Origin of the sequence: Paraburkholderia sp. J94, assembly GCF_905220285.1 — a bacterium.
Taxonomy (GTDB): Bacteria; Pseudomonadota; Gammaproteobacteria; order Burkholderiales; family Burkholderiaceae; genus Paraburkholderia; species Paraburkholderia tropica_A.
This window is the reverse complement of sequence record NZ_CAJMZH010000001.1, coordinates 575,989-691,331: the sequence shown is the minus strand read 5'-3', so window position 1 is coordinate 691,331 and position 115,343 is coordinate 575,989. Positions and strand designations below refer to the sequence as shown.

The window sequence follows — 115,343 nt, the reverse complement described above, 5'->3', positions numbered from 1 at the left end:
AGGTCGCGAGCGACATCATCAGCGAGGTGAGGGCGTCGTGCGCCGGAAAGAACAACTGGCCGATGAGCGCCGAAAAGAAGCTGTAGACGGTGAAGTCGAAGAACTCCAGGCCGTTGCCGAGCGCGGCGGCGAGCACCATCGTGCGGCTCGTGCGCGCGGCGGGCGTGACTGAGGTGGCGGGCGTGGCGCTGGCCGCGCCGGACGCGCGTTCGTGTGCGACGTTCATGATGAAACCTTGATCGGATGACCGGATGACAAGACCGGCGAGGCCGCCGGGTTGAAGCCGGCGCGGTGCGTACGCCGCGCCGTTGAGGCGATTACGTCACTGACTGCCCTTGATACTTTCGCCGTCGCGGATGGTGATCTTCGTCGTCACCGAGCGCACGCCGCTCACGCCTTGCGCGATCGACACCGCGAAGTCGATCTGCTTCGCGTCGGCGACCACGCCCGTGAGGGTCACGTCGCCGTCGTGCGCGCGCACGCGGATAAAGCTCGCCTTGAGGCCCTGCTTGCGCGCCGCGCGCAGCGCGTGACGCACGTCGCCGGCGAGCGCGCGGTCGGCGGCTTTGGTCGATGCCGCGTTCGTCTGGGTTTGCGGGTGCGTTTGCGGCTGAGTTTGCGGATTCGTCGAAGCCGCATCGGCCTGCGCCGCGCTGCCGCCCTGGGCGTGGGCGCTCAGGCTCGCCGTTATCGTCGCGATGCAGAATGCGGCGGCGGCCACGCGCGCAAGGGTTCGCTGTTTCATCTCATCTCTCCACGGTTGTTATCGATCGGCGCTCAGAACTTGTGATACATGCCCACGAGCACGAGGTGCGGCGACTGATACGAGGTCGTGCCCTCGGAGCTCGTATAGCTCGTCGCGATGTTGTCGACGGTCGGCTGCATCGTCGGATACTTGCCGTAGGTCGGCGTGGTGCCGGTGTTGTGGATCAGCGAGCCGCGCACGTAGAGCGCGGTGCGTTTCGAGAGGTTGTAGTCGTAGCCGAGCGTCACGCCGTACGAATGGCTGCCCGCGCCGGCCACGCCGCGATACGCGAGTTCCATGCGGAAGTCGTTGCGTTGCAGATAGCGGTAAAGCGCGCCGAGCGTGTAGAGCGAGGCCACGCGGTCGCCTTCGAGACGCGGCGCGAGGAAGCTGTAGCCCGCCGACAGCACGTAGTTGCCGCGGTCGTAGAGCAGGCCCGCCGCGAAGTTGTCGGTGCGCACGTACTGCGAGGTCGTGAGCGCGTTCAGTGCGTAATTGCCGACGTAACTCAGCGTGCCGAACAGATGGCCGTCGAAGTAATTGAGCGCGAGCGCCTTGGTCTGGATGGTCGGCGCGGTCGAGCCCGAGTCGTGCAGCGAGAGCGCCACCTGCGCGTTGAGCGGCCCGAACCACGGCGACGAATAGCTGACCGCGTTGGTGAGGCGGCTCGCCTCGTAGCTCGCGCCGGGGCCTAGATCGTAGGTCCACGCCGTGAGATACGCGACCGTGGAGACGGTGCCCACCTGGCCGAACACGTCGACGAACAGCGGCACGCCCACATCGTCCTGCAAGCCGAATTTCAGCTCGCCCGTTTTCGACGAACCGATGCCCACCCACGCCTCGCGGTTGAAGATCGTGTTCGCCGTGCCCAGTTTGCCGGTGGCCGCGTCGAAGCCGTTTTCGAGCGCGAAGCGCACGCGATAGCCGCCGCCCAGATCTTCCACGCCATAGAGGCCGATCTTCGAAGTCCACTCGCCGCCGCTTTGCTGCACGTAGGCCGTCTGCGCGCCCTTGGTGAAGCCGATCGCCTGGTCGACGGTGCCGTAGAGGCGCACGCCGGGCGTGTAGGCGCCGGTCGTCGCGTACGGAACGCCCTGGAAATAGTCGAGGAGAAACAGATCCGAGGTCTGCGCGTGCGCCGCGTGCGAGGCGCCGCCGAGCGCCGTGGCGCAGGCCAGAATCCGCGCGGCGCGCGTGGTCCGCGCGCGCCGTGGTTCGCGGGAAGGCGACGTGTTGCTGCTTGCTGACATTGTTATTAACTCTTCAGGTTGGTCAGAAACTGCGGGGGAACTTCGGGGAAACGGCGGGAAAGCGGCGCGCGCAAGCGAGAAGAAGGGCGCGGCGCCGCCTTCGGTCCATCGATCAGGAATCCATAGCGATATCGGCTGAGCCGCGCGAACGCGGCCTCATACGCGGCCTCGCGGTTAAGGTCAGCCCGCGCGCAAATAGCGCTGCGTGAGCGCGACGAACCACGCCGCGCCGTAGGCGAGCGCGTCGTCGTTGAAGTCGTAGCCGGGGTTGTGCACCGAGCAGCCGCCCACGCTGCCCACGCCGTTGCCGATCAGCACGTAGCAGCCCGGACGCACCTCGGTCATCCAGGAGAAGTCCTCGCTGCCCATCACGGCGTCGGTCATCATCGTCAGGCCGCGCGGGCCGACCAGCGACTCGATCGCGTCGATGGCGAGCAGCGTGGCGTTGCGCTCGTTCACGAGCGGGCGCGAGATCGCCTGATAGTCGACGGTGGCCGTCGCGCCATACGACTGCGCCTGCAACTCGGCGATCGCGCGGATGCGCGCTTCGAGCAGATCGCGCGTCTCGCTGTCGAGCGCGCGCACGGACAATTGCAGCGTGGCCGTTTCGGGAATCACGTTGCCCGCCTTGCCCGCGTGGATCGCGCCGACCGTCACCACGGCGGCGCGCGTGGGCTCGACGTTGCGCGCGACGATGCTCTGCAAGGCCATCACGATGCTCGCCGCCGCCACCACGGGATCGAAGCCCAGATGCGGCATCGCGCCGTGCGCGCCGCGCCCGCTGACGGTAATCGTCACCGAGTCCGACGAGGCGAGCATGCAGCCGTGGCGCAGCGCGAAGTGACCGACGGGCACGCCCGGCGCGTTGTGCAGCGCGAACACCTGATCGCAGGGGAAGCGCTCGAACAGGCCGTCGGCGATCATTTTCGAGGCGCCGCCCAGGCCTTCCTCGGCGGGCTGGAAGATCACGTTGAGCGTGCCGTCGAAGTCGGCCGTGGCGAGGTGATGCGCGGCCGCCAGCAGTGTGGCCGTGTGACCGTCGTGGCCGCAGGCGTGCATGGTGTGCTCGACGGTGCTCGCGTAGGGCAGGCCGGTGCTTTCCTGGATCGGCAGCGCGTCCATGTCGGCGCGCAGCCCGATCGTGCGCGCCGAGCCGCCGCGCCGCAGACGCCCGACTACGCCCGTGCCGCCCACGCCCGTCGTCACTTCGTAGCCCCATTCGGCGAGCTTTTCAGCGACGATGCGCGCCGTGCGCGTCTCCGCGAAGCCCAGCTCCGGATGCGCATGAATATCGTGGCGAATCGCAACGAATGGCTGCTGTTGTGCGCGGATGGCGTCGATCAGCGCGGCGCGCTCGGGAGCGGTCGTGGTCGGGAGGTTCTGTTGAGTCGGCTGCGTCATGGTCTCGTCCTGATGTTTTCTGGTGTTTCCAGATGTTCCGGTGCGGGCGGCCGCGCGATGCGCCGGCCTCTGGAACCACAGACTAAGGACGATCGATCGAAATAAAAAAGCAAAAATCGGCATGTCGATAACCGATGGTAATATCCACCGCATCATGAAAATCCACCAACTGAGAGCGCTGGTCGAAATCGCGGCCACGGGCACCATCAACGGCGCCGCGCGGCGGCTGCACGTGACGCAGCCCGCGATCACCAAGGCCGTGCGCGATCTGGAGGATGAATGCGGCGTGCGCCTGTTCGAGCGCAATCCGTGGGGCGTCGTGCCGACGGCCGAGGGCGAGGCGCTGTTGCGGCGCTCGCGCACGGTGCTGCGCGAACTGGAGCGCGCCGAGGAAGATCTCGCGCAGCTGAAAGGCCAGCGCGAAGGGCGGCTGGTGATCGGCGTGACGCCCATCGCGGGCACGGCCGGTCTCGCCGATGCCTTCGTCGACTTCCGGCGGCATTGGCCGCTCGTGACCGTGGAGTTTCGCGAACTCGGCTTCAACCAGTTGCATGAGCAACTGAGCAACCGCACGCTCGATCTCGCGTTCGCGGCGTTTCCGGCCAATCCCGCCGAGTCGGACCCGGAAGCGGTCAAGACACTGTTCGCCTTCGATTCCGTGTTCGTGACGCGTGCGCAGGGCGCGTTCGCGCACGCGACTTCGCTCGCGCAATTGCAGGACGCCGAGTGGATCCACGCCGACGCCACCGATCATTACCCCGAGCGCATCCGCGCGATGTTCGAGCACGAAGGGCTTGCGCCGCCGCGCCGCGTCACGCGCTGCACGTCGTATGGTCTGCTGTATGGTCTCGCGCTGAGCAACGACGCCGTATTCGCCTGGACGCGCCACACGCTCGAAACGGTGGAACTGGGCCGCGCGTTCGTCGAGCTCGCGCTGCCGCAACGTCCGCCGCCGTTGCAGCTTTATCTGTACTCGCCGCCCGAGGCGCAGCTCACGAAACCGGCGGAATATTTCGTCGACTGCATTCTCACCGTGGCCGCCGAGCGCGCCCGCACGGGCAAGGGCGGCACGCGCCTGAGCGGGGCCTGAAATCCCGGTTGAAATCCCGGCCGATATTCCGGTGCAATTCCGCTGCAATCGCACTGCTATTTAATTCGCTAGCTAAATCGATACTTGGCTAGACGCCGCGTTTTTTGCGCCGCGCAATCAGTTTTATCTGCTTCATTCGCGCCATTCGCATGACGTATCGCGAGCCGCCACGGCTTCGCGACACGCGCTTTCTCATCGCTATTGAAATCAAAAAGTAAGGTTCGCGACGCGCTATACATGCGCGTCCGTATGTCCGTGCACGCCCGCTGCGTGCGGGTTTTGCCCAATTGCGCAATTTTCAATGCACATTTTGCCGCAGGCTGTTATAGTCGCGCCCCGCTGCAACCCGCCAGAAAGCACCTTTCCGGATGACGCGCTATATTTTTTAGACGCCATGTGCCTGGCCGGTTCGCATTGCACCCCCTGCGTTGCCGCCGGGCGCCGCGTAAAGCAACCCTGCGGTGCGGATGAATCGGCCTGTTTGCGTCTCTCGCCCCTGTCTGGTCAGGCACGGCGGGAAGCGCCCGGACGGCACGGACAAACGACAAACGAAAGAAGAATCCACCTGGGAGCTGACGTGAAATATCAACTGGGCGCACTCGTGCTGCTCGCAGCGAGCTCGGCTGCATCGGCGCAATCGAGCGTGACGCTGTACGGCCGCGTGGACGGCGGCATCGAATATCTGAATCACATCGCGAACGGCAGCGGCGGCTCGTCGAACCGATGGAGCGCGGAAGGCGGCGACTGGGGCACCAGCATGCTCGGCATGAAGGGCACCGAGGATCTGGGCGGCGGCACCACCGCGCTGTTCGACCTCGAAACCGCGCTGCAGATCATGAACGGCACCTCGGGCGGCGGCAAGCTGTTCTCGCGCCGCGCGTATGTCGGTTTGAAGAACGACACCTGGGGGCAAATCCAGGCCGGTCGCAACCTCTTCATCGACAGCGACGGCGTCTGGGAATTCGATCCGTTCGTGCAGCAGGCCGTGTCGTCGGCCTCGCTCGTGCGCGGCCGCAACTGGCAGCAGACCAGCAATAACGTCGAGTACCACAGCCCGGTGTGGAACGGCTTCGACGTGCAAGGCCAGTACGCGTTCGGCAACCAGACGAGCGGCTTCAACAATGGCGCGGACGGCGACTTCGGCCGCTCGGACGGCGTGATGCTCTCGTACCACTCGACGCTGTTCGACGTGCGCGGCATCTACGACGAGCTGCGCGACTCCAACGGCCGCTTCTCCAACATCTTCACCTCGTCGCGCGAATACTTCGTGGGCGGCAACCTGCATCTGGAGAAGTGGAAGATCCAGGCGGCCTACACGCACTACAGCGCGCCGGATTCGCCGGTGGGCGTGGCCGATACGGCCGATCACTACTGGCTCGGCGCCACCTATCAGGCCACGCCGAAGTGGGCCGTCACGGCGGCGGGCTTCTACATTCATGTGGGCGAGGGCAGCGGCGACATTTCGCACGACCCGGGCAGCCACGCGATGCTGTACGCGCTCGGCACGACCTACAACCTGAGCAAGCGCACTTTCCTGTACGGCACCGTCGCGTACGTGGACAACAGCAAGAACGGCAATTTCTCGGTGTTCGCGACGTCGCGCGATTCGAGTTCGCCGACCAGCCCGAACGTGGGCGAGTCGCAGACCGGCGCGTACATCGGGATGATGCACGTCTTCTAAAGGCTTATTTCGCGGAGGTTTTTTCCGCATTGCCAGCCACTGCGCGCGTAGCGCAGCGGCTGGACGACTCGCCGGTGTTCGCGCCGGCGCGCCTCGCCGCCGGCATCGTGTGACAGACGCTGTGGGCGGCGTCCTCAAAAGAAGGTTGAGATCATCATGTCCAGATCCAGAGAATCATCATCGCCGGGGTTCATCGGCGTCATCACCCTGCTATTTATTGCGCTCACCTCGCTCTATCTGCTGATAGGCGGCGCGTACCTGCTCTCGCTCGGCGGCTCGGCGTACTACGTCGTGACCGGCGTCGTGCTGCTGGCCGTCACGTGGCTGCTGTATCGCCGCCGCGCCACCGCGCTCGTGCTCTACGCGCTCGTGCTCGTCGGCACCGCGATCTGGTCGCTGTGGGAGTCGGGTCCCGACTTCTGGGCGCTCGCGCCGCGTTCGGGCGTGCTCGTCGTGTTCGGCGTGTGGCTGCTGCTGCTCGTGAGCTGGCGTCTCGAAGCGCCGCGCAAGCTCGGCGTGCAGACGCTCGTCGGCTCGCTCGTGATCTGGGCGGGCGTGCTCGTGTACGCCTGCTTCAACGATCCGCAGACGATCAACGGCACGCTGAATGCGTCGACCGGCACGCCGGCCGCGCACGTCGACGGCATCCCCGCGTCCGACTGGCCCGCCTATGGCCGCGACCAGCGCGGTACGCGCTACTCGCCGCTGCAGACCATCACGCCCGATAACGTGAAGAACCTGCAGGTGGCCTGGACCTTCCGCACGGGCGACATGAAAGGCCCGAACGATCCGGGCGAGATCACGAACGAGGTCACGCCGATCAAGATCGGCGATCTGCTCTACCTGTGCTCGCCGCACCAGATCCTGTTCGCGCTCGACGCGCAAAGCGGCAAGCTCAAGTGGAAGTTCGATCCGAAGCTCCAGCCGGACCCGTCCTTCCAGCACGTGACCTGCCGTGGCGTGTCGTATGTCGACCTGTCGGCGAGCAACGCGACGGCGGACGCGGCGGCACCGGCTGAAGCCGCGGCCGCTTCGGATGCTGCTGCATCGGCCACGACGGCGGCCGCTTCGGGCGCTTCGGCGACCGACGCTGCGCAAGCCACGCAAGCCGCCGCTCCGGCCAGCGACGCACCGGCCACGGTTGCCGCTGCGCCGGCCGCGAACGCCGCCTGCACGCGCCGCATCTATCTGCCGGTCAACGACGGCCACCTGTACGCGCTCGACGCGGAAACGGGCGAGCGCTGCTCGGAGTTCGGAAATAACGGCGACCTCGATCTGCAACACGCGATGCCGGTCACCACGCCGGGCATGTACGAACCGACGTCGCCGCCGGTCGTCACCAGCAAGGTGATCGTCGTGGCGGGCGCGGTCGAGGACAACTTCTCGAACCGTGAACCGTCGGGCGTGATCCGCGGCTTCGACGTGCGCACGGGCAAGCTCCTGTGGGCCTTCGATCCGGGCGCAGCCGATCCGAACAAGATCCCGGGTCCGGGCGAGCACTACACGTGGAACTCGCCGAACTCGTGGGCCCCGGCCGCCTACGACGCCAAGCTCGACATCGTCTATCTGCCGATGGGCGTGCGCACCCCGGACATCTGGGGCGGCGACCGCACGCCGGAGATGGAGCGCTTCGCGAGCGGCCTGCTCGCGCTGCACGCCTCGACCGGCAAGCTCGCCTGGTTCTACCAGACCGCGCACCATGACCTCTGGGACATGGACATGCCCTCGCAGCCGACGCTCGCGAACATCACCGACAAGGACGGCAAGACCGTGCCGGTCGTGTACGCACCGGCCAAGACCGGCAACCTGTTCGTGCTCGACCGCCGCACCGGTGAGACCGTCGTGCCCGCGCCCGAACTGCCGGTGCCGCAAGGCGCCGCGCCGGGCGATCACACGTCGCCGACGCAGCCGTTCTCCGAACTCACGTTCCGTCCGAAGAATCTCCTCACGGACAAGGACATGTGGGGCGCGACGATGTACGACCAGCTGGTCTGCCGCGTGATGTTCCACAAGCTGCGCTATGAAGGCACGTTCACGCCGCCTTCGCTGCAAGGCACGCTCGTGTTCCCGGGCAACCTGGGCATGTTCGAGTGGGGCGGCATTGCGCTCGACACGGATCGTCAGATCGCCATCGCCAACCCGATCGCGCTGCCGTTCGTCTCGCGCCTGATCCCGCGTGGTCCGGGCAATCCGCAGGAACCGGAACCGGGCGCGAAGGGCAGCGGCACGGAATCGGGCATCCAGCCGCAATACGGTATTCCGTTCGGCGTGACGCTCAACCCGTTCCTCTCGCCGTTCGGCCTGCCGTGCAAGCAGCCGGCATGGGGCTACATCTCGGCCGTCGATCTGAAGACCAACGAGATCGTCTGGAAGAAGCGTATCGGCACCGTGCGTGACAGCTCGCCGATCCCGCTGCCGTTCAAGATGGGCATGCCGATGCTGGGCGGCCCGATGGTGACGGCTGGCGGCGTGGCGTTCATCGGCGCGACGGCGGACAACTATATCCGCGGGTTCGACGTGAACAACGGCAAGCAGCTCTGGGAAGCCCGCCTGCCGGCAGGCGGCCAGGCGACGCCGATGACCTACTCGGTCAACGGCCGCCAGTTCGTGGTGATCGCCGCGGGCGGCCACGGTTCGTTCGGCACCAAGCTGGGCGACTACGTGATCGCTTACGCGCTGCCGCAGTAAGGGCAGGGCAGTGATGTGAGGCGCGGCGCGAGCCGGCCGGAACGCTCATCGAGCGTGACCGGCCGGGCGCGCCGCGCCTTTTTTTATGGGCTATTCCGCGATTGTGGTATTTGTACCAAACGGTTAATTCGCGAGTCTCGATGCGAAATTGCTGCGGTAAAATGCGGCGCTTTCCCGAAGGACTTCCGGGAGCCGATGCCACTATTCAGTAGTCGAAACGAGTCGTTTGATACGATGAGTCCGCTGGACCAGGCAGCATCTCCGGCCGCGTGAATCGCGCGGCCCGACATGCGGCTTCACCCGCCGCGCCCACCATGCTCACGGCGCGCCGCGCAGCCACACGCACGCGCCGTTTTTCTGTTTTCCCCGTATTTTTCCCGTTTTTTCCCGTATGCATTCAAGCTTCCGTGCGCCTTTCGGCCCGCACCGGTCTGCCTCACGCGCGCGCTTTTTCGGGCGCCGCCTGATGCCGCTCGCACCTTTCGCCCGCCTGGCACGGAACGCGCCGTGCGCCGGCATCGTCATGGCCGCGCTGGCGGTCCACGCGGGCGCCGCGCACGCGCAAAGCTCGGTCACGCTGTACGGCTCGATCGACACCAGCATCGAAGTCACCAATCCCGGCGCGGGCTATGTCGCGCGCATGGATTCGGGCGCGTATCGCGGCTCGCGCTTCGGTTTGCGCGGCGCGGAAGACATCGGTAACGGCGTGAAGATCCTGTTCGATCTGGAGAATGGTTTCGGCTCCACCGACGGCAGCTATGCCGTGGCCAATACGATCTTCAACCGCCAGGCGTGGATCGGCGTGGGCACGCCGTACGGCACGGTGCGCATGGGCCGCCAGTATTCGCCGATCTATATCCCGTTCAAGGGCGGGCTCGACGCGTTCGGCGCAGGCACCATCGCCTCGGGTTTGAACAATCTCTCGAAGATCACGCCGTACGAGAGCAACGCGATCACGTATCTGTCGCCGGAATATCACGGCTTCTCCACGACGATCATGGCCGCGCTGCGCAACGCGAGCGACGGCGACGGCAACGGCCTCGCCGGCCACATCGAAACCTTCGCGTACCACGACGGCCCGTTCCGCATCTCGTACGCGCATCAGCAGACGCACGGCTCGGGCGCGCTGCGCGCGAATCTCGGCGGCGTGTCCTACGTGTATGGTCCGGTCACGGGCTTCCTGTCGTTCTTCAACGGCGACGGCGGCACGCCGCGCTATCACAACGACGGCGTTTCGGTCTCCGCGCGCTATGCCGTGAGCGCGCGTTTTCGCGCCTCGCTCGGCTACACTTACATGCGTGACCGCTCGGGCGGCGACAACAACGCGGATCAGTTCAGCGCGGCCTGCGAGTACGATCTCTCGAAGCGCGTGCTGCTCTATGCGAGCGCGGGCTGGCTGCGCAATCACGGCGAGGGCGAGATGACGCTGCGCGGCGTGAACGTGACGGGTCTCACGCCATCGTGGCCGGGCGCGTCGGTGCGCGGCGTGCAGTTCGGCATGATCGACCACTTCTAGACACTTCGAGCCACTTCTTTTCAGCGCGGCGCCGCGAGAGGCGCCCAGGGGAAAGCGTGACGCACACCATCGTCGGCGGGGCTGCGGTTGCTTCACGCGGCGCGCGCGTTCATGACGGAGCGCGCCGATGAGATTGCGCGCGCTGCCCGACTTCTCGCCGCTGCGCGTGTTCTTCTTCACGGTCGCGCTGGGCGGCGCGGCGGGCGTGGACTTCGTCGCCTCGTCGATGATGGGCATCGCCGGCACGCACATTCGCGGCGGCGTGCATGCCTCGCCCGAAGATTTCCTCTGGAGCATGACGTCCTACGCAGCGATGGCGAGCGTGGCGAATCTCATGCTCGCGCGCATCGCGCGGCACACCAGCTATCGTTCGTACACCGTGGCCGGTCTGCTTGTGGCGGCGCTCGGTTCGCTGCTGTGTGCGCTCTGCGAAACGCCGCTCGAATTGACGATCGCGCGCGGCGTGCAGGGCTTCGGCGCGGGCGGCCTGTTCGCCGCCTCGCGCATCCTCATTCAACTGGTGGCCGCGCGCGACGAACGCGGGCCGCTCTTTATCGGCTTCAATATCGGCTCGCTGGGGCTTTCGGCGATCACGCCCTGGCTCGCCGCCGAACTCGTGGAAAGCGCCGCCTGGCAGATGGTCTTCGCGATCCAGGTCGTGCTCGCGCTCGTGGTGCTGGTGCTCGTGCTGCTCACGTATCCGCATCGCGTGACGCCGGCTGGCGGCCTCTGGGAACTCGATATCGATCCGATGGACTGGCCCGTGGTGGTTCTGTTCGGCCTCGGCGCGATGGTGCTCATGCACGGACTCGGCGACCTGCGCTTTTACGAATTCGCGAGTTCGCCCTCGGTCGCGCTCACGCCGCTCGTGGGTTTCGCGCTGATCGGCGCGGCCTTCCTGCGGCTGCATCGCGAACCGCAACTCTGGCTCGATCCGCACGCGCTGCTCGGCCGCCGCTATCTCGTCGGCATTCTGTTCTACGCGATCTACTATTTCCTCAACGGCCTCTGGAATTACCTGATTCCGACGCTGCTGCAAAGCGGCTTCGGTTTCGGTTTTCAGGTCACGGGCGAAGTGCTGACGTGGGCGTCCACCTTGAGTCTCGGCGCGATGCTGTGCTTCTCGCTGATCGCGCCCAAGCTGTTCGGCCAGCGCCGCTATATCGCGCTCGGTTACGTGCTGTTTTCCGTCGCGCTCTTGATGCTTTCGCTGCGCACGATGACCGGTGCGTCGATGGATGTGATCCTGCCCGCGCTGTTCCTGCAGGGCTTGACCGTGCCGTTCGTGATGGCGCAAGTGGCGGGCATGACCTTCGTCGATTTCGCCGAGGACGATTTCCAGCACGCCTACGCGTTCAAGAACATCGTGCGGCAGATCGCGACCGCGAGCGGCACGGGCGCGGCCAGCCTGTGGCTGCAATACGGCGAGGCGATCGCGCGCACGCGGCTCGTCGAGCGCATCACGCCGTTCGATCTCGGCGGCATGCCGCCGATGCCCGAGATGATGCGCATGGCCGCCGCGCTCGAAACCCAGGCGACGCTCGTGGCGAGCGCGAATCTGCTGTCCTGGCTGGCGGTTTTTTGCGGCGGCGTGGCGGTCATTGCGCTGGTGATTCGCTGGCGCACGGATCCCGCTGGCTAGCCTTCAAACCACATCATTCGGTATCCGTACTATTTCGCCGCCGCACGACGCGTACGCTTTCGCACCGGCCCGGTGGAATCGCGCACGACGAGTTGGGGCGGCGGTCCGATCGCCATCGACGGCTCCTGCACCGGCTCGCCGATCAAGCGGATCAGGCTGCTGATCGACAGCTCCGCCACGGCTTCGGTCTGGATCGCGACGGTCGTGAGGGCGGGGCGCACCTGATGCGCCAGCTGGATATCGGTGATGCCGATCACCGAGACATCGCCGGGCACGGCGAGCCCCATGCCCACCAGCGCCTGGATCGCGCCAATCGCGAGCAGGTCGTTCGACGCGAAGATCGCCGTGAGTTCAGGATGCTCGGCCATCAGCGTCATGCAGGCCGTGTGGCCCGCGTCGATCGAGTCGCGCACCTGCATTTCAGCCACCGCGCGCGGCACGCCGCCTTCGGCGAGCGCCGCGCGAAAGCCGTCCGAGCGCGCGTCCTGCAAGCCGCCGCAGCCGTCGCCGATCAGCATGCCGATCTTGCGATGACCGAGTTCGAGCAGATGTTGCGCCGCGAGCGTGCCGGCGCGCGCGAAGTCGACGGCCACGCAGGGCAGCGCGGGCGGCTTTTCCGGGTGCTCCCACATCGCCAGCAGGATCGGGCCGTTGTGCTTCGCCGAGATGCACAGCTCGTTCATGGCGATGTCGGTGTTCATCACGAGCACGCCGTCGGCGAAGGTGCCCGCGATCTGGTTGAGGTAGGCGCGGCCGATCTGCGCGTCGTCGTCGGTATTGCAGACCATCAGGAAATGGCCGGCCTTGCGCGCCGCGCGCTCGGCCGCCAGCACGAACTCGGGATAGAACGGGTTGGCGATGTTCGAGAGCATCAGCGCCAGCGTGGACGAGCGGCCCTGCGCGAGCGCGCGCGCGTTGAGGTTGGGGCGGTAACCCAGCTCGGCGATGGCCTTGAGCACGCGCTCCGCCGTCTCCGGGCGGACCTTCTCGCGGTTGCGCAGCACGTTCGAAACGGTGGCCGCGGTGACGCGGGCGCGTCGCGCGACTTCTGACAAGGTGACCATGTGCAGCCTTTAGTGTCTCGTTTCCCACATTCAGGGACTGCGACTCAAATGTTGCAAGCCGCCGGGGGAATTTGATAATTTTCACCCACACCGCGCCGGGAAGGCGATGCGTGCAGGATAATACCGTTCAGCAATTTAAGCGGTTAAATCCCCAGCGCACAAGCCCCCGGCCATATTTATAGCGTAGAATTTAAGCGCTTAAATCTGGAGGAGACAACATGGCGACGATCCAGCTATCAAACGTCGGCAAGCAATACGGCGACCACGCGCCCGTGATCCGGCGCGTCGATCTCGACATTGGCCACCACGAATTCTGTGTGTTCCTCGGCCCCTCGGGCTGCGGAAAATCCACCTTGCTGCGCATGATCGCGGGCCTCGAAGAAGTCACCGAGGGCGAGTTGCGCATCGGCGGGCGCGTCGTCAACGACGTGCCGGCGGCGCAACGCGGCGCGGCGATGGTGTTCCAGAGCTACGCACTGTTTCCGCACATGACGGTGTTCGAAAACATGGCCTTCGGCCTGAAGATCGCCAAGGTGCCGAAGCCCGAAATCGAGCGCCGCGTGCTCGACGCCGCGCGCAGCCTGCAACTCGACACGCTGCTCGACCGCCATCCCAAGGCGCTCTCGGGCGGCCAGCGCCAGCGCGTCGCCATCGGCCGCGCGATCGTGCGCGAACCCGGCGTGTTCCTGTTCGACGAACCGCTTTCCAACCTCGACGCCGCGCTGCGCAGCCACACACGTGTGGAAATCGCGCGTCTGCATCAACGCTTCGAAAACGCCAGCGTGGTCTACGTCACGCACGATCAGGTCGAAGCGATGACGCTCGCCGACCGCATCGTGCTGCTGCATGCGGGCGCGGACATGGAGAAGTACGGCAGCGTCGCGCAAAGCGGCGCGCCGCTGGAGCTTTATCACCATCCGAAGTCGCGCTTCGTGGCGGGCTTCATCGGTTCGCCGCGCATGAATTTCATCGACGGCACGGTGGACGCCGTGAGCGAGGAGGGCGTGCACGTCGCGCTCGCGGGCGGCAGCGACACGCTGCTCGCCTGCGTCGACGGACGCAGCCTGCAACGCGGCGAACGCGTGACGCTGGGCGTGCGGCCCGAGCATCTGCGTCTGGACGGCGAGGGTCAGTCGATCGCGGGCGCGACCGTGCTCGCGGAGCGTCTGGGCGAGCACAGCTATCTGCACGCCGATCATGCGGCCGGCACGCTGGTCGCGAAAGCGCCCGGCGACACGCCTATCGGCGTGGGCGAGCGGCTGCGCGTGCGCGTGCCCGCCGAGGCCTGCCATCTGTTCGACTCGGCGGGACTCGCGCTCAAACGGCTGGCCGTCGCGCGCACGAACACCGATGCCGGTTCGACTGCGGCTGCGGCGCTGATCTGATACAACGCCATCGCGAGAATTCAGCTTGACCCCGCCATCAGAGCGGGCGGTTTGCACGACAGGCAGCACAGGCAGGTCAGCAGTAAAACCACGCAGGACAGGCAAACAACGCACATCTGGAGACAACAACATGTTCGCACAACGCTTCCGCAGCTTCGGCACGCTCGCGCGCGCCACGGCGGCCGTGACGCTGGTGGCCGCCACGCTCGCGAGCGCCGGCGCCGACGCGGCCACGCTCACCGTCAACGTGTCGGCGCGCGGCAATCAGCGCTCGACCTGGCAAGACGCCTTCGACAAGTTCAAGAAGGCCAATCCCGACGTCGACCTCAAGGTCGCGTATGTCACCGAAGAAGCCTACAAGGTGCAGATGAGCGGCTGGCTCGCGACCGATCCGCCCGACGTGGTGTCGTGGCACGACGGCGAGCGCATGGCCTACTACGCGCAACGCGGCCTGCTCGAAGACCTGTCGTCCGACTGGGCGAAGAACGGCTGGAACGAGCAATACGCCTCGGTCAGGGAAGCTTCGACGTTCAAGGGCAAGCAGTACGCCGCGCCGCTCGGCTATGACGCGTATGGCTTCTTCTATCGCAAGGACCTGTTCCAGAAGGCCGGCATCAAGGAAGAACCGAAGACCTGGGACGAGTTCCTCGACGCCTGCAAGAAACTCAAGGCGAGCGGCGTGCAGCCGATTGCCGTGGCCGCGCGCGACAGCTGGACGCTCGCCGCGTGGTTCGACTATCTGGACCTGCGCATCAACGGCAACGCGTTCCATCAGCAATTGATGGCCGGTGAAATTCCCTATACCGACCCGCGCGTGAAGAAGGTTTTCACCGCCTGGAAGACGCTGATCGACAACCACTACTTCATGGACAACGCGCTGTCCTATGACGTCGACTCGATCGCGCCGGTGCTCGTGAACGGCAAGGCCGCGATGATGCTGATGGGCACGTTCTTCTCGGCGAGCTTCCCGGCCAACATGAAGCAGGACGTGGGCTTCTTCCGCTTCCCGATCATCGACGCCAACGTGCCGACCGCCGAAGACGGCCCGGTGAACGTGCTGCTGATTCCCGCGAAGGCCAAGAATAAGGCCGACGCGCGCCGTCTGCTCGCCTTCATGGAGTCGCCGCAGATCAACGCCGATCTCGCGCGCGGCTGGGGCCAGCTGCCGTCGAACAACAAGGCGGCCGAGCCGGAAGACGCGATCTCGAAGGTCGGCTTCCAGACGCTCGCGAACACGAAGGGCGGCATCGCGCAGTTCTACGACCGCGACATGCAGAAGGAAATGGCCGACGAAGGCATGAAGGCGATGCAGCAGTTCTATTCCGATCCGACGCAGATCGACGCGCTGCTCGCGCGCCTCGAAACCACGCGTCAGCGCATTTACCACAAGTAAATCGCGCGTCATGGTGTAACGGCCGGCGGCGCTCAGCCGCCGGTCCACTGCGGAGATTGTTTTCCGCTTGATTCGCAATCCGTAATAAAAGTCGAGGCCTGAACATGTCCGATACCGTAGCGCGCCCCATGGGGGCGGCGCGGCCGCGTCGCGCGTCCACGGCGCGGCGCCAGCAGAATCGCGCCGCGCTGTATTTCCTGTTGCCCGGCGGCGTGCTGTTCACGCTGTGCGTGATCTACCCGATTTTCAGCAGCATCGCGCTTAGTTTCTACAACTGGGATGGCATGACCGAAAAGACGTTCGTGGGCCTCGCGAACTACATCGAGTTATTCCAGACCGACACGTTTTATACGGCGCTCAAGAACAATCTGCTCTGGCTCGTGCTGTTCCAGCTCGCGCCGCCCTTCGGGCTGATGTTCGCGCTGTATCTGAATCAGACCGTGCGCGGCATCCGCATCGTGAAGTCGCTGTTCTTCGCGCCGTTCGTGCTTTCGGGCGTGGTGGTGGGCCTCGTGTTCTCGTGGTTCTACGACCCCACGTTCGGCCTGCTGCGCCTGATTCTGGGCCACGGCGTGCCGGTGATCGGCGATCCGAAGCTCGTCACCTACGGCATCATCTTCGCCGCGCTCTGGCCGCAGACGCCGTTCTGCATGGTGCTCTATCTCACCGGCCTCACGTCGATCAACCCGGAAATCGTGGAAGCCGCGCGCATGGAAGGCGCGAAGGGTTTCAAGCTTTTCTGGCACGTGATCCTGCCGCAATTGCGCCCGGTGACCTTCATGGCGATCGTGCTGACCGTGATCGGCGCGCTGCGCAGTTTCGACCTGATCGCGGTGATGAGCGGCGGCGGCCCGTTCGACAGCTCCACCGTGCTCGCCTATTACATGTACGACCAGGCCATCAAGTATTACCGCGAAGGCTATTCGGCTTCGATCGCCGTCGTGCTGTTCGCCATCATGCTGGTCTACATCGTGTTCCATCTGCGCCGCATGCTGCGCGAAGAACACTGAATTCAAGGGAGTTGTCTTTATGTATCCGCTTCCCGTCGAACGCTGGAAACCCGCGAATCGCGCGCTCTACAAACTCTCGCTGCCCATTGCGCTGGTGATCTGGCTGCTGCCGATGCTCGCCGTGCTGATTACCTCGATCCGTTCCACCGAGGAACTGCAGCAAGGCGATTACTGGGGCTGGCCGAAGCATTTCGCCTTATTCGATAACTACGGCGCGGCGCTCACGCAAACGCCGATGCTGCATTACTTCGCCAATAGCGTGTTGATTGCCGTGCCTTCGGTAATTGGCGCAATCGTATTGGCGTCGATGGCGGGCTTCGCGCTCTCGACCTACAAATTTCGCGGCAATACGGCGGTGTTGTTTGCTTTCGTCGCGGGCAATTTCGTGCCGATCCAGATTCTCATGATTCCGGTGCGCGACATGGCGCTGCGCGTGGGGCTCTACAACACCGTGTGGGCGCTGATTATTTTTCACGTCTCGTTTCAAACGGGTTTCTGCACGCTGTTTCTGCGCAATTTCATCAAGCAGCTGCCGTTTGAATTGATCGAGGCGGCGCGTGTGGAAGGCGCGAGCGAGTGGACCATTTACTGGCGCATCGTCATGCCGCTCGTGCGGCCCGCGCTCGCGGCGCTCGGCATTCTGGTGTTCACCTTCGTCTGGAACGACTACTTCTGGGCGCTCTGTCTCACGCAAGGCGACGACGCCGCGCCGATCACCGTGGGCGTGGCCGCGCTGAAAGGCCAGTGGACCACGGCATGGAATCTCGTGGCGGCGGGCTCGGTGCTCGCGGCGCTGCCTTCCGTGCTGATGTTCTTCGCCATGCAAAAGCATTTTGTCGCGGGTCTCACCTTCGGCGCCAGCAAGGGCTAAACGAATCCTCGCGGGTGTCGAAGGTGCTTTTTCCGCTGTTCAACGTTTAACCGTACCGGGTTTTTAATCATGCAAATCGGAGTCTGCTACTACCCCGAACAATGGCCGCGCACGATGTGGGCCGACGACGCGCGGCGCATGGCCGAACTCGGCATCTCGCACGTGCGCATCGCCGAATTCGCGTGGAGCCGCATGGAGCCGCGCAAGGGCGTATTCGACTGGGCGTGGCTCGACGAAGCGGTCGAAACGCTCGCGGCGCGCGGCCTGAAGGTCGTGCTTGGCACGCCGACGGCTTCGCCGCCGAAATGGCTCGTCGATTCGATTCCCGACATGCTGCCCGTGCGCGCGGACGGCACGCGCTGGAATTACGGCTCGCGCCGCCATTACGACATCGCGAGCGCGGCGTATCGCAAGGAGTGCGTGCGCATTACCGAAGCGATGGCGCAACGCTACGGCAAGCATCCCGCCGTGGTCGCGTGGCAGACCGATAACGAACTCGGTTGCCACGACACGGTGCCGAGCTATTCGCCCGCCGCGCAACAGCGTTTCCAGGCGTGGCTCGCGCAGCGCTACGGCAGCATCGAGGCGCTCAACGAAGCCTGGGGCAACGTGTTCTGGAGCATGGAGTATCCGTCGTTCGAGACGGTCGGCCTGCCGGTGCTCACGCCCACCGACGCCAATCCCTCGCATCTGCTGGATTTCCGCCGTTACATGTCCGACGAAGTGGCGAGCTTCCATCGCGAGCAGGCCGACGTGCTGCGCCGTCACGCGCCGAACGCGGACGTGCTGCACAACTTCATGGGCTTTTTCACGACCTTCGATCACTACGAATTCGCGGCGAACAAGGCCATCGACGTGGCGACGTGGGACAGCTATCCGATCGCGCGCACCGAGGTGATCGGCGTGCCGGAAGCGGACAAGGCGCGTTATGCGCGCACCGCGCATCCCGATGTATCGGCTTTCGATCACGACCGTTATCGCGCGATCGGCGCGGGCCGTTTCTGGGTGATGGAGCAGCAGGCCGGTCCCGTGAACTGGGCGCCGTGGAATCCGGTCCCCGCGAAGGGCATGGTGCGCCTGTGGGCCTACGAGGCCTTCGCGCATGGCGCGGAACTCGTGTCGTATTTCCGCTGGCGTCAGTGCCCGTATGCGCAGGAGCAGATGCATTCGGGCCTGAATCTGCCGAATAACGAACTGTCGCCGGGCGGTCAGGAAGTGGAGCAGGCTGCGCGTGAAATCGCGCAAAGCGACACGTTGCGCACGCTCGCCGCGCCAGAGCGCGCCGCCGTGGCGCTTGTGTTCGACTACGAGACGCAATGGATGTTCGAGATTCAGCGCCACGGCGTGGGTTTCGATTATCAGACGCTCGCGTTCGACTATTACAGCGCGCTGCGCGAGCAGGGCCTCGACGTCGATATCGTCTCGCGTCACGCGGATCTTTCGGCGTACCGCCTCGTCGTGGTGCCGTCGCTGGCCGTGCTCGACGACGCGTTCATCGACAAGGTCGAGCAGAGCGGCGCGCGCTGGGTGTTCGGTCCGCGCACCGGTTCGAAGACCACGCACTTCGCGATTCCCGGCAATCTGCCGCCGGGGCCGCTGCAACGCGTGCTGCCGCTGCAGGTGCTCGAAGCCGAATCGCTGCGGCCCACGCTCGCTCCCGCGCTTGCGCTTGGCGATGTGCGCGGCGCGGCGCTGCACTGGCGCGAGCACGTGCGCGCGAATGCGGGCGCGCAGGTCGACGCCAAGTTCGAGGACGGCTGGCCCGCGCTGCTGTCGAATGGCCGCGTGCAATACGCCACGGCATGGCTCACGCACGATCTGCATCGCGCGCTGCTGGGCGACGCGGCACGTGCCGCCGGGCTCGCCACGCAGACGCTGCCCGAAGGCGTGCGTCTCGCGCGACGCGGCGGTCTGAGCTTCGCGTTCAACTTCGGCGAAGCGCGCGTGCGCGTTCCCGCGCCCGAAGGCGCGGAGTTCGTGCTGGGCGCGGCGGAACTCGCGCGCGGCGACGTCTGCGCGTGGCGTGATCCGCGATGAGCTGATTCATCACGCAGGGCACGCCGGAATGCTGGCCGGCGTGCCCTGACTATCAGGCGGACCGTCGCAGCGTTCGCAGGGCCCGCCGCATACCAAGGAGGAGCACAGATGAATCGAAGAGACATGCTGTCCTGGCTGGCCTGCACCGCGCTTGCGTCGGGCGCCTCGCTTCCTGCCATTGCGCGGGCGGCCGAAGCGGCCAGCGAGGCGCGCGGCGAACACGGCGAACGCCTCGCGATGGGTGCCGACGTATCGACGCTACTCGAACTCGAAGCAAACGGCGCGCGCTTCTACGACCACGGCAAGGCCGACGACTGCCTGCGCATCTTCAAGCATCACGGTCTTGACGCCATCCGCATCAAGGTCTGGAATGATCCTGGCAATCCTGATTATTTTCCGGCGAACCAGAGTCCGGCCGCCGGTTACAACAACGCGAAGCATGTGCGCATGCTCGCGCGCCGCGCCGCCGAACTCGGCCTGCGCGTGCTGATCGACTTCCATTACAGCGACTGGTGGGCCGATCCGGGCAAGCAATATCCGCCGCATGCGTGGGCGGGCAAGGATCTCGCGCAGACCTGCGACCTGCTCGGCGAATACACCACGAGCGTGCTGCGCATGCTGCGCGAAGAGGGCGTGCGGCCCGAATGGGTGCAGACGGGCAACGAGATCACGGGCGGCATGCTCTGGCCGCTCGGCAAGTACGATCAGTGGGACAATCTCGCGACACTGCTCAAGACGGCGCACGACGCCGTGAAATCCGTCGATCCCGACATCAAGCACATGCTGCATATCGATAGTGGCGGCGACAACGCCAAGAGCCGCTGGTGGTTCGACAGCGCCGTGCAGCGCGGCGTGAATTTCGATCTGATCGGGCTGTCGTATTACCCGCAATGGCAAGGCTCGCTCGACGATCTGCAGAACAACGCCAACGATCTTTCGGCGCGCTACGGCAAGGACATCATCGTGGTGGAAACGGCTTTTCCGTGGACCACGAGCGACGGCGACTCGGAGCCCAACGCGATGACGAATACGGGCACCGTCACGTTCCCGCCTTCGCCGCAAGGTCAGGCGCAATTCTTCGCGGCGCTGACGAATGTGGTCAAGAGCATTCCGAACGGGCGCGGCAAGGGCATCTTCTGGTGGGAGCCCGAGTGGATTCCCACGCCCAATGTGGGCTGGAAGGTGGGCGCGGGCGATCAGTGGGACAACAACACGCTGTTCGACTTCCACGGCCACGCGCTCTCGTCGATCGACGTGTTCAAGACGCGCTAGCGTAGCGGGGCGCCTGCCCGCATTTCTCCCTTTTTTCTCCAAAGGCTGGCGCGCGTCCTTGACGGACACGCGCGTTGGCCGTCAATTCCGTCAATTCGTCCCTTCCATTGCGGCGTTTTGTCGCCTGCTGCTGTCCCGCACCCGCGTCACGACGGCACGACGCCGATTCCGGCGCTGTTCCGCAGCCATCGAGCCTGCGCTTCGATGGCATACTGCGCCCGCGCGACGCCCGCCGATCTCCCCACGCGTCAACCTAAAGGATTCTTCATTCTTGCCCATTGCGCCTTTGCGATACTGATCGCAAAGCGGGCGGTGATCGGCGCCCATTTCAATCAGGTCGAATCATGAGCAAAATTCTCACCATTGAAGACGATCCCATCGTCGGCCGGGATATCACGGAAGAACTCACCAACGCCGGGTTCGAAGTCGAATGGGCGCGTACGGGCGCGGAAGGAATTGCACGCGCGCTCAGCCCGGAATTCGACGCCATCACACTCGATCGCGTCTTGCCCGGCATCGACGGCCTCACGATTGTCAAAACGATACGCAGTGTGGGAATCGAAACGCCGGTGCTGATGATCAGCGCGCTCACCGACGTCGACGAGCGCGTGACCGGCCTGCTCGCAGGCGGCGACGATTACATCGCCAAGCCGTTTTCCGCAACGGAAATGCGCGCCCGCATTCAGGTGCTGCTGCGCAGAAGAGGGCGGCTTCAGCAACAGGTCGTCACGACATTGAAAGTCGAAGACCTCGAAATCGACCTGATCGCGCGATCGGTGAGCCGCGCGGAAATCGAAGTCAATCTGCCGCCCGTCGAATTTCGTCTGCTCGAATATCTCGCGCGCAATTCCGGGCAAGTCGTCACGCGCACCATGATTTTCCAGTCGGTGTGGGACATGCATTTCGATCCGGGCACAAATCTGATCGAAGTCTATATCGGCAACTTGCGCAAAAAGATCGACAAGCCAGGCCTCAAGCCGCTGATCAAGACGATCCGCGGATCGGGATATATGCTTGGATGAGCCGTATGAAGATGAGCCTTTGGCGCAGCGCGATTTTCCGGCTGCTGTTGATTTACGGATTCGTGTTTGCAGGCTCGATGTCCGGCGTCGTGTATATGAATTACTGGAATTCGGCTTCCTATACGGCGACGCAGGCGGACTACAACATCGCCTGGCAATTCGCCTATTTCTCCGCGCTGCCCGCCGAGAAAGTGCCCATGCAGATTGCCGCGCATATTCGCAGCGAAATGCGCCGCCCGGTCAATTTCTACGGGCTGTTCAACGGCAATCACCGGCACATTGCGGGCGACATTCTCGCGTTTCCCGCCAACGTGCAGCCCGACGGCGACGGCGTCTGGAGCAAACCGATTCTCGCCGAGCAGGCCGCCGCGCGTCCCGAGTATATGCGCACCAAGGCGATGAAACTCGAAAACGGCGACATTCTCGTCGTCTCGCGCGACGTCGACGAAATGTCCCGATTGCGGGCCTATATGCTGGGCGGACTGGCATGGAGCGCGGCCATCGTCGTGCTGGGCGGCCTGGCGATCGGCATCCTCGTATCGACAACGCAATTGCGCCGTGTCAGCGACGTACGCCGCGTCGTGCAGCAGATTACGCGCGGCGACTTCGAAGCGCGTTTGCCCGAAGCGGGCCGCGACGAAATTGCGTGGCTGTCCACCATGGTCAATCACATGCTCGACGAAGTCTCGCGGCTCATGCACGAAGTGAAGGGCGCGAGTGACGGCATCGCGCATGATTTGCGCACGCCCGTGATTCACATTCGCTCGCTGCTGGCGCGTATTCAGGGCGACGAGTTGTCCGCATCGCACGCGCAACTGCTGGAGCAGGCGCGCGAAGAAACCGAGGACGTGCTGCAGCGTTTCGCCGCCATCATGCGCATTTCCGAAATCGAATCGATGAAACGAAAAAAGGGTTTCAGCGATGTCGAAATCGATGCGTTGTGCCGCAAGGCCGCCGATCTTTATCAACCTGTTGCCGCCGCCAATGGCCTCGTTTTCAGCGTCGATCTGCGCACGCGCGCGACCATTCGCGCCGATTACCCGCTGATGTTCGAGGTGCTCGTGAATCTGCTCGACAATGCGATCAAATTCACGCCCGAAGGCGGAACGGTCGAACTGAGTCTCGTGGATGGCAGCGATGGCCCGACCATCGTGGTATCGGATTCCGGCCCCGGCATTCCCGACACCGAACGCACGGCGGTCTTTCAACGCTTTTATCGCAGCGATCTGACGAGCGTGGTTCCCGGTTCGGGGCTAGGACTTTCGGTGGTGCAGGCGGTCGTGCGGCTGCATGATTTCGGCCTGACGCTTTCGGATGCGCGTCCGGGCCTGTGCGTCAGGCTCGATTGCTGGGCGCAATTCAAGCGCGATTGAGCCCAACCCGAGCCAACCCCGATCTAAACCGAGGAGACGTTGCATGCGCATCCTTTGCATCGGCGCCGAGCGGCGGCGGCGCTATCTCGCCAGAGCGCTGGAGGAATCGAACCATAGCGTCGTCGAACTCGACGGCGCCGATGACGCCGCCTGGCTCGCCAGCACGGAACATATCGACGCGATCATCGCCCTGACCAACGGCGAGGCCGAACACGTCACGCGAGCGCTCGCGGCCCGACCGGCACACACCGTGCTGGTGATCGTCGACCTGCGCGGCACGACGGAAGCGCGCGTCAAACTGCTCGAATCGGGCGCGGATATCTGTCTCGACGAGCCTTACGACTACACCGAGCTGCATGCGCGCCTGCATGCCATCACGCGGCCAGGCAAGAGCGAGGCGAATTCGGCGGCGCAAGGCAGCACGTCACGTCAGGCGCTGCTGTCGCTGTCCACGCGCAGCCTGATATGCCGTGACGGCAGCGCGCTGCTGCTGCGGCGCCGGGAATATCTGCTGATGGATCGCTTGCTGCGCAATCCGGGCGAGGCGGTCCGTCACGCGGAATTGGTCGATTATGTGTTCGGCGAACTCGAAGTGGATCCAACTTCGCTTCACAGGCTGGTGTCGCGATTGCGCGGACGTTTTCTAAAGGCTCGCGCGCCGGTGAGTTTGATCGGTATTCCGCGTGTCGGCTATCGGGCCGATGTGGAAATTCCATAAGAAAATCAAAGCTGAAAAGGCCGGTCTTTGGGGCGTTCCAATCGAGTGCCTAAATTATCTTTAACTTTTTGGGCGACGATTGGAGAGGGGTGGTCGGCTAGGCTAGAGGTTCGAATTAAGCGCACTGCGCAACCGATAAAAAAGCCGCCCATGAATTCCAAATCAAGCTTGCCTCATCTCGCGATGGCCATCGTTGTTCTCACGGCGAGTGTCGCCGCCAGCGCCGCGCCGCGTCTTTCACATCAGCAATGTGTCTCCTATCCCTTCATGAAAACATCGGGAGAAGTGACGCACGCCGATCTGATGAAAGAGCTCGGCGAACTGGAAGCGCGCGGCTATCAACCCGGTTCGGACAATGGCGTGTTTCCCGCCGATCTGAATTCGGCGGAGCAAAAACTCGCGGTCGACTATAAGCAGGATTGCCAGATCTCGCATCGTTAATCGCGCGCTCGCGCGGAGTTGATCGCCCGTTTAAACGCCGGTCGCCATGACCGGCGTGGCATCGCCCATCGTTTCCTAAAGAAACCTTCATTTTTCGCGGCGGCGTTTCGCCAGCGTCCTTGTTACGATACCGCTCGTTTTCTCGCGGGTCGTTCTGATCATTGATCTTTTCTCGCATGGCGTACTGCCCGTTGCTCGAATCGAGTGACGGGCCGCGACTATTGCCGTTCGCACCGCCGCGCGGCGCGACACAGCGAGTCCGCGAACTACCCGAATACATGAACCAGGAGTTTCAAACGATGAAGATGCGCAAGACGGTGATTTCGCTTTCGATGTTGCTGGGTATGCAGGGTCTCGCGATGGCCGCGACCGCGTCGGCGGCGACCAGCGCCCCGGCTGCGGCCGTCACCCAGCGTCATGCCGAGCCGATCACCATCCGCAACGTCGTGATTGGGCAAGGCGCGCCGAAGATCATCGTTCCGACCACGGGCGCGACCGCCGATGAAGTGCTGGCCCAGGCGCGCGCGATCGGCAATAACCCCAATGTCGATATCATCGAATATCGCATCGACTACCTGAACTTCGATACCGACGCCACGCAGATCGCCGGACTGGGCAAGCAGGTCGCGTCGGTGGCCAACGGCAAGCCGCTCATTCTCACGTTCCGCACCAAGTCGGAAGGCGGCTCGAAGCAGATCAGCGACAAGCAATACGGCGATCTGTATCTCGCGCTGATCAAGGCGCATTTCATCGATATCCTCGACGTCGAAATGTTCCGTGATCCGTCCGTCGTGCGCGAAGTCGTCGCGGCGGCGCACGCAGCGGGCATCAAGGTTGTGATGTCGAGCCACGATTTCCAGAAGACGCCGTCGACGGCGGAGATCGTTGCGCGTCTGCGCAAGCAGGACACGATGGGCGCGGATATCCTGAAGATCGCCGTCATGCCGCATAACGCCGCCGACGTGCTCAAACTGCTCGACGCCACCGAGCAGATTCGCGACCGCTATTCGCGCAAGCCGCTGCTGACGATGTCGATGGGCGGATTGGGCGCGGTGTCGCGCTTCTCCGGCCAGGTGTTCGGTTCCGATCTGACCTTCGGCATGATCGGCCAGGCGTCCGCGCCGGGGCAGGTCGATGCCAAGGCGCTGCGTCAAGTGCTCGACACGATCAATACCGCCGTCAGCGGCAAATAAACGACGTTCCGGGCGGCACGGTCCGTCGCAAGCACGGCCGTGTTTGCCGCTCGAAACCGAACGCGCGCACCGCGCCATTAAGCGGTGCGCGCGTTTTTTTATGCAATGCGGCAGCAACGCAGCAAGTCTGCGCTGAATTGGGTTTTCTCCAGATCATTCTGGATTGCCAATTATTATTACGCGCAGGTCCCACATTTTTATAATGAAACAGCAAAGTTACTTTCGCGGCGCGTCCGCGAATGCGCTGCGCGTCATCGCGGCGGCAGCAGCAGCGATGACGGCACCCGGTGCGCACGCGCAAAGCGGCCTCACGTTCTACGGTGTCGCCGACGACGCCATCAGCTACGTCAACAACCAGAACGGTCACGCGAATCTCTATCTTCGACAGGGCAATCTGTACGCCTCGAAGTTCGGCTTGCAAGGCAGCGAGAATCTCGGCGATGATATGCGCGCGGTCTTTGTCCTCGAAAACGGCTTCGACCTGAACAATGGCACGCAGGCGTCGAGCGGATCGATATTCAATCGGCAAGCGTATGTGGGACTCTCCAGCGAGCGCTACGGTAGCGCCACGCTCGGGCGTCAATACACGCCGTATTTCCAGTTTGTCGGGCCGCTATCGTCGGTGGCCGCGCTGACCGGTGCAGCGGGCGCGCATCCGGGAGACCTGGACGGCATGGACACGACCGTGCGCGCAAGCAACGCGGCCCTGTACGTGTCGCCGCAATGGCACGGCCTCCAGGCGGCGGGCATGTATGCGCTGGGCGGCATGGCGGGCAGCACCGGACGCGGGCAGACGATCAGCGTCGCGCTGCGTTATTCGCAGGGACCGCTCGCGCTGGCCGCCGGTTATCTGCGGATGGACAACGCATTCGCGAGCACCACGAGTGCCGCGTTCGACTCGTCGTCGAGCGGCTCGTTCGGTGAGTCGGTGGTGAATCAGGGCTACGTCACGGCGCGGTCGATGCGCGACGTCGCGATCGCCGGAAACTACACCTTCGGCGCCGCGCGCGTGGGCCTCATGTATTCCAATGTGCGCTATCTGCCTGGCGCCCGTTCGCTGTTCACCGATACCGCTTCGTTCAACACGTATGGCACGTTTGTGCGCTGGCAGGTCACGGCGCCCGTCGATCTGGCGGCGGGCTTTTCGTACACGCAGGCATCGAAAGCCAATGGCATTTCGCATGCGGCGCGCTACACGCAGTTTTCACTGAAGCAGGGTTATCAGCTTTCGAAACGCACGGCGCTTTACGCGCTCGAGGCGTGGCAGCACGCCAGCGGTCAAACGCTGGGCAGTGCGGGTGAAGTCGTGAATGCCGCCCCGGCCGTGGGCGATTCGCAAAACCTGACGGGATCGTCGACGCCGACGCAAATCGTCGCCATGCTCGGCATCGACATGAAGTTCTGATGGGCGAGCAGCGCCGTCTCTCGCCAGACGCAGCGAGGCCCGCACGGGGCCTGGCCGCTTAATTGAAGCGATACGTCAACGCCACCTGCGCGACCGGATACCAGTGGTAGCGCGTGACCTTGTCGGTGAACTTCTGTTCTTCGTTGGCGATGTCCTGCTGCGAAACGTACGGATCGTAAATCGACGGCACGTCATACGCGACGCGCGGACGGCCATACGCCACGCCGAGATCGAACGACAAGCCCAGACCGAGCGCGGGCTTCTTGTGACCATAGCCAATGCCGATATACGGCATCACGTGCGGAAGCGTCACCTTCGCGCTCGGCGCGGGACCGAGCGCCGGCACCGTCTCGCCGCCAATCTGATAGTTGCCCTGCGCGTTCGGCGAGAGCGTCGCCGAGAGCGAATCCCCGTTGAAAAGGGCGCCTGCCGTGAGGCGGAACGCGCTCGACGTAAACGGGTACAGATCGAGGTAAGTGCCGCCCTGGGCGAGCGTGAGATGCCCGTCGTAGCGGTTGTCGTCCACCGTCACGGTGTGGCTGAGCCCGAAGCCCGCCGCCTCCGCATGCAGGCCCACATGCGGCCCCAGATTGAGCGCGCCGCCCAGTCCCGCGCCCAGCGTGCCGCCCGTCACATACACTTCCTGCGCCTGTACCGCCGAAGCCGTCCCCCACATCGCCGCGCCCATCACCATCGCGCGCAGCGCCCAACCCATACCACCGAATACCGAAGCCACTGCTTTCTCCCTGAAACCGGGAAACGCTCGCTATGGGTTCCCCGACGGCTTCGACTTTACGGTTCACGCGCACGAATCAATTGCACGAGTTGCGGGCATTTGGCATCGCAAATCAAAACGCAATTGAAATGAATCCGCACGTCTGCGCTTCATCGCCGTGACCCCGTTTTTTCAGGGGTGAAAAGCGGTAAATATTTCGTTTAACCGATGGTTTGAAAAGCGGGCGCACGCCGTTCGCGTTCACTGAAACGGGGTACACAGACGCTCGATTGGCGCGATCACCAGCACGCAGGTGGAGAACGCGATCAGCCCCAGAAACAGCACGGAAATGGCCGCGGCGCACCACGCGACGAAACGCAGCGCGTCGTGCTTGTCGGGGGCGAGCGAGACGGTCCGGCGCCATGCGCGGCCCGCCATGACCGCGAGCACCAGCGCGATCACGAACGCGCCGCCCGACGCCACGCCGACGATGCCCTCGACGTGCGGCCAGGGCATGTTGGCCTCACGCTGGATGCCGTCGCCGCAGGCCGCCGACACCAGCGTGACCGCCAGCGCCAGCTGCATGAGCCAGAGCAGCGGCCCGCCCACCAGCGCGAGCCAGATGGCCACGCGCAGCGGACGCAGGGAAACGGGAGCCGGAGTGCTTCCCGGTGAGGACGAATGAGCGTTCATCGCAAAGGGAGTCGAGCGGGAGTAGGGCGCGCACGCGCCACCCGATACTGGCTGCGCCGCAGAACGCATGCCCGCAGCGTCGCGTGAGCGCGACACCGCGCCAGCAACGTTAAGCACGACCGTCTGGACGGTTAAACGGTGGAACGCGCTTCCACAGCGGTTTTCACGCCGCCGCGCCATGCGGGTGCACGCGCCGCCCACGCAAATACCGGCCTCGCCGCGCGATCTGACCAGATAACGTGGCCATAACGTTAGCGCTAGCGCAACTTCCGAGTGGAAACAACGTTAGAACTGGGGCGCATTTTCCCTGGCGCTTTCCGTCTGCGCGAGCGCGCGGCGCGTTTTTATAATCGGCTCCCGAAGTGCATGGGACGTGATCCCTGCGCATTTCGGGACGCTGCGCCGGCTACCCCACGAAGCCGGGACGTGGTTTGGAGACACACGCAAAAAGATAGGATACCTGATGAAAAAGAAGCTGATTGGCCTCGCCGTGCTGGCCGCGGTATCGTCCGCCGCCCAGGCGCAAAGCCAGGTCACCTTGTACGGCCGTATCGACAACGGCATCCAGTATGAAACGGGCCTGCCGGGCAACAAGAACGCCGTGAGCGCCCAGAGCGGCGACTGGGGCTGTTCGTGGTTCGGCCTCGAAGGCTACGAGGATCTCGGTGCGGGCACGAAGGCGATCTTCAAGCTCGAAGGCCAGCTCAACACGCAGACGGGCCAGTCGGCGGGCGCGCTGTTCGGCCGTCACGCGATCGTCGGTTTCGACAACGACCGCTACGGTACCTTCAAGATGGGTAACCTCGGCGCGGGCGAAATCTCGCAGGACAGCTGGGGCGCCGACCCGCAGCTGATGCAGCGTTACGCGATTTCGACGCTCGTGCGCGGCCGTAACTGGGCGAGCGCCTCGAACGGCTTCGAATACCAGACGCCGAGCTGGGGCGGCTTCTACATGCGCGGCCAGTACGCGCTGACGAACAACACCAAGTGGAACGCGGCCTCGACGCCCACGGGCCAGGGCCGCACCGACGGCATCGAAGGTGTCTACTCCTTCGGCATGGGCGACTTCCGCGTGATTTACGACGAAGTGCGCGGCGCCGACGGATCCTTCAACGACGTCTACCAGCACTCGCGCTCGATCCTCGCGGGCGGCACGCTGGTGTTCGGCCCGGTCAAGTTCTACGCGGGCTACCAGCATCTGAGCGCGCCGAACGCGACCAACGCGAGCGTGGGCGTGACCGACGCCTCGCAGCCGGGCGGCGTCTCCGCGCCGACGGCGGTCGATCACGAGTGGATCGGCGCGGCCTGGCAGATCAACGCGGCAGCGGCGATCACGGCGGCGGTCTTCCACGCCAACGCGAACAAGGGCAACGGCAACGCCACGCTCTACACGCTGGGCGGCACGTACAACCTGTCGAAGCGCACCTTCCTCTACACGGAAGCGGGCTACGTGCATAACAGCTCGACGTCGAACATCAACCTCGGCAACGGCTCGTACGGCAACAACGACTACGATCCGACCACGGGTTCGTCGGCGAACGGCAATCCGAACTACGGCCAGGGCCAGTTCGGCGTGTTCGCAGGCGTCATGCATCTGTTCTGATTCGGGCAGAACAGATGCGGCCTGCATCATCAACGCAGCATCGACTGTATCTCCAGTGAGTTACCAGCAGTAGCAAGTCGCATGGACAGGCCCGGCCGGACGTTGGTCCGGGCCGCGCCGGCGTGGTCAACCTCCTCCACCCTGACACGCCGGCGTCCCTTTTTTCAGTCTCCGCTTCAAACCCATCCGATCACAATCCCTCGTATTTAATGGGGTCCCGGCGCTTTTGGCGTACCCGGGAAACTCCGCGTTTGCCCGCCCTTGAACGACGCCCGATGACCATGCTATCTTGCAGACGTTAGCGATAACGTCCACGGTGCGCGACGTCTCGCAACGCAGTCCCATACAAAACTACAGCGCGCCGATCACGATGGGTGGAGATCCTTCAATGGAAAAACGGGTATCGAAAGCGATGTTCAAGGCCAAGGCCTGCGAACTGTTCCGGCAAGTCGAAATGCTCGGCGAAAGCGTGGTGGTCACCGACCGCGGCCAGCCGACCATCGAAATACGTCCGTATCGCGCCAAGCGCAAGAGTCCGCTCGACTCGCTGCGCGCGGCGATCGTCCACTGCGATTTCGATCCGCCCGGCGATGCGTTGGGCGAGGCGTTGAGCGAAATGGCGGGCGAGGGTGAGCGAGTCGGCACGCGCCGCGCTGTGGCCATCGACACGTAAGCCACGGCCATGGTCACGCTCGACACTTGCGCGCTGATCTACTGGCTGCGCGGCGACCGTGCACTGAGCGAGCCCGCGCGCGCGGCCATCGACGGCGCGCTCGACGGCGGCGAAGTGCTGATCTCCACGATCAGCGTGCTGGAACTGGCGCAGTTCGTGGAGAACGGCCGGCTCGCGCTGGCGATGGACACGCGGCGCTGGCTCGCCACGCTCGCGTCGCTCGAAGGCGTGCGCATGGTGCCCGTCGATACCGCGATCGCGGTGCGCGCCACCACGCTCTCGCCGGAATTGCCGTCGTCGCAGCGGCTCGTCGCCGCCACCGCGCGCACGCTCGGCGTGCCGCTCGTCACGCCCGACGCACGCGTGCGCGCGCTCACGCACCTCGACACCATCTGGTGAAAGCCGCGCGAAAGGCCGGCTGAAAACACCAACGGGGCGCCTTATCGTGGATAAGGCGCCCCGTTTTATTTGCGCGTTCGACTGGCGAAGTCGCTCGCGCCAATGCTCATGCTCACATTCACGCTTTCGCGCGCTGCTTGCCCGCCCGCCGCGCCGCCTCGGCAGGCCGCCGCGCGACGGCGGGCGCCTGCGCCGTGGACTGGCGCACCACCAGTTCGGCGGGGAAGGTCGTGCGCTGCGCGACCGCGTCGTTGCCCGCGATCTGCGCGAGCAGCGCATTGACCGCCGAACTCGACATCTGCTGAAACGGCTGGCGCACCGTGGTCAGCGCCGGATGAAACTGCTCGGCCATGGGGATGTCGTCGAAACCGATCACGGAGATGTCGTCGGGCACGCGCAGGCCCGCTTCGCGCGCGGCCGCGATCGCGCCGAACGCGCTCTGGTCGTTGGCCGTGAAGATGGCCGTGGGCGGATCGGGCAGGTTCACGAGGCCCGTCGCCACTTCGAACGCGGTCATCTGCGAAAGATCACCGGTCACGACGAGTTCGGGATCGAGCGCGATGCCGTGGCGCACGAGCGTGTCGTGATAGCCACGCTGACGGTCGCGCACGCCTTCGATCGCTTCGTCGCCGCCGAGAAACGCAATGCGCTTGTGGCCGAGCGAGACCAGATGCTCGACCGCCATGCGCGCGCCGCCGTAATTGTCGACCGACACCGAGGGAAAACGATTGAGCGTGCCGCGCTGATCGACCACCACCACGGGCACGTGCGCGGCCGCGAGCGAGTCGAGACACATGGTCTCGCGCGGCAGGATCACGAGCAGGCCGTCGGAAAACTGGCGCACGAGCTTGATGAGTTCCTGATGCGCGTGGCTGTCGTCGGACACCGTGTAGACGAGCACTTCGCAACCGGCGGCGCGCGCCGCGCGGCCCGCGCCCAGAATCAGTTCGCTCGAAAACTGCGTGTCGAGCGTGGGCGTCATGATGCCGATGATGCCGTTGCGTCCGCCCGAGAGCTTCTGGGCCGTGCGATTGACGACGTAACCGATGTCGGAGGCGATGCGCAGCACTTCGTCGCGCGTTTCCCGCGACACGCCCGGACGCCCGTTGAGCGCGCGCGACGCGGTCATCTGCGACACGCCGGCCAGCCTCGCGACGTCTGCCAGCGTGGGATTTTGCTTGGTCATGCGACTAGCTTGTTATGAAGGAGTGAGGCAGCGCGACCCGAACCGCGACCCGGAGAGGTCTTGGTAACGCTATCGTTACAGTGGAAATCATTCTAACAGAACCGCGCAGCCCGACAATTCAGGCGCGCACGGGCCGCCTGTCAAGCGTTGTACGGATACGTCGCGCAGACGGCAGCTTGAGGGTTAACACGGTCTGGCGACGGTAGAACGTTATGACTACGATCTCGTAACGTTAAGGCTAACGTTAAACGGTCGCAAACAAAACCAACGACAGGAGACACCCAAGATGGCGTACGCGGCGGTAGCGAAAACGACGGGCGCGGCGGTGCTGTTCGCCGCACTCGCGGCGGCGGGCGTGGTGCACGCGCAGGACGCGAAAGTGATCACGACGTGGGATCAGCAAACGAATGCCAGTTCCAGCAAGATTCTGCGCGACGCGTCCGATCGCTTCGAGCAGAAAAACCCCGGCTACAAGGTCGAAAACTCGCACATCCTCAACGACGCCTACAAGACCAAGCTGAAGGTGGCGTTCGGCGCGAACCAGCCGCCGTGCGTGTTCGAGTCGTGGGGCGGCGGCACGCTCAACGAATATGTGAAGGCCGGCCAGATCGCCGACCTCACGCCGTATCTGCAGAAGGATCCCGCGTATCGCGACCGCTTCCTGCCCGCCTCATGGAAGGCCGTGACTTTCGACGGCAAGACTTACGGCGTGGCCGCCGAAAACGCGTCGGCCGCCGTGATCTTCTATAACAAGGACCTCTTCAAGCAGTACGGTCTCAAGCCGCCCGCGACCTGGGACGAGCTGATGCACGTGGTGCAGGTGCTCAAGTCGCACGACATCGCGCCGTTCGCGCTCGCCAACAAGAACAAGTGGACGGGCTCGATGTACTACATGTACCTCGTCGACCGCATCGGCGGCCCCGAGGTCGTGCGCGGCGCGGTGGAGGGCGGCGGCAAGGGCTTCGGCGATCCGGCCTTCGTGGAAGCGGGCAAGTACATTCAGGATCTCGTGAAGGCCGGCGCGTTCGCGCAGGGCTACAACGGCCTCGACTACGACGTGGGCGCCTCGCGCCGTCTGCTGTATTCGGGCCGCGCGGCCATGGAATTGATGGGCGGCTGGGAAGCCTCGACCATCGCCAACGAAAACCCCGCGTTCTCCGCCAAGCTCGACTTCTTCCCGTTCCCGAGCGTGCCGGGCGGCAAGGGCGATCCGCGCGACGTGATCGGCACGGTCGGCGACGGCTTCCTGAGCATCTCCAGCGCGTGCAAGTACCCGGATCAGGCATTCAAGCTCATCCAGGCGCTCACCGACGACGAATCGATGCGCGCGCGCGTGACCGACCACAAGGTGCCGCCGGTCAAGGACGTGGCGATTCCCGATCCGTTCCTCAAGCGCCTGCAGGCGCTCATCGTGCAGGCGCCGAACGTGCAGCTCTGGTACGACCAGGCGCTGCCGCCGCGTCTGGGCGAGCTGCATAAGGACACGACCCAGGCGCTGTTCGGCCTCTCGGTCACGCCGCAGGCCGCCGCGCAGCAAATGGAAGCGGCTTCGAAGTCGGGCGGCTGATCGAAACGATTCGCCATCCTGATCAATCTCTTCATCAAGACCGGTGAGCGTCCGCGAGGACGCCGCCGGCAGGCCTATCCGTGAACATCGCACTTTCCGCCGTTCCCGAACGCCGCTTGCGATTCTCCGCGCAGTGGCTCGTCGCCGCCACCTTTCTCGCGCCCGCGGTGCTGCTGCTCGCCGTGTTCCTGCTGTACCCGCTCGTCTCCAGCTTGCGGCTTTCCTTGCTCGACTGGAACGGGCTCGGCAGCAACGCGCGCTTCGTGGGGCTCGCCAACTGGGCGAAGCTCGCGCACGATGCCGTGTTCTGGCAATCGCTCGCGAACAACGCGCTGCTCGCGGCCGCGTCGATCGTGGTCGAACTGCCGATTGCGCTCGCGCTCGCCGTGCTGCTCGAAAAAGCGGGGCGCGGCTCGCGTCTGCTGAAGATTCTCTATTTCCTGCCGCTGCTGATGTCGAGCGTGGCGATCGGCGTGCTGTTCAAGAACGTCTACGATCCGAACTTCGGCCCGCTCAACGCGGCGCTCCATGCGCTCGGACTCGATGCGCTCGCGCAGGACTGGCTCGGCGATCCGCATCTGTCGCTCGGCTCGACCATCGCCGTGATCTGCTGGCAGAACACGCCGTTCTACATGATCCTGTTTCTCGCGGGGCTGTCTTCGCTGCCGCAGGAAATCGCCGAAGCGGCGCGCCTCGACGGTGCATCGGAATGGACCATTTTCTGGCGCATCAAGCTGCCGCATCTGCAAGGCACCGTGCGCACCGCCGCGCTGCTCTCCATTCTCGGCTCGCTGCGCTATTTCGATCTGATCTACGTGATGACGGGCGGCGGTCCCGAAGGCTCGTCCGAACTCATGGCGACCTATATGTACCGCACCGTGTTCAGCTCGTTCCAGCTCGGCTACGGCAGCACCATCGGCTCGGCGATGTTCATCATCGTCTGCGCGGTGGCGGCCATTTCGCTGCGCTTCACGCGCCGCTACGCAACGGAGGTCTGAGCGATGTCGACGCTTCCGCATCAACCGGGGTTCGGCCTGCGCAAGCTCCGCGTGGGCGTGCCGCTGCTCGCGCTGATCTGGCTGGCCGTCACCACCGTGCCGTTCATCTTCGTGGTGGCGACTAGCCTCAAAACGCAGGACGAAACCTTTTCCTCGCCGGTCTGGGCCTTGCCGAAGCGTCTGTATTTCGGCAATTACGCCGCCGTGCTCGAAGGCCCGTATTTCACCTACTTCCGCAACAGCCTGTTCGTGGTGGGCGTGTCCGTGGTGCTGATCGTGATCGTCAGTGCGATGGCCGCCTATGCGTTCGCGCGGCTGCGCTTCACGTTCAACAAGACGCTGTTCGCGCTCGTGGTCGCGGGCATGATCGTGCCGCTGCACGCGACGCTGGTGCCGATCTATCTGCTCACGCGCAATCTCGGCCTCTACGACACGCCGTTCGCGCTGCTCGGACCGTACGTGGCGCTGAGCCTGCCGGTGTCGATCTTCATCCTCACCGAATTCATGCGGCAGATTCCGCGCGAGCTCGAAGAGGCCGCGCAACTCGACGGCTGTGGTCCGTTCGGCATCTTCTGGCGCGTGTTTTTTCCGCTGTCCGGTCCCGGCCTCGCGACGGTGGCGATCTACAACGGCATTGGCCTGTGGAACGAATTCATCTTCGCCTACATGCTCACCTCGACCTCCGAGCATCGCACGCTGCCGCTCGCGGTGTGGGATTTTCAGGGCCAGTATTCGTCGAACGTGCCCGCGATGCTCGCGGTCGTCACGCTGACTTCGCTGCCGCTGATCGTGGCCTACGCGTTCGGTCAGGAGCGCGTGATCAAGGGCATGATGGCCGGCTCGCTCAAGGGCTGAAGCACGTTTCAAACCGCACCGATACCGACATCACGACATGGCAAGCATCTCTCTCGCAAACGTACAGAAGTCCTATGCAAATGGTCAGGCGGTGATCCGCAACGCACAGCTCGAAGTCGGCAAGAACGAGTTCTGCGTGTTTCTCGGGCCGTCCGGCTGCGGCAAGTCTACGCTGCTGCGCATGATCGCCGGGCTCGAATCGATCAGCGACGGCGAACTGCGCATCGACGGCCAGCGCATGAACGACGTCGCGCCCGCGAAGCGCCGCGTGGCGATGGTGTTCCAGAACTACGCGCTTTATCCGCATATGAGCGTGTACGAGAACATGGCGTTCGGCTTGCGCCAGGCGAAGATCGACAAGGCGGCCATCGACACGAAAGTGCGCCGCGCCGCCGCCGCGCTGCAACTCGATGCGCTGCTCGAACGCCGTCCTGCGGCGCTCTCGGGCGGCCAGCGTCAGCGCGTGGCGATTGGCCGTGCGATCGTGCGCGAGCCGGGCGTGTTCCTCTTCGACGAACCGCTCTCGAATCTCGACGCCGCGCTGCGCGTGCAGACGCGCACTGAAATTGCGCGCCTGCATCGCGAGTTTCGCGAGGCGAGCGCCGTCTATGTGACGCACGATCAGGTCGAGGCGATGGCGCTGGCCGACCGCATCGTGCTGCTTCAGGCCGGCAAGGACATGGAGCGGCACGGCAGCATCGCGCAGGTGGGCGCGCCGCTCGATCTCTATCACCATCCAAGGAGCCGTTTCGTGGCCGGTTTCATCGGCTCGCCGAAGATGAACTTCTTCGCCGGTACGGTCACGGGCGCCGACGAAGGCGGCGTGCACGTGGCGCTGGACAGCGGCGAGCGCGTGCTCGCGCGCGTCGAGCCGGGCCATGCGAGTGTTGGCATGAAGGTGACGCTGGGGATTCGCCCCGAACATCTGCGTCTCGCCGACGCCGCGCGCAACGAGCCGACGCTCGCGTGCCGCGTGCGCCTCGTCGAGCGCATGGGCGAGCACAGCTACGTGCATATCGGCCAGCAGCACGCGGACGCGCCCACGCTGATCGCCAAGCTGCCCGGCGACAGCGCGCTGGCATACGACGAGAACGTCAATCTCGCGCTGCCGCCCGACGCCTGCCATCTGTTCGACGACCGCGACATGGCGTTCAAGCGCATGCATTGATCACGTCGCGCGGCGCTTCGGCAGTCTGAACACACGCTTGAAAAATAAGCAGGATAACTAACGTGCCGGGACGCGATGCGCGCCTTGCACACGACCCAACAGGAGTGTTGTGATGTCGCTTGACCATCAAAGCGAGGTGCCCGTTTACCGCCGCGCTCACGCGCCCACCGAAGCGCGCGTGGCCGACCTGCTCGCGCGCATGACGATCGACGAAAAGATCGCGCAGCTGCACGCCGTCTGGCTCAAACTGCGCGCGCATGGCCGTCACGAATGGCGCACCGAGGACTTCGCGCAGCGCGATACGGGTGTGCCGCTCGACACGCTGCTGCAACACGGGCTCGGTCAGGTGACGCGTCCGCTCGGCACGCATACGGTCGATCCGCAAGAGGGCGTGGAGGCCTTCAACGCGCTGCAACGGCAGATGATCGAGCAGACGCGCCTGGGCATTCCGGTGATGGCGCACGAGGAATGTCTCGTCGGGCTGATGATCAAGGACGCCACGCTGTTTCCGTCGCCGCTCAATTACGCGGCCACGTGGAATCCTGCGCTGGTTGGCCGCGTGGGCGAGGTGATCGGCGAACAGGCGCGCTCGATCGGCTGTCATCAAGGACTCGCCCCCGTGCTCGATGTCTCGCGCGATCCGCGTTGGGGACGCACCGAGGAAACCTTCGGCGAAGATCCGTATCTGGTGGGCGTGATGGCGTGCCACTACGTGCAGGGCCTGCAAGGCGAGAAGCGCGACGTGCTCGCCACGCTCAAGCATTTCGTGGCGCACTCGGCCAGCGAAGGCGCGCGCAATCACGCGCCCGTGCACGTCGGTCCGCGCGAACTCAACGATACGTTCCTGCTGCCGTTCGAGATGGCGGTGAAGCTCGCGCACGCGGGCTCGATCATGCCTGCGTATCACGACATCGACGGCGTGCCGTGCCACGCGAACCGCGATTTGCTGCAAGGCGTGCTGCGCGATAAATGGGGTTTCGACGGCCTGATCGTCGCGGATTATGCGGCCGTGAATCTGCTCTACACGCATCACGGCATCGCGCGCGACGCGGCCGACGCCGCCGCGCAGTCGTTCAACGCGGGACTCGATATCGAATTGCCGGGCCACGAGTGCGCGCTGCATCTCAAGGACGCGCTCGCGCGCGGCGAGATCAGCGAAGCGACCATCAATGCAGCAGTGAAGCGCGTGCTGCGCGTGAAGTTCGACATCGGCCTGTTCGAGCAGCCCTATGCCGATGTCTCGCGCGTGAACGTGCGCAGCGAAGCCGCAAGCGATGTGGCCTACGACGTGGCGCTCGAATCGGTGGTGCTGCTGCGCAACGACGGCGTGCTGCCGCTCGCGAACGACGGCACGCAGAACGTGGCCGTAATCGGCCCGACCGCCGACGATCCGCTCGCGCTGCTCGCGGGCTACAGCTTCCCCGTGCATCTGATCAACAGCGGCGAGAGCGCGCATTCGTCGATGACGACACCGCTGCACGCGCTGCGCGATGTGCTCGGCGAAGCGCGCGTGAGCTACGCGCCCGGTTGCGCGATCATCGAAGAACGCCGTGCGGGCGCACCGGTCTTTCCGGGCGACGTCTCGCTCGATACGCGCGAAGTCGGCACGCGCGACGCGCTCATCAGCACGGACACGTCGCGCATCGCCGCCGCCGTCGAAAAGGCGCGCGCCGCCGACGTTGCGATCGTGTTTGTCGGCGACCTCGCGGGCCTGTTCCAGTCGGGCACCGTGGGCGAAGGCTCGGACACGGACAGCCTCGCGCTGCCCGGCGTGCAGCAGGCGCTGCTCGACGCCGTGCTCGCGACCGGCACGCCCACCGTCGTCGTGATGACGGGCGGCCGCCCGTACAACCTCGGCGGTCAGGAGGAGCGCGTCGCCGCGCAGGTGATGGCGTTCGCGCCGGGCGAGAAGGGCGGCGAAGCGCTCGCCTCGCTGCTCTCGGGCCGCGAGAATTTCAGCGGACGCCTGCCGCTTTCCGTGCCGACGAGCGCGGGCGCGGTGCCCTACGTCTACAACCATCGGCTCAAAAGCGCGGGCACGCCGGTCGCCTGGCACTTCGGTTCGCGCTACCCGTTCGGCTTCGGTCTCGGCTATACGCGCTTCGCTTACGAAGCGCTCGAACTCGCCGCGTCCGATGCGCCCATCGAAAACGGCACGTTCGAATTGGCGTTCACGGTGAAGAACATCGGCGCGCGCGACGGCGTGGACGTCGTGCAGATTTATCTGCGCGACAAGCTGGCGTCGAGTGCGCGTCCGGTGCGTGAATTGAAGGCGTTTTCGCGCGTGACGGTGGCAGCGGGCGGCGCAGCGCGCGTGCAGGTTCGCCTGCCTGTCGACATGCTGAACTTCACCGATGGACGCGGCGAACGCATCGTCGAACCCGGCGATTTCGATCTGATGATCGGCAGTTCGAGCCGCGATATTCATCTGCAAGCGACGCTCACCGTCACCGGCGATGCGACGCGTACGCTGCCGCGCGACTGGCGCATGACGAGCGACGTGACCGTCGAATAAACCCCCGCGCGACCCTTGACGCAACGATTGAACCGAAAGCGAAATTATCCATGTCTTACGCAATTTATCCGAGCCTGAGCGACAAGGTGGTCGTAATCACGGGCGGCGGCACCGGCATCGGCGCCGCGATGGTGGCGGCCTTCAGCGCACAGGGCGCGTGCGTGCATTTTCTCGACGTGGCCGACGAAGCGTCGCTCGCGCTCGTCGAAGCGAGCCGCCACACGAAATACGAACCCGTCTACCATCGCTGCGATCTGCGCGATATCGACGCCTTGCAACGCTGTTTCGACGCCATCGCGCAAGCGTCCGGCGACGTGCAGATCCTCGTCAACAACGCCGCCAACGACGACCGCCACAGCGTTGGCGACGTAAGTACCGCTTACTGGGACGACCGTCTCGCCGTGAATTTGCGCCATCAATTCTTTTGCGCGCAAGCCGTGAGCGAAGGCATGCGCAAGCAGGGCGGCGGCGCGATCATCAATCTCGGTTCGATTTCCTGGCATCTCGCCACGCCGAATCTCAGCGTCTATATGACGGCCAAAGCGGGCATCGAAGGCCTCACACGCGGACTCGCGCGCGATCTCGGCGAGCACGGCATACGCGTGAATTGCGTGATTCCGGGCGCGGTGCGCACGCCGCGCCAGATGAAACTCTGGCAGTCGAGCGAGAGCGAATCGGAATTGCTTGACCAGCAATGTCTGCACGCGCGCATCGAGCCCGAGCACGTCGCGCGCATGGTGCTCTTTCTTGCGTCCGACGACGCCGCGCGCTGCACCGGCCGCGATTATTTCGTCGATGCCGGATGGTACGGCGCATGAGCCCAACGATCCCGGAAGTCGAATGGAACGTGGGCGCATTGCTCGGCGAAGGCCCCGTGTGGGTCGAACGCGAACGCGCGCTGTATTTCGTCGATATCAAGCAGCGGCGCGTGCATCGCTACGTGCCGGAAAGCGGCGCGCGCAGCAGTTGGGACGCGCCCGCGCAAACCGGTTTCGTCCTGCCGCACGCGGATGGCGGCTTTGTCTGCGGATTGCAGGGCGGCTTGCACCGCTTCACGCCCGAAGATGGGCGCTTCGTGCTGCGCGTGCCGGTCGAAGCCGCGCTGCCTGGCAACCGGCTCAACGACGCGCACGTGGATGGCGAAGGCCGCTTGTGGTTCGGTTCGATGGACGACGCGGAAACGGAGCCGACCGGCTCGCTCTGGCGCGCAGAAGACGACCGGCCGCCGCGCGTGCACGACAGCGGCTACATCATCACGAACGGCCCGGCGATGAGCCCCGATTCACGCACGCTGTATCACGTGGATTCGCTGCGCCGCGCCATCTACGCGTTCGACGTGGGCGACGACGGCGAACTCTCGGCGCGCCGCCTGTTCACCACGCACGCGCCGCCGGGCGATCCCGACGGTCTGGTCGTGGATGCCGAGGGCTACGTCTGGGTCGCGACGTTTGGCGGCGCACGCATCGAGCGCTACGCGCCGAACGGCTTGAGCGTGGCGCACGTTGCGTTCCCGTGCTCGAACGTGACGAAGCTCGCCTTCGGCGGCGACGATTTGCGCACGGCGTATGTGACCACGGCGCGCAAAGGACTCGACGCAGCCGCGCTCGCCCGCGAGCCGCTCGCAGGCGCACTGTTTTCGTTTCGCGCGCCGGCCGCCGGGCAGCCGCAATCGCTGTGCCGGATCGTGTGGCCCTAGTGACGATATTGTCTAACGGCGTTTAATCAGACTTTCTCGCATGAATACGTTTTAAAACATGTAAACCGCTGCGCTTTTTATTCGCCGCTTTTCATTCAAAGAACGCGCACGCATTCATCGTTCGATCACCTCGCCGGTGCATAATGGCTTTACCGCCGATGCAGTCGATGGCCATCCGTCGAGGAGTCCGCCATGCAAGCGAGGAACGAGGAATTCGTCGCCCATCTGCTCTCCGATGTTCTGGCATTCGCGCGAGCGCGATTGCCGGAACCCGCCTTTCAAACGGTCGAACCGTTCCTGCGCCACTATTACGATTTCGTCGATGCCGAGGATCTGCGCAGCCGCAGCATCGCCGATCTCTATGGCGCCGCCATGGCGCACTGGCAAACGGCGCAACGCTTCGTGCCCGGCACCGAGCGCATGCGGGTCTATAACCCGATTCTCGAACAGCACGGCTGGCATTCCGATCACACGGTCATCGAAATCGTCAACGACGACATGCCGTTCCTGGTCGATTCGGTGTCGATGGCTGTCAACAAGCTCGGGCTCGCGCTGCATTCGGCCATGCACCCGGTGTTTCGCGTCTGGCGCGGCAAGGAAGGCGGCATCGAGCGCATCGACGTGGGAGCCGCCGGCGCCGACGACGGCCCCTCGCAACTGGCCTCGTTCATTCATTTCGAAGTCGACCGCTGCGGCGATGCAGCAAAACTCGATGAACTGCGCCGCGAAATCGCCAAGGTGCTCGGCGACGTGCGGGCCGCCGTCGAAGACTGGCCGAAGATACTCGACGTCGCGCGCGAGACCATCAAGAGCATGAAGGCACGCGAAACGAGCGCGGAAGATATCGAAGCGCGCGCGTTTCTCGACTGGATGGTCGCCGACCATTTCACCTTTCTCGGCCAGCGCGACTATGCGCTCGTCGAACACGGCGACGGCTTCGCGCTGCGCGGCGTGGACAACTCGGGCCTCGGCATTCTGCGTGAAGCCTTGCGCGCGCCCGGCACGCCCGACGTCACGCCGCTGCCGCCCGCGGCCGCCGACATCGTCACGGGCGCATGGCCGATCTTTCTGACCAAGGCGAATTCGCGCGCGACCGTGCACCGGCCCGGTTATCTCGACTATGTGGGCGTGAAGCTCGTGGGCGCGGACGGCAAGGTCTGCGGCGAGCGCCGCTTCGTCGGGCTCTATACCTCGACGGCCTATATGGTCCCCGCCGCCGATATTCCGATCGTGCGCCGCAAATGCGCGAATATCGTGCGCCGCGCGGGCTTTCTGCCGAAAGGGCATCTCGGCAAATCGCTCGTGACCGTGCTCGAAACCTATCCGCGCGACGAGTTATTCCAGGCCGCCGAAGACGAGCTTTACGATATCGCGCTCGGCGTTTTGCGTTTGCAGGAGCATCAGCGCACGCGTCTATTCGTGCGGCGCGATCGTTTCAATCGATTCGTTTCGTGCCTCGTTTATGTGTCGCGCGATAAATACAATACCGATTTGCGGCGGCGCATCGCGAATCTGCTCGCGGAAGCCTTCAACGGCATTTCGGTGGAATTCACGCCGCTGCTTTCGGAATCGGCGATTGCGCGCATTCATTTCGTCGTGCACGCCGAACCCGGCACGATGCCCGATGTGGACACGCGCGAACTGGAAGCGCGGCTCGTGCAGGTCACGCGGCGCTGGCAGGACGATCTCGCCGACGCGCTGCTCGACGCTTTCGGCGAGGAACAGGGCACGCGCCTGCTGCATCGTTACGCCGATTCGTTTCCCGCCGGTTATCGCGACGATTATCCCGCGCGCACGGCTGTTCGCGATATCGAATTGATCGAACGCGTGCAGGGAACGGCGGGCATCGCGATGAATCTGTATCGGCCGATCGAATCGGGGCCGCGTGCGTTTCGTTTCAAGGTCTATTGCGCGGGCGAAGCCATTGCGCTCTCGCGCAGTTTGCCGATGCTCGAACATCTCGGCGTGCGCGTGGATGAAGAACGGCCTTACGTGATTCAGGTGCCAGGCTGCGATCCCGCGTGGGTGCACGACTTCGGGCTCGAACTCGCCGACGACGCGGAATTCGATATCGAGCGCGTGAAAGATCTGTTCGAGGAAGCGTTCGAAGGCGTATGGAGCGCGCGCATCGAGAACGACGATTTCAATCGACTCGTATTGCGCGCGTATCTGGGCGCGCGCGAAGTAACGATTTTGCGTGCCTATGCGAAATATCTGCGTCAGGTGGGTTCGACATTCAGCGACGCCTATATCGAACGCGCGTTGACCGGCAATCCCGCGATTGCGCGGCAACTGGTCGAATTGTTTCTCGTGCGTTTCGATCCGCGCGCGGAAGCGGCGCGCGAGGAACGCACGGCGCTCGCGCTCAAGGCCATCGAGGCCGCGCTCGACCAGGTGCCGAATCTCGACGAGGACCGCATTCTGCGGCAGTTTCTCGGCGTGATCAACGCAACGGTGCGCACCAATTATTTCCGCCGCGAGCCGAATGGCGCGCTGCGTCCGGCGCTGTCGTTCAAATTCGATCCGTCGAAAGTGCCGGGGCTGCCCGAGCCGAAACCGATGTTCGAAATCTGGGTGTATTCGCCGCGCGTGGAAGGCGTGCATTTGCGCGGCGGACGCGTCGCGCGCGGCGGCCTGCGCTGGTCCGACCGGCGCGAGGATTTCCGCACCGAAGTGCTCGGCCTGATGAAAGCGCAGATGGTGAAAAACGTCGTGATCGTGCCGGTGGGTTCGAAGGGCGGCTTCGTGGTGAAGAATCCGCCGCCGCCGAGCGACCGCGAAGCGTGGATGCGCGAAGGCGTGGCCTGTTATCAGACCTTTTTGCGCGGGCTGCTCGACCTCACCGACAACCTCGTGAACAACGCCATCGTCCCGCCGCCCGACGTCGTGCGTCACGATCCCGACGACCCGTATCTCGTCGTGGCCGCCGACAAGGGCACGGCCACATTCTCCGATTACGCGAACGCCATTTCCGCCGAATACGGCTTCTGGCTCGACGACGCCTTTGCGTCGGGCGGCTCGGTGGGCTACGACCACAAAAAGATGGCGATCACCGCGCGCGGCGCGTGGGAATCGGTCAAACGCCACTTCCGCGAAATGGGCGTGGATACCCAGGCGAGCGACTTCACGGTGGTCGGCGTCGGCGACATGTCGGGCGACGTGTTCGGCAACGGCATGCTGCTGTCGCCGCATATCAAGCTCGTGGCGGCCTTCGATCATCGCCACGTGTTTCTCGATCCGGCGCCCGATCCGGCGCGCAGTTTCGCGGAGCGCCAGCGGCTGTTTGCCCTCGATCGATCGAGCTGGGCCGATTACGATCCGGCCGCGATCTCGGCAGGCGGCGGCATTTTCCCGCGCACCGTCAAGACGATTCCGCTTTCTCCGGCCGTGCGCGAGGTGCTGGGCATCGACGCCGTGGCGCTCACGCCGAACGAACTGATTCGTGCGATCCTGCAGGCGCCGGTCGATCTGCTTTATAACGGCGGCATTGGCACCTATGTGAAGGCCTCGCGCGAAACGCACGCGCAAGTGGGCGACCGCGCCAACGACGCCGTGCGCGTGAATGGCACGGATCTGCGCTGCAAGGTCGTGGGCGAGGGCGGCAATCTCGGCGTGACGCAACTCGGGCGCATCGAATTCGCGCAGCGCGGCGGCCGCATCAATACCGATGCCATCGACAATTCAGCAGGCGTCGATTGTTCGGATCACGAAGTGAATATAAAGATCCTGCTCGGTCTCGTGGTGGGCGACGGCGAGATGACCACCAAACAGCGCAATACGCTGCTGGCCGAAATGACCGATGAAGTCGGTTTGCTCGTGCTGAGCGACAACTATTACCAGACTCAGGCGCTCTCGATCGCGGGCCGCTATGCCGTGCCGCTGCTCGATGCGGAAACGCGCGTGATGCGCTGGCTCGAACGCGCGGGGCGCCTCAATCGCGTGATCGAATTCCTGCCGACCGACGAGGAAGTGGCCGAGCGCCAGGCGTCGAAACTCGGCCTCACGTCGCCCGAGCGCGCGGTGCTGCTCGCGTATAGCAAGATGTGGCTCTACGATGCGCTGCTCGATTCCGAGGTGCCCGAAGATCCGCTCGTCGCGGCCTTGCTGATCGACTATTTCCCGAAGCCTTTGCAGCAGCGCTTCAGCGAACCGATGCAGCGGCATCCGCTGCGCCGCGAGATTCTCGCGACGCATCTGACCAACGCGCTCGTCAATCGCGTGGGTTGTGCGTTCATTCACCGGCTCATGGAGGAGACCGACGCGCGGCCCGACGAGATCGTGCGCGCCTGCATCATGGTGCGCGACGTATTCGATCTCGACGAGATCTGGCGCGCCATCGACGCGCTCGACAATCGTGTGCCCGATGACGTGCAGGCGCGCATGTTCGTCGATATCGCGCGTCTGCTCGAACGCGCGGCGCTGTGGTTCCTGCGTCATCTGCAAGCGGGCGCGGTGGATCGCGACGACGTGGGTTCGCTGCTCGCGCGCTGCCGCGACGCGGCGCAACGGCTCGCCCCACAATTGCCCGCGCTATTGCCCGAAGCCGATCTCGAAGCGCTCTCGGTGCGCCAGGGCGAACTCGTGAATGCAGGCGTGGAAAGCACGCTTGCGCTGCGGGTGTCGAGCGGCGAAATTTCGGTGGCGCTGCTCGATATCGCCGAAGTAGCGGCGGCGTGCGGGCGTCCGCTCGAACTGGTCGCGGCGGCGTATTTCGCGCTCGGCACGCGCCTGAATTACGGCTGGATCAGCGAACGCGCCGCCACGCTGCCCACGCCCACGCACTGGGACACGATGGCGCGCGCGGCGGCGCTTGCCGAGGTGGCGAGGCTTAAACGCGCGCTCACGACCAGCGCGCTCGCGCAGTCGCCCGACACGGCCGATGCGCAAGCCATCGTCGATGCCTGGTGCGCGCAGCACGAAGCAGCGCTCGAACGCTACGGCCATTTGCTCACCGAATTGCGTGCGTCGAGCGGCGTGAGCATGTCGGTGCTGCTCGTGATCGTGCGGGCGATGGCGGCGCTCGAACGCGCGTAAGCGCCGCTCAGGGCAGGTTTCGCGCGGCCAGGCCCACGGCTTCGCTGATCGCAGCGGGCAGATACGACACGTGATTCTGCCCCGCGTAGATCTGGAAATCGGCGTCGAAACCGAGCGTGGGCGTTGCGTGCAGCAAGTCGGCGATTGCGCGCGCGTTGTCGAGCATCGCCGCGTGCGTCACGCGTTCGACGCGCGCGGGCGGCGCATTGGGCGCGAGTTTCTGTTCGTCGCCACCCACGCGGATCGCGAGCGGAACGGCCGCGTGCGTCGCGCTGCCCTTAGTCGATGCCGAACGCGCGCTCGCACGAGCGCTCGCCAGTAACTCAGCGCCATTCCACCAGATCGACGGACTCGCCGCCATGTAACGCGAGTACGCCTGCGGATGTGCAAGCGCGTCGTTCAGCACGAAGAAACCGCCGAGCGAATGTCCGAACAGCATGCGTGAGCGCGGCGCGGCGTGCGTGCGGGCTTCGATGGCGCGCAGCAAGGTCTCGTTGACGAAGGTCTCGAAGGCCTGCGCACCGCCGGTTTCGAGCGGTGCGCCTTGCGCGTCGCGCGGCACGCCCCAGCCATCGCGCGCGGGCGTGGTGAAATCGCGGAAGCGCTGGTGTTCGTCGAAAAGCGTGTCGTTGTCGGCGGCGATGGCGGCGATCGTCACGGGGCCGATCAGCTTCGCCTGCAATCGCGCCGCGCTCACGGCGAGCGCGAAGGTCGCGTTGCCGTCGAGCAGTACGAGCAAGGGCGGCTCGGCATTGGACCCAGCCGCCTTCGGGTGATACAGCCAGATGCGATAACGCGGACCATTCGGCGTAGCGTCGATCACGAACGATTCGGTATCGGGAAGCAGGGCGCTTACGTCATTCGATGCTTCGATATCCGAATGATTAATCGCGGCATTCGAGGCAGCGACAGGCGTTGCCGCCCACGCAGCCGCCGCCATCGACAAGCCCGCGATTGCACATACCGTTCGCCTTGCAAAAGCGCGTGAAGATTTCATCGTCGGCCTCACCATTGATAGCGCGCGGTGCCGATCACTTCACGGCGCACGCCCCAGAAACACTGCGTCGCGCTCGCGCAAGCGGCCACATATTGACGGTCGAACAGATTCGACGCATTGAGCGCGAAGCGCCAGTTGCGCAACTCGTAGTGCACGGCGAGATCGACGAGCGTGAACGAGCCGACCTTGAACGAATCGTCGGCGGCGCCATACGTGCTGCCGATATAGCGCACGCCAGCGCCCATACCCAGGCCCTTGAACGTGCCGCGATGAAGCGTGTAATCGGCCCACAGCGAAGCGGTATTCTTCGGCACGGCGGCGGGCGTGTGACCGAGCGAGCTGTCGTTCGCGCTCGCCACATAGGCGCTCGTGTAGCTATACGCCGCGATCAGCGAGAGATCGCGCGTGATATTCAAATGCGTTTCCACTTCGACGCCACGGCTTTTCACAGCGCCGGTCTGCACGCGGTAGTTCGAGTTGTTCGGATCGGGCGTCGACACGTTGGTCTGCTGCAGATCGTAGAGCGAGAGCGTCGTGAAGCTCGTCGTGCCCGGAATCTGATACTTCACGCCCACTTCGAACTGACGCCCCGTCGATGGCTTGAGCGAACTGCCATCCGCCGTCGTGCCCGAGGTGACCGGCTGGAACGAGCGCGAGAAACTCGCGAACGGTGAAATGCCGTTGTCGAACGCGTAGAGCACGCCCGCGCGCCACGTGAACGCGCGATCGAATTGATACGACGACGTGTGCTTCACGTATTCATTCGCGCTGGTCGACGCGTAATCCTCGCGCGCGCCGAGAACGAACGACCACTTGCCGATCGTCATCTGATCCTGCACGTAGAGGCCGAGATCGTCGGTGCGCTGGCGCGTGTAGCTCGCGAGTTTGGGCGCGGTCAGCGTCTGGCCGTAGACGGGATTCGTGATATCGAGCGAGGGCGCCTTGCCCGACGAAAGACGGCGGTCGGACATCGTCATCTGATAGTCGAGGCCCATCAGAACCGCGTGGCGCACCGCGCCGGTGTTGAAGTCGGCTTCGAGTTGCGTGTCGGTCGAGAGCGCGTCGAGATGTTCGAGCGAGGCGGTGGTCAGGCGATTGAGGTAACGGTTGCTCGAATTCGTGTAGCCGCTCGAATAGACCGTCTGGTAATCGCTCCACATATGCATGTAGCGCGCGTTCTGACGCACCGTGAAGGTGTCGTTGAAGCGGTGCGTGAACGCATAACCCACGCTGGCCTGCGCGCGGCGGAAGTGATCGTAATCGGGTTCGCCGTCGTTGAAGCCGGTGCCGATCTGCCCGTTCGGGTTGTACGACACCGTGCCGTAGCGCGGCAGAAAACCGTAATAGCCGTTGTTCGGATCGTATTGATAACTCGCGAGCAGCGTGAGTTCGGTGTTCGCATCGGGACGCAACGTGAGCGAGGGCGCCACGTAAATGCGTTGCTCCTTCGTGCCGGACACCTGCGTGTCCGCATCGCGCGCGAGGCCGACGAAGCGATACAGCACGCGCTTGTCCGCATCGACCGCGCCGCCCAGATCGAACGCGCCCTCCCAGCGGTTGTGCGTGCCCGCGCCGAGCATCACCTCGTTCACGTGATCGGCTTCGGGACGCTTGCTTTCGAGCACCACCACGCCGCCCGGATTCGCCTGGCCATACAGAATCGAACTCGGGCCGCGCAGCACTTCGATGCGCTGCAAACCGTATTGCTCGATCTGCGGCACGGCATACGACAGACCGCGTCCGAGATTCAGGCCATCGAGAAAATTCACGTAGACCGCATTGCCGCCGAAGCCGCCGAAACCGCGCATCTGCAAGCTGTCGTAACGGTCGCCGATACCGCGCGTTTCCGGCACGATGCCCGCCGAGTAACGCAGCGCCTGCGCGACCGACTGCACGTTCTGCTCGTCCATCTGCTTGCGTTCGATGATCGACACCGATTGCGGCGTGCGCGTGAGCGGCGTGCTCGACTTGAGCGCGGCCGTGGCGACGGTCGGATCATGTGCATCGGCTTCGCTTTGCGCGCGGATCGTCATGGCGGGCAACGATGTTTCGGCGCTCGCGTCGGGGCCCGGCGGTTCGGGATCGACTTCGAGCACGAAGGCTGCGTTCTGGCCGCGTACGGCGCGCAGACCGGTGCCGCGCAATACCTGGGCGAGCGCGCTGCCGGCATCGGCGCGGCCCGTGAAGCCCGGCGACTGCTTGCCCGCGACGAGCGAACTCGCGTAGGCGAGCTGCACGCCGCTCGCTTCGGCGAAACGGTTGAGCGCCGTGTTGAGATCGGAAGGCGCGATGCGATAGTCGATGCGTGCATCGCGCGACATCGCAGCCGCCGTGGAAGTGGATTGACTCGTGGATTGCGCGGCTTGTTGAGCGAGCGCGGGCAACGAAGCGCCGAAGAGTGCGGCAGCCGCCGCGCTAATCGCGAGCGGACGAAGTGATGCTTGCGTGAACAACGACATTCCCCTGATTGTTTGTCTTACTGAGGGAATAGACGTTGTGCGAAGAAAAAACCGGACGTCGCGCGTAAAAAAATTTTTCGCGCGACGGATTACTCCACGTGACTCACGACGACGCGGACAGAATCACCACGCGACCCGCGATGCGCGTGGCCTGCAAACGCAGCGTTTCGGCGAGCGTATCGAGCGCCTGCGCGGGCGCACCGATGGCGAAGTTGCCCGACACGCGCAGCGTCGCCGCGCGGCCACGCACGTAGATGAAGTGGCCTTTCCAGTAGCGGTTGAGTGCAGCGGCCACGTCGGCGAGCGGTGCGTCGGTGAACACCATGCGTCCGCGCTGCCACGCGGTGGCCGAATACGCGTCGATGGCGACGAGCGCGGGCGGGCGCACCGCATCGCCATACGCGACGCTCTGGCCCGCGCCGGCTTCGAGATCGCCCCAGGCGTTGCGCACGTCCACGCGTCCTTGCGTGACCGTGACGACGGCATCGCCGCCGTGGCCGGTGCCGTCGCCGGGCAAGCTCGCCTGAAACGCGGTGCCGATGTCCACGACCTCGCCGTCGCCCGCGTGCACGACGAAGCGGCGCGCGTCGCCGTGCTTCACGTCGAAGGCGGCGCGGCCGCGCGCGAGCACGATGCGGCGCTCGTGCGCGTCGTAGCGGACGTCGATGGCCGAGTCGGCGTCGAGCTTCACGATGCTGCCGTCGTCGAGCGCGAAGGTGCGCACTTCGCCTGCCGATGTCGACAGATCGGGCGCATGCAGATACCACGCCGCACCCACACCGAACGCCACGCAGAGCGAAGCGAAAGCGGCACGCGGCGGCGTGAATAGCGCGGCAAAGCTGAAGGCGAAACGCGCGGGCGTACGCGGACGCGCGGCGGGGCGTTCGATTGGGCGGTGATCGTTGCGCTGTTCATTGCGTTGATCGGCGCCAGCAGCACGTAATGGCGCGTGCTGCGCGGCGCGCAGCGCATCGGCGCCGCGCCATTGCGCGAGCGCGCCGTCGAAAGCCTCGCGATGCAGCGGCGAGCGCGCGCGCCAGCGCGCGAGACGCGCGTCGTCCTGCGTCGCGCGGCCCGCGTCGATCCGCACGACCCAGACGGCGGCCTCGGCGCGCACGCGGCGCGCATGCGCGGCCGCCCGCGCGTCGCTCGGGGTGTCGGCTGAAGAAGAAACGGACATGGCCGGTTGCGGGAATTCCTTAGTCATGGGCCGGCGGGGCGTCGTCGCCGTGCGCGCCGCGGTCGAACTCGACGAGACCCAGCAAGGCGCGCCGCAAATGCTTTTCGACCATGTTCTTGCTGATCTGAAGACGCTCGGCGATCGCTTCGTGCGAGAGCCCATGCACCTTGCGCAGCACGAACACCTCGCGGCAGCGCGCGGGCAGCGCGTTCACCGCGCTTTCGAGCGCGCGCGCCGTCTGCGTGGCCTCGGCGAGCTGGCTCGGATCGACGGGATCGATCGCCAGATCGGCGAAGGCGTCATTATCGTCGTCGAGCGGCGTCACGTCGATGCGCGCGTGCGACCACGCGCGGCTTTCGCGAAAGCGGTCGATCATGAGGTTCTCGATCACGCGCACGAAGAAGGCGCGCGGCTGCCGGACCTCGGCGGTGCCAGGCAGGGACGCCACCTTGACGAAGGCGTCGTGGACCAGATCCGCCGCCGCTTCCGCCGACCGCATGCGGCGCGCGGCGAACGCGACGAGCGTCCGGTAATGCGCGGCGAAGGCGTGGGCGAGACTGGAAGACGGCTGCACGGATGGGTCTGCACGGCACCAGTGCCGCGCGGGCGGCCGGTTTCATGTCACTTACGTTTAATTTACGAATGAGAATTATTATCGTTTATTGGATTTGATGCAAGATGGTTGAGCAGGAAAGCTTCTGAAAGGGAAACGCCCGTCTCCGATCAGCTGTCAGCCCTGCGCGCAGCCCCGCAGATGCGCCAGCGCCCGCGCGACCGCCAGCCGGTTCGCGCTGTCCGAGCGCCAGTACATCGAGACCGAGCCGATGCTTTCGAGCGTCATCGGCAGGATGCGCAGCGCCCCAAGTTGCGCGAAACGCTGCGCCGCGCGCCCGGAGGCGACGCCCAGCAGTTGCGTCTGATTGAGCAGGGCGACGTTGAGCATCGACGAATTCGACTCGATGCAATGCTGCGGCATGCGACGGCCTGCCGCGTCGAGCGCGGTTTCGAGCGCCTTGCGCACCGGCGTGCCGGCGGGCCAGACGATCCAGTTGCAGGCGAACAGATCGTCCCAGCCGAGCGTGCTTCGTTCGGCCAGCGGATGATCGAGGCCGCAGACGAAGGCAATGCGCTCGCGATACAGCAGCTCCGCGCTCAAGAGCGGATCGACGGCTTCGTTCGACGAGCGGCCCACCACGATGTCGAGTTCGCCGTGCAGCAGTTGCGGCATCATCAGGTTCATCGTGCTTTCCACGAGCCGGATCTGCGCGCGCGGCAGTTCCTTGACGAGCCGCGCGACCGCCGTGGGCACGGTGTCCGCCGCCGCCACGCCCGAGGTGCCGATCGCCACGAGGCCGCTGCCGCCTTCGCGCTGCGCGGCCATGTCGTCGCGCGCGTTGTCGAGCCGGCCGGTGATGCGCCGCGCGTGCTCCATGAGCGCCTCGCCATACGAGGTGGGGCGCAGCCCGCGCGCGTGCCGCTCGAACAGCGGCAGGCCGAGATCTTCTTCCAGTTCCTTGAGCCACTTCGAGAGCGCCGGCTGCGTGGTGTTGAGCGCCGCAGCCGAGTGACTGAGGTTGCCGGTTTCGCCGACTTTCATCAGCAATTCGAGATGCCTCAGACGCAGCCGCTGGGTCCAGTCGCTCATTCGCCTGCCCTCGTGATCTGCATCAAGGTATATCCCGAACCATATACATGAGATGAATTGAGAATTTTACAGGCGATGTCTGCTGGGACACCATGCTCCAGATCACATTGTCCTGTGCCCGAAGCGCGCTTTGCGGTGTGACGACTGGCCTGATGGCCGGCGCGCTTCTCAAAAAACGGAGACCTCTCATGTCCACGACTCAGTCCACATCCAATCGCGCTCAGTACTACGAACAGATCGCCCGCGAACGGCTCGCGCCGCTGTGGGAATCGCTGCATGCGCTGGTGGTGCCCGAGCCGAAGCCCAAGGCCGTGCCGGCCCTCTGGCAATACGCGCGCATCCGCGATCTGGTCATGGAAGCGGGTTCGGTGATCAGCGCCGCCGAGGCTGTGCGCCGCGTGCTCGTGATGGAAAATCCGGGCCTGCCCGGCAAGTCGGCGGTCGCGCCGAATCTCTATGCGGGTCTGCAACTGATCCTGCCGGGCGAGATCGCGCCGAGCCATCGGCACACGCAGTCGGCCATGCGCTTCATCGTGGAGGGCGAGGGTGCCTGGACCGCCGTGAACGGCGAGCGCACCACCATGCATCCGGGCGACTTCATCATCACGCCGTCGTGGACGTGGCACGACCACGGCAATCCGTCGATCGAGGCGGGCGGCGAGCCGGTGGTCTGGCTCGACGGTCTCGACATTCCGCTCGTCGCGCATCTGGACGCCGGTTTCGCCGAGAACTACCCCGAAGCCACCCAGCCGATCTCGCGCGCCGAAGGCGACAGTTTCGCGCGCTACGGCAGCAACATGCTGCCCGTGCGCCACACGGTCAGCGACCCGACCTCGCCGGTGTTCAGCTATCCGTATGCGCGCAGCCGCGAAGCGCTCGACACGCTGTACCGCAACGGCGAACTCGACGCCTGGGACGGCGTGAAGCTGCGCTACGTGAACCCGGCCACGGGCGGCTGGCCGATGCCCACCATTGCCACCTTCATGCAGTTCCTGCCGAAGGGATTCCGCGGCAAGACGTATCGCAGCACCGACGCCACCGTCTATTGCGTGGTCGAAGGCCAGGGCACGGCGCATGTCGGCGACAACACCTTCACGCTCGCGCCGCACGACATCTTCGTGGCGCCCTCGTGGGTGCCGGTGCGACTCGACGCCGACGCGGACACCGTCCTCTTCAGCTACTCCGACCGTCCGGTCATGGCCGCGCTGAATCTGCTGCGCGAATCGCGCATCTAAGCCGTACTCCTGATTAATTTCACGTTCCGGATCTATCGACCGCTATGGCCTTCATTTTCCCTCCCGAGCAACCTGTTGCCGTTCCCGTGGCCGGTTCGTCCGACCAGTTCGCCGTGCGCCGCGTGTACTGCGTCGGCCGCAATTACGCCGCGCATGCACGTGAAATGGGCTTCGATCCCGATCGCGAGCCGCCGTTCTTCTTCTGCAAGCCGGGCGACTCGATCGTGCCGGTCGCCTATGGCGAAACGCTCGACCTCGCGTATCCCGCGCAGACCGCGAATTACCACTACGAAGCGGAACTCGTCGCCGTGATCGGCAGGAGCGGCGAGGACATCGCCGTGGAAGACGCGCTCGAATACGTCTGGGGTTATGCGGTCGGCCTCGACATGACGCGCCGCGACCTGCAGATGAAGATGCGCGAAATGGGCCGTCCGTGGGAGATCGGCAAGGCTTTCGACCGCTCGGCGCCCATCGGTCCGATTCATCCCGCCAGCAAGGTCGGCCACTTCGGCGAGGCCGGTCTGTGGCTCACCGTCAACGGCGCGACGAAGCAGAAAAGCGACGTCTCGCATCTGATCTGGTCGGTGGCCGAAACCGTCTCGTATCTCTCGAAGTTCTTCCGCCTCGAACCGGGCGACGTGATTTTCACGGGCACGCCCGAAGGCGTGGGCCCGGTCGTGCGCGGCGACACCATCAAGGTCGGCGTCGAACGTCTGGGCGAGCTGACCGTGCGCGTGGTCTGACCAGGAGGGCGACGACCGTGCAGCTCTACAGTTTCTTCAACAGTTCGACATCCTGGCGTGTGCGCATCGCGCTGGCGCTCAAGGGCGTCGACTACGACACGTTGCCGGTGAATATCCGCGTCGGCGCGCATCGCAGCGAGCAGTACGTGGGTGAGGTCAATCCGTCCGCTGCGGTGCCCGCGCTCGTGGATGGCGCGATGCATCTGGGCCAGTCGCTCGCGATCATCGACTGGCTCGATTCGCGCCATCCCGAACCGCGCCTCATTCCCGGCGACGCGCCACTGCGTGCGCGCGTGCTCGAACTGTCGTACCTGATCGCCTGCGACATGCATCCGGTCAACAACCTGCGCGTGCTGCGTTATCTGCAGGACGAGTTGCAGGCGTCGCCGCAACAGAAGGACGCGTGGTATCGCCACTGGATCGCCGAGGGCATGGCGGGCGTCGAGCGCCTGCTCGTTCGCGCCGCTGTGCAGCACGACGGCCCATGGTGCTTCGGCGCGCAGCCGACGCTCGCCGACTGCTGCCTGATTCCGCAGATCGGCAACGCGCAGCGCATGGGCTGCGATCTTTCCCGCTATCCGCGCGCGCTCGCGATTGCTGCGCACGCGCAGCAGCACCCCGCATTCATTCAGGCTCAGCCGCAACGGCAGCCGGACTTCACGGCCTGAGCCAGTTAGAGGAGACATCGATCATGAACACAACCCGTCAAACCGGACCGCGCGCCATCGTGGTGGGCGGCGGCATCGGCGGCCTCGCGGCGGCGCTCGCGCTCGCACGCCAGAACGTCCAGGTGCTGCTGCTCGAACAGGCCGAGAAGATCGGCGAAATCGGCGCGGGCATCCAGCTCGGCCCGAACGCCTTCAACGCGCTCGATTCGCTGGGCGCGGGCGAGGCCTCGCGCAAACGCGCGGTCTACACCGACTGGCTCAATCTGATGGACGCCACCGACGCGAGCGAGATCGTGCGCGTCGAAACGGGCGCGCGCTTTCGCGAGCGCTTCGGCAATCCGTACGCGGTGATCCATCGCGCGGACATCCATTTGTCGGTGCTGGAGTCGGTGCAGCGCAATCCGCTGATCCAGTTCCGCACCAGCACGCAGGTGAAGTCGATCGAGCAGGACGAGCACGGCGTCACGCTGACCGACCAGCACGGCGAGCGTTATCACGCCGACGCCGTGATCGGCTGCGACGGCGTGCGCTCGGTGATCCGCGCGACGCTCGTGGGCGACGCGCCGCGCGTGACCGGCCACGTGGTCTATCGCGCGGTCGTCGACGTCGAGAACATGCCCGAGGATCTGCAGATCAACGCGCCCGTGGTGTGGGCCGGGCCGCATTGCCACCTCGTGCACTACCCGCTGCGCGGCGGCAAGCAATACAACCTCGTCGTCACGTTTCACAGCCGCGACCAGGAAGAGTGGAGCGTGCGCGACGGCAGCAAGGAAGAAGTGCTCTCGTACTTCGAGGGCGTGCATCCGAAGCCGCGCCAGATGCTCGACCGTCCGACCTCGTGGCGGCGCTGGGCGACGGCCGACCGCGAGCCGATCGCGCGCTGGAGCTTCGGCCGCGTGACGCTGCTCGGCGACGCCGCGCATCCGATGACGCAGTACCTCGCGCAGGGCGCCTGCCAGGCGCTCGAAGACGCGGTCACGCTCGGCGCGGCCTATCGAGCCGCCGATGGCGACTTCGAAAAGGCCTTCGCGATCTACGAAAAGGCGCGCATCGCACGCACCGCGCGCGTCGTGCTGGGCGCGCGCGAAATGGGGCGCATCTATCACGCCAAGGGCGTGGAGCGTCTGGTGCGCAACGGGCTGTGGGCGGGCCGCACCCAGGACCAGTTCTACGACGCCATGCAGTGGCTCTACGGCTGGCGCGAGGAAACCTGCCTGCAAGGCGCGATCTAGCGCGGGCCGGTTCAGGGCAGTGCATCAGCGAGGCGGCGTGCCGGGCCGCTTCGCGTCACATAAAGATCGTGTCGCGGCGCGACACGTTCAACACGGCTTTCGGTTTGGAGGAGACCCATCATGGCAGCAACCCAGTCCGCCGTCGACGTGACGGCGTTCATCGACCATCATCGCGTGTCGCCGTTTCAGGCGTTCATCGTGGTGCTGTGTTTTCTGATCGTCGCAATCGACGGCTTCGATACCGCGGCGATCGGCTTCATCGCCCCCGCGCTGCATACCGAATGGAATCTGCAACCGGCGCAGCTCGCGCCCGTGTTCGGCGCGGGCCTGGCCGGGCTCATGCTCGGCGCGCTGGTGTTCGGGCCGTTCGGCGACCGCGTGGGGCGCAAGCGTCTGCTGCTCGCCTGCGTGGCCGTGTTCGGCCTCGCGAGTCTCGCGTCGGCATGGTCGCCTTCGCTCACCTGGCTGCTCGCGCTGCGCTTTCTGACCGGTCTCGGGCTCGGCGGCGCGATGCCGAATGCGATCACGCTCACGTCCGAGTACTGCCCGGCCGCGCGCCGCTCGTTTCTCGTCACGACGATGTTCTGCGGCTTCACGATCGGCTCGGCGCTCGGCGGTTTCGCGGCCGCCGCACTGATCGATCTGGCCGGCTGGCGTTCGGTGCTGCTCACGGGCGGTATCGCGCCGCTCGCGCTGCTGCCGTTCCTCGCCTGGCAACTGCCCGAATCGGTGCGCTTTCTGGCCAGCCGCGGGAATCACGCGCCGCGCATCGCCCGCACGCTCGCCCGGATCGCGCCGGGCACCGATTTCACGGGCGTCGCGTTTCGCATCGCCGCGCCCACCACGGCGCTCGGCGGCTCGACCGTGCGCGGGCTGTTTCGCCCCGAACTGCGGCGCGGCACGCTGTTCATGTGGCTCGCGTTCTTCATGAGCCTGCTCGTCATCTATCTGCTCTCTAGCTGGCTGCCGACGCTGCTGCGCAGCACGGGCGCGACGCTGCGCACGGCGGCGCTCGTCACCGCGATGTTCCAGGTCGGCGGCACGCTTGGCGCGATCGCGCTGGGCTGGCTGATGGACCGCATCAATCCGCACTACGTGCTCGGCGCGAGCTATGCGGCGGCGGGCGTGTTCACGGCGCTGATCGGCTCCTTCGCGGCCGAGCCGTGGGCCGCGGCGGTCGCGGTCTTCTGCGCGGGCTTTTGCGTGTCGGGCTCGCAGGTGGGCGCCAATGCGCTGTCCGCCGCCTATTACCCGACCGACTGCCGCGCGACCGGCGTGAGCTGGGCGAACGGCGTCGGCCGCCTGGGCTCGGTGCTCGGTTCGATGGCGGGCGGCGCGATGCTCTCGATGGGACTCTCGATGGCGGCGCTGTTCATGCTCGTGGGCATTCCGGCGGTGATCGCGGGTGCCTCCATGGTCGCAATGGGCCGCTGGCGCGCGCAGCAGGTTGTCGCCGCCGCGCCTGCGTTGCAGTCCTGAGCGGGAGACCGCACCCGAGCGCCCGACCGCCCCGTTCTGGCCGTTTGTGCAGCATGCGCGGCGCGCGCGATGTCCGATGTGCGCGCCGCGGCTCTCTCTTTCCGGCGCACGCGCGCAAGACGCGTCGCCTCACCGTTTGGAAGATCCGATATGAAGAAGTTCGTTGCCGCCCTGTGCGCGGCAGGTTGCGGCGTGGCCGCGAGCGGCGCGAGTTACGCGCAAAACAGCGTCACGCTGTACGGCATTGTCGATACCGGCGTGGAATACCTCACGCACGCGAACCGCAACGGCGACAGCCTCGTGCGCGTGCCCGGCATCACGGGCGAAGCGCCCTCGCGCTGGGGCGTGCGGGTCCGCGAAGATCTGGGCGGCGGATGGGCCGTGCTGTCCACGCTCGAAAGCGGCTTTAACGTGCGCAGCGGCGAGTCGGGGCAAGGCGGCCGCCTGTTCGGCCGCCAGGCCTGGGTGGGCGTGCAAGGTCCGCTCGGCACGCTCAGTTTTGGCCGCCAGTACACGATGACCTTCTGGGCCTTGTCCGATGCCGACGTGCTCGGTCCCGACATCTACGCGGGCACCGGCTCGTTCGACAACTACATCCCGAACGCGCGCAGCGACAACACGGTGGCCTGGAAAGGCACGTGGCAGGGCGTGACGGCGGGCGCGACCTGGTCGAGCGGACGGGATTCGGCGGGCACCGGCAATTCGCCCGGGCAGGGCACCTGCGCGGGCTCGCTGCCCGGCAACTCGCGCGCCTGCCGGCAGACCTCGGCGATGCTGCGCTACGACGCGCCAGCGGGTTTCGGCGTCGCGGCGTCCTGGGACGAGCAGCGCGGCGGGCCGGGCGCGGCGGCCAATCTCTTCGCCGGTGGCGCGCCGATTCCGCTCACGCAGTCCGGCGACACCGACACGCGCCTGCAGCTCAACGGCTACGCGAAGTTCGGGCCGGTGAAGGTCGGCGGCGGCTGGCTCGGGCGGCGCGTGGACACGATATCGCCAGCCGCGCCCGACGCGCGCACGAATCTCTACTATCTGAGCGCGGCGTGGCAAGTGCAGCCCGCGTGGCAGCTCGACGGCGGCGTCTATCGCATGCTCGACAGCGATCACGACACGCGCGGCACGCTGGTGGCGCTGCGCAGCACGTGGCTCCTGTCGACGCGCAGCGCGCTCTATCTGCAAGGCGGCTACCTCGTCAACAGCGCCCACGCGGCCTACACGCTGAGCCAGGGCGGCGCGGGATCGACGCCGGGCGCGGGCATGAACCAGCTCGGCGTGATGGCGGGGATCAAGCAGACGTTCTGATGTCCCGCCGATCGCGTCGGCCTCCCCGCGCCGGAGGCCGACGCGCGCCGATGTACCCCCACGCGCCCGACCTGTGGCGCCGCAACCCGCGCGAGCCGCTAGAATTACGGTTTTAGTCCGGAATGCGCCCATGTCTTTCGCCTCGCTTGGCCTGATCGATCCCTTGCTGCGGAATCTGCAAGACCTCAATTACCCGACACCGACGCCGGTGCAGGCCAAGGCGATTCCCGCTGTGCTCGAAGGCAAGGACGTCATGGCCGCCGCCCAGACCGGCACCGGCAAGACGGCGGGCTTCGCGCTGCCGCTGCTGCAACGGCTGGTGCAGAACGGCCCAGCGGTGTCGAGCAACCGCGCGCGCGTGCTGGTGCTGGTGCCCACGCGCGAACTCGCCGAGCAGGTGCTCCAGAGCTTCGTCGAATACGGCAAGGGCCTCGATCTGCGCTTGCTCGCGGCCTACGGCGGCGTGAGCATCAATCCGCAGATGATGAAGCTGCGCAAGGGCGTCGATGTGCTCGTCGCCACGCCGGGCCGCCTGCTCGATCTGAACCGCCAGAACGCCGTGCAGTTCGATCAGGTGCAAACGCTGGTGCTCGACGAAGCCGACCGCATGCTCGATCTGGGCTTCGCGCGCGAACTCAACGCCGTCTTCGCCGCCTTGCCCACGAAGCGCCAGACGCTGCTGTTCTCCGCCACTTTCAGCGACGAGATCCGCACGATGGCGGCGGGCATTCTGCGCAGCCCGGTCAATATCAGCGTCAGTCCGCCCAATGCCACGGCCAGCAAGATCAAGCAGTGGGTCGTGACGGTCGACAAGCGCAACAAGCCCGAACTCTTTCTGCACCTCGTGGCCGAGAACAAGTGGGACCACGCGCTGGTGTTCGTGAAGACGCGCAACGGCGTGGATTACCTGGCCGTCATGCTGGAAAAGGCGGGTTATGCGGTCGACACGATCCACGGCGACAAGCCGCAGCCCGCGCGTCTGCGCGCGCTGGAGCGCTTCAAGACCGGCGACGTGCAGATGCTGGTCGCCACCGACGTGGCCGCGCGCGGGCTCGATATCGACGATCTGCCGCTGGTGATCAACGTCGACCTGCCGATCGTGGCGCAAGACTATGTGCACCGTATCGGCCGCACCGGACGCGCGGGCGCGAGCGGCGTCGCGGTGTCCCTCGTGTGCGCCGACGAAGCGCCGCAACTGGCCGCGATCGAAGCGCTCATCCGGCAAACGCTGCGCCGTGAGGAGGAGCCCGGTTTCGAAGCCGAACACCGCGTGCCGGAAACCAGCGCGACGGGCGAGATCATCAAGAAGCCGAAAAAGCCCAAGAAGCCGAAGGTGCCGCAAGGCGCAGGTGCGGGCGTTGCGCAGACGCAGGGCAAGAAGCCGGGTCCGCAAGGCGGAGAAGGCAAGCGCAAGCCTGCGGCGGCGGGGAAGGGCGCGGGTCCGTCGAAAAGCAATCCGTTCAGCCTGGAAATGCCGCGCGCCAAGCCGGTCGGCAAACCCGCCAGCAAGCCCACGGGAAAATCCGCCAGACCCGCGGCGGGCGCGCACAAGCCCGCGGGCAAACCGGCCGGTGGCCGCGGCAAACGCTAACCCGCATTCGTGACGACGACGCCAGCCCCGCATCAGGCTGGCGTTTTGCTATCCGCCAGCGGCGCAGCATCGCCGCGCGATCCTCGCACGCAGAACGGTCTAAGCAATCCACAAATACTTGGTTGTCCGATGCAATCGGGCTGACTAGATTGGACGATACGCGATGCCACGGAGAGATCGTCATGTCGAATCCGATTGCCGTTCAGCTTTTCAGCCTGTTCCGCCGCGAGCCTAAGTCGCCGAATAAGTCGCCGAATAAAAACGCCGAAGCCGCCAACGCAGGCGCGGAACCCGCGCAACGCCTCGAACGCGCCGCGCTCTACGCGCGGCACGGCTATTTCCACGCGAGCTTCACGCCGCTGCTTTATCCGTTCGTGCCGGAAATTCCGCCTGAATAAGCGTGTGATCCAGGCGCGCGCCCGTGCGCCCACTGACTCCAGCGGGCGCGCTTCAATACTTCAATACCTCAATCCCAGAACACCAGCGCACGCAATTCGATACTGCGTCGCGGCGCGGCATCTTCCGGCGTGTCGGGGTCGTCGAACGCCGTGTGCGCGGTGAGCCGCGCGGTCCCGTCGTCGCGCGAATCGTAGATCTTCAGCAGCAGCGCTTCATCGGGACGCAATCGCGGAAAATAAAACCAGCGATGACGCGGATTCGCCAGAAACGAATACGTCTCGCCGATTTTGTCGCGATAGACCAGATCGGTGGGAACGAGATCGTCGGGCGCGATCGAACGCGCGTCGCAGAGCGCGAGCGGCAGTTGCTCCACCTCGCCCAACGGCCGCCACAGATTGACGATCGCGAAGCGGCGCTGAAGCCGTTGCGCGGCTTCGACGGCGTCCAGATGATCGCGCACGCGCCGTGGCCCGGAGACGAAGGTCTGATCGTTATGCACACGGCGGACCGGCTCGCGCAGCGCGGCGTTGGCGCGCGAACCCTGCGCGCTGTCGCGCAGCGTGTGATCGAAGATCACCACTTTCGCGGCGCCCGTGAGGGTGCGCAGAAGCGCTGCGGATTCGGGCAGATAGACGTCGCGTATCCGCGCATCGTCGCTGAAATCGTGCAGGCGGCTCGTGTGCGCCACCCACTGAAAACCTTGATGATCGAGCGAAATGCCGCCGCTTTGCGCAAGCGGGCGCGCGTCGTGAATCGTCACGCGGCGCGGATCGAGCGTGCCCGAACTCCAGGGCGTGCCCTCCGGCGGTTCGAACGTGTAATTGACGGGCCGCGCTATGTCCGGCGCGAGGTAGTTGAGTTCCGCCTCCACGGCGTGCGCGGGCGAGATTGTCGATGACGTTAAGGGTGAAACGGCGGGCGATGCGGCGAGTACAGTGCTCATGAATGCTCCAGTCAGAACGGTTCGCGCCACGGACGCTGGCCCATCTGCAATGAAGCAATGGCTGCGCCGAGGATCATTCCAAACTAGCCGCCACGCGCGCGTTTGGAAAAGAACGAAACTTCATATCGTTATCAGGCCGCCACGGCCATGCGTTGCGCCGATCGACCGACTACGCCACGCAGGCGCCCGAGCGCATCTCCTCTGCGAGAACTTTGAGCGCACGCCGCGTCGCCGCGTCGGTGGCGCTCGCGTAGAGCACGACGTTACGCGTGGGAAGCGGCGGCAAACCCAAGCGCGCACCCACATCGACGGCCCCGGGCGGCGCCACGCGTTTGACGAGCGCCGCCACCGCGAGTCCCGCCGCCACGGCCGCGCCGATCGTCGCCACGCCGCCGCCCAGGAATAGCTCGGTCCAGGCGATCCCCGCGCGATCGAGTGCATCGACGGCCATCGCGCGCACGCTGCAAGGCGCGGGTTGCGTCGCGAGGCGCAGCGCGCTGCCGCGTGGATACACGAAATCCTCGGCGGCCATCCAGCCGAAGGCTTCTTCGACCACGATGTCGCCGTCGAGGCGGCGGCTGTCGTGCTGCAACACCAGGGCCGCGTCGAGTGCGCCGGCATCGAAGGCGGCAAGCAGATCGCGCGACGCCGCCACGCGCATCTCCAGCGACTGCGCGGGTTCGGCTTCGTTGAGCCGCTTGAGCAAGCGCGGCAATTGCGCGCCCGCGAGATGGTGGCTGAGCCCGACGATCAAGCGGCGCGGCCGCGGCTCGAACGCGCCGATCGCCTGCTGGTGCGCCGAAACGAGCGCGCGCGCGGGCTCCAGAAACGCGCTGCCTTCCGACGAAAGGCGAACGTGACGCGGCGTGCGCTCCAGCAAGCGGCGGCCGAGTTCGCGTTCGAGCCGCTTCACCTTGAGGCTGACCGCCGCCTGCGTGGTGTCCAGCGCCTGCGCCGCGCGCGTGAAGCTTTTGTAGTCGGCGATGAGCAGGAATGCGCGGATTGCGTCGATATCGAGAGCTTTCAAGATTCACTCATGGCGAAATGAAATCACTGAAACAAGCCGCGCTATCTGTGCGCAGAGCCAGCCCAAGACTAAGGTCTACGAGCGTGTTGCGCAACCGGAGTTCTCATTCCGAATTCCGCTTATTTCTCGACGTTTTTCTATTTCGATGGAGCGATCATGCTGACTGCCTATTATGTCCACCGCCTGCCCGGCGATTATGAAACGACGCGCATTCATGCGCGGGCGCGCGAGCGCGGCGCACGCTGGGACGATGCGCAGGACCTGTATTTCAAGGCTTTTTTGTTGCGCGAAGCGGGTCAATATGGTGCGTCGGAAAACAGCTATGCGTCGTTTTATTTGTGGCGCGGCGACGCCGCATTGCGCAGCTTTCTGCTCGACGGCCACTATGAAAACGTCACCAAGAGCTTTGGCCGCGCGCCGATCCAGACACAACTCGCAATCGACGCGCGCCAAGGCACGGCAACGACCGCGCGCTTCGCTCGCCTGGACGAAATCGACATTCCCGCAGACGCCAATCTGCACGCGACGCTATTGCATGAAATCGAACAGAATCGCATCGAGGCCGGGCAGCGCGATGTCGTGGCGCGCGCGATCAGTGTCGATACGCTGCGCTGGCGCATCACGCGTTTGACGCTGCTGGACTCCGCGCCGGAGCCGAACGAGCCGAACCCAGAGTCCGGCGCATCGACGCTCTTTCAGGTCGCGCATCTGGCGAAGCCGCTGCTGCATACGCTCTGAAATCTGCGGGATCGCCCGTCACGATCCCTTCATCGACGCCAGCAGCCAGTTCGCGAGCCGTTGTGCGCCGTCGGGCAATTCGGCGTCGGCGCGCCAGCAGAGATAGTAGTGGCGGCCGTCGTCGAGTTCCTGATCGAACAGCTTGCGCAGCGCGCCCGACGCCAGCTCGCGCGAGACGAGCGGCGCGCGCATCAAGGCCGCGCCGAGATCGGCGAGCGCGGCGCTCAGCGTCAGCTGGCCGTCTTCGAACAGCGGCCCCTCGGCGCGCGTCATGTGACGCGCGCCCACGCTGTGCAGCCAGTTGACCCAGGTGCTGCGGTCCTCGTCGTGCACGAGCGGCACGCCCGCGAGATCGGCGGGCTTGCGCAGCGGGCCGTAGCGCTGCAGGAAGCGCGGCGTGCAGACCGGCACCACCGCGCCCGAGAGCAGCGGCGTGCTCGTATAACCGACCCAGTCGCCCGTGCCGAAGCGAATCGACAGATCGGCCGCGTCGCTGCGGTAATTGCGGTGATTCGCGTAAAGCACGGTCACGTCGACGTCTTCGTTCGCGGCCAGGAAATCGTGCAGGCGCGGAATGAACCAGCCCATGCCGAACAGCGGAATCAGACTGATCGTGATCTGCCGCCGCGACGAGCGCTCGCGCACGAAGCCCGTCGCGCTGCGCAACACCGAGAACGCCGCGCTGATCGATCGGTAATAATCGCGGCCCTCGTCGGTCAGCACGAGCGAGCGGCCGCTGCGCACGGTCAGCGGCGTCTGCACGAACGATTCGAGCAACTGAAGCTGATGGCTCACGGCCGAGGGCGTGATGTCGAGCTCGCGCGCGGCCGTGCTCACCGAGCCGTGACGCGCGAACGCCTCGAACGCGCGTACCGCGCGCAGCGGCGGATCGTCGGCGATTTCCTGAATTTTTTTCATGTGTCGAATTATATCGAAGGCATCATGCGGCGAGCATCATAGATTTTCTTCCACAAAATCAGCGATTTAATCGCAAACCAGGCGCATGGACATAACGATAGAACGAAACGTCATTTAAGCGTGCGAGCGCCAAACCTTAATCTTTTTCAACTTTCGGAGGCAAGGTTTCCGCACCCGGCCTCCCGACCCCACGCATCGACACGCACACACCCACATGAAAAAGAACGCTCTGTTGTTGCCGCTCGCAGCGCTCGCTGCCTCGGTTTTCGCCTCCGCCGCGCACGCCCAGGACGAACAGGTCGTGCTGATCGGCCTCGCCGCACCGCTGACCGGCGCGTCGGCGCGTATCGGCAAGGATCTGGAGAACGGCGCGCAACTCGCCATCGACGACGCCAACGCGAAGCACCCGACCCTCGGCGGCAAGCCCGTGCTCTACAAGCTCGTGAGCGCCGACGATCAGTCCGATCCGCGCACGGCCGTGACGGTCGCGCAGCAGCTCGTCGAGCGTCATGTGGTGGGCGTGGTCGGCCACTGGAACACCGGTTGCAGCGTGCCCGCCGCGCGCATCTATCACGACGCGGGCATCGCGCAGATCGCGCCCGCTTCGACGGGGCATCAGTACACGCTGCAGGGCTTCGACACCTCGTTCCGCATTATGGGCCACGACGACGACAGCGGCGCCTATACCGGCGCGTACGCCGTGAAGACGCTCAAGGCGCAGCGCATCGCCGTGATCGACGATCAGACGGCGTTCGGCGCGGGACTCGCGAACCAGTTCATCAAGGGCGTGCAGGCCAACGGCGGCAACGTGATCGATCATCAGTACGTGACCGACAAGACCATCGACTTCAGCGGCGTGCTCACGGAAATCAAGGGCAAGCGCGCCGATCTGGTGTTCCTCGGCGGCATCGACGTGGAAGCCGCGCCGCTCGTGCGCCGCATGCGTCAGCTGCATATTCAGGCGCCGCTGCTCGGCGCGGGCGGCTTCGTCAGCCAGACCTTCCTGAAGCTCGCCGGTCCGGCGGGCGAGGGCGTCACTGCGCTGGAGCCGGGCCGTCCGCTCGACCGCATGCCGGGCGGCCCCGCCTTCGACGCGCAGTACCGCGCGCGCTGGCATGCGCCGATCGAACTGCACGCGCCGTTCGCCTATGACGCGGCCGCGACGCTGATCGCTGCCACGCAGCAGGTGAATTCGGCCGATCCGAAGCAGATCGTCGCCGCGCTGCACACGATCCGCCGCGATGGCGTGACGGGCACGATCGCCTTCGACGCGCAAGGCAATCTCAAGGATCCGGCGTACACGATCTATCAGGTGCGCGACGGCAAGTGGGCCGTGGTCGACGTGCTGGGCGGCGGGACGCCCGCGCAGGCCGCCGCCAAACCCGCTGCAAAAGCGGCGGCGAAAACGGCTGCGAAAACGGCTGCGAAAACGGCTGCGCGCTGAGCCGGGCGAGGAGAACACAGCATGACGCAACATCAACACGATCATCGCGACGAGCGCGCGGAACATCGCGCGCAGGAAGTCAACGTCAACGGCGTAACGCTCGGCATTCTCGAACGCCGCCGGATCGAAGCGGAAATCATCAAGCCGATCTACGAGATCCTGAAGCGCGATTTCGGCGCTGAGCGCGCGCAAGCCGTGATCGGCGAAGCGGTGCGCGGCGCGGCGATCGGCGCGGGTCAGGAATTCGCGGCGCGCGAGCCGAACGGCACGAGCATCGCATCGTTCGTCGCCTTGCAGGTGCTCTGGGAAAAGGACGATGCGCTCGAAGTCGACACCTTGCGCGCCGACGACGAAGCCTACGACTACGACGTGAAGCGCTGCAGCTACGCGGAGATGTATCACGCGATGGGCCTCGGCGAGATTGGCCATCTGCTCAGCTGCGCGCGCGACAGCGAGTTCATCGCGGGCTACGATCCGCGCGTCGAACTCACGCGCACCAGCACCATCATGCAGGGCGGCAAGCGCTGCGATTTCCGCTACCGCGTGCGCGATGTGCAAAACGATGCGCAAGGCAGCGCCCAGCCGGAGCAACCCGCACATGGCTGACACGAACACGAACACCAACATCGATGCGCTGAACGAACGCGCCGCGCTGCGCGTGAATGGCGCGCGCCTGTGGGATTCGCTCGACCGCATGGCGCGCATCGGCGCGACGCCCAAGGGCGGCGTCTGCCGTCTCGCGCTGACCGAACTCGACCGCGAGAGCCGCGATCTGTTCGTGCAATGGGCGCGCGAAGCGGGCTGCGAGATTCGCATCGACCGCATCGGCAATATCTTCGCGCGCCGCGCGGGCCGCGATCCGCACGCGGCGCCCGTGCTGACCGGCTCGCACGCCGATACGCAGCCCACCGGCGGACGTTACGACGGCATCTACGGCGTGCTCGGCGGGCTCGAAGTGCTGCGCGCGCTCAACGACGCGAACGTGCAGACTGAGCGGCCCGTCGAAGTGGTCGTGTGGACCAACGAGGAAGGCTCGCGCTTCGCGCCTGCGATGATCGCCTCGGGCGTCTACGCGGGCGTGTATCCGCTCGATTACGGCCTCTCGCGCAGCGACGCGTCGGGCACCACGATTGGCGAGGCGCTCGCACAGATCGGCTATGCGGGCGACGTGCCCGTGGGCGGCACGCCGGTGCACGCCGCCTACGAATTGCACATCGAACAGGGCGCGATTCTCGAACGCAGCGGCAAGACCATCGGCGTCGTGACAGCCGGACAAGGGCAGCGCTGGTACGAGATCGAACTCGAAGGCGTCGATGCGCATGCGGGCACCACGCCGATGGATCTGCGCCGCGACGCGCTCGTGGGCGCGGCGCGCGTGATCACCTTCGTCTCGGCGCTCGGACACAGCTATGCGCCGTATGGACGCGCGACGGTCGGCATGATCGAAGCGAAGCCGAACTCGCGCAACACGGTGCCGGGACGCTGCTTTTTCACGGTGGAGTTTCGCCATCCCGAGTCGGCGACGCTCGCGGAAATGGACGCGAAGCTGCGCGAGGAACTCGCGCGCATCGCGCACGAGGAACAGCTCGGACATCGCATCGAGCAGATCTTCGATTACGCGCCCGTGCCGTTCGCGGCGGAGTGCGTCGAGATCGTGCGCGAGGCTGCGGTCGCGCTGGATCTGTCGCATGCCGACATCGTCTCCGGCGCGGGCCACGATGCCTGCTATCTCGCGCGCGTCGCGCCCACGGGCATGATTTTCGTGCCCTGCATCGACGGCCTGAGCCACAACGAAGCCGAAGCGATCACGCCCGAATGGGCGGAAGCGGGCGCGAACGTGCTGCTGCACGCGATCCTCGCGAGCGCGGGCTAACAGCGGTCGCGTGGGCGCGCGCAACGCGCCCGTTCAGAAGAATGCGCCCGTGGGCGGCAGTTGCCCGGTCAGCAGGTTCTGACCGAGCAGCCGCTCCTTGTAGAGCCGCGGATTGTGCGAGGCGATCACCTTGATGTTGCGCCAATGCCGGTCCAGCGCGGCGACGCTCGACACCGCCGAACCCGAGCCGAGATCGATGAGCCAGCTCGCCACTTGCGGCGCGAGATCGTCGATCACCACCTTCGCTTCCGAGGCGGCGAGCGTCGCGGCCAGCACGCTCGCGTAATCGTCTCGCGTGCCCCGGCTCGCGAGCGCGTGTTGCAGCGCCTGCACGGCGCGATCCGCGCTCGCTTCGATGCTCGCGGCGTAAGCGCGTATGCGGCCTAGCAAGGCTTGCAACGCGGGCTCGTCGGCGGGCTGCGCGGCTTCGCCATGGTAGAAGTTCCGCTGCCGCCCACGCAGCACTTCGATGCCGTCCAGCATCACACGCCGCGCGATGCCCGCGATGCAGTTCGTCAGATACACCTGGTGGAACGTGAAGCCCCACGGCGCGGCGTCGGGCGATTTTGGCGGATCGGGCGGATAGACATGGTCGGCCCGCACCGCGACCTCGCGAAACCGCGCCGTGCCCGAGCCCGTGAGGCGCTGGCCGAAGCCTTGCCAGTCGTCCTCGGTGGCGACGCCTTCGCCGCGTTCGAGCACGTATTGCACCGTTGCGTTCTCGCGGCTCTCGACCGCGACGCCGACGAAGGCATCGTTGTAGAGATTGCCGGTCGCGTAGACCTTGTCGCCCGAACCCACATAGACCTGCCTGCGCGCGTCCCATTCGAGACGGCTGATCACGCGGCTCGAACGCGCGCCCGCCGCCGTCGCATCGGTATCGGCGAAACTCAGGCCGACCGTCTTGCGCCGCCGCGCGAGATCGAGCACATGCGCGTGGAAAGGATGATCGCGATTTTGCAGCGCGGCTTCCACTTGCCAGAGGTGATTGCGAAACGCGTGGGCGATGTTCGAATCGGCGGCGGCGAGGTCGCGCGCGACCGTGAACAGCCCGCTCAGCGACACGCCGTGACCGCCGTCGTCGACGTGCAGACGCAGCGCGCCGAAGCCGAGCGACTTCAGCGCGGCGATCTCTTCGTGCGGCAGACGTTGCGCGCGTTCGCGCTGCGCCGCCGTCGCGGCGATCCCGGCAATCGCGGACGACAATCCGAGCGACGCGGACAACGGCGAAACCAGCGCGACAGCGCCGGGATTGGGTTGGGAAAGCTCAGCCATACGCGCTTCACACCTTCACGCTGTAATCGGCGACCTTGATCGGCGCGCTGATGATCTTGCGTTGCGCGAGCCAATCCGCGGCGCGCTGGAACTGCGCCATGAAGGCGGCGTCGTCGGGTTCGTGGAACTGATTCACGCGCTTGAGGCTCGCCAGATAGTCGCGGACCTCGTTCGGATATTTCGCCTCTCTTTGCACGAGCAATTCCGATTCGGCCGAATGCTGCGACTGCCACGCGCCTTCGACGTAATACGCGTCGAGCACCGCGCGCACGAGTTCGGAATTCTCCTCCGTGAATTTGCGGCGCGTGACCAGCGAGCTGTAGTCGATCAGAAAGTCGAGATCGCGGCCTTCATTGAAAATGTCTTTCGCGTCGTTCGCATGACGCGCGATATCGACGGCGGGCGACCACATCGACCACGCGTCGACGCGGCCTTGCGCGAACGCGGGCGCCGCATCGGGCGGATTCAGATAGACGAACTCGACCTTGCTGCGATCGACGTGGTATTTCTCCAGCGCCGCGATCAGCAGAAACTCGCCGAGCCCGGAGCGGTTCACGGCCACCTTGCGGCCGGCGAGATCGGCGACCGAATTGATGTTGCTGGACTTCTTCACGATGATGGCCGTGGAGCGCGGCGAATACACATCGAAGCCCGTGAAGACGATGGGCGAGCCGGCCAGCATGGCGGCGAGCGCGGGCGTCGTCGATCCCCAGAAACCGAAATCCGCGCTGCCGCCCACGACCGCCTGAATCGAGGGTGCATGGTTCGGGAACGGGCCGATCCATTCGACCTTGATGTTCTTCGCCGCCAGCGTTTTCTCGAACACGCCGCGCTGTTTGGCGATGTCGGGCAGGGCGCCGTAGCCCCAGCCGATGCGTACCGTGTCGGTGTTGCGCGTGAGCTTGGCCGGTTGTGAGGTTTGGGCCGCCTGGGCGACAGGCAGCAGCGGCGCGGCGACAGCGCCCGCCAGCAGTCCGCCCGCCGCGCGCAGGATACGGCGGCGAGTCAGTGAAGCGTCATTCATTCGTTATCCTTGCTTTCTTGTTTGCGTGGTTTGCGTTATTCGCGAGCGCGGCTTCAGTGCGTCTGAACGCCGAGTTCCGCGAGTAGCGTGTGCCGCAAGTCCTGCGGCGTGTGATGGCGCGTGTCGAATGCAGCGGCGATACGTCCCGCACGCATGACGAGAATCCGGTCCGCGAGCACGAGCGCTTCGTCGACGTCGTGCGTCACGATCAGCACGCCCGGCGCGTGACGCGCGACCAGTTCCTTGACGAGCCCGTGCATCTTGATGCGCGTGAGCGCATCGAGCGCCGCGAACGGCTCGTCGAGCAGCAACAGCGCGGGTTCGCGCACGAGCGCGCGCGCCAGCGCCACGCGCTGCGCCTGGCCGCCGGACAGATTGCGCGGCCAGTCGAGTTCGCGGCCCGCGAGGCCGACTTCGGCGAGCGCACGCGACGCGCCGCTGCGGCCGATGCTCGATTCATGGCCGAGCGCGACGTTCTCCCACAACGTGGCCCACGGCAGCAGACGATGCTCCTGAAACACCACGGAAGGGCGCTCGGGCGCGCGAATCTGGCCGGCATCCGGCGTGTCGAGGCCCGCGAGCGCGCGCAGCAGCGTGGTCTTGCCGCAACCGCTTTCGCCGAGCAGCGCGACGAATTCGCCGCGGCGGATATCGAGGTCGAGCGCATCGATCACGACACGCGCGCCATACCGGCGCTGTAGACCGCGCACCGAAACGGCCAGCGGCGAAGCCGGGGAAGCGGTTTCGTCGTCGCGTTGAGGCGCGGCGCTCGCGCGCGACGGCAAGGTGGCGAGAAGACTCATGCTTGCGCTCCCTTCGTGTAATTCGCGTGCCACGACAGCAAGCGCGCTTCGAGCGCACGAACCAGCGCGTCGGCAACGACGCCGATGATCGCGTAAATAATCATGGTCAGCAAAATGACATTGGTTTGCAGGAATTCGCGCGCGTCCATCGCCAGAAAACCGATGCCCCTGGTCGTCGCGAGCGTTTCGGCGATCACGAGCGCGAGCCACGCATGCGCGAGCGCATAACGCACGCCGGTGAGAATGGCGGGCATCGCGCCGGGCAGAATGATCCGGCGCACGACGGCGGGCCATTTCATGCCGATCACTTTCGCGAGTTCCATCAGCTTCGGATCGATCTGGCGAATGCCGAGCATCGTGTTGATGTAAATGGGAAACAGCACCGCGAGCGCGACGAGAAAAACCTTCGCGCCTTCGCCCACGCCAAACCACACGATGACGAGCGGCAGCATCGCGAGAAAGGGCACCGCGCGCACCATCTGGATCGAGCGGTCGATGAGCGCCTGAGCGAGACGCGAAAAGCCGACGAGCACGCCCAACGCGAGCCCGATCGCGCCGCCAATCAGAAAGCCGCAGATCGCACGCAGCAGCGAAACGCCGAGATGGACGAAGAGGTCGCCGGTGCGGGCCAGATTCCATGCGGTGACGGCCACGCTGCTCGGGGACGGCAGCACTTGCGGTTCGAGCCAGCCGGCGCGCGCGGCGATTTCCCAGATCACGACGATCAGGACGGGAATGGCCCAGGAAAGCCAGCTATAAAAAAGGTCTTTCGACAGCAGCGAACCGGCTCGCGACGACGAGACGTAGCGGTTCGAAGAAGAGGTGACGTCAGCCATGTCAGTTCCGTGATGAGAATGAACGGATACAACCGGTGGTAAAAAGCCTTCCATGCGGTTGGCTGCGTGGCCTGGCTCGCGCGAGGCGGGTTCATGAACGAGCGGCTGTCGCCGCGCTTCATTGAACGGATCCGCGTTTGCGCGGCATGAAGCTGGTTATTAAAAACGCATCGATGCGGCTGTGACAAACGCTTTTTTATGCTTTGCTTTTCGGAAATGCTGCGCTGGCGTTTGCACTTGCGTCATGCGCATTGCGCATGATCTAATATAAATGATATGCGCACGTAGAATGCTCCAGGCGTGGCGAGAACGAGCCCGATCCAATGCAGACGCCCGAATAACAAAATTCAAATTCCGTGGTTAGCCGCGGATGGCGCGCTCCCTATACTTTTGCTCCTGGTGATATTCAGGAACCGGGGAGCACCGCGAAATGAGTCGAAATTCGGCGAACGACACGCCGCGCCATCTGCATCTGAACGTCAATATCCTGCACTCGGGTTTCGTGCCATCCGCGTGGCGCCTGCCGAATGCCGATCCTCGCGCGTTCGTGGATGTCGCGCACTACGTGCGGGTCGCGCAACTCGCCGAGCGCGCGAAATTCGATGCGGTCTTTCTCGCCGACAATGCGGCCATCGTCGATCAGATCGACTTCCGTCCGATCACGGCGCTCGAACCCACGGTGCTGCTCGCCAGCATCGCGGCGGCGACCACGCATATCGGCGTGATCGGCACGGCTTCGACGAGCTATAACGAGCCGTACAACATCGCGCGGCGCTTCGCCACGCTCGATCACGTGAGCAGCGGGCGCGCCGGATGGAATATCGTGACGACGGCCGATCTGCCGTCGGCGCGCAATTTCGGCCACGACGCGGTGCCCGATCATGCCCAGCGCTACGCGCGCGCGGCGGAGTTTACGGGGCTGGTCAAGGCGCTCTGGGATAGCTGGGCCGACGACGCCTTCATCGGCGACAAACAGAGCGGGCGTTTTGTCGACGCGACGAAGGTGCGGCCAGTCGCGCACGAGGGGCACTTCTTCAAGGTGCAGGGGCCGCTGAATCTGCCGCGGCCGCCGCAGGGGCATCCTGTGCTCGTGCAGGCCGGCGCTTCCGGCGATGGGCGCGATCTCGCGGCGCGACACGCGGAGGCGGTGTTTTCCGCGTCGCAGTCGTTCGAAGAATCGGTGGCATACCGGGCCGATCTGAATGCGCGAGCGCACGCTTATGGGCGTCGCCGGGGCGTGCTGGTGCTTGCGGGGCTGACGACCATCATCGGCGCGACGGAGGCCGAAGCCATTCGGCGTCGCGATGAACTCGTCGAGCAGATTCCCTGGCGTTACAGTCTTGCGCGACTAGCGGGCATCCTGGGGATGGCGCCCGAGCGGCTCGATCTCGATGGGCGCGTGCCAGATGATCTCGCGTTGCCGAATGGCGGCAATGGCAATCACACGTTTTTTCACGCGACGCTGGCCCAGGCACGTCGAGGCGGTTATACGGTGCGCGAGTTGATCCGCTCGCTCGCAGGTGGCGGCGGACATCGCGTGATCGTTGGGACACCTGAGCAGATTGCGGATGATATCGAGCGCTGGTTCGCGGGCGGTGCCGTCGATGGATTTAATCTCATGCCCGATGCGCTGCCGGACGGTCTGGAATCGTTCGTCGATGGCGTGGTGCCGATCTTGCAGCGACGTGGAATTTTTCGAATGGATTATGAAGGTAGAACGTTACGCTCGCATTTTGGGCTTGAACGGCCGGGAGCTTGAGGATGTCGCGGCAGAAGAAGAGGGCGACGGAACGGAGGCCGCCAGAAACGCAAAACCCGGCAAGCATGCCGGGTTTTGCGTGTGTGAAAGCCTGATCAGCACTCGCCTTTCTTCGCGTGCCCGGGCGGGCAATGTCCGCCCTTATCGTGATGATGATGCCGCTCCCAATCATCACGTTGCCAGTAGCGGTGACCGTCCCAATAGCGGTCGCCATGCCAGCCCGGCGTAATGACGACGGCAGCAGGGGGCGGCGGTGCGACGACGACAGGCGTGCCGACGTTGATGCCAATGTTGACGTCCGATGCGTAAACCGCGCTCGACAGGCCAGCGCTGGTCAGGCCGATGGCGAGCGTGGCGAACGCGACCTGCGCGAATACCGGCTTTCTCATGGAGCCTCCCTCCAGTTATGTGTTCGAGTCGAGCCGGTTTTACCCGTTGTCGTTCTCTCTGGTGCGCGAAGCATGCGACCGACTCGCTGAACGTTATCTTACAATATTGAAGCGGTTGGCCCGTGGCGTCACTCGGCCGGACGCCCACCGCCTTTCGCGCGTCGCGCCAGCATGTTCAAACCCTCGACCAATGCCGAGAACGCCATCGCGGCATAGATATACCCCTTCGGCACATGCGTGCCGAATCCCTCGGCGATCAGCGTCATACCGATGACCAGCAGGAAGCTCAGCGCAAGCATCACAATGGTCGGATGCCGCTCGATAAAACTCGAGAGCGGTTGGGCGGCGAACATCATCGCGGCGACCGCCACGATCACGGCGACGATCATGATCGGCAAATGTTCCGTCATGCCGACCGCGGTGATGATGCTGTCGATGGAGAATACGATATCGAGCAGAATGATCTGTCCAATTGCCGAGCTGAACGAGATCGACTTTTGCGTGCGCGCCGGTGCATCGCCCGACCCTTCAGGATGATCGGCGGGCGAGACGTGATGGCGGATTTCCGTGGTGGCTTTCCAGACGAGGAACAAACCACCCGTTGCCAGCACGATATCGCGCCAGGAAAAACCATGATCGAAAATGCTGAAAGCTGGCTCGGTCAGACGGGCGATCCAGGCGACGGCGCCGAGTAATGCGAGCCGCAGCACAAGCGCAAGAAGAATGCCGATGCGCTGCGTGCGCGCCCGCTGCTCGCGAGGCAGCTTGTTCGTGAGCACGGAAATGAAGATCAGGTTGTCGATGCCCAGCACGACTTCCATCACGATCAGCGTCACGAGCGCGGCCCAAACCGCAGGGTCTGCCGCGAGAATGAAAAGATGCTCCATCACACTCCCCATGTGAACGATGCATAGCGTTGGACTACGTTACGAGAGCGATTTCACTCCGGGATTATCCGGTATTTATCGCGTGGGTTTATCGGGTTTGTCCGGTTTGTTTATTGTGGGCCGACCGTTTACTCCAGGGATCGACTTCTCCTCGGGGCATCGCGCCACGGCTCTTGCAACCACGACGCCTGGATAACGGCGAAAAAAGCTGATACTGTCCGAGGCACATCATCGCTGCAATTTATCTCATCTGCATACGTGAGTCTCCGTCATGGACGAATTGCTTGAGCGCCTCTCGCACAAGGTGGCCGCTACGCAGAGCCTGGAAGGGTTAGTGCGCCCGCTCCTTGAAATGTTGGGGATGATGACCGGACTCGAATCGACGTATCTGACGTCGATCGATTTCAGCCGCGAAGTCCAGACCGTTCTTTATTCGCGCAACGAGGGGCGCACACAGGTGCTCGAAGGCTTGCAGGTCCAATGGTTCGACACATTGTGCAAACGCAGCCTGGAAAGCGGGCAGCGCGTCGTCAGCAACGTCAAGGAAATCTGGGGCGACTCGCGCGCCGCCGCCGATCTGGAAATCCAGACTTACGCGAGTGCGCCGGTCTGCGCCGAAAACGGAGCGGTCATCGGCACACTATGCGGTATTAGTCGAGAGCGCCTGGAGATCAATTCGCGCGCTCGCAGCGCGCTAAACGTTTTCGCGAAACTGATTTCCGAACATATCGAGCGCGAGCGATTAATCGAACAATTGACGCTTGCAAACCAGCATCTCGCACAGCGTGCGCTTATCGACGATGTAACGGAGTTGCCGAATCGGCGCGCGTTGCAGGAGGAACTCGGCCGCTTGCTGGCGAATTCGTCGACGGACGGTTCGTATGTGGCGGTTTGCATCGTCGATCTTGAGGGCTTCAAGGAACTGAGCGATGAACAGGGATATTCAGTCGGTGAACAATTCCTGCGAATGTGCGCTGAGCGGATGCTGAGCGCGAGTTCAGGTCATGGTCAGCTTGCGCATTTTGGAGGCGGACGGTTCGCATTTGCCGGCGCGCTGCCGTCGGGTTTTGCGCAGGCGTCGAGTCAAGCGGAAGACATTGCGGACAGGTTGGCTGCGGCGGCCGCCGGCGACTATGTTTTGGCGAGTGCGAGAGTGAATTACGAGCGTGCGTTGGCGGGCGGCGTGGCTGTTCGCTTTGTGACCGTCGCGCAGGCGCTTGATCAGGCGGATCAGTTGATGTGTCGGATTAAGCGGATTGGGCGCGGGGGGATGTAGTTTTTGTGGTGGCGTTGGAGTGCTGGGGATGTGGCTTCGTGGTTGGTCGGTCTATGGGCGACTTGAAAGCGGATATTTCTGTGAAGCTACTACACAGAATGTCATGGCCAGATAGAGATGTCGTCCTGCCAGCCATTTACAGATGTCGCATCTTTCCCTGTTTCTGTGTTCACTCATTGTTGAAGAACACGGGTTGAAGCAGCAGGGCGTTTGCGTTCATTCAGCGGGCCCTGGCAGACCGCGGGCCCGGTTTGGCTGACTGAACGGCTGCAGGTTTGCGCTGCGCGAGCTTCACGATCACCGCTTCCATGTCCGCCTGCGTGAACTCGCGCGTCTTCTTCGTGCCCGGCACACGCTCAGCCTGGCGCACCTCGATGCCGCGGTTGGTGCGCGACGGCGAGCCCGAGGCGCGCCGGTCGTCGCGCTGTGCCTGCAGCGCCTGCGCCACCGCCAGTGCGTGTGCCAGCCGCTTGTGCTCGACCACCGCGCCCTGGTCCACCTCGGTCAGCCGGTCATACTCGCGGTACGGCAGCACGCGTCCCTCCGCACGAATCTCGATGCGTCTGTCCGGATACTCCCAGACCTCGATGTAGCGGTGTACCAGCTTCCGGTTCTGCGGCGTATCGTCGAGCAGGTACATCACCCGGTCGTACTGCACCGTGAGCGACTTCGTCACACGCCGCGTTTCGCGCCAGGTGAGCAGGGCGTCCAGATCCTCGTCCTCACGCAGCGGCCGGTGCGCATCGAACGTACTGCGCGGCGGCTTCGCAAAGCGCAGGTTGTAGGCGCGCATGAACACAGGCGCATACGCATTGGCGTCGGCGAGCGTGCTGATGCCACGCAGGCGCAGTTCCTTCACCAGCCGGTCCTGCATCGTCAGGTGCGCACGTTCCACACGCCCCTTGGCCGAACTGCTGTTCGCGCAGAACGTGTCGATGTTCAGCTCGTACATGGCGCGCCCGAAGTGTGTCACGCTGCGGCCCGTTTCGTGGGCCCGGACGCTGCGGAACACGCTCGCCTTGTCGCTGTAGAGCGCCACCGGCTTGCCGTGACGCTCCAGGTACGCACGCGTCGCCTCAAAGTAGCTGAAGGTCGATTCGGTTGCCGTGAAGTGCAGGTGCATCAGGCGGCTCGTCGCGTCGTCTACGTAGACCAGCAGCGTGCAGGCCGGCGCTCGGTCCTCGAACCAGCAGTGGTCGCTGCCGTCGATCTGGATCAGCTCGCCCAGGCACGCGCGACGTGCACGTGGCTGGTAGACCTTCGGTGGTCGTTGCCGCCTTGGCACCCACAGCCCGGCGTCCGTCATGAGCTTCCTGAGCGTTTCCTTCGACAACGCCATGCCATGGCATTCGGCCAGCTTCTCGGCGGCCAGCGTCGGCCCGAAATCGGCGTAGCGCTCGCGAATAATGCTCAGAGCGCGCTGTGCGAGCCCATCGGGCAACTGGTGGTTGCCGGCATTGCCGCGTCGCCGGGAAACCAGCCCGGCGGCACCAGATTCGCGATATCGCAGCACCAGTCGCTCGACCTGGCGACGACTGATGCCCAGACGTTCAGCGGCGCGCCAGGGCATCAGCCTTGCCTCGACAACGGCCTCGATCACCGTCAGGCGATCCAGCTCGCGCATGCTCATTGTGATCATCCCGGTACAGGCCATTGGCGGCTCCATGCATCCGTGAAAACCGCGCCAGCATGCACCTCAAGTTGGGCCAGAGTACGACATTTGTACTTTGCCCAGCTACGACACTACTACTTTGCTCTTACATTAAAAAGTGCGCTAATTGTTATTATGTTAAATTTATGATGACCGGCTTAAAGATCAGAAATTTATGCTGGTGAGGCAGCCTACGATTCATGCATTTACGCGTATAAACGTTAACCACCACCACTTTACCCGCAAACCTTTTCATGACAAGTATCTAGTTGAATTGCGCGTGTTTGATTACCTTTTATATACGAGAATTATCTCGCCTACTCGTCGTCAATCGGATTAGAACGACCGTAGATTACCCTCGGTGCTAACTATTCCACCCAAGATCGCGCGATATCGCATTCGCCGTTTCCAGTAACGGCTCCAGCATGAGGTTCTGCATCGCCTCAAGATCGTGGATCGCCTTGAGTTCGATGACCGACACCGCTGCCACGACCTGTCCGCTCACGTCGCGAATGGGCGCTCCGATACTCGTCACGTAATCCTCGCGCTCGCCGTCGTCGGTCGCCCAGCCGCGCTCGCGCACTGCCCGGAGTTCACGCTCCAGCGCCTCATAGGAAACCAGGCTCGTCGGCGAGTGCTTCTCGAACACATAATTCTCGAAAAGCGCCGCTCTCGCGCCATCGGGCAGAGACGCGAGAATACATTTCGCGACACTCGCCGTATGCAGACAGACCGCCTGACCGATGCGCGACGTCAGGCGAATGGACCGCTTGGGCTCGATCTTGTCGATATAGACGATCGTGTCGTGCTGCAACTCGGCAAGATGCACGGTCTGATCGCGCAACTCGCTCAAGGCAACGAGATGCGGATGCGCAAGCTGCGCGAGATTGAACTGGTCCTGCGCGCGATGCGCCAGAGACACGATGCCAGGCCCGACACCATAACGCCCGTCCGCGAGCTTGCGCAGCAGCCGTTGCGCCTGCAACACCTCCATGATGCGCAGCGCGGTCGAACGATGAACGTCGAGCCGACGCGCGACCTCCGCCGGCGTTTGTGGTCCGTCGCCCAGCAAAATCAGCACGTCGATCGCGCGTTCGATGCTTTGTGACACGGCTTTTCTCCTCTCTCTATCGCGGCTGGACGCCCAGCCGTCGCGGAAAAATCGACGCGGCGCACGCATGCCTACGCGTTTTCCCTTGGTTGCCCCGACGACCTGCGAAGGGTAACGTCGAGCCTGTGTTGCGAAATATACATCCGTGTTGCGTATTACGCAACACATTAGATTGCGGCACACACGTCAAACCTGAAGGAGGACATCAACGTGTACAAGGTGTACGTCACCGACCACGATTACCCCGACCTCGCCATCGAGGAATCCGTGCTGGCTCCCATCGGGGCGCAGGTTATCGGGTTACAGGACCGCTCGGGTGCGCATCTCGCAGAAACCGCACGCGACGCCGATGCACTGATGCAGCAATACGCCAGGATTTCCGCCGATACGATCGGCTCGCTCGAGCAATGCAAGGTCATCGCACGCTACGGCATCGGCCTCGACATCCTCGATGTCAAGGCGGCCCACGCGGCGGGCATCGTCGTCACCAACGTGCCGGACTATTGTCTCGAAGAGGTGGCGGATCATTCCATCAGCATGGCCCTCACGCTGCTGCGCTCGATTCCCACCTACGCCGACGCCACGCGGCGCGGAACCTGGCACTGGTCGGCCTGGAACCGGCCTATCCGGCGGTTGCGCGGCAGCGTGTTCGGCCTTGTCGGCTTCGGGCGCATCGCGCAGAACATGGCGCGCAAACTCAAGCCGTTCGGGCTGGAGCTGCTCGCGTACGACCCGTATGTTTCGGCTGGCGTGATGCAATCCCACGGCGTGCGCAAGGTCGACCTCGACGAACTGCTTCGTCACGCCGATCTCGTCGACGTGATGTGCCCGTACACGCCCGAGACGCATCACCTGATCGACGAAGCAGCCATCGAACGGATGAAGCCCGGCGCGCTGCTGGTCAATTGCGCGCGCGGCAAGATCGTCGACAACGCGGCGCTGCATCGCGCGCTCATCAGCGGCCGGCTCGCCGCGGCGGCGCTCGACGACACCGAGGAAGAACCCGCCAAGCAAACCGACTGGTCGCCGGGCGACAACCCGCTGTTCGCGCTCGACAACTGCATCATCACGCCGCATGTCGCCTATGTTTCGGAAGATGCGCTGCACGAGGCTCGCCGCGTCGCCGCCGAAAACGTGCGTGCCGTGCTGCTGGGACAGGTGCCGCCTAACGCGGTGCCTTATCGCAACTGATCTTTTAGTACTACTTCAGGAACAGAAATGAGCATCATCATCAACCCGCGTCCCGAGTTGAACGCCGACCTGATCGCGCGATTCGTCGCCATGGCCGACGTCATGTCGCTTTCCTGTGTGGTATCCGACGCGCTCGAGCGCAACGGTACCATGCGCCACGACATCAAGCCGCGCGCGGCCGATCACAAGATCATCGGCCCCGCCCTGACGGTTCAGTTGACGGCGGGCGACATCGTCGACTGCCTCGAAATCTTCACGGTCGCGCGTCCCGGCGACGTCGTCGTGATCGACGCATTCGGCGAAGCCGAAACGTCGATCTGGGGCGGCCTCATGACGGGGCTCGCGAAGAACGCGGGCATCGTCGGTGCCGTGATCGACGGAAGCTGCCGCGACACCGACGAAGCGCGCTTCCTCGACTTCCCGATCTCCTCGAAGGCCGTCGGCCCGCGCCAGGCGCACACGGCACTCTCGGGACGCCGCGAGCCGCTTAAGGTCAACGTTCCCGTCTCGTGCGGCGGCGTGATCGTCAACCCGGGCGACCTCGTGGTCGCCGACGAAATCGGCGTGGCGGTGGTGCCAGTCGCGCAGATGGCCGAGGTTCACGAACGCGCCGCAACGATCGCGCGCAACGAAGCGCAAATGCGCGAACTCATCCTGGAAGGCAAGACCTTCCAGGACCTGCTCGCGAAGTTCGGACGCATCTAGTCCGCGCGCCTGCAGGCTGGGAGACAAGAAGGAGACACCGTATGCATACCAATCTCAAAGGCGCGCCGATGCGCGCGCTACCCAAACCGCGAGGCCGACGCCGCTGGTACGTCCTCGCCCTGCTGTGCCTGCTCGCGCTGGTGAACAACATCGACCGCCTCGCCTTGTCGATCGCCGCGCCTGCCATGCAGGCCGATCTCGGCATCACCGCGACCGAAATCGGCCTGCTGGGCAGCGCGTTTTCGCTCTTTTATGCGTTCGGCCAATTGCCCGCGGGCTGGTTCGTCGATCGCTTCGGGCCGCGCTGGCTGCTGGGCATTTCGGTCACGGTCTGGAGTGCGGCGACCGCCGCCATGGGGATTTCGAATTCGCTCGGCGCGTTCGTCTGCGCCCGCGCGGCACTTGGCATCGCCGAAGCGCCCTCCTTGCCGTCCACCAACAAGATCGTGACGCAATGGTTTCCGCGCCGCGAGCAAGGCATCGCCAACGCAAGCTGGGACGCGGCGCTGAAAGTCGGCCCCGCCTTTCTGACGTTTGCGCTCGTGTGGGTCGTGGCGGAACTCGGCTGGCGCACGATGTTTTACTTTGCGGGCGCCGCCGGCATTGTCGTCGCCGTCGTCTTCCTGGCGAGTTTCCGCGACGTGGATCGCTGTCCGCATCTGGGCGACGAGGAACGCCAATGGATCGATCAGGATCACGAATCATTATCCGGGACGGAATCACGCGTACCGTGGTTCACGCTGTTCAAGCGCCGCAGCATGTGGGGCATGATGGCCGGCTTCTTCTGCAACATGTGGGTCTACCAGACCTTCCTGGTCTTCATTCCGCTTTTCATTATCAAGCAGTTCGGCGTGAAATTCGCATCGCTCGGCCTGATCGCCAGCGTGCCGTGGATCGGCGCCATCATCGGCGACCTCGCCAGCGGAGTCCTCTCAGGCAAGCTCGCCGCACGACCCGGCTGGAGCACCCTGCGCGCCAAGAAAGTCACGCTCGTAGGCGCCCTGCTGCTGCAGGCGGTCGTGCTGGCGCTGCTGCCGCTCAACAGCTTCCTCGGCGCGACGCAAGGCCTGACGTTCGCCGTTCTGCTGATGGCGTTCGCGCTCGGCTTCAACGGCGCGGTGGTTGCGCATGCGTGGTCGCTGCCTGCCGAAGTCACTGCGCCGTCGACGGTTGCTTCGGTCGGCGCGGTGCAGAATTTCGGCGGCTTTCTCGGCGCGACGGTTTCGCCGCTCGTCGCGGGCGTGATCGTGGATGCCACAGGGTCGTTCGCGTCGGTGTTCGTCATATCGGCATTCGTTTCCGTGCTGGGCGCCGGCATCTATCACCGGTTCGTGCGCCAGCCGATCATCGCCGTGCAAGAAGACGCGTTGAACGCCTCCATCCAGATCTCCGCTACCTGAACAGCCCGTTGCTTCGTTCAAGAAAACTCTCCAACGATCAAGGACGTCGATGATGAAACTACGTAACCTGCCCCTGCTCGCGACCGCGGCCCTCTTCGCCTTCAATGCTGGCGTGGCCCACGCCGCGGACGGCACTTCCATTGCCGGTATCGTCTTTCAACAGGACATGTTCATGCGCAGCGTCGCTCGCGGCATGAGCGACGAAGCCAAGGCGGAAAACGTCACCCTGCTCGACGGCAACTCCGACAACAAGGCCGAAAAGGAAGCCAGCCTGATCGACACCTACGTGGCGCGCGGCGTGAAGGCCATCGTCATTGCGCCGCTCAGCGATCAGGCGTCGATTCCCGCACTCAAGCGGGCGCACGACAAAGGCGTACAGATCGTCACGTGGACCACCGATATCAAGGCCGACTTTCCGGTCGCGCGCGTCGGTTCATCCGGCGCGAACATGGGCGGCGGAACCGGCAAGGCCGCCGCTCGCTTCATCAAGGAGAAACTCGGCGGCTCCGCCACGGTTGGACTGATCGGCTTCAAGGCGCAACTGCCGGAGTTGAGCAACGCGCGCACGCAAGGCTTCCTCACCGAAGCGCGCAAGGGCGGCAAGCTCAATGTGGTCGCGGAGCAGGATGCGTGGCTCGCGGAAAAAGCCGTGAGCGTGGTCAGCGACATGCTCACGGCCAACCCCAACATCAATGTCATCTACGCCGCCAACGAAGGCGGCACCGTGGGCGCGGTCCAGGCCGTGCGGCGCATGAACAAGCAGGGCAAAGTCTTCGTCTTCGGCACCGACGGCTCCGAGCAGTTGACGAGCTTTCTTCAGGATAACGACGACGTGCTGGTGGCCACCACCGCCGCGCAGCCCACGCTGATCGGCCGCGAAGCGGTGAAGGCGGCGCTCAAGGCCGTCAAGGGGCAGCCGGTGGACAAGGTCATCGAGGTGCCCGCCGTGCCGCTGAGCCGCGACGATCCCAAGACGCTCGCCAATTACGCCGCGAGCCTCAAAAATGTCAATTGAAATCCCGGCTGATACGCCTGCCGCGCTCGCGCCGGGCTCCGACGAACGAGCACGCTATCCGACGACCGCGCGCATCGAAGCGCGCGGCTTGTCCCGCAGCTTTGGCGCCAACGTCGCGCTCAGGCCCTTCACGCACACGTTCGAGCCCGGGCAAATTCACGCGCTGATGGGCAAGAACGGCTCGGGCAAGTCGACGCTGCTGAAGATCCTGGCCGGTTCGATTCGCGCGGATGCGGGCAAGCTCCTCATCAACGGCGAAGCGTGCGACTTCCATCACCCGTCCGATGCGTTCGACGCCGGCATCCGCATGGTGCACCAGGAGTTGTCGCTCGTGCCCACGCTCTCGGTCGCCGAAAACATTTTCCTCGGACGCTTGCCGATTACGCGCACAGGGCTCGTGCGCGGCATCGACTGGAAACAGCTGCGCGAGGACGCGGTCCGCATGCTCGAAAGCACCGGGCTGGAGATCCCGCCGGACGTGCTGGTGTCGAAGCTGCCGGTCGGTCAGCAGCAGATGGTCGAGATCGTCAAGGCTTACGCGACCTCGCCCGCCGTGCTGCTGCTCGACGAGCCGACCTCGGCGCTCAGTCATCGCGAAGTCGAGCGCCTCTTCATGCTGGTGCGCCGCCTGCGCGCGCACGGCGTGACGATGCTGTACATCACGCACCGCATGAACGAGATCTTCGATATTGCCGATACCTGCACGGTGCTGCGCGACGGCGACCACATCAGTTCGCTGCCGATCGCGCAGACGAGCCCGAGGGAAGTCGTGCGCGCCATGTTCGGCGAGCATCACATGCCGGCGCGCGTCCAGCCGCGTCAGCTCGGCGCGGATCGGCCCGCGCTCTCGGTTCGGAACCTGCATCGCAAAGGCGTATTCGAGAACATCCATTTCGATTTGCGGCGCGGTGAAGTGCTGGGCATCGCGGGCATGCTCGGCGCGGGACGCACCGAACTGCTCCGTTCGATCTTCGGCGCGGACCCGCTCGATGGCGGCACGATCGAACTGCACGGCGAAACCGTCGACACCCCCTCGCCCGCCGCCATGAAAAAGCGCGGCCTGGGCTACACGCCGGAGAACCGCAAGGAGCACGCACTCGTCCAGACGCACTCCATTCACGCGAATCTGTGTCTGGCCGGTCTGGCACGCTTGTCGCGCTTCGGCTTCGTCAACAGCCGGATGGAAGCGGAGCCGGTCCGCCGGCAGATTGCCGAAATGGCCATCAAGGCGCAGGACGCGCAACTGCCGGTGTCGTCGATGTCGGGCGGCAACCAGCAAAAGGTCGTGCTGGGCAACTGGTTCAACACGGATCCGCGCGTGATGTTCTTCGATGAACCGAGCCGTGGCATCGACATCCAGGCGAAGGAGCAGATCTTCAGCATCATCCGCGAAAAAACCTTGCACGGCATGAGCGCGATCGTGGTGTCGAGCGAGCCCGAGGAATTGCTCGAGGTTTGCGATCGCATCCTCGTCATGCATCACGGGCGGCTCGTGGCCGAGGTCGACCCGCAAACAATCGCACTCGACGATCTTTACCAAATCATGATGGAGGGCGTGCAATGAACGCCAAAGAAAGCACCTTGACGAGCACGACGTCGCCCGCGAGAACGCGGCAGTCCACGGACGGGCTGCTCTATCGCTACATGCTCGAGGTCGTGCTGATTCTCGTGGCCGTCATGCTCACGATCTACGCGCCGGGCTTTTCCACGCTGTCCAACCTGCTCAATGTGATGCGGGCGATCTCCATGCTCGGCATCGTCGCCTGCGGCATGACCGCCGTGATCATCTGCGCCGAAATCGATCTTTCGGTCGGCTCAGGCATGGCGCTGGCAGGCTGCATTCTCGCGTGGGTGGTGGGCGTCTGCACGCCGCTGGTCGGGAGCGTTGCGGCGGTCGTGCTCGGCGCGTGCGCCGCAATCGTCTGCGGCATGGCTTGCGGCGCGTTCAGCGGCGCGATGAAGGCGGTGTTCAATGTGCCGACCTTCATCACGACGCTCGGGTTGTTCACCGCGCTGCGCGGCGCCGCCAATCTGATCACGGGCGGCTACCCGCTGGCGACGTTTCCGGGCTGGTTCGATTTTGTCGGCAACGGCGCCTTGTTTGGCCTGCCCTTTCCGGCCTTCGTCTTCGTGGCGGTGGTGCTCATCATGCACTTCGTGATGAATTACACCACGTTCGGCCGCGCCGTCTATGCAGTCGGCGGCAATCCTGAGGCAGCGCGCCTCTCGGGCATCAAGGTGTCGTGGATCAAGACCGCCACACTGGTGCTGACCGGCAGTCTCGCCGCGGTGAGCGGCATTCTGATCGCCTCGCAGATTGGCTCGGGCACCGGCACGACCGCCACGGGCATGGAACTCGACGTGATCGCCGCGACCATCATCGGCGGAACCAGTCTGTTCGGCGGCAAAGGGCGCATCTGGGGCACCTTTGTCGGCGTGCTGTTTCTTGGCGTGATCGGCAATGGCATGACGCTGCTGAATGTTTCGGAGTACTGGCAGTATGTAGTGCGCGGCGGCCTGATTGTCGGCGCGGTCATGCTCAGCCAGGTGACCGACAAGCGTCGCTGAACATCTCTCCAATCGACATGTTGCGTGACGCGGCGTTCAATACCGATGCCGCCCACGCAACCACGGCAATGTGCAGAACGCGCCGCGGCGCGTTCAAACGTTAAGCAGGCTGGATGGCGTGACGGTATTTCTGCGCATTCTCTCTCGTTACGCCGACGCTCTGCCCCGGCTTATACAGCCCGGATCCCAACCCAAAGCCATTCGCGCCCGCCGCCGTCAAAGACACGATATCGGCGGGCTGCACGCCGCCCACGGGAATCAACACCGTATCCGCAGGCATGACGCTGCGCCACGCCTTGAGCACGCGCGGGCCCAACTGCTCGAACGGAAACAGCTTAAGCACATCCGCGCCGCAATTCAGCGCGGCGAAGGCTTCGGTCGGCGTGGCCACACCCGGCGCCGTCGCGAGACCGCACTCGCGCGCGGTCTCAATCACCGCCGGATCGCCATGCGGCATGACGATCAATTGACCGCCGCCCGCCTGTACGTCGCGCACTTCGTGCGGACGCAGAACCGTACCCGCGCCCACGATGGCGTCGGCGGGCAACGCTTGCCGGATCGCGTGAATGCTGTCTATCGGGCGTGGCGAATTGAGCGGCACCTCGATGATGCGGAATCCCGCTTCGTATAACACGCTTGCGTGAGCAGCGGCATCCTGCACCGTAATGCCACGCAAAATGGCGATCAACGGACAGGCGTTCAGCGCCACATTCAGTTGCGAGCGGATCGCCAGACGCGGCGAATCATCGGATTCGAAATTCATGGTCGGATTGTTCATTCAGGGATTCAGTGGGCGCGTGCGATCGCTGGCAGCAGCCCGGCGTCGCGTGCGATATGGAAGAGTCCGTGCTCCGTTGTTCCGTGAAGGATGCGCGCCTCGGCAGCGCCGATTCGATCGAGCGCCGTGCGATACCGTTCACACAGGTCCGCCCCGCCGATCAGGCCGAGTTTCCAGTCGTCCAGAGTCGAGTCCTCGCCTGCCAGATGATTCGACAGTCCCGCGAGTTCGTGGCCGATCAACAAGCCCGATAGATAATCCGATTGCTGTTCCGGCCGCAGTTCGCCGGTGAGCCCGAGCGTGCGCGTACTGAAGATGGTAGAAAGCACGCCGGTCGCACCACAATGCACGGCCATATCGACACCACGCAGGAACGCTTCGTCGTCGCTGCCGGCGCACGGATGCATCGTGCGGCCAAGAATGGTGTAGTCGCGCAGCACGGCGAACACTTCGCCGGTCATGAACGTGAGGAAGCGTTCGATATGTCCGTCGACCACGAACGCCCATTTCGCGTGCGTGCCTGGCAAGCCGATCAGCGTCTTGCCGCCAGCGCCGAGTTCGGGCTGCGCCGCCAGCGCGCCGAAGATTTGCGTTTCCTCGCCGCGCATCACGTTGGGGAACGCGCCATGTTCGATGATGCCCGGCACGATATGGATCGCCGCGCCGCGCGACGAACAGACCGTTTTTAACGCGCCGATCAGCGGTCCGCAGTTCGCGGGCGCTGCGACATAAGGCGCCTCGGCCCAGCCTTGTGCGCTGCCGACCATGCCGGCGGCGATCACCGGCACAGCGTGCGCATTCAGCCAGTCGCCGCATAACGATTCGAACACTTCGTCGAAGCCGCCGGACTCGCGCGGCTTCGGCAAATGCATGATGCCGCTGGCTGAATGCCGGGAGTCGAGCACGCCTCCTGTGGCGTCGAACAGATAGGCGCGCAGTGATGACGTGCCCCAATCGAGCCCTATCAGCGCGGGCGTTTCGGTGAATTGAATGTCCATGCATGTTTCCTGCTACAGGAATCCCTGCCCCGGACACTTCGCATCACGCCGCGGATCACAGGCGCCGACGTGCACGGGGCGCGTTGACAATGCACGGTGCGCGCGCTTTCTGTCGCGCGCCACCGCTGCATTGAGGCTATGCCGCGAGGTAACCGCCGTCGACGGCCACGATCGCCGCCGTCATGAACGACGCGGCGGGCGTACACAGAAACAGCGCGACTTGCGCCACTTCTTCCGGCGAACCCCAGCGGCCAAGCGGCGTTCTGCCGAGAATCGCCTGCGAGCGGTCATCGTCGTTCTGAAGCGTCTGGGTCAGCGGCGTCGCGATCCAGCCCGGCGCGACGGCGTTGACGCGAATGCCATCGGCTGCGTAGGCAATCGCCAGCGACTTGGTCAATTGCGCGACCGCGCCCTTGCTCGCGCTATAGGCAGGCACCAGTCCGCCGCCAAAGAAACTCAGCATCGAAGCCGTGTTGACGATGCAGCCCGACGATTGCTTCAACAGCGCGCGTGCGCCCGCGCACACGCGCATGGTGCCGTTCAGATTGATGTCGAGAACCTTTTCGAACACTTCGACCTTGTGCTCGTCGCCGCGCCGGATCACACCGGCGCAATTCACCACGATGTCCAGGCGTTCGAACCGGCCAAGCACCGCATTCACTTCGTCGGTCGAACACACGTCCAGCGCGACCTGTTCCACCGTACCGGCGAGCGCGTCGGGCGTATCGGCCGGCGGCGGCAAGCCTGCCGCGACGACCTTTGCGCCGAGCTGCGACAAACCATTGGCAATTGCCGCGCCAATGCCCGTACGACCGCCTGTCACCAGCGCGACTTTCCCTTCGAGGAGTCCTTCTTTGAACGTCATGTCAGTTCCAGATTTAGGGGATTGCTGTTTCAAATTGTCTTCATGTGCACTACTACACGATTTGCATAAAATTGAACGGCAACGGTTGAATGAACCTGATTAGCGAATGAATTGATCGACGTAGTCTTCACCCAGTCCGACCGACGCATAGTGTTTTCTGCACATATCGATCTTGGTGAAAACGTCTTCGTAACCGGTGTAGTTGCCGTACGGATCGCAATAGAACATCACGCCGTTCACCTGAAAATAGGTAATCATCTCCTCCACGTCATCCGGCACGTAAAGTGTGTGGGTTTCCCCCGGCGGCTCGTAGACGTAGCTGCCTTCGGTGGCGGTCCAGTCATGCTCCAGATACTTCCAGCGCCCCTTCAGCACCATGCCGTGAACGCTCTGCGGATGGCGATGACGGCTCAGCACGCCCGACTTGCGCACGCGCAGCAGATTCATCCAGTAACCCTGCGATGCGTTCAGGCAGAGAGGACGAAACGAGACATTCTCAGCCTGCGGCACCCAAACGCGCTCGTCGTCGGGAATGGCGAACGGCACGACGATTTCCTGCTGGGCCTCCTTGGGAAACGGCAGCTGGTACGGCGTCATGGGGGAATACTTCTCGATGATTTCCGACATGGTAGTTCTCCGTGATGTTTTTATCGGGGACGTTCAATGGTTGACAGTCGATATACCTGGCGTGCGGATCGCAGCGTCGAGCAGCTCGCCGACGGCAACGGCGCGAGCTTGCTCAACCTGATGACAGCGATGGCGCACCGCGTCGCGATTCGCGCGCAATTCGTCGATCGAGCGCATGCCCATCAGCGCGAGCGTCAATTCCGTTTCCGTGCGAAGCAATTCGATCGCCTGGCTCACGCCCTTGCGCCCGGCCGCGCCGAGTCCATAGGCATAGGCGCGCCCGAGCAGCACGGCGTCCGCGCCCAGACCGATTGCCTTGACGATATGACTACCGCGCCGAATCCCGCTGTCGAGCAACACCTCCGCGCGGCCGCCGATAAACCGCGCGATTTCGGGCAGCACGGAAATCGACGAACGCGCGCCGTCGAGTTGACGCCCGCCGTGATTGGACACGCAAACACCGTCCGCGCCGCCATCGAGCGCCCGTCCCGCATCGTCGACGGACAGCACACCCTTGACGACCAGCTTGCCCGGCCATTGCTCGCGCAGCCACGCGAGATCGGCCCAGTTCATGCTCGGGTCCACGTTGCCAGATAAATATGCGGCCTGCGCCATCAAGCTGTGCGGCACACCGGCCTTGCCCTTCACATTGCCGAGCATCAACCGGCCGTTCAACCCCATGCGCAGGCACCACGCGGGCCGCGACAGCAGATCCAGCAAGGCACCGAGTTTCAGCGACGAAGCCGTTCGAAACCCGTTGCGCGTATCGCGTTCCCGCACGGAAGAAACGTTGGTGTCGGCCGTCAGGAACAGCGTGGTCACGCCCACCTTCCACGCGCGCTGGACGATTTCGGAAGCCAGCTCGCGATCCTTGAATACATATAGCTGCATCGCGAGGCCGCGCGGCATGACCGCGCCGACCTCCTCGATCGAGTTGATCGAAAAAGTCGAGAGGCACATCGGGATATCGGCTTGCGTCGCCGCCCTCGCCGCCTGGACCTCGCCGTTGGGCCAGAACGATCCCGCGAACCCTACCGGTGCGAGCATCGCGGGCATTGAGTAACGCGCGCCGAGGAATTCGCTCGACAGATCGCGCTTCGAGAGATCGACGAGCACGCGTTGCTCCAGCGTCCACGCGTCGAAGTCCTCGGTGTTGCTCGCCAGCGTGCGCTCGGAAAACGCGCCGCCATCGATATAGTCGAAGAACATGCGAGGCAACTTGCGCCGCGCCTGCCGACGCAGATCCTCAATATTGGAGATGGTCATGGGCACGCGATTCCGTCATGTGCGCTCGACATGCAGGTAAGCGTCGTCTTCGGGCTGATAGCCGAGATAGCGGATGGCATCGCTCAAATCCCAATCCATGCCCGCGTTATTCGACACACCGTTGACGATGATCGCCGGTGCCGGCCATTCGTTGCTCGGCGCAAGCACCGAGCGAATGAACAACTGGTCGAGATCGCGATTGGACAGCCACATGTTGCGGAACCACCGCAGCGTGCGGCGCGCGGACTCGTCCAGCTCGGTCGTATCCGACGTCGAAGCCGGTGAGCCCGAATGCGTGATGTCGCGCGCATTGTTATCGCCGGTCAGCGCCCAGCCCACTCGTATCGACACCGTGCTCAAACGTCCTTCGGACAACTCAGCAATGGAGGCGCAAAGTTTTTCGCCCATGACTTTTGCGGTGCCATACGCCAGCGAATGCAGTTCGCGCTTGCCGTCGTGCCATCGTGTGCCGGGCGCCGTGGCGATCTGGGTGGTCAAGCGCCCCGGTCCCATCTGTTCGGCGAGCGGCATGTCCTTGTACGCGCCCATCGTATGATTCGACGAAGCGAACACGAAGCGGCTAACGCCTGCGCGCACGCATTCCATCAACAGATTGCGCGTCATGTCGTACGACCCCAGAGAGTCGAGCCACGACGAATCCGGCACGGGATTCAAGGCGGCAAAGTGAATGACCGCATCCACCTCGTCCATCGCCTCAGTCCATTCACCGGCGCGTTGCGTGAGGTCGCCGCGAACCAGCCGCAGGCGCTTGCGCGCTTCTGCCGAGAACTTCGAATAGTCGCCGCTGCGATCGATGCCGATGACCTGCTCACACCACTCGGCGCGCGTGAGCGCTTCGACCACTTTCTGGCCGAGGTTGCCGCCAGCGCCCGTAACCATGATCTTGCGGGGCAGAGTTTGATTCACGGTGTCATTCTCCCTGGATAAATTCGAGGCACACTGCGGTGGGAATCGGATAGGTGTAGCCGGTGTCGGTCAATGCGCCCGACTGCGCGTCGATAGAAAACACGCGGATGAAACCATCGTCCTGCGCGGCGGCCAGTAGGTGCTTTCCGTCGGGTGAGATCGCCAGATCCCGCGGCGTGCGTCCGCCCAGACTCCAGGTGCCGATCGGCGTGAGCGTGCCCGCGGCTTCGTCGATGCGCGCGCCAAAGATCGAGTCATGCCCGCGATTGCCGACATAGACGAACTTGCCCGACGGATGCAGCCGCATGCCGCCAGCACCGCTTTCGCCGCTGAAATCTTCGGGCAGGCTGGAAATTTCGCAGACGAGTTCCGCCGTGTTGCCGACGAGCCGGTACATGCGCACCGTCGACGCGAGTTCGTAGTTGGCGAGCAGATGGCTGCCCGAAGCGGTGAACACGAGATGGCGCGGACCGGCGCCGGGCGCTGCCTTGAGAAGATGGTCCGGCGTCTTCATGACCGTGCCCCCGTCCAGCGGATGGCGCACGACGCCGTCGACGCCGAGATCGGCCAGATACACATGGCGACGGTCGGGACTGACCACCGCGCAATGCGCATGGGGCGCTTCCTGACGCGCGGCGTTCGGACCGCTACCGTCACGTTCGAGCATGACTGGCTCGCCCGCCGGTGCGCCGCTCGCATCGAGCGCGTAGGCGAGCACTTCGCCGCTCAAATAGTTCGATGCGAGCAGCAGGGCCAGTTCCTCGTCCACGGCCACATGACACGGCCACGCTCCCGGCGTCGCCAGATCGCCCAGCAACTTGAGCGAGCCGCCACCAGCGTCGACTTCATAGGTGCTCACGCCGGGGCCGTCTTCGGCGTTCACTTCGCGAACCGCATAGAGGCGGCGGCCATCCTTCGATTGCGTGAGATACGACGGATTCGCCGCCCGCTGCACCGCGAGTTCGCTCAACCGGCCGGTCGTCGCGTCGAAGTTCAGCAGATAAATGCCTTCGCCCTTGCCCTCCACATGCGGCATGGGCAAGGTGTAAGTGCCCACCGCCAGCAGGGACGTACTGCCCGCGTCCTTGTTCACGTTTGTCTCCATGATTGTTTGCTTTCCGGCGAACCGGCAGGCCCGCTGCCCGGCTTCTTCTGGCCGGTGCGCGGGACAGGCGTGCTGCCGCCTACAACACGCCGCCGCTATTGCGAATGTTGTTGATCATCTTTTCGCGCGTCGAAGCCAGGTGCTGACGAATGGCGCGCGCCGCCGCCGCGTCGTCTTTCGCCACGACGGCTTCGAGAATCGCGAGGTGCTCCGTATGCACGCGCCGGGGCGGCACGAGCGGCCGATAAAAATGGCTGCGCATGATGTGCATATAGATGTTGAGATTTTCGTAGCTGGTTTTCAGGCGCTGGTTCGCGCAGGCATCGATCAACGCGTTATGGAAACCGGCGTCGGCGATGGAAAACGCGGTGTAGTCGCGGAACTCGTCGTTGGACATGAAACCGCTCATCTCCTCGATCAGCGACTGCATGCGCGCCGTCACCGCCTCGCTTTCCGGGCTGTGGATCACCTGGTACGCCGCGAACAGTTCGAGCGCTTCGCGAACCTGAAAGATCTCGTTCGCATCCTGCTCGGTGATGCCTTTGACGAACGTGCCGCGCCGCGCCCTCACCTCGACCAGACCGTCGGTCGCCAGCCGCTTGATGGCGTCGACCACCGGCGTGCGGCTGACCTGCAACTCGGCGGCCACTTCTTCCACGTTGATCTGCTCATCGATCTTGATGGCGCGGCTCAGGATGCGGGCCCGCACCGCGTCGTACACCTGATCGGTCAGATGGGTATGCGTGATAGGCGTAAACACGCGATTCATTTGCACTGCTCCTTTCGATTCGAGTGCGACGAGCCGTCGCAGATGTCGTTGACATCAACATCTAACATGTGACATATTACACTACACGAATGACGCTGCCAAGCAGCGCACACAAGACATAAGACGCAGGACAACCTGGAGAGAGACACTCATGAAGCAACGCAAAGCCTTGTTCGGCCAAGCCATTGTCGCGGCCGCGCTCGCCCTCGCGGGCGTCGCAGCTCACGCAGCCGAGCCGGTATTGATGCCCGGCGCCATTGTGCGCGAAGGCAACAATCCGGTGACCGCGCCGAACCAGTTCAAGAAAGCGCCGCCCTGGCGCATCGGCTTCAGCATCTGGGGTTTCGGCAACACCTGGATGACGCAGATGGTCCACGAGACCGACGCGGAAGCCGCGAAACACAAGGAAATCGGCAAGCTCATTTTCGCCGACGCCAATTCCAAACCCGCCAAGCAGATCGCCGATATCGAGGACATGATCGCGCAGAAGGTCGATGCGATCATCGTCGCGCCCGTTTCCTATACGGCGCTGACGCCCGTCATCAAGAAGGCCGTCGCGGCAGGCATTCCCGTGATCGTGCATTCGACGGAAGTCGAAACCGACGCTTACACCACGGAGATTCAGGGCGAAGCGCTGTACTTCGGCGAGGTCGGCGGCAAGTTCCTCGTCGATACGCTGCATGGCAAGGGCAATATCTGGGTGCTGCGCGGCCAGGCGGGCATTGCCGCCGACACCATGCGTTACGACGGCCTGCGCAAGGCGCTCGCCGGTTCGAACATCAAGATCGCCTCCGAACAATACGGAGACTGGTCTTACAACAAGGGCAAGCAGGTTTGCGAGTCCTTGATGCTCAGTAATCCTAATCCAGATGGGATCTGGTCCTCGGGCGGCGACATGAGCCGCGCGTGCATCGAAGTCTTCAAGGAGTTCGGCAAGCCCGTCCCGCCCATCACCGGCGAAGGCAATAACGGCTTCATGCGCGCATGGAAGGACAGCGGCGCAAACGCCACGGCCGCCGTCTTCCCGTCCGAGCAGGGCGCGGCGGGTATTCGCGCCGCCGTCGCGCTGCTCAGCGGCGAATCGCTGCACAAGCACTATGTCTTGCGCCCCGCGCCCATCACCAAGGCGAATTTCGCGCAGTTCTACCGGCCTGACCTGAACGACAACTACTGGGCGCCGAGCGCGCTCTCCGACGCCGACCTCAAAAAGTTCTACGGCTCGAAGTAGTCACGCGGGAGTCATTCGCATGGATACGTTAATCGCTGCGACCCACATCACCAAGCTGTACGACGGCGTGCCGTCGCTCGTGAATGTGGGCATTACCGGGCGGGCCGGATCGATTCACGCCGTCACCGGCGAAAACGGCGCGGGCAAGTCGACGCTGATGAAAATCATCGCCGGCGTGGTCACGCCGACCGAGGGTCAGGTGTTGCTGCGCGGCAAGCCGGTGAAGTTTTCGTCGCCGCTCGATGCGCTGAACGCGGGGATATCGACCGTGTTTCAGGAGTTTTCGCTGGTCGCCAATCTCACGGTCGCGGAAACGATGTTCCTCGGCCGCGAACCGAAGCGCGGGCTGTACAGCGTGGATCGACGGCGCATGGAAGAAGAGGCGCGGGCCGCGCTCGGCTACATCGGCTTGCAGATCAACCCGCGCCGTCTGGTCGGTTCGCTGACCGTGGCGGAGCAGCAATCGGTTGAAATCGCCAAGGGTCTCGCGGTCAACGCCGATATTTTCATCTTCGACGAACCGACCGCCGCGCTCAATACGAAGGACGTCGAGCGCCTCGAAGCGCTCCTGCTGAAGCTGCGCGATCAGGGCAAGTGCATCTTCTACATTTCGCACCGCATGCGCGAGATCTTCGACCTGTGCGATACGGCGACGGTGCTCAAGGACGGCAAGCTCGTGGGTTCGTACGCCACCGCCGACCTGAACCCGGATCGCCTGCTTTCGCTGATGGTGGGCCGCGACGTCGCGCACCTTTACCCGCCGCGTGCCGAAACACGCCATGACGTTGCGCTGCGCGTGAGCGGCCTGAGCACGGCGCCGGGCCGCTCCGGCGTGGACTTCACCGTGCGGCGCGGCGAAATCGTAGCGCTCGGCGGCCTCGAAGGACAAGGCCAGCGCGACCTCGTTCGCGCGCTGGCCGGCGTCGTGAAAGGCTGCACGGGCAAGCTGGAATTGCAGCGCCGCTCGGGCGCCTCGATGAGCTTCCGTCCGCGTGCGAGCGCCCGCCGCGCGCTGGCGAACGGCTTCGCCTTCATGCCCGAGGACCGTAAAGGCGAAGGCCTGTATCTCGATCAGCCGATTCGCGACAACCTCACGCTCGGCGTGCATCAGCGCCGGATGCCGTGGGCCTTCGCGCGGCCGCTCACGGCGCTCGTCAAGCGCCTTTCCGACGACTTGAGGATTCGCGCCGCGAGTCACGCGCTCGCTGCCGTGAACCTGTCGGGCGGCAATCAGCAAAAGGTGATGCTGGGGCGCTGGCTCGCGATCGACGCGGATGTGCTGCTGATCGAGGAGCCGACACGCGGCGTCGATGTCGGGGCGAAGGTGGAGATCTACAACGCCTTGCGCACGTTCTGCGCGCGCGGCGGATCGGTACTCTTCACGTCGCGCGAACTGCCCGAAGTAATCGGCCTGGCCGATCGCGTGCTGGTGGTGTCTGGCCATCGCATCGTGAAGGAAATCGACGCGAAAGACGCGACCGAAGAAGACATCCTTCAGGCCGCCGTCGCGCGGACCGACCAACCCGCAGGAGTCACAGCATGATCAATCGCATCACGTCGTGGCGCGCGGACCGTAGCGGCGGCCAATATGTATCGGGGCTGCTGTTGCTGGTCGCCGTGGCCGCGCTGGCCGTGTCGTTCAGCAGTTTCCGCACGCCGCAGAATCTCGCCAACCTGATCGTTCAGGCAACGCCTCTTCTGGTCGTCGCGCTCGGACAGACCCTGCCGATTCTGACCGGCGGCCTCGATCTTTCGGTCGGCGTCGTCATGAGTCTCTCGACCTGCATCCTCGCGACGACCGGCTCGCCCGCACTCGCGATCGCGCTCACCGTCTTGAGCGCGGCGCTGGTCGGCGTCGTGAACGGCATCGGCGTGACGCGCTTTCGCGTGCATCCGATCATCATGACGCTGTCGACCGGCACGATCCTGCAAGGCATCGTGCTGCTCGTCCAGCCTTCGCCCGGCGGCAGCATCTGGGCGCCGATTTCCGCCGCCGTCGGCAACTCGGTGATGGGCGTGCCGGTCGCCGTGGTGTGGGTCGCGCTGGCGGCGTGGATCGCGTGGTCGCTGCTGCATCGCTCGCGCTTCGGGCTGCATCTCTACTCGGTGGGCGGCGGCGCGGATAACGCCGCGCTCGCGGGGGTGAGCGTCGCGCGCACGACCATCGCCGCTTACGTGCTCTGCGCGCTGTTCGCAGCGATTGCGGGCATCTTCCTCGCCGGACGCATTTCGTCGGGCGACCCGTGGGTCGGCGCGTCGTACGGGCTCGATTCGGTCGCGGCCGTCGCGCTGGGCGGCACGCAGTTGAGCGGCGGCATCGGCGGCCCGCTCGGCACGATCTTCGGCGCGCTGCTGCTCAGCATCGTCGGCAACGGGATGAATATCGTTCAGATCAATCCCTTCCTGCTCTCCGTCGTCAACGGGACGCTGCTTCTGTTCGCGGTGTGCCTGCGTCGCCGCAAAGAAATCGGGATCTAAATCATGCCAGCTCAACACGCCTCCGAAACCGGAAACCTGACGCTGCGCGCGGCACCGCGCTTCAATGTGCGCCAGTTCGTCAATGTGGTGCCGCCGTCGATTGTGGTGCTCGTCGCGCTGCTCCTGTTCTGTCTGTTCTTCAGGCCCGTGCTGCTGCAATGGCCGTTTCAGATGGTGATCGCGCGGCAAGCAGCGCCGCTCGGCCTCGCCGTGGCCGCGCAGATGATCGTGATGCGCTGCCGGTCGATCGACCTGTCGATCGGCGGCGTTTTCGTCCTCACCAACTATGTGATCACGTCGGCGCCGCTCAACGAAATGTCGGCCCCGATGCTGATCGCCAGCGCGCTCGCCATCGGCGCGCTGGTCGGCCTCGTAAACGGCCTGCTGATCACGCAGTTCCGCGCGTCCGCCGTGATCGCCACGCTGGCGATGGCGTCGATCCTCACGGGCACGGTGCTGTTCCTGAGTTCGGGAAGCAGCCCCGGCTCGGTGCCCGACGCCGTGCAGATCCTCGGCAGCGCGAAGATCGGCATCGTGCCGATCGCAACCGTGCTCTGGCTGGCCGTGCTGGTGCTGCTTGCCATCCCGTTGCGGCTGATGGTGTTCGGCCGCCTGCTCAAGGCGGTCGGCAGCAATCCGGCCGCAGCCGCGCTCTCCGGGCTGCCGGTCGAAGGCGTGTTCATTGCCTCGCACGTCGCGGCCGGACTGCTGGCTGCGGGCGGCGGCCTCCTGCTCTCGGGCTATGTGGGCGTGAGCACGACCAGCGTCGGCGCGGATGTGGTGATGAATTCGATTGCCGGCGTGATTCTGGGCGGCATCATGTTCGGCGGCGGACGTGGCGGGCTCATCGGCCCCGGCGCCGCGGCCTTCGCGCTGACACTGCTGTTCAACGTGCTCAACGCGTATGGCGCGGGCGAGTCGGGCAAGCTCATCGTTCAAGGCCTCGCGATTGCGGGCGCGGCGATTCTCGCGGGCATGGCGCGGCAAGCGCGCCGCTGAACGCCCGGCCCGCTGGCATGGCCATCACGCCGGGCCAGCGGACGGACCACAGATCAGTTCCAAGGTTTTATTCATGGCTAAAGCAACGACACACTACGACTTCATCGTCATCGGCGCGGGCGCGGCGGGATGCCTGACGGCGGGCCGGATCGTGCGCGATCATGGCGCGCGCGTTCTGCTCGTCGAAGCCGGCGCGCCCGATCGCAATCCGCTCATTCACATGCCGGCGGGTTTCGTCAAACTGCTGTCGAATCACGATTACATGACGTTCCACCGCAGCGCGCAGCATCCGCACCTGAACGACCGGCAACCGTCGATCCCGCAGGGCAAGGTGCTGGGCGGCGGCAGTTCGGTCAACGCGATGGTCTACATTCGCGGCCAGGCGCGCGACTACGACGACTGGGTCTCGATCACGGGCGACGAGTCGTGGCGCTATCGGCAATTGCTGCCGCATTTCATGCGGCTCGAAGGCAACTCGACCTTCAACAATGCCGCGCACGGTGTCAACGGGCCGCTGAAGGTATCCGATGGCGCCAATCTGAGCGACGTATCGCGTGCGTTCGTGCTCGCGGCGCAGCAGAACGGTCTGCCGTATAACCCGGACTTCAATAGCGGCACGCAGATGGGGACCGGCTTCTTCCAGACCACCACGTTTCAGGGCCGCCGGTGCAGCGGCGTCGACGCGTTCCTCGCGCCGGTCATGAACGATTCGCGTCTGACGATCCGCACCGGCGCGCAGGTCACGCGGATTCTGATCGAGCGAAACGACGCGAAGGGCATCGAAATCCAGAGTGGAACGCAGCGCGAGCAGGTGTTCGCGGATCAGATCGTGCTCACGGCGGGCGCGCTCGTGACGCCCAAGCTGTTGATGCTTTCCGGCATCGGTCCGGCCAATGAACTCTCGCGCCTGCACATTCCGGTGATCGCGGATCTGCCGGGCGTCGGCGAGAATCTCCAGGATCATCATGAAGTGCCGGTCGTGGCGTTCTGCAACGGCAAGCAAGGGTATTTCGGCCAGGACCGCGGCTGGAACCAGATTCGCAACGGTCTGCAATATCTCGCGTTCCGCAATGGACCCGTTGCGTCGAACGCCGTGGAAGCCGGTGCCTTCTTCAATCCCGACGATGCATCCGGCGCACCTTCGATCCAGATGTTCTGCCTGCCGACCGTGTACCTCGACCCCGACGTAACGTCGACCAAAGCGACCTACGGCTTCACGCTGAACAGTTGCGTGATGCGCCCGAAGAGCCGAGGCCGCGTCACGCTGCAAACGTCCGATCCGAACGCTACGCCCATCGTCTATCCGAACTATCTGGAGCACCCCGACGATCTGCGGCTGTCGATTGCAGGACTGCGCCGCGCCGCGCAGATCATGCGCGAAGGTCCGCTCGCCGCGATGGTCGACCGGATCGTGCTGCCCGACGAGCAGGCCGTCACCCAGACTTCATCCGCTTCGGACGACGCGCTGGCCGAGCATTGCAGACGCACCGTCAAGACCGTCTATCACCCGGCGGGCACGGCGCGCATGGGCGCGGACAACGACCCGATGGCCGTCTTGCGCAACGACATGACCGTGCGCGGCATCGCGGGCCTGCGCGTGTTCGACACGTCGTCGTGGCCCACCATCATCAGCGGCAATACGGTTGCCACGACTTACGCCGTTGCCGATCGCGGCGTGGCGCTGATGATGGGCGAGACGCTGCCGGGCGCGCCTGCCGCAACCCTGATTAGCCCGGCCGATGCGGCGCTGATGCCCGCGCTCTAACCGTTCGCCTCCTTATTCGACGCCTCCTTGATCGCCCCGACATGATCAGGATGCCTAAACTGGAAACCATTCAATGAACGATATTCTCTCCTGCTTCGCGCCCGACCTGCTTGCCGGCAAGACCGCGCTGGTATCGGGAGGCACGAGCGGAATCGGCCTGGAGATCGCCAAGGGGCTCGCCGGTCTCGGCGCACGCGTCACGGCGACAGGCAGCTCGGCCGACAAGATCGCACAACTCAAACGTGAACACGCGACGGATCGGATCGAATTCGACAGCCTGAACGTGACCTCGCCGGAATCGATTGCCGCGTTCGCGCAACGTTTCGACCGCCTCGATATCCTAGTCAATTCGCAGGGCATTTCGCGGCCTGGCCTGGAATACGAGGACGCGACGTTCCTGAATGTCGTGGATATCAATCTCATCAGCGCGATGCGTCTTTCGACGGCCATGATGCCGCTCCTGAAACGCTCGCACGGCACGATCATCAATATCGCGTCGATGCTCAGCTATCTCGCCGATGAGGAAGTGCCCGCCTATTGCGCGAGCAAAAGCGGCATTCTCGGCCTGACGCGCGCGCTGGCGCACCGGCATGGGCGCGACGGCGTGCGCGTGAACGCGATCGCGCCGGGCTATCACCGCACCGCCATGACACACGGCCTCTGGAGCGAACCGCACGCGGCAACGAAAATCGCCGACCGTACCGCGCTCAAGCGCTGGGGCGAAGCCGACGATCTCGTCGGTGCAGCGGTTTTTCTTTCGACCCCCGCTTCGCGCTACATCACGGGCGCCACGCTGGCCGTCGACGGCGGCTATGTCGTCGGTTGATCGACGGACCCATTGCGCCACGACCGTGAGCCTCCGTTCATGCTGAGAACCAGCGTTTTCCCTTCTCGATACGTGCAGGGCGCCGGCGCGCTCGCCACGCTCGACGACGAACTGGCCCGATTCGGCACTTCGGCTGCCTGCCTCGTCGACGACAAGGTGCGTGCGATGCTCGATCCTCTGCACACCAACGCACAACGCGTCGAACTCAACGTGCGAACGTTGGAAGCCGCCTGCACGGACCGCACGATTGCCGACACCGCTGCATGGATTCGCGAGACCGGCGCGCAGATGGTCGTCTCGTTCGGTGGCGGCAAGGTGGTCGACGTCGGCCGCGCGGCCGCCGACGATCTGCGCCTGCCCTTCGTGTGCGTGCCCACGATCGCGGCTTCGGATGCGCCCTGCTCCGCGCTGTCGGTCATCTACGACGAAAACGGCCGGGTGCTGCGCGATCGTTTCGTCCGGCGCAATCCCGACCTCGTGCTCGTCGACTCGCGGATCGTCGCGCAGGCTCCCGTGCGTTTCTTTATCGCGGGGATCGGCGACGCGCTTTCCACCTGGTACGAAGCGCAGGCGTGCCATCGCGCCTACGCGCCGAACCTTTGCGGCGGACGCGCAACCGCCCTCGCCTTCGCTGCGGCAAAGCTGTGCCTCGACACGTTGCTCGCGCACGCGGCACAGGCGGTCGACGACTGCCGCGCCCACCTCGTCACCCCGGATTTAGAGGCCACGCTGGAAGCCACCGTGCTGCTGTCGGGTATCGGCTTCGAGTCCGGCGGGGTCGCCGCCGCCCATGCCATTCATCACGGACTCGCCGAATTGCCCGCCGCGCACGCGTTGCTGCACGGAGAAAAAGTGGCCGTGGGCACGCTCGCGTCGCTCTTTCTGTGGGCGGTCCCCGACGACGAGCGCAAGCGGATATTCCGCTTCTGCCGCGATATCGGCCTGCCCACGCGGCTCGCTGCGATCAACGTCGATGTCGACGATACGGCCGCGCTGATGATGGTCGCGCAGCGCGCATGCCGCGCGGGCGAGATCATCCACAACGAGCCCTATCCGGTCACGCCCGAGCGGGTCGTCGCGGCGCTGCAAGCCATGGACCGATACGCCGCGAGACTCGTCGACTAGCAACACCCGCCGTATGGCGCTGCGCACTTGCGACAGTTGCCGCCATTTATCGAATGCATTGCAAGGAACGTCTCTCATGTTGAAAATCGAAAGCGTCGATACCTACGTGCTCAAGACCGCGCTGGACAAACCCTTCGCCTATTCGCAGGGATGGGTCACCGGCCGCTCGACGACCGTCGTGCGGATTCGCACCACCGACGGCATCGAAGGATGGGGCGAAACGTTCAGCGTCGGCCTCCAGCCGCCCGAAATCGCGGCGACCGTGATCGACAGCGCACTCAAGCCGCTCCTGCTCGGAAAAAATCCGCTCGACACCGAAGTGCTCTGGAACACCATGTATGTCCGCACGCGCGACTTCGGCCGTAAAGGCGTCGTGCTTGGCGCCATCAGCGCGGTCGACATCGCGTTGTGGGACATCTGCGGCAAGGTCGCGAACCAGCCCGTGTGGCAACTGCTGGGCGGCGCGTTCCGCCAGCGCGTGCAGTGCTACGCGACGGGCTTCTTCCGCCCCGAGGGACAAGGGCAATCCGCCGATATGGCCGCCGAAGCGAAACGCCACCAGGCCGCCGGCTTCTCGATCATGAAGGTCAAACTGGGCTTCGGCCTGAACGACGATATCGCGGTGATGCACGCAATCCGCGACACGCTCGCGCCCGAGACGCACCTCATGGTGGACGTCAATCACGCATACAGCGCGAACGAAGCGATCCGTCTCGGGCGCGCGCTCGACTCGATGCGCCTGCGCTGGCTCGAAGAACCCGTGGTGCCGGAAGACCTGGCCGGCTATCGCCGCGTACGCGATGCCATCGACACGCCGATCGCAGGCGGTGAAGCCGAGTTTTCGATGTACGGCTTTCACGATCTGTTCGCAGCAGGCGCCGTCGATATCGCGCAACCCGATATCTGTCTCGCGGGCGGTTTCACCGCGCTCAGGCACATCAATGCGCTCGCGCAGGTTCACGGCGTGAAGGTCAATCCACACGTTTGGGGCACCGCCATTGGCCAATACGCTTCGCTGCACATGATCGCCGCGACGCCCGACACGCACTATGCGCTGTACGCCGATCAGCCGTTGTTTGAATACGATACGTCGTCGCATCCGTTCAGGACGGCACTGGTCACGCAGCCTCTCGAACAGCGCAGCGGTTGGCTCGATGTCCCCGACCGGCCGGGCCTCGGCTTCGAACTGGACCGTGCGTTCTTCGACAAAACCGCAATCCGCATCGGGCATTGAGAACCCTGCGCTCCAGGAGACGAACGTGGAAGACGCAACGACGGTGAACAACGAACGCTGGACCTTGAAGTGGCCGCATGGCGAGGCGACGGTGCAATCGCTGGGCGGCATGCTGGCGCCGGTGCGATTCGACCTCGGCGCGGGACGCAGCGTCTCGCCGCTGCATGTCGCGCCCTGGGGCGACGATCCCCAATGGCCTGGACTCCTGCGTGCGCTGCGCGGTGAATGGCCTTGCCTGCCGTTCGGCACCACCGAAGCGCCGCCGGGCCTGCCGGAAGGCTTCGAGTCCCGGGATGCCGACGACGCATGGCGGCACGGCTACAGTTCGAATCACATGTGGCGGCGCGTCGAGCAGACCGGGCACGCGATCAGGTTGCGCATCGACTACCCGCCCGAAAGCCCGGTCGACTATCTCGAACGGCTCATTGAAGCGAGCCCGCACGAAGCGTCACTGTCCGTCTCGCTGACGGTGCACGTGCGGCGCGACGTGACGCTGCCCTTCGCACTCCATCCGACTTTCGCGGTGCCGCCGGAGGGTGTCGATGTACTGGCGTGCCCGTATCGCACCGTTCACACGTATCCGGTCGCCATCGAGCCGGAGTTTTCGCAGATTCTGCGCAACCGCAGTTTCGCTTCGCTGCGAAAGCTCGAAACCTGGGATGGATCGATCGATTTGTCGCGGCTACCGTTGCCACAGCAAACCGAGGAACTCGTTCAACTGGAGGCCTGCGAGCCGCCTTTCGTGCTGCGTTACCCGGCGGACCGGGCCGAAGTCAAACTGGACTGGGACCCTGGCGATTTTCCGGACGCCGTGCTCTGGATCAGTAACGGCGGGCGCAAGTACGAACCATGGGCCAGCCGCAATTTTGCGCTGGGCGTGGAGCCTGTCAGCGGGTTTTTCGATCTGGGCAGAGTTGTAACGCCGTCTGCCGACCACCCGCTCGCGAGCCGGACAGGATTGGCGTTTGTGAGCAGCACGCCGCGCACGATCCGCTATCGGCTATCGGCAATTGCGTACTGATGTGAATAAGCGGCTGGCCGGAAGCCGACGATTTGTGCTTGAATAGTTCATAGGAGGCGGGAATATGAATCACAAAGATATCGTCGAGCAACCCGCTACATCACGGTTGCGGCCGCCCATTGACGTGTTCAATGCCCTATTCGCCGATGGTTTTTCGGCGGTGGCATTTAGTCGAACACCGCATGGCTCCGCGACTGAACAAGTCGTATGCGATGGATCGGGTGCGCCCGTTCAGCTGTGCAAATCGGATTGACGTGGCGAGGAAATTGTCGTCCATCGACAGTAACTTTCCCAACTTTCTCTCACAGCGTAACCATGAGGAACCGTATAGGCAACGTCATCTCCACTGAACTCGATTGCTGGTTGGCGTTGACTTTTATGCTGTGCCAAGAACCGGCCCGCCAAGCTCAATGTCGTCGAACCTGTCACATGAAGAGACACTGATCCGTTATCGCCTTGACGACCGCTTCGGGTCGATATTTGCCTCTCGCCTCCCCTGCGGCTGCTCATGAAATGACTTTCCGCGACCGGCCCGAACTATGCCTGCGCCTGCAGTTCAAGGGGCGCGGCGCTGCAGGACACTCGGTGACGTCAAGACAATGGCTGTCCGGATGGGGGAGTCAGCAGGTCTCTGATTAGAAAGAAAATTTATAGAGGGCTGGAAGGCAAAGCCTGACCAGGCCTAGCGTGAGCTAACCGGAAAATTGCGCGGTAATCAAAGGGACCCCAAGGCGCTTGCCTGGAAGATGGCGAGCCGCACCGTCGTCGCAAGGCACTGGCAAAGCTGACCAGTCGACTGTGGAAAAGTCACTCAGGGATATCTTTCGACAGGGTTGACCTGGCGTTGTAGTCGCCGGTAGCAATGTAACCGCCTGAGCTACACCTAGGTTAACAAAGAAACGCCATTCATCGATACATTGCACACGCCAATCACGGCTTCACACTCCGCAACGCGAATGCACCTGCCACGCAGGCCAGCATCGCGAAACCCGCGATCAGGAACGTGTCGCTGTAAGCCATCAGGAACGCTTCGCGAATCACACGCTGATTGATGAGCGCAAGTGCAGTCTCGTACGTGCTGTCAACGCCACCGTGTGGCAATGCTTCCGCGCGCGGCATATGCAGCCGCGTTATCGCGCGCGCGAGCAGGACCGTGCGCTCCTGAAACGCCTGTGCGTAAGGCGTCACCGCTTCTCCAATGCGCGCCATATGCAGTTTCTGACGTTCGACCACGATCTGGCTCACGACTGCGATGCCGATCGCGCCGCCCACGTTGCGCACCATGTTGAAAACGCCAGACGCCGATCCCAGCTGTGCCTTGTCGACGCCGTTCACGGCCATCACCGACAACGCGATGACCACGAACGACTGCCCCACGCCGCGCACGATCAGCGATGGCACGATGACGTTGCGCGCCGAATCGGCGTCAAGATGAATGTTCATCAGACACCCCGCCGCGACCAGCAGGAAGCCGAGAGCAATCACCATGCGCGGGCTCGTGCGGCGCATGAGCGGCGGCGTGAGGAATGACATGACGAATTGAACGAGCCCATACGGAATCATCACCATGCCGATGTCGCGTGCGCTGTATCCCTGGGCCTCTGCCAGGTAGTTGGGCACCAGAAAGACGACCCCGAATGCCACCGCGCCGAACAGAAACTGCATCAGGCTGGCCAGCCCGAAGTTATACCCGGCGAGGAGCCGCAGATTGATGAACGGCTGCGCGCGTCGCACTTCGATCACGACAAACGCGACCAGACCGACTGCCGCAATACACGAGAGCAGCACGATACCGCCCGATGCAAACCAATCCTTGCGCTCTCCCTCTTCGAGAACGATCTGTAGCGCGCTAAGGCCCACGGCCATTGTCAGGATGCCTGGCCAGTCGGCACTGCGCAGTTTGCCTGTGTCGACAGCGACCGGCCGGATCGCCCACGCAATCGCAGCGATCAGCGCCAGCGCAGGCGGAATCTGCAGATAGAAAATCCAGCGCCACGAATACGTGTCCGTCAGCCAGCCGCCCAACGACGGGCCGGCCGCCTGTGCCACGTTATTGGCGACCGCAAAGAGCGCCATGCCCAGCGGGTGACGCGACTTCGGCAGTTCGGTCGCAATGAGCTGGAACGACAGAGGTATGAGCACGCCGCCGAACGCTCCCTGTAACGTGCGGGCAACGATCATCGAGCCAATCGTCGGGGCCAGCGAGCACGCCAGCGAGAAGCCCAGAAACCCGGATGCGCCCACGAGCAGCACACGCCGCGCCGAAAACACCTGCACGAGCCAGCCCGTGAGCGGAATGACGACGATTTCGGCCACCAGGTAGGCCGTGGTGATCCACGATCCTTCTTCGAAGCTCGCGCCGAGTGAACCCCGTATGTCGGGCAGCGACGCATTGGTCACGTGAACGTTCATGCCCGCCATGAAACAACCGAACACGCCGCCGAGCACGGCGACCCACGAGCGCAGCGAGACCGCTTCTTCGTGCGCTTCTTCGTGCGCTTCGTTCGTCGCATTAGCCTGCTGGGACACCGCACTCATCGCCGCGCCCCCTTCGTATCGACACGCGCGATGACCGACATGCCGGGCCGCAGCACGACATCGCGCGGCATTGCGTCAAGCGCGATTTTCACCGGCACGCGTTGCACGATCTTGGTGAAGTTGCCCGTTGCGTTGTCCGGCGGCAGCAAGGCAAATTCAGCGCCCGAGCCCGGCGCGATGCCGCTCACGCGGCCGTGCAAAGCCTGACCGGAAAAGGTGTCGACCTCCAGCTCGACTGGCTCGCCCGTGCGCATCGCGGCAAGCTGCGTCTCCTTGAAGTTGGCGACCACGTAGACCGCGTGCATCGGCACCACGGCGAGGAGCGGTGTGCCGGTCTCCACATACTGCCCCGCACGCACACTGCGCTGACCGACCATGCCGTCCTGCGCCGCGAGAATACGCGTGTGCTCCAGGTCCAGTTTCGCGAGCGCCAGTTGGGCCTTCGCCGCTTCCAGTTGCGCGTGAGCGGCTGCGGTGGCTGCGTCGCTCTGCGCCAGTCGTTTGCGCAGCACGCCGACCTGTTCACGCTGCGTCTGCGCCGCTGCGATGGCGTGCGCCAGTGCCGCTCGTGCCTTGAGCGCATCGGCGTGCGCTGCTTCCCAACGCTGGCCGCTTGCCGCCTCATCGGCGAGCAAGGCGCGATAGCGGTTCGCGTCGGCGTCCCGCCGGGCGGATTCGGCGCGCGCGGCATCCACATCGGCTTGTGCCTGCGCGATCGTGCTGGCCTGTTGCGTGAGTTGTGCGTCGAGCGTCTGCGTGGCCGCCCCGCTTTCCTGCACAGCAGCCTGCGCTTCCAGCAGTGCGGCCCGGGCGGCCTGCACTTTCGCGCGGTAATCGCGATCGTCGAGCGTGGCGAGCACGTCGCCGCGATGAACCAGCTGGTTGTCGTCGACCATGACGTTCGACACATAACCCGATACGCGCGGGCTCACCGTGACGACGTCGGCACGCACGTAAGCGTCGTCAGTCGTTTCGATGAAGCGGGTCACCTGCCACCAGTGCCAGCCCCAGGCCGCCGCCACGAGGGCAGTCAGCAAGGTTCCCGCGACGATCCACGGTCGCCGCGCGCGACGCGCTGGCGTCGTGGTCTGAACTTCGGTATCGACAGTTGTACTCATGCAGGCAGTCTTCTTTTGAAATGAGTGATGAGAAAGGTGTGCTCAAGGCTGCCAACCGCCGCCGAGCGCCTTGAAAACGGTGACCTGATCCAGCGCGACCTGCTGGGCTGACTGCGCGAGCGCGGCATCGTCAGCGCTCAGGCTGCGCTCCGCATCGAGCACGCCAAGCGAATCGATTGCCCCCGCGCGGAACTCGCGCTCGGCCAGCGCAAAGGCGCGGGCGTGCCCGGCGCGCGCGGTCTCAAGTGCGTCGTACTCGCGCCACGCCGCGCCATAACGGGCGAGCGCCTGTTCCGTTTCCTGCAAGGCGCGCAGCACTTGCGCGTCGAATGCGGCGCGCGCGCCCGTGTCATCGGCACGTGCCGCGCCCAACTGGGCACGGCTCTCAGCGAGATTGGGAAAGTTCCAGCTGATGAGCGGTCCCACGCTCCACGCGAGCGCATATGGGTTGCCGAGCGAGGCCGGGTGGCCCGTGGTCGAGAGCCAGTTGACCGAACCGCCGAGCGTGATCGACGGATAAAGCGCGGCCTGCGCCGCGCCCACGCGCGCGTGGGCCGCCGCCAGCCTGCGTTCGGCCTCGCGTAAATCGGGGCGTCTGCGCATCAGCGCCGCGCCATCGCCCACCGGAAAAGGCTGCGTCAGTGTGGGCGGCGTATGGCATGCCCGCGCAGCGGCCGGAATATCGGCGGGCGGCCGCCCCAGCAGCACCGCCAGCTCGTAGAGCGCGGCGCGGTGCTCGCCATCGAGCATGGGGAGACTTGCACGCGTGTCGTCCGCGAAGGCGCGTGCTCGTGCAGGCTCCATGGATGACACGAGACCAAGCGCCTGCTGCCGCTCCGTCAGCGCCGCGATGTGCTCGGCAATCGTCAGTGAGTGCTGCGCGACATCAAGGCGATCGGCATACGCACAGGCTCGCACATACGCCCCCGCCGTTTCGGCGGCCACGGTCACGCGCAAGGCGTCCATCGCGGCCTGTTGTGCGTCGGCATCGGCGTGCGCGGCGTCCACGAGATCGTGCACGCGTCCCCAGAAGTCGATTTCCCACGACAGGGCGAAGCCCGGTGACCAGCCGAACCGCGACGGCGCGCTGCCCGTGTCACGTGAGGCGGCCACAATCTGGTCGTTCTCATGCTGTCCGTAATCGACGCCGAATGACGCCTGCGTTGACGGCAAGCGGGCGGCGTCCGCCTGCGCGAGTACCGCACGGGCGCGCACAACGCGCGCCGCAGCAACGGCGAGGTCGCGATTTTGCGCGAGCGCCTCGCGAATCAACGCATCCAGCGCGGGGTCGTCATAGAGCTGCCACCAGTGCTCGGGCGGCGCGGAGGACACGACCTGCGGCGCCGTGACGGCCGCGTCGAAAGGCGCGCTCTGGGCTACGCCCGCAACGGGCGCGCGATACGGTTCGGTGACGGAACAGGCAGCCAGCATTGCAGCAAGAAACACGCTGGATGCCATCGCAATGCCGCGGGCACGAGTAGCAAAGCGGCGCACCGGAAATCCCGGCGGTGGAGGAAAAATCGGAGCGGCTGGCATCGAGAGTCATGGAATGAATCGGTCGTGCCATGTTATGTTGACGCTCGTTAGTCATCGCGCGCGGGATACGCATTCATCGTCGAGAAATGGACACGTGAACGACTTTTTTCAGGCTCTGGACGCTTCCGACAAAGCACAGCAGATCGGTGTGCTGGCCACCGACTCCGCCGCCGGCGATGAATTCGCACCGCACACCCACGCCCAGGCGCAGATGATCCTGGCCATCGACGGCGTCATGATCGTGCGCACCGACGACGGCAGTTGGGTCGTGCCACCTGGCCGCGCGGTATGGATGCCTGCTGGCATACGTCATGGCATCGAGATGCCCGGCGATGTGCGCATGCGTTCCCTGTTTGTCGCTCACGAAGTCCGTCCGAGCCTGCCGCGCGACTGCCGCGTGATCGGAGTGAGCGCGCTGTTGCGCGAACTCATCCTTGCGACGACCGGTCTGCCCGTCGATTACGACCTGAGCCATCGCACGGGTCGCGTGCTGGCCTTGATACTCGACGAAATCGAAATCGCCCCGTCACTCGACCTGCATGTGCCGATGCCCCGCCATCCCAAACTGGCGGTGTTGTGCGCCAACCTGATTCGCGAGCCGTCCGAGCCGGTCACACTCGCCTCTTGGGCGAGTGCCGCGAACATGAATGCCCGCACGCTCGCGCGCACCTTCCGGCGTGAAACCGGCATGACGCCGGGCGCATGGTGGCGACATACGCGCCTGCTGCTCAGCCTGCCGCGCCTTGCGGCAGGCGTGTCGATTCTCGAACTTGCGCTGGAGCACGGTTACGACAGCCCGAGCGCGTTCGCCGCCATGTTTCGCAAGGTGCTCGGCGTGCCGCCTAGCGAGTATTTGCGGGAGAAATAGCAGGTGTGCGCATCGGCCACGAGAGGTCAGAACGAATGTCCATTTCGCGACGACGTTTTGCCAGACCGCTAGCGCCGCGCAATGAAGACCCCGATAGAGTGACAGTATGTTGATACCTGCGTGGACATTCCAGAACTACCGATGGATCACGACTCACCGTGGCTAGGCTTTGGCCCGGAACACGGGCCCACTTGCCAGGGGCAACAACATCGTTGCGTTCTGCGCATGCCTCAGGTTTGGCCTTCCCCCGCTTTCCCGGACAGGTAAATTAGCCCGTCATGCATTGCTCGAACTGAACCGGGCTAAGGAAGTTCAGTGTTGAATGTCGGCGATGCGGATTGTAGAAGCGCTCGATGTAATCGAACACGTCGGCCCGCGCCGCGTCCCTCGTGCGATAGATGCTTCGGTTCACACGCTCTGTCTTCAGGGTGCTGAAGAAGCTTTCCATCGCGGCATTGTCCCAACAATCACCACGACGACTCATGCTGCAGGTAATGCCCTCCTGCCTGAGTAGCGACTGGAAATCCTCGCTGGTGTATTGGCTGCCCTGATCGCTGTGATGTATCAATTCGGCTGGTCGCCCTCGACGCCAGAGCGCCATCAGCAACGCATCGGCCACCATCTTTGCATGCATCGTATTGCTCATCGACCAGCCGACGATACGGCGTGAGTACAGGTCCATGACAGCAGCAACGAACAGCCGGCCTTCAGCCGTCCAGATATAGGTAAAGTCGGCAACCCATTTCTGGTTCGGCGCGTCGGCTTCAAACTGGCGTTGCAGGTGATTCGGGGCAATGACGTGAGCTGCCGTAGCCCCGGAATTGCCCGGCATGCGACGTCGCCGCTGTCGAGCCTGCAATCCGGCCTGTTGCATCAGCCGGGCGACACGATTCACGCCACAGCTCTCGCCCGCTGCGCGCAGGTCGTGCCAGATGCGTGGGCTGCCGTAGGTCTTGTCGCTCAGCTCGAAGCTTGCTCGGACCAGCCGCGTGAGGCGGACATTCTCCTGCGAGCGCTTGCCCGATGCTCGACCGAGCCATTCGTAGAAGCCGCTATGCGAGACCCCGAGCAACCGGCACATGGCACGAGTCGGCCAGACACCGCGTTGCCGTCCTATCCAGGCGTACTTCACTCCGGGTCCTTCGCGAAGTAGCCGAGCGCTTTTTTTAGAATGTCACGCTCCATCGTGACCCGCCTCAACTCACGCTGCAAGCGCTGCACTTCTGAAAGTGCTTCGGCTCGCAGCGGCTTACTGGCGTCCATCTCCAGCGCCCCGTCTCGCGCCAGCCTGACCCAACGGCGCAGCAGATTCTCGCCAATGCCAAGGTCGCGCGCTATCTGGGTTACGACAGAACCCGGCTCGTTGCATAGCCGCACCGCCTCGCGTTTGAATTCGTCGGTGAAGTGCCTTCTTGTTCTGTTCATTCCATCCTCTCCGGATTACGCCAGCTTAGCTAATGTGTCCGCGAGAACAGGGGAAGGCCACTCAGCCCCATCGAGTGCCGTGAAAGCTTGGGATTAACGACGTAACCCAGTCCAAGAAAATGGCCGCATCCCCCACCGGTCAGTTCTGCGCGGACATCAACAACGTATCGCAACAGGCCCTTCCTGAGACTTAAATGTCAGCGGCGGGGCTATCTGCGTGGTTTGCAGCGTGGATAAAGGTGTGCTGTCCGGCAGGGATGGGCCGATGATACCGATGGGGCGCGCGCGCCCTGCATCGATTCACTCGAAACATTCAGCGTCCTTGAGCGCGCTCCCCGCCGCATCCTTCCCGGCGAGTGTTGGTTCAAAGTCGATTGGCCACACAATATTGATCGCAGGATCATTCCAGAGGACGCTGCGCTCGAATTCCGGGTACCAGTAGTCGGTCGTCTTGTACAGGAATTCGGCGGAATCGCTCAACGTGACGAAGCCGTGGGCAAAACCCGGTGGCACCCACAACTGGCGCTTGTTGTCCGCTGACAGCAGAACGCCAACCCATTTACCAAAGTTCGGGGACGAGCGGCGAATGTCGACGGCGACGTCGAACACTTCGCCTGCGATCACCCGCACGAGCTTACCTTGTGGATGCTGGATCTGATAGTGCAGCCCGCGCAGCACGCCTCTTACGGAACGCGAATGGTTGTCCTGCACAAACATGGCGTCCGCGTCTACGTGCTCCGCGAATTCACGTCCGTTGAAACTCTCGTAGAAGAAGCCCCGCGCATCCCCGAATACACGCGGCTCGACGATCTTCACCTCTGACAAAGCCGTTGCGGTTACTTTGATTGCCATGCGACCTGCTCCGTCAGAAGGTTCTTCAGATACTGACCGTAGGCATTCTTCGCGAGCGGCGTGGCGAGTGCCAGCACCTGCTCGCCGTCGATCCACCCGTGCCGGAACGCAATCTCTTCCGGACACGCAACGACGAGGCCCTGCCGCTTCTGGAGTGTCGAAATGAAGGTCGATGCATCGATCAAGGAATCGTGAGTGCCGGTGTCCAGCCACGCGTACCCACGGCCCATGATCTCTACGTCGAGCTTGCCGGCCGAAAGATAACGCGAGTTAACATCGGTGATCTCGAGTTCGCCCCGCGATGACGGCCTGATATCGGCCGCGATGTCGCAGACGGTGTTGTCGTAAAAGTACAAACCGGTGACCGCGTAGTTCGAACGCGGATTTTCTGGCTTTTCTTCAATCGACAGTGCATGCAAATCGTCGTCAAACTCGACCACGCCGTAGCGCTCTGGGTCTTGCACGTGATAGGCGAACACGGTCGCGCCATCGATGCGCGAATCCGCACGCGCAAGTTGCCTGGACAGATCATGACCGTAGAAGATGTTGTCGCCCAGGATTAGCGCAGACGGACTATTACCGAGGAATTCACGACCGATCAGAAACGCCTGTGCGAGCCCATCGGGCGATGGTTGCACAGCGTACTGGATGTTCATGCCCCACTGCGCACCGTCGCCAAGCATCGTCTCGAAACGCGGTGTGTCGTGCGGTGTCGATATGATCAGCAAATCACGGATGCCGGCGATCATCAGCGTCGACAATGGATAGTAGATCATTGGCTTGTCGTACACTGGCAGAAGCTGCTTCGATACTGCGTGCGTAATCGGGTACAGACGCGTGCCGGAACCTCCGGCCAGGATTATGCCTTTGCGTGCCATGCTTAGTTCCTTGTCACGCGCGTTGCGCGTAGCTCATCTCGACCCGGTTGCGATATTCGCCGGATGCGACTTCGTGCATCCACGACTGGTTCGCGAGATACCACTCGACTGTCATCTTCATGCCAGTTTCGAAGGTTTCCGCTGGTTTCCACGCAAGCTCGCGTGCAAGCTTGCGTGCATCAATAGCGTAGCGGCGGTCGTGTCCCGGACGGTCAGCGACGAACGTAATCTGTTCGTGGTACGACCCGGCCGGAGTCGGCGACAGTGTGTCAAGCAGGTCACAGAGCATCCGTACTACGTCTATGTTCTTCTTCTCGTTCAAGCCACCGACGTTGTACGTCTCGCCCGGGACACCGCGTGCAAGTACCTCACGGATCGCACTGCAGTGGTCGCCTACATACAGCCAGTCGCGCACGTTCTGGCCGTCGCCGTACACCGGCAGAGGCTTGCCGGCGAGCGCGTTCGCGATCATCAGCGGAATCAGCTTTTCGGGAAATTGAAACGGACCATAGTTGTTCGAGCAGTTGGTCGTCAGAACCGGCAAGCAATATGTATGGAAGTACGCGCGTGCAAGGTGATCGGACGCTGCCTTGGTCGCCGAGTACGGGCTGTTCGGCGCATACGGCGTAGTTTCGGAGAATCGGGAGGCGCTGGCAGACAGCGAGCCGAACACTTCATCGGTCGATACGTGCAGGAACCGGAACGCAGCCTTCGCGACGACGTCAAGTGTGTTCCAGTATTGACGGGTCGCCTCGAGCATTGTGAAAGTGCCGATGACATTGGTCTGCACGAAATCAGCAGGACCGTGGATCGAACGGTCTACGTGACTTTCAGCTGCGAAATGGACTACTGCTCGCGGCTTATGCACGGCGAGCAGCGTATCGATCGCAGCGCGGTCGCAAATGTCTGCGCGTGCGAACACGTGCCGGCCATCATCTCTCAGGGATTTCAGAGTGCCGAGATTGCCTGCGTACGTGAGCTTGTCGACATTGAGAACCGCTTCGTCTGACTGTGCGAGCCAGTCAAGCACAAAGTTGGCGCCGATGAAGCCGGCGCCGCCTGTAACCAGAATCATGAAAGTCCTTTCTGTCGTGATGGCTGCATTGCGATTTCGTGTATGCCACCTGGCTTGAAATGGCAACGTTCGCACTGTAACCGGTGCCAAGTTGGCGTTCCACCGGCGTGCGCATCATGTCAATCGTCGATCCGACGCGCGCATCGTCACGGGTTACTGCCGTGGTTGCAAACTACTTTTCCTCGCTGATCCGGGATACGTCAACATCAGCTTTCAGCTTTCAACTTTCGATCAAAAGTGCGAGTGATTCGCCTCAAACTATCGGGGTCAGTGGCGCGATCGCCGGGAGTGAGATTCAAACCTCCGGTTGATCGATTACCCTCACACGATTGCCCAGCGCTTAAATGGGCTCAAGAGACGCGCGCGAGATCGCGCACGCACATGATAAGTAGCTCAGCATCCAACGAGTTGGTTGCGGCCGATTCGATTAAACCTATGTCGGATAAAGCCACACTATGCTGTCATTCGACATCAGCACATTCATTCCGGAGTTCGCACGTTCAAAGTCACCAAGGCCGTTTCCCGGTCGCTGGTCTCGGTACGCGCTTCCTGCCGACGACCAAAGCTAGTCCGAAGGAAATGCTGCCTGTTGTTGACAAACCACTGATCCAATACGCCGTCAACGAGGCCATTGCAGTTGGCACCACGGAAATGATTTTCGTAACCGGTCGTAGCAAACGATCGATCGAAGACCATTTCGACAAGTCTTACGAAATCGAGGCACGTGGGAAAAAGTAGTCGCTCGATCTAGTTCGCGGAATCAAGCCTAGTTACGTCGATTGCTTTTATAGTACGACCACAGTTCGGTTCTGGGAGTTGAGAAAATTCCGCGGGAAGATACGCGTTCATACCGAACTCTCGATGGTCGTGCCTGGGAAGAGAATATTGTCAAACTGGCCGGGATTGTCGAGAAGCCCGCACCGAACGGTGCACCATCAACTCTCGGTGTCCTCGGCCGTCACTCACATTTTTTTCAGTTGCCT

99 protein-coding genes and 2 pseudogenes (2 of these 101 only partly in view) are annotated in these 115,343 nt (G+C 64.3%); 61 read left to right on the top strand and 40 right to left on the bottom strand.

The genetic code is table 11. From position 1 onward, the window contains the following. From U4Y88_RS03035 to U4Y88_RS03020, 4 genes are all read right to left on the bottom strand, one after another. Window positions 1-226, bottom strand: partial view of an MFS transporter gene (locus U4Y88_RS03035; protein WP_321782159.1) — the 5' end (the start) only. It extends 1,130 nt beyond the left edge of the window; 226 of the gene's 1,356 nt are visible here — the first part of the coding sequence; its start codon is at window positions 224-226; its stop codon lies beyond the left edge, outside the window. Window positions 227-322: 96 nt separating this feature from the next. After that, window positions 323-745, bottom strand: a complete 423-nt coding sequence (locus U4Y88_RS03030) for a BON domain-containing protein (RefSeq protein ID WP_321782157.1) — start codon at window positions 743-745, stop codon at window positions 323-325. A 32-nt stretch (window positions 746-777) separates the two neighbouring features. Further along, window positions 778-1,995 (bottom strand): porin, encoded by a 1,218-nt coding sequence (locus U4Y88_RS03025; protein ID WP_321782155.1) that lies wholly within the window; start codon window positions 1,993-1,995, stop codon window positions 778-780. A 180-nt stretch (window positions 1,996-2,175) separates the two neighbouring features. Beyond that, a complete protein-coding gene (locus U4Y88_RS03020; protein ID WP_321782153.1) occupies window positions 2,176-3,396 on the bottom strand; it encodes a M20 aminoacylase family protein in 1,221 nt (406 codons plus the stop codon). Between the two features lie 154 nt (window positions 3,397-3,550). Here U4Y88_RS03020 and U4Y88_RS03015 point away from each other — a divergent pair, with 154 nt between their 5' ends. The 5 genes from U4Y88_RS03015 to U4Y88_RS02995 all read left to right on the top strand — a co-directional run bounded on the left by U4Y88_RS03015 (window position 3,551) and on the right by U4Y88_RS02995 (window position 12,013). Continuing rightward, complete coding sequence (locus U4Y88_RS03015; RefSeq protein WP_321782151.1) at window positions 3,551-4,486, top strand: LysR family transcriptional regulator; 936 nt, start codon at window positions 3,551-3,553, stop codon at window positions 4,484-4,486. A gap of 577 nt (window positions 4,487-5,063) precedes the next feature. After that, a complete protein-coding gene (locus tag U4Y88_RS03010; RefSeq protein ID WP_224009989.1) occupies window positions 5,064-6,167 on the top strand; it encodes a porin in 1,104 nt (367 codons plus the stop codon). A 156-nt stretch (window positions 6,168-6,323) separates the two neighbouring features. After that, window positions 6,324-8,855 (top strand): glucose/quinate/shikimate family membrane-bound PQQ-dependent dehydrogenase, encoded by a 2,532-nt coding sequence (locus tag U4Y88_RS03005; protein ID WP_321782149.1) that lies wholly within the window; start codon window positions 6,324-6,326, stop codon window positions 8,853-8,855. A 523-nt stretch (window positions 8,856-9,378) separates the two neighbouring features. Next, window positions 9,379-10,371, top strand: coding sequence for a porin (locus tag U4Y88_RS03000; RefSeq protein ID WP_310629989.1), 993 nt, complete (start codon window positions 9,379-9,381; stop codon window positions 10,369-10,371). A gap of 127 nt (window positions 10,372-10,498) precedes the next feature. Beyond that, window positions 10,499-12,013: an MFS transporter gene (locus tag U4Y88_RS02995; protein ID WP_321782147.1), complete on the top strand. Its 1,515-nt coding sequence runs from the start codon at window positions 10,499-10,501 to the stop codon at window positions 12,011-12,013. 29 nt (window positions 12,014-12,042) lie between these two features. Here U4Y88_RS02995 and U4Y88_RS02990 read toward each other — a convergent pair whose 3' ends face one another. Next, entirely contained in the window at window positions 12,043-13,077 is a 1,035-nt protein-coding gene (locus U4Y88_RS02990; RefSeq protein ID WP_321782145.1) for a LacI family DNA-binding transcriptional regulator, read from the bottom strand. A 218-nt stretch (window positions 13,078-13,295) separates the two neighbouring features. Here U4Y88_RS02990 and U4Y88_RS02985 point away from each other — a divergent pair, with 218 nt between their 5' ends. The 12 genes from U4Y88_RS02985 to U4Y88_RS02930 all read left to right on the top strand — a co-directional run bounded on the left by U4Y88_RS02985 (window position 13,296) and on the right by U4Y88_RS02930 (window position 27,197). Continuing rightward, window positions 13,296-14,462 carry a sn-glycerol-3-phosphate ABC transporter ATP-binding protein UgpC gene (locus U4Y88_RS02985; RefSeq protein ID WP_321782143.1) on the top strand — a complete coding sequence of 389 codons (1,167 nt, stop codon included), beginning with the start codon at window positions 13,296-13,298 and terminating at the stop codon, window positions 14,460-14,462. 130 nt (window positions 14,463-14,592) lie between these two features. Further along, window positions 14,593-15,855, top strand: coding sequence for an ABC transporter substrate-binding protein (locus tag U4Y88_RS02980; protein WP_321782141.1), 1,263 nt, complete (start codon window positions 14,593-14,595; stop codon window positions 15,853-15,855). Window positions 15,856-15,959: 104 nt separating this feature from the next. Beyond that, a complete protein-coding gene (locus U4Y88_RS02975; protein WP_321782139.1) occupies window positions 15,960-16,865 on the top strand; it encodes a sugar ABC transporter permease in 906 nt (301 codons plus the stop codon). Between the two features lie 19 nt (window positions 16,866-16,884). Next, window positions 16,885-17,736 (top strand): carbohydrate ABC transporter permease, encoded by an 852-nt coding sequence (locus U4Y88_RS02970; RefSeq protein ID WP_224010006.1) that lies wholly within the window; start codon window positions 16,885-16,887, stop codon window positions 17,734-17,736. A 69-nt stretch (window positions 17,737-17,805) separates the two neighbouring features. Beyond that, window positions 17,806-19,773 carry a beta-galactosidase gene (locus tag U4Y88_RS02965; RefSeq protein ID WP_321782137.1) on the top strand — a complete coding sequence of 656 codons (1,968 nt, stop codon included), beginning with the start codon at window positions 17,806-17,808 and terminating at the stop codon, window positions 19,771-19,773. Between the two features lie 108 nt (window positions 19,774-19,881). Further along, window positions 19,882-21,045 carry an arabinogalactan endo-1,4-beta-galactosidase gene (locus U4Y88_RS02960; RefSeq protein WP_321782135.1) on the top strand — a complete coding sequence of 388 codons (1,164 nt, stop codon included), beginning with the start codon at window positions 19,882-19,884 and terminating at the stop codon, window positions 21,043-21,045. Window positions 21,046-21,389: 344 nt separating this feature from the next. Next, window positions 21,390-22,067 (top strand): response regulator transcription factor, encoded by a 678-nt coding sequence (locus U4Y88_RS02955; RefSeq protein WP_310629971.1) that lies wholly within the window; start codon window positions 21,390-21,392, stop codon window positions 22,065-22,067. Window positions 22,068-22,072: 5 nt separating this feature from the next. Next, a complete protein-coding gene (locus U4Y88_RS02950) occupies window positions 22,073-23,440 on the top strand; it encodes a HAMP domain-containing sensor histidine kinase (RefSeq protein WP_321782133.1) in 1,368 nt (455 codons plus the stop codon). Then, window positions 23,382-24,158 (top strand): response regulator transcription factor, encoded by a 777-nt coding sequence (locus U4Y88_RS02945; RefSeq protein ID WP_321782131.1) that lies wholly within the window; start codon window positions 23,382-23,384, stop codon window positions 24,156-24,158. The genes U4Y88_RS02950 and U4Y88_RS02945 overlap by 59 nt, the downstream gene beginning before the upstream one ends. A 168-nt stretch (window positions 24,159-24,326) precedes the next feature. Next, window positions 24,327-24,599 carry a DUF4148 domain-containing protein gene (locus tag U4Y88_RS02940; RefSeq protein WP_321782129.1) on the top strand — a complete coding sequence of 91 codons (273 nt, stop codon included), beginning with the start codon at window positions 24,327-24,329 and terminating at the stop codon, window positions 24,597-24,599. A 299-nt stretch (window positions 24,600-24,898) separates the two neighbouring features. Beyond that, window positions 24,899-25,792 (top strand): type I 3-dehydroquinate dehydratase, encoded by an 894-nt coding sequence (gene aroD, locus U4Y88_RS02935; RefSeq protein WP_310629975.1) that lies wholly within the window; start codon window positions 24,899-24,901, stop codon window positions 25,790-25,792. A gap of 202 nt (window positions 25,793-25,994) precedes the next feature. After that, window positions 25,995-27,197 (top strand): porin, encoded by a 1,203-nt coding sequence (locus tag U4Y88_RS02930; RefSeq protein WP_321782127.1) that lies wholly within the window; start codon window positions 25,995-25,997, stop codon window positions 27,195-27,197. 58 nt (window positions 27,198-27,255) lie between these two features. Here the strand turns inward: U4Y88_RS02930 and U4Y88_RS02925 are convergent, their stop codons facing one another. Both U4Y88_RS02925 and U4Y88_RS02920 read right to left on the bottom strand, forming a co-directional pair. Then, complete coding sequence (locus U4Y88_RS02925; RefSeq protein WP_321782125.1) at window positions 27,256-27,933, bottom strand: hypothetical protein; 678 nt, start codon at window positions 27,931-27,933, stop codon at window positions 27,256-27,258. A gap of 240 nt (window positions 27,934-28,173) precedes the next feature. Next, the gene (locus U4Y88_RS02920; protein ID WP_321782123.1) at window positions 28,174-28,605 is read right to left on the bottom strand and encodes a hypothetical protein; all 432 of its coding nucleotides are present in this window, start codon (window positions 28,603-28,605) and stop codon (window positions 28,174-28,176) included. A 463-nt stretch (window positions 28,606-29,068) separates the two neighbouring features. Here U4Y88_RS02920 and U4Y88_RS02915 point away from each other — a divergent pair, with 463 nt between their 5' ends. The 3 genes from U4Y88_RS02915 (at window position 29,069) to U4Y88_RS02905 (ending at window position 31,280) form a co-directional block, all read left to right on the top strand. Continuing rightward, entirely contained in the window at window positions 29,069-30,208 is a 1,140-nt protein-coding gene (locus U4Y88_RS02915) for a porin (protein WP_224010026.1), read from the top strand. A 388-nt stretch (window positions 30,209-30,596) separates the two neighbouring features. Continuing rightward, window positions 30,597-30,881: a type II toxin-antitoxin system Phd/YefM family antitoxin gene (locus U4Y88_RS02910; RefSeq protein WP_321782122.1), complete on the top strand. Its 285-nt coding sequence runs from the start codon at window positions 30,597-30,599 to the stop codon at window positions 30,879-30,881. 9 nt (window positions 30,882-30,890) lie between these two features. Further along, on the top strand, window positions 30,891-31,280 hold the full coding sequence (locus U4Y88_RS02905; protein ID WP_224010028.1) for a type II toxin-antitoxin system VapC family toxin: 390 nt from the start codon (window positions 30,891-30,893) through the stop codon (window positions 31,278-31,280). Window positions 31,281-31,398: 118 nt separating this feature from the next. Here the strand turns inward: U4Y88_RS02905 and U4Y88_RS02900 are convergent, their stop codons facing one another. Beyond that, complete coding sequence (locus tag U4Y88_RS02900; protein WP_224010030.1) at window positions 31,399-32,466, bottom strand: LacI family DNA-binding transcriptional regulator; 1,068 nt, start codon at window positions 32,464-32,466, stop codon at window positions 31,399-31,401. Window positions 32,467-32,752: 286 nt separating this feature from the next. Between U4Y88_RS02900 and U4Y88_RS02895 the strand changes: the two genes are divergently transcribed. The 8 genes from U4Y88_RS02895 to U4Y88_RS02860 all read left to right on the top strand — a co-directional run bounded on the left by U4Y88_RS02895 (window position 32,753) and on the right by U4Y88_RS02860 (window position 46,299). Next, complete coding sequence (locus U4Y88_RS02895; protein ID WP_321782120.1) at window positions 32,753-34,033, top strand: extracellular solute-binding protein; 1,281 nt, start codon at window positions 32,753-32,755, stop codon at window positions 34,031-34,033. A gap of 80 nt (window positions 34,034-34,113) precedes the next feature. Next, window positions 34,114-35,031, top strand: coding sequence for a sugar ABC transporter permease (locus U4Y88_RS02890; protein ID WP_321782118.1), 918 nt, complete (start codon window positions 34,114-34,116; stop codon window positions 35,029-35,031). A gap of 3 nt (window positions 35,032-35,034) precedes the next feature. Next, window positions 35,035-35,886, top strand: coding sequence for a carbohydrate ABC transporter permease (locus tag U4Y88_RS02885; protein ID WP_321782116.1), 852 nt, complete (start codon window positions 35,035-35,037; stop codon window positions 35,884-35,886). Window positions 35,887-35,923: 37 nt separating this feature from the next. Beyond that, the gene (locus tag U4Y88_RS02880) at window positions 35,924-37,054 is read left to right on the top strand and encodes a sn-glycerol-3-phosphate ABC transporter ATP-binding protein UgpC (protein ID WP_321782114.1); all 1,131 of its coding nucleotides are present in this window, start codon (window positions 35,924-35,926) and stop codon (window positions 37,052-37,054) included. Window positions 37,055-37,166: 112 nt separating this feature from the next. Continuing rightward, window positions 37,167-39,569, top strand: a complete 2,403-nt coding sequence (locus U4Y88_RS02875; protein ID WP_321782112.1) for a glycoside hydrolase family 3 N-terminal domain-containing protein — start codon at window positions 37,167-37,169, stop codon at window positions 39,567-39,569. Window positions 39,570-39,619: 50 nt separating this feature from the next. Further along, window positions 39,620-40,387 carry an SDR family oxidoreductase gene (locus U4Y88_RS02870; RefSeq protein ID WP_321782110.1) on the top strand — a complete coding sequence of 256 codons (768 nt, stop codon included), beginning with the start codon at window positions 39,620-39,622 and terminating at the stop codon, window positions 40,385-40,387. After that, the gene (locus tag U4Y88_RS02865; protein ID WP_321782108.1) at window positions 40,384-41,265 is read left to right on the top strand and encodes an SMP-30/gluconolactonase/LRE family protein; all 882 of its coding nucleotides are present in this window, start codon (window positions 40,384-40,386) and stop codon (window positions 41,263-41,265) included. Before U4Y88_RS02870 ends, U4Y88_RS02865 begins: the two co-directional genes overlap by 4 nt. 192 nt (window positions 41,266-41,457) lie before the next feature. Continuing rightward, window positions 41,458-46,299, top strand: a complete 4,842-nt coding sequence (locus U4Y88_RS02860) for an NAD-glutamate dehydrogenase (protein ID WP_321782106.1) — start codon at window positions 41,458-41,460, stop codon at window positions 46,297-46,299. 7 nt (window positions 46,300-46,306) lie between these two features. Here the strand turns inward: U4Y88_RS02860 and U4Y88_RS02855 are convergent, their stop codons facing one another. The 5 genes from U4Y88_RS02855 to U4Y88_RS02835 all read right to left on the bottom strand — a co-directional run bounded on the left by U4Y88_RS02855 (window position 46,307) and on the right by U4Y88_RS02835 (window position 52,580). After that, on the bottom strand, window positions 46,307-47,122 hold the full coding sequence (locus U4Y88_RS02855) for an alpha/beta hydrolase (protein ID WP_321782103.1): 816 nt from the start codon (window positions 47,120-47,122) through the stop codon (window positions 46,307-46,309). Window positions 47,123-47,304: 182 nt separating this feature from the next. After that, window positions 47,305-49,617 (bottom strand): TonB-dependent siderophore receptor, encoded by a 2,313-nt coding sequence (locus U4Y88_RS02850; protein ID WP_321782102.1) that lies wholly within the window; start codon window positions 49,615-49,617, stop codon window positions 47,305-47,307. Between the two features lie 241 nt (window positions 49,618-49,858). Next, on the bottom strand, window positions 49,859-50,962 hold the full coding sequence (locus U4Y88_RS02845; RefSeq protein ID WP_321782100.1) for a FecR family protein: 1,104 nt from the start codon (window positions 50,960-50,962) through the stop codon (window positions 49,859-49,861). After that, a complete protein-coding gene (locus tag U4Y88_RS02840) occupies window positions 50,955-51,509 on the bottom strand; it encodes a sigma-70 family RNA polymerase sigma factor (RefSeq protein WP_224010054.1) in 555 nt (184 codons plus the stop codon). Before U4Y88_RS02840 ends, U4Y88_RS02845 begins: the two co-directional genes overlap by 8 nt. Window positions 51,510-51,665: 156 nt before the next feature. Continuing rightward, entirely contained in the window at window positions 51,666-52,580 is a 915-nt protein-coding gene (locus U4Y88_RS02835) for a LysR family transcriptional regulator (protein WP_321782098.1), read from the bottom strand. Window positions 52,581-52,768: 188 nt separating this feature from the next. Here U4Y88_RS02835 and gtdA point away from each other — a divergent pair, with 188 nt between their 5' ends. From gtdA to U4Y88_RS02795, 8 genes are all read left to right on the top strand, one after another. Continuing rightward, window positions 52,769-53,815, top strand: a complete 1,047-nt coding sequence (gtdA, locus tag U4Y88_RS02830; protein ID WP_321782096.1) for a gentisate 1,2-dioxygenase — start codon at window positions 52,769-52,771, stop codon at window positions 53,813-53,815. A 44-nt stretch (window positions 53,816-53,859) separates the two neighbouring features. Continuing rightward, entirely contained in the window at window positions 53,860-54,558 is a 699-nt protein-coding gene (locus U4Y88_RS02825) for a fumarylacetoacetate hydrolase family protein (RefSeq protein WP_321782094.1), read from the top strand. A 17-nt stretch (window positions 54,559-54,575) separates the two neighbouring features. After that, window positions 54,576-55,226 carry a maleylacetoacetate isomerase gene (maiA, locus tag U4Y88_RS02820; RefSeq protein WP_321782092.1) on the top strand — a complete coding sequence of 217 codons (651 nt, stop codon included), beginning with the start codon at window positions 54,576-54,578 and terminating at the stop codon, window positions 55,224-55,226. 23 nt (window positions 55,227-55,249) lie between these two features. Continuing rightward, the gene (locus tag U4Y88_RS02815; RefSeq protein WP_321782090.1) at window positions 55,250-56,458 is read left to right on the top strand and encodes a 3-hydroxybenzoate 6-monooxygenase; all 1,209 of its coding nucleotides are present in this window, start codon (window positions 55,250-55,252) and stop codon (window positions 56,456-56,458) included. Between the two features lie 120 nt (window positions 56,459-56,578). Next, window positions 56,579-57,937 (top strand): aromatic acid/H+ symport family MFS transporter, encoded by a 1,359-nt coding sequence (locus U4Y88_RS02810; protein WP_310633124.1) that lies wholly within the window; start codon window positions 56,579-56,581, stop codon window positions 57,935-57,937. 150 nt (window positions 57,938-58,087) lie between these two features. Continuing rightward, complete coding sequence (locus U4Y88_RS02805; protein WP_321782088.1) at window positions 58,088-59,236, top strand: porin; 1,149 nt, start codon at window positions 58,088-58,090, stop codon at window positions 59,234-59,236. A 130-nt stretch (window positions 59,237-59,366) separates the two neighbouring features. Further along, entirely contained in the window at window positions 59,367-60,827 is a 1,461-nt protein-coding gene (locus U4Y88_RS02800) for a DEAD/DEAH box helicase (protein ID WP_310633125.1), read from the top strand. 182 nt (window positions 60,828-61,009) lie between these two features. Beyond that, window positions 61,010-61,225, top strand: a complete 216-nt coding sequence (locus U4Y88_RS02795; RefSeq protein WP_321782086.1) for a hypothetical protein — start codon at window positions 61,010-61,012, stop codon at window positions 61,223-61,225. A gap of 68 nt (window positions 61,226-61,293) precedes the next feature. Here U4Y88_RS02795 and U4Y88_RS02790 read toward each other — a convergent pair whose 3' ends face one another. Further along, a complete protein-coding gene (locus U4Y88_RS02790) occupies window positions 61,294-62,169 on the bottom strand; it encodes a CmcJ/NvfI family oxidoreductase (protein ID WP_321782084.1) in 876 nt (291 codons plus the stop codon). Window positions 62,170-62,338: 169 nt separating this feature from the next. Further along, window positions 62,339-63,196 carry a LysR family transcriptional regulator gene (locus tag U4Y88_RS02785; RefSeq protein WP_224010076.1) on the bottom strand — a complete coding sequence of 286 codons (858 nt, stop codon included), beginning with the start codon at window positions 63,194-63,196 and terminating at the stop codon, window positions 62,339-62,341. A 156-nt stretch (window positions 63,197-63,352) separates the two neighbouring features. Here U4Y88_RS02785 and U4Y88_RS02780 point away from each other — a divergent pair, with 156 nt between their 5' ends. Further along, on the top strand, window positions 63,353-63,934 hold the full coding sequence (locus U4Y88_RS02780; protein WP_321782082.1) for a DUF4865 family protein: 582 nt from the start codon (window positions 63,353-63,355) through the stop codon (window positions 63,932-63,934). Between the two features lie 18 nt (window positions 63,935-63,952). Here the strand turns inward: U4Y88_RS02780 and U4Y88_RS02775 are convergent, their stop codons facing one another. Beyond that, window positions 63,953-64,852 (bottom strand): LysR substrate-binding domain-containing protein, encoded by a 900-nt coding sequence (locus U4Y88_RS02775; RefSeq protein WP_321782080.1) that lies wholly within the window; start codon window positions 64,850-64,852, stop codon window positions 63,953-63,955. Window positions 64,853-65,066: 214 nt separating this feature from the next. On the opposite strand from U4Y88_RS02775, the gene U4Y88_RS02770 reads away from it, so the two are divergent. Genes U4Y88_RS02770 through U4Y88_RS02760 form a run of 3 tightly spaced genes read left to right on the top strand, consistent with a single transcriptional unit; the run spans window position 65,067 to window position 68,169 of the window. After that, window positions 65,067-66,296, top strand: coding sequence for a branched-chain amino acid ABC transporter substrate-binding protein (locus U4Y88_RS02770; protein ID WP_321782078.1), 1,230 nt, complete (start codon window positions 65,067-65,069; stop codon window positions 66,294-66,296). 21 nt (window positions 66,297-66,317) lie between these two features. Beyond that, window positions 66,318-66,902 carry an L-2-amino-thiazoline-4-carboxylic acid hydrolase gene (locus U4Y88_RS02765; protein ID WP_321782076.1) on the top strand — a complete coding sequence of 195 codons (585 nt, stop codon included), beginning with the start codon at window positions 66,318-66,320 and terminating at the stop codon, window positions 66,900-66,902. Beyond that, entirely contained in the window at window positions 66,895-68,169 is a 1,275-nt protein-coding gene (locus tag U4Y88_RS02760; RefSeq protein ID WP_321782075.1) for a Zn-dependent hydrolase, read from the top strand. The genes U4Y88_RS02765 and U4Y88_RS02760 overlap by 8 nt, the downstream gene beginning before the upstream one ends. Window positions 68,170-68,202: 33 nt before the next feature. Here U4Y88_RS02760 and U4Y88_RS02755 read toward each other — a convergent pair whose 3' ends face one another. The 4 genes from U4Y88_RS02755 to U4Y88_RS02740 are packed head-to-tail and all read right to left on the bottom strand — an operon-like array spanning window position 68,203 to window position 72,107. Further along, window positions 68,203-69,444, bottom strand: a complete 1,242-nt coding sequence (locus U4Y88_RS02755) for an acyl-CoA dehydrogenase family protein (RefSeq protein WP_321782073.1) — start codon at window positions 69,442-69,444, stop codon at window positions 68,203-68,205. A 7-nt stretch (window positions 69,445-69,451) separates the two neighbouring features. Beyond that, complete coding sequence (locus U4Y88_RS02750; RefSeq protein WP_224010089.1) at window positions 69,452-70,468, bottom strand: NrtA/SsuA/CpmA family ABC transporter substrate-binding protein; 1,017 nt, start codon at window positions 70,466-70,468, stop codon at window positions 69,452-69,454. A 53-nt stretch (window positions 70,469-70,521) separates the two neighbouring features. Then, on the bottom strand, window positions 70,522-71,271 hold the full coding sequence (locus tag U4Y88_RS02745; protein ID WP_321782071.1) for an ABC transporter ATP-binding protein: 750 nt from the start codon (window positions 71,269-71,271) through the stop codon (window positions 70,522-70,524). After that, a complete protein-coding gene (locus tag U4Y88_RS02740) occupies window positions 71,268-72,107 on the bottom strand; it encodes an ABC transporter permease subunit (protein WP_321782069.1) in 840 nt (279 codons plus the stop codon). The genes U4Y88_RS02745 and U4Y88_RS02740 overlap by 4 nt, the downstream gene beginning before the upstream one ends. A gap of 430 nt (window positions 72,108-72,537) precedes the next feature. Between U4Y88_RS02740 and U4Y88_RS02735 the strand changes: the two genes are divergently transcribed. Next, window positions 72,538-73,866 carry an LLM class flavin-dependent oxidoreductase gene (locus tag U4Y88_RS02735; RefSeq protein ID WP_321782067.1) on the top strand — a complete coding sequence of 443 codons (1,329 nt, stop codon included), beginning with the start codon at window positions 72,538-72,540 and terminating at the stop codon, window positions 73,864-73,866. A 95-nt stretch (window positions 73,867-73,961) separates the two neighbouring features. Here U4Y88_RS02735 and U4Y88_RS02730 read toward each other — a convergent pair whose 3' ends face one another. Then, window positions 73,962-74,255: a hypothetical protein gene (locus U4Y88_RS02730; protein ID WP_224010103.1), complete on the bottom strand. Its 294-nt coding sequence runs from the start codon at window positions 74,253-74,255 to the stop codon at window positions 73,962-73,964. 128 nt (window positions 74,256-74,383) lie between these two features. Beyond that, on the bottom strand, window positions 74,384-75,142 hold the full coding sequence (locus tag U4Y88_RS02725; protein WP_310630569.1) for a TerC family protein: 759 nt from the start codon (window positions 75,140-75,142) through the stop codon (window positions 74,384-74,386). A gap of 271 nt (window positions 75,143-75,413) precedes the next feature. Here U4Y88_RS02725 and U4Y88_RS02720 point away from each other — a divergent pair, with 271 nt between their 5' ends. After that, the gene (locus tag U4Y88_RS02720) at window positions 75,414-76,418 is read left to right on the top strand and encodes a GGDEF domain-containing protein (RefSeq protein WP_321782064.1); all 1,005 of its coding nucleotides are present in this window, start codon (window positions 75,414-75,416) and stop codon (window positions 76,416-76,418) included. Between the two features lie 220 nt (window positions 76,419-76,638). Here U4Y88_RS02720 and U4Y88_RS02715 read toward each other — a convergent pair whose 3' ends face one another. Together U4Y88_RS02715 and U4Y88_RS02710 are read right to left on the bottom strand one after the other, a co-directional pair. Beyond that, window positions 76,639-78,072 carry an ISNCY family transposase gene (locus tag U4Y88_RS02715; RefSeq protein WP_321782062.1) on the bottom strand — a complete coding sequence of 478 codons (1,434 nt, stop codon included), beginning with the start codon at window positions 78,070-78,072 and terminating at the stop codon, window positions 76,639-76,641. Between the two features lie 361 nt (window positions 78,073-78,433). Then, window positions 78,434-79,363: an IclR family transcriptional regulator gene (locus U4Y88_RS02710; protein WP_321782060.1), complete on the bottom strand. Its 930-nt coding sequence runs from the start codon at window positions 79,361-79,363 to the stop codon at window positions 78,434-78,436. A 27-nt stretch (window positions 79,364-79,390) separates the two neighbouring features. On the opposite strand from U4Y88_RS02710, the gene U4Y88_RS02705 reads away from it, so the two are divergent. The 6 genes from U4Y88_RS02705 to U4Y88_RS02680 are packed head-to-tail and all read left to right on the top strand — an operon-like array spanning window position 79,391 to window position 86,059. Further along, entirely contained in the window at window positions 79,391-80,371 is a 981-nt protein-coding gene (locus U4Y88_RS02705; protein ID WP_321782058.1) for a C-terminal binding protein, read from the top strand. Window positions 80,372-80,398: 27 nt separating this feature from the next. Beyond that, complete coding sequence (locus tag U4Y88_RS02700; protein WP_321782056.1) at window positions 80,399-81,076, top strand: RraA family protein; 678 nt, start codon at window positions 80,399-80,401, stop codon at window positions 81,074-81,076. Between the two features lie 41 nt (window positions 81,077-81,117). Beyond that, window positions 81,118-82,476, top strand: a complete 1,359-nt coding sequence (locus U4Y88_RS02695; protein ID WP_321782054.1) for an MFS transporter — start codon at window positions 81,118-81,120, stop codon at window positions 82,474-82,476. A 52-nt stretch (window positions 82,477-82,528) separates the two neighbouring features. Then, on the top strand, window positions 82,529-83,491 hold the full coding sequence (locus U4Y88_RS02690) for a substrate-binding domain-containing protein (protein WP_321782052.1): 963 nt from the start codon (window positions 82,529-82,531) through the stop codon (window positions 83,489-83,491). Continuing rightward, on the top strand, window positions 83,481-85,055 hold the full coding sequence (locus U4Y88_RS02685; RefSeq protein ID WP_321782050.1) for a sugar ABC transporter ATP-binding protein: 1,575 nt from the start codon (window positions 83,481-83,483) through the stop codon (window positions 85,053-85,055). The genes U4Y88_RS02690 and U4Y88_RS02685 overlap by 11 nt, the downstream gene beginning before the upstream one ends. Then, window positions 85,052-86,059 (top strand): ABC transporter permease, encoded by a 1,008-nt coding sequence (locus tag U4Y88_RS02680; RefSeq protein ID WP_321782048.1) that lies wholly within the window; start codon window positions 85,052-85,054, stop codon window positions 86,057-86,059. The genes U4Y88_RS02685 and U4Y88_RS02680 overlap by 4 nt, the downstream gene beginning before the upstream one ends. A gap of 100 nt (window positions 86,060-86,159) precedes the next feature. Here U4Y88_RS02680 and U4Y88_RS02675 read toward each other — a convergent pair whose 3' ends face one another. The 8 genes from U4Y88_RS02675 to U4Y88_RS02640 all read right to left on the bottom strand — a co-directional run bounded on the left by U4Y88_RS02675 (window position 86,160) and on the right by U4Y88_RS02640 (window position 93,394). After that, entirely contained in the window at window positions 86,160-86,822 is a 663-nt protein-coding gene (locus tag U4Y88_RS02675; RefSeq protein WP_415774386.1) for a 2-dehydro-3-deoxy-6-phosphogalactonate aldolase, read from the bottom strand. 23 nt (window positions 86,823-86,845) lie between these two features. After that, complete coding sequence (locus tag U4Y88_RS02670) at window positions 86,846-87,835, bottom strand: 2-dehydro-3-deoxygalactonokinase (RefSeq protein ID WP_321782044.1); 990 nt, start codon at window positions 87,833-87,835, stop codon at window positions 86,846-86,848. Window positions 87,836-87,971: 136 nt separating this feature from the next. Then, on the bottom strand, window positions 87,972-88,700 hold the full coding sequence (locus U4Y88_RS02665; protein WP_321782042.1) for an SDR family NAD(P)-dependent oxidoreductase: 729 nt from the start codon (window positions 88,698-88,700) through the stop codon (window positions 87,972-87,974). Between the two features lie 99 nt (window positions 88,701-88,799). Next, window positions 88,800-89,327, bottom strand: a complete 528-nt coding sequence (locus U4Y88_RS02660) for a 2,4'-dihydroxyacetophenone dioxygenase family protein (protein WP_224012903.1) — start codon at window positions 89,325-89,327, stop codon at window positions 88,800-88,802. A 33-nt stretch (window positions 89,328-89,360) separates the two neighbouring features. Further along, the gene (locus tag U4Y88_RS02655; protein WP_321782040.1) at window positions 89,361-90,593 is read right to left on the bottom strand and encodes an alpha-hydroxy acid oxidase; all 1,233 of its coding nucleotides are present in this window, start codon (window positions 90,591-90,593) and stop codon (window positions 89,361-89,363) included. A gap of 15 nt (window positions 90,594-90,608) precedes the next feature. Next, window positions 90,609-91,493 (bottom strand): NAD-dependent epimerase/dehydratase family protein, encoded by an 885-nt coding sequence (locus U4Y88_RS02650; protein WP_224013000.1) that lies wholly within the window; start codon window positions 91,491-91,493, stop codon window positions 90,609-90,611. 31 nt (window positions 91,494-91,524) lie between these two features. Next, window positions 91,525-92,625 (bottom strand): lactonase family protein, encoded by a 1,101-nt coding sequence (locus tag U4Y88_RS02645; protein WP_321782038.1) that lies wholly within the window; start codon window positions 92,623-92,625, stop codon window positions 91,525-91,527. Window positions 92,626-92,704: 79 nt separating this feature from the next. Continuing rightward, window positions 92,705-93,394, bottom strand: coding sequence for a GntR family transcriptional regulator (locus tag U4Y88_RS02640; protein ID WP_224012900.1), 690 nt, complete (start codon window positions 93,392-93,394; stop codon window positions 92,705-92,707). Window positions 93,395-93,545: 151 nt separating this feature from the next. Here U4Y88_RS02640 and U4Y88_RS02635 point away from each other — a divergent pair, with 151 nt between their 5' ends. The 9 genes from U4Y88_RS02635 to U4Y88_RS02595 all read left to right on the top strand — a co-directional run bounded on the left by U4Y88_RS02635 (window position 93,546) and on the right by U4Y88_RS02595 (window position 104,070). Beyond that, window positions 93,546-94,622 carry an ABC transporter substrate-binding protein gene (locus U4Y88_RS02635; protein WP_224012899.1) on the top strand — a complete coding sequence of 359 codons (1,077 nt, stop codon included), beginning with the start codon at window positions 93,546-93,548 and terminating at the stop codon, window positions 94,620-94,622. Window positions 94,623-94,641: 19 nt separating this feature from the next. Continuing rightward, a complete protein-coding gene (locus U4Y88_RS02630) occupies window positions 94,642-96,165 on the top strand; it encodes a sugar ABC transporter ATP-binding protein (protein ID WP_321782036.1) in 1,524 nt (507 codons plus the stop codon). Further along, window positions 96,162-97,100 (top strand): ABC transporter permease, encoded by a 939-nt coding sequence (locus U4Y88_RS02625; RefSeq protein ID WP_224012897.1) that lies wholly within the window; start codon window positions 96,162-96,164, stop codon window positions 97,098-97,100. Before U4Y88_RS02630 ends, U4Y88_RS02625 begins: the two co-directional genes overlap by 4 nt. 3 nt (window positions 97,101-97,103) lie before the next feature. Next, entirely contained in the window at window positions 97,104-98,099 is a 996-nt protein-coding gene (locus U4Y88_RS02620; RefSeq protein WP_321782034.1) for an ABC transporter permease, read from the top strand. Window positions 98,100-98,172: 73 nt separating this feature from the next. Beyond that, the gene (locus U4Y88_RS02615) at window positions 98,173-99,864 is read left to right on the top strand and encodes a GMC family oxidoreductase (protein ID WP_321782032.1); all 1,692 of its coding nucleotides are present in this window, start codon (window positions 98,173-98,175) and stop codon (window positions 99,862-99,864) included. A gap of 73 nt (window positions 99,865-99,937) precedes the next feature. Then, window positions 99,938-100,690 (top strand): SDR family NAD(P)-dependent oxidoreductase, encoded by a 753-nt coding sequence (locus U4Y88_RS02610; protein WP_321782030.1) that lies wholly within the window; start codon window positions 99,938-99,940, stop codon window positions 100,688-100,690. A gap of 39 nt (window positions 100,691-100,729) precedes the next feature. Beyond that, the gene (locus tag U4Y88_RS02605) at window positions 100,730-101,815 is read left to right on the top strand and encodes a glycerol dehydrogenase (protein ID WP_321782028.1); all 1,086 of its coding nucleotides are present in this window, start codon (window positions 100,730-100,732) and stop codon (window positions 101,813-101,815) included. Window positions 101,816-101,891: 76 nt separating this feature from the next. Next, complete coding sequence (locus U4Y88_RS02600; RefSeq protein ID WP_321782026.1) at window positions 101,892-103,049, top strand: mandelate racemase/muconate lactonizing enzyme family protein; 1,158 nt, start codon at window positions 101,892-101,894, stop codon at window positions 103,047-103,049. 25 nt (window positions 103,050-103,074) lie between these two features. Next, a complete protein-coding gene (locus U4Y88_RS02595; protein WP_321782024.1) occupies window positions 103,075-104,070 on the top strand; it encodes a hypothetical protein in 996 nt (331 codons plus the stop codon). Between the two features lie 930 nt (window positions 104,071-105,000). Here U4Y88_RS02595 and U4Y88_RS02590 read toward each other — a convergent pair. The 3 genes from U4Y88_RS02590 to U4Y88_RS02580 are packed head-to-tail and all read right to left on the bottom strand — an operon-like array spanning window position 105,001 to window position 109,172. Continuing rightward, a complete protein-coding gene (locus tag U4Y88_RS02590) occupies window positions 105,001-106,608 on the bottom strand; it encodes an MDR family MFS transporter (protein WP_321782022.1) in 1,608 nt (535 codons plus the stop codon). After that, window positions 106,605-107,726: an HlyD family secretion protein gene (locus U4Y88_RS02585; RefSeq protein WP_321782020.1), complete on the bottom strand. Its 1,122-nt coding sequence runs from the start codon at window positions 107,724-107,726 to the stop codon at window positions 106,605-106,607. The genes U4Y88_RS02590 and U4Y88_RS02585 overlap by 4 nt, the downstream gene beginning before the upstream one ends. Window positions 107,727-107,768: 42 nt before the next feature. Continuing rightward, the gene (locus tag U4Y88_RS02580) at window positions 107,769-109,172 is read right to left on the bottom strand and encodes a TolC family protein (RefSeq protein ID WP_321782018.1); all 1,404 of its coding nucleotides are present in this window, start codon (window positions 109,170-109,172) and stop codon (window positions 107,769-107,771) included. Window positions 109,173-109,356: 184 nt separating this feature from the next. Between U4Y88_RS02580 and U4Y88_RS02575 the strand changes: the two genes are divergently transcribed. Continuing rightward, window positions 109,357-110,130, top strand: a complete 774-nt coding sequence (locus tag U4Y88_RS02575) for a helix-turn-helix transcriptional regulator (RefSeq protein ID WP_321782016.1) — start codon at window positions 109,357-109,359, stop codon at window positions 110,128-110,130. A gap of 268 nt (window positions 110,131-110,398) precedes the next feature. Here the strand turns inward: U4Y88_RS02575 and U4Y88_RS02570 are convergent. The 4 genes from U4Y88_RS02570 to rfbB form a co-directional block, all read right to left on the bottom strand. Next, window positions 110,399-111,555, bottom strand: a protein-coding gene (locus U4Y88_RS02570) for an IS3 family transposase (protein ID WP_321782014.1) whose coding sequence is annotated in 2 segments (ribosomal slippage) — window positions 110,399-111,288 and window positions 111,288-111,555 — 1,158 coding nt in all. Because the reading frame shifts where the segments join, the coding sequence is not laid out codon by codon here. Between the two features lie 300 nt (window positions 111,556-111,855). Continuing rightward, the gene (rfbC, locus tag U4Y88_RS02565) at window positions 111,856-112,407 is read right to left on the bottom strand and encodes a dTDP-4-dehydrorhamnose 3,5-epimerase (protein ID WP_321782012.1); all 552 of its coding nucleotides are present in this window, start codon (window positions 112,405-112,407) and stop codon (window positions 111,856-111,858) included. Then, window positions 112,392-113,285 (bottom strand): glucose-1-phosphate thymidylyltransferase RfbA, encoded by an 894-nt coding sequence (gene rfbA, locus U4Y88_RS02560; RefSeq protein ID WP_321782010.1) that lies wholly within the window; start codon window positions 113,283-113,285, stop codon window positions 112,392-112,394. The genes rfbC and rfbA overlap by 16 nt, the downstream gene beginning before the upstream one ends. Before the next feature lie 13 nt (window positions 113,286-113,298). Further along, entirely contained in the window at window positions 113,299-114,360 is a 1,062-nt protein-coding gene (rfbB, locus tag U4Y88_RS02555) for a dTDP-glucose 4,6-dehydratase (RefSeq protein WP_321782008.1), read from the bottom strand. 116 nt (window positions 114,361-114,476) lie between these two features. On the opposite strand from rfbB, the gene U4Y88_RS02550 reads away from it, so the two are divergent. The 3 genes and pseudogenes from U4Y88_RS02550 to U4Y88_RS37725 all read left to right on the top strand — a co-directional run. Continuing rightward, on the top strand, window positions 114,477-114,671 hold the full coding sequence (locus U4Y88_RS02550; RefSeq protein ID WP_321782006.1) for a hypothetical protein: 195 nt from the start codon (window positions 114,477-114,479) through the stop codon (window positions 114,669-114,671). 167 nt (window positions 114,672-114,838) lie between these two features. Next, window positions 114,839-115,095 (top strand): annotated as a pseudogene (locus tag U4Y88_RS37730) (sugar phosphate nucleotidyltransferase); the annotation flags it as partial. A 59-nt stretch (window positions 115,096-115,154) separates the two neighbouring features. Continuing rightward, window positions 115,155-115,322 (top strand): annotated as a pseudogene (locus U4Y88_RS37725) (UTP--glucose-1-phosphate uridylyltransferase); the annotation flags it as partial. A gap of 11 nt (window positions 115,323-115,333) precedes the next feature. On the opposite strand, the gene U4Y88_RS02540 reads toward U4Y88_RS37725, so the two are convergent. Next, on the bottom strand, window positions 115,334-115,343 hold the 3' end of the coding sequence (locus tag U4Y88_RS02540; RefSeq protein ID WP_321782004.1) for a BNR repeat-containing protein. 1,331 nt of this gene lie beyond the right edge of the window; 10 of the gene's 1,341 nt are visible here — the last part of the coding sequence; the start codon falls outside the window, past its right edge; the stop codon is at window positions 115,334-115,336.

Excerpts from the sequence above, each read along its gene's own strand:
- U4Y88_RS02685 (WP_321782050.1), top strand. The coding sequence starts at position 83,481 with ATGTCAATTGAAATCCCGGCTGATACGCCTGCCGCGCTCGCGCCGGGC.
- U4Y88_RS02815 (WP_321782090.1), top strand. The coding sequence starts at position 55,250 with ATGAACACAACCCGTCAAACCGGACCGCGCGCCATCGTGGTGGGCGGC.
- U4Y88_RS02850 (WP_321782102.1), bottom strand. The coding sequence starts at position 49,617 with ATGTCGCGCGATGCACGCATCGACTATCGCATCGCGCCTTCCGATCTC.
- U4Y88_RS02810 (WP_310633124.1), top strand. The coding sequence starts at position 56,579 with ATGGCAGCAACCCAGTCCGCCGTCGACGTGACGGCGTTCATCGACCAT.
- U4Y88_RS02730 (WP_224010103.1), bottom strand. The coding sequence starts at position 74,255 with ATGAGAAAGCCGGTATTCGCGCAGGTCGCGTTCGCCACGCTCGCCATC.
- U4Y88_RS02790 (WP_321782084.1), bottom strand. The coding sequence starts at position 62,169 with ATGAGCACTGTACTCGCCGCATCGCCCGCCGTTTCACCCTTAACGTCA.
- U4Y88_RS02680 (WP_321782048.1), top strand. The coding sequence starts at position 85,052 with ATGAACGCCAAAGAAAGCACCTTGACGAGCACGACGTCGCCCGCGAGA.
- U4Y88_RS02690 (WP_321782052.1), top strand. The coding sequence starts at position 82,529 with ATGAAACTACGTAACCTGCCCCTGCTCGCGACCGCGGCCCTCTTCGCC.
- U4Y88_RS02725 (WP_310630569.1), bottom strand. The coding sequence starts at position 75,142 with ATGGAGCATCTTTTCATTCTCGCGGCAGACCCTGCGGTTTGGGCCGCG.
- U4Y88_RS03030 (WP_321782157.1), bottom strand. The coding sequence starts at position 745 with ATGAAACAGCGAACCCTTGCGCGCGTGGCCGCCGCCGCATTCTGCATC.
- U4Y88_RS02960 (WP_321782135.1), top strand. The coding sequence starts at position 19,882 with ATGAATCGAAGAGACATGCTGTCCTGGCTGGCCTGCACCGCGCTTGCG.
- U4Y88_RS02990 (WP_321782145.1), bottom strand. The coding sequence starts at position 13,077 with ATGGTCACCTTGTCAGAAGTCGCGCGACGCGCCCGCGTCACCGCGGCC.
- U4Y88_RS02750 (WP_224010089.1), bottom strand. The coding sequence starts at position 70,468 with ATGAATGACGCTTCACTGACTCGCCGCCGTATCCTGCGCGCGGCGGGC.
- U4Y88_RS02605 (WP_321782028.1), top strand. The coding sequence starts at position 100,730 with ATGCTGAGAACCAGCGTTTTCCCTTCTCGATACGTGCAGGGCGCCGGC.
- U4Y88_RS02635 (WP_224012899.1), top strand. The coding sequence starts at position 93,546 with ATGAAGCAACGCAAAGCCTTGTTCGGCCAAGCCATTGTCGCGGCCGCG.
- aroD (WP_310629975.1), top strand. The coding sequence starts at position 24,899 with ATGAAGATGCGCAAGACGGTGATTTCGCTTTCGATGTTGCTGGGTATG.
- U4Y88_RS02795 (WP_321782086.1), top strand. The coding sequence starts at position 61,010 with ATGTCGAATCCGATTGCCGTTCAGCTTTTCAGCCTGTTCCGCCGCGAG.
- U4Y88_RS03015 (WP_321782151.1), top strand. The coding sequence starts at position 3,551 with ATGAAAATCCACCAACTGAGAGCGCTGGTCGAAATCGCGGCCACGGGC.
- U4Y88_RS02870 (WP_321782110.1), top strand. The coding sequence starts at position 39,620 with ATGTCTTACGCAATTTATCCGAGCCTGAGCGACAAGGTGGTCGTAATC.
- rfbC (WP_321782012.1), bottom strand. The coding sequence starts at position 112,407 with ATGGCAATCAAAGTAACCGCAACGGCTTTGTCAGAGGTGAAGATCGTC.
- U4Y88_RS02700 (WP_321782056.1), top strand. The coding sequence starts at position 80,399 with ATGAGCATCATCATCAACCCGCGTCCCGAGTTGAACGCCGACCTGATC.
- U4Y88_RS02805 (WP_321782088.1), top strand. The coding sequence starts at position 58,088 with ATGAAGAAGTTCGTTGCCGCCCTGTGCGCGGCAGGTTGCGGCGTGGCC.
- U4Y88_RS02975 (WP_321782139.1), top strand. The coding sequence starts at position 15,960 with ATGTCCGATACCGTAGCGCGCCCCATGGGGGCGGCGCGGCCGCGTCGC.
- U4Y88_RS02880 (WP_321782114.1), top strand. The coding sequence starts at position 35,924 with ATGGCAAGCATCTCTCTCGCAAACGTACAGAAGTCCTATGCAAATGGT.
- U4Y88_RS02915 (WP_224010026.1), top strand. The coding sequence starts at position 29,069 with ATGAAAAAGAAGCTGATTGGCCTCGCCGTGCTGGCCGCGGTATCGTCC.
- U4Y88_RS03000 (WP_310629989.1), top strand. The coding sequence starts at position 9,379 with ATGGCCGCGCTGGCGGTCCACGCGGGCGCCGCGCACGCGCAAAGCTCG.
- U4Y88_RS02895 (WP_321782120.1), top strand. The coding sequence starts at position 32,753 with ATGGCGTACGCGGCGGTAGCGAAAACGACGGGCGCGGCGGTGCTGTTC.
- gtdA (WP_321782096.1), top strand. The coding sequence starts at position 52,769 with ATGTCCACGACTCAGTCCACATCCAATCGCGCTCAGTACTACGAACAG.
- U4Y88_RS02760 (WP_321782075.1), top strand. The coding sequence starts at position 66,895 with ATGGCTGACACGAACACGAACACCAACATCGATGCGCTGAACGAACGC.
- U4Y88_RS02670 (WP_321782044.1), bottom strand. The coding sequence starts at position 87,835 with ATGGACATTCAATTCACCGAAACGCCCGCGCTGATAGGGCTCGATTGG.
- U4Y88_RS02590 (WP_321782022.1), bottom strand. The coding sequence starts at position 106,608 with ATGAGTGCGGTGTCCCAGCAGGCTAATGCGACGAACGAAGCGCACGAA.
- rfbB (WP_321782008.1), bottom strand. The coding sequence starts at position 114,360 with ATGATTCTGGTTACAGGCGGCGCCGGCTTCATCGGCGCCAACTTTGTG.
- U4Y88_RS02745 (WP_321782071.1), bottom strand. The coding sequence starts at position 71,271 with ATGAGTCTTCTCGCCACCTTGCCGTCGCGCGCGAGCGCCGCGCCTCAA.
- U4Y88_RS02625 (WP_224012897.1), top strand. The coding sequence starts at position 96,162 with ATGATCAATCGCATCACGTCGTGGCGCGCGGACCGTAGCGGCGGCCAA.
- U4Y88_RS02950 (WP_321782133.1), top strand. The coding sequence starts at position 22,073 with ATGAAGATGAGCCTTTGGCGCAGCGCGATTTTCCGGCTGCTGTTGATT.
- U4Y88_RS03020 (WP_321782153.1), bottom strand. The coding sequence starts at position 3,396 with ATGACGCAGCCGACTCAACAGAACCTCCCGACCACGACCGCTCCCGAG.
- U4Y88_RS02800 (WP_310633125.1), top strand. The coding sequence starts at position 59,367 with ATGTCTTTCGCCTCGCTTGGCCTGATCGATCCCTTGCTGCGGAATCTG.
- U4Y88_RS02765 (WP_321782076.1), top strand. The coding sequence starts at position 66,318 with ATGACGCAACATCAACACGATCATCGCGACGAGCGCGCGGAACATCGC.
- U4Y88_RS02910 (WP_321782122.1), top strand. The coding sequence starts at position 30,597 with ATGGAAAAACGGGTATCGAAAGCGATGTTCAAGGCCAAGGCCTGCGAA.
- U4Y88_RS02650 (WP_224013000.1), bottom strand. The coding sequence starts at position 91,493 with ATGGTTACGGGCGCTGGCGGCAACCTCGGCCAGAAAGTGGTCGAAGCG.
- U4Y88_RS02775 (WP_321782080.1), bottom strand. The coding sequence starts at position 64,852 with ATGAAAAAAATTCAGGAAATCGCCGACGATCCGCCGCTGCGCGCGGTA.
- U4Y88_RS02965 (WP_321782137.1), top strand. The coding sequence starts at position 17,806 with ATGCAAATCGGAGTCTGCTACTACCCCGAACAATGGCCGCGCACGATG.
- U4Y88_RS02615 (WP_321782032.1), top strand. The coding sequence starts at position 98,173 with ATGGCTAAAGCAACGACACACTACGACTTCATCGTCATCGGCGCGGGC.
- U4Y88_RS02655 (WP_321782040.1), bottom strand. The coding sequence starts at position 90,593 with ATGACCATCTCCAATATTGAGGATCTGCGTCGGCAGGCGCGGCGCAAG.
- U4Y88_RS02735 (WP_321782067.1), top strand. The coding sequence starts at position 72,538 with ATGAGTCGAAATTCGGCGAACGACACGCCGCGCCATCTGCATCTGAAC.
- U4Y88_RS02845 (WP_321782100.1), bottom strand. The coding sequence starts at position 50,962 with ATGACTAAGGAATTCCCGCAACCGGCCATGTCCGTTTCTTCTTCAGCC.
- U4Y88_RS02865 (WP_321782108.1), top strand. The coding sequence starts at position 40,384 with ATGAGCCCAACGATCCCGGAAGTCGAATGGAACGTGGGCGCATTGCTC.
- U4Y88_RS02860 (WP_321782106.1), top strand. The coding sequence starts at position 41,458 with ATGCAAGCGAGGAACGAGGAATTCGTCGCCCATCTGCTCTCCGATGTT.
- U4Y88_RS02985 (WP_321782143.1), top strand. The coding sequence starts at position 13,296 with ATGGCGACGATCCAGCTATCAAACGTCGGCAAGCAATACGGCGACCAC.
- U4Y88_RS02875 (WP_321782112.1), top strand. The coding sequence starts at position 37,167 with ATGTCGCTTGACCATCAAAGCGAGGTGCCCGTTTACCGCCGCGCTCAC.
- U4Y88_RS02600 (WP_321782026.1), top strand. The coding sequence starts at position 101,892 with ATGTTGAAAATCGAAAGCGTCGATACCTACGTGCTCAAGACCGCGCTG.
- U4Y88_RS02755 (WP_321782073.1), bottom strand. The coding sequence starts at position 69,444 with ATGGCTGAGCTTTCCCAACCCAATCCCGGCGCTGTCGCGCTGGTTTCG.
- U4Y88_RS02980 (WP_321782141.1), top strand. The coding sequence starts at position 14,593 with ATGTTCGCACAACGCTTCCGCAGCTTCGGCACGCTCGCGCGCGCCACG.
- U4Y88_RS02825 (WP_321782094.1), top strand. The coding sequence starts at position 53,860 with ATGGCCTTCATTTTCCCTCCCGAGCAACCTGTTGCCGTTCCCGTGGCC.
- U4Y88_RS02770 (WP_321782078.1), top strand. The coding sequence starts at position 65,067 with ATGAAAAAGAACGCTCTGTTGTTGCCGCTCGCAGCGCTCGCTGCCTCG.
- U4Y88_RS02740 (WP_321782069.1), bottom strand. The coding sequence starts at position 72,107 with ATGGCTGACGTCACCTCTTCTTCGAACCGCTACGTCTCGTCGTCGCGA.
- rfbA (WP_321782010.1), bottom strand. The coding sequence starts at position 113,285 with ATGGCACGCAAAGGCATAATCCTGGCCGGAGGTTCCGGCACGCGTCTG.
- U4Y88_RS02955 (WP_310629971.1), top strand. The coding sequence starts at position 21,390 with ATGAGCAAAATTCTCACCATTGAAGACGATCCCATCGTCGGCCGGGAT.
- U4Y88_RS02610 (WP_321782030.1), top strand. The coding sequence starts at position 99,938 with ATGAACGATATTCTCTCCTGCTTCGCGCCCGACCTGCTTGCCGGCAAG.
- U4Y88_RS02665 (WP_321782042.1), bottom strand. The coding sequence starts at position 88,700 with ATGACGTTCAAAGAAGGACTCCTCGAAGGGAAAGTCGCGCTGGTGACA.
- U4Y88_RS03025 (WP_321782155.1), bottom strand. The coding sequence starts at position 1,995 with ATGTCAGCAAGCAGCAACACGTCGCCTTCCCGCGAACCACGGCGCGCG.
- U4Y88_RS02930 (WP_321782127.1), top strand. The coding sequence starts at position 25,995 with ATGAAACAGCAAAGTTACTTTCGCGGCGCGTCCGCGAATGCGCTGCGC.
- U4Y88_RS02675 (WP_415774386.1), bottom strand. The coding sequence starts at position 86,822 with ATGAATTTCGAATCCGATGATTCGCCGCGTCTGGCGATCCGCTCGCAA.
- U4Y88_RS02550 (WP_321782006.1), top strand. The coding sequence starts at position 114,477 with ATGTCAATCGTCGATCCGACGCGCGCATCGTCACGGGTTACTGCCGTG.
- U4Y88_RS02885 (WP_321782116.1), top strand. The coding sequence starts at position 35,035 with ATGTCGACGCTTCCGCATCAACCGGGGTTCGGCCTGCGCAAGCTCCGC.
- U4Y88_RS02660 (WP_224012903.1), bottom strand. The coding sequence starts at position 89,327 with ATGTCGGAAATCATCGAGAAGTATTCCCCCATGACGCCGTACCAGCTG.
- U4Y88_RS02995 (WP_321782147.1), top strand. The coding sequence starts at position 10,499 with ATGAGATTGCGCGCGCTGCCCGACTTCTCGCCGCTGCGCGTGTTCTTC.
- U4Y88_RS02970 (WP_224010006.1), top strand. The coding sequence starts at position 16,885 with ATGTATCCGCTTCCCGTCGAACGCTGGAAACCCGCGAATCGCGCGCTC.
- U4Y88_RS02920 (WP_321782123.1), bottom strand. The coding sequence starts at position 28,605 with ATGAACGCTCATTCGTCCTCACCGGGAAGCACTCCGGCTCCCGTTTCC.
- U4Y88_RS02620 (WP_321782034.1), top strand. The coding sequence starts at position 97,104 with ATGCCAGCTCAACACGCCTCCGAAACCGGAAACCTGACGCTGCGCGCG.
- U4Y88_RS02645 (WP_321782038.1), bottom strand. The coding sequence starts at position 92,625 with ATGGAGACAAACGTGAACAAGGACGCGGGCAGTACGTCCCTGCTGGCG.
- U4Y88_RS02945 (WP_321782131.1), top strand. The coding sequence starts at position 23,382 with ATGCGCGTCCGGGCCTGTGCGTCAGGCTCGATTGCTGGGCGCAATTCA.
- U4Y88_RS02900 (WP_224010030.1), bottom strand. The coding sequence starts at position 32,466 with ATGACCAAGCAAAATCCCACGCTGGCAGACGTCGCGAGGCTGGCCGGC.
- U4Y88_RS02780 (WP_321782082.1), top strand. The coding sequence starts at position 63,353 with ATGCTGACTGCCTATTATGTCCACCGCCTGCCCGGCGATTATGAAACG.
- U4Y88_RS02835 (WP_321782098.1), bottom strand. The coding sequence starts at position 52,580 with ATGAGCGACTGGACCCAGCGGCTGCGTCTGAGGCATCTCGAATTGCTG.
- U4Y88_RS02695 (WP_321782054.1), top strand. The coding sequence starts at position 81,118 with ATGCATACCAATCTCAAAGGCGCGCCGATGCGCGCGCTACCCAAACCG.
- U4Y88_RS02585 (WP_321782020.1), bottom strand. The coding sequence starts at position 107,726 with ATGAGTACAACTGTCGATACCGAAGTTCAGACCACGACGCCAGCGCGT.
- U4Y88_RS02640 (WP_224012900.1), bottom strand. The coding sequence starts at position 93,394 with ATGAATCGCGTGTTTACGCCTATCACGCATACCCATCTGACCGATCAG.
- U4Y88_RS03005 (WP_321782149.1), top strand. The coding sequence starts at position 6,324 with ATGTCCAGATCCAGAGAATCATCATCGCCGGGGTTCATCGGCGTCATC.
- U4Y88_RS02715 (WP_321782062.1), bottom strand. The coding sequence starts at position 78,072 with ATGGCCTGTACCGGGATGATCACAATGAGCATGCGCGAGCTGGATCGC.
- U4Y88_RS02720 (WP_321782064.1), top strand. The coding sequence starts at position 75,414 with ATGGACGAATTGCTTGAGCGCCTCTCGCACAAGGTGGCCGCTACGCAG.
- U4Y88_RS02630 (WP_321782036.1), top strand. The coding sequence starts at position 94,642 with ATGGATACGTTAATCGCTGCGACCCACATCACCAAGCTGTACGACGGC.
- U4Y88_RS02905 (WP_224010028.1), top strand. The coding sequence starts at position 30,891 with ATGGTCACGCTCGACACTTGCGCGCTGATCTACTGGCTGCGCGGCGAC.